Source organism: Nocardia sp. NPDC058176 (assembly GCF_042883805.1).
Lineage (GTDB): Bacteria > Actinomycetota > Actinomycetes > Mycobacteriales > Mycobacteriaceae > Nocardia.
Genome location: NZ_JBHVVA010000003.1, coordinates 172865 through 287826, shown reverse-complemented (window position 1 = coordinate 287826; position 114962 = coordinate 172865). Strand labels below are relative to the sequence as shown.

The 114962-nt window shown below is 69.3% G+C and carries 99 protein-coding genes, 1 tRNA gene and 1 other RNA gene (1 of these 101 cut by a window edge); 60 read left to right on the top strand and 41 right to left on the bottom strand.

From position 1 onward, the window contains the following. Positions 1-41: 41 nt before the first annotated feature. The 4 genes from ACFVVM_RS19410 to ACFVVM_RS19395 all read right to left on the bottom strand — a co-directional run bounded on the left by ACFVVM_RS19410 (position 42) and on the right by ACFVVM_RS19395 (position 5722). Complete coding sequence (locus ACFVVM_RS19410) at positions 42-779, bottom strand: DsbA family protein (protein ID WP_387619904.1); 738 nt, start codon at positions 777-779, stop codon at positions 42-44. Between the two features lie 74 nt (positions 780-853). Continuing rightward, positions 854-2182 carry an MFS transporter gene (locus tag ACFVVM_RS19405; RefSeq protein WP_387619901.1) on the bottom strand — a complete coding sequence of 443 codons (1329 nt, stop codon included), beginning with the start codon at positions 2180-2182 and terminating at the stop codon, positions 854-856. Next, positions 2179-3816 carry a phosphoglucomutase (alpha-D-glucose-1,6-bisphosphate-dependent) gene (gene pgm, locus ACFVVM_RS19400; protein WP_387619899.1) on the bottom strand — a complete coding sequence of 546 codons (1638 nt, stop codon included), beginning with the start codon at positions 3814-3816 and terminating at the stop codon, positions 2179-2181. The genes ACFVVM_RS19405 and pgm overlap by 4 nt, the downstream gene beginning before the upstream one ends. Before the next feature lie 403 nt (positions 3817-4219). After that, complete coding sequence (locus ACFVVM_RS19395) at positions 4220-5722, bottom strand: MFS transporter (RefSeq protein ID WP_387619897.1); 1503 nt, start codon at positions 5720-5722, stop codon at positions 4220-4222. A 131-nt stretch (positions 5723-5853) separates the two neighbouring features. Between ACFVVM_RS19395 and ACFVVM_RS19390 the strand changes: the two genes are divergently transcribed. The 4 genes from ACFVVM_RS19390 to ACFVVM_RS19375 all read left to right on the top strand — a co-directional run bounded on the left by ACFVVM_RS19390 (position 5854) and on the right by ACFVVM_RS19375 (position 8885). Further along, positions 5854-6531: a TetR/AcrR family transcriptional regulator gene (locus ACFVVM_RS19390; protein WP_387619894.1), complete on the top strand. Its 678-nt coding sequence runs from the start codon at positions 5854-5856 to the stop codon at positions 6529-6531. 58 nt (positions 6532-6589) lie between these two features. Continuing rightward, on the top strand, positions 6590-7891 hold the full coding sequence (locus ACFVVM_RS19385; RefSeq protein WP_387619892.1) for a D-arabinono-1,4-lactone oxidase: 1302 nt from the start codon (positions 6590-6592) through the stop codon (positions 7889-7891). Positions 7892-8022: 131 nt separating this feature from the next. Then, positions 8023-8436, top strand: coding sequence for an arsenate reductase ArsC (locus ACFVVM_RS19380; RefSeq protein ID WP_387619889.1), 414 nt, complete (start codon positions 8023-8025; stop codon positions 8434-8436). Positions 8437-8486: 50 nt separating this feature from the next. Then, positions 8487-8885, top strand: a complete 399-nt coding sequence (locus ACFVVM_RS19375; RefSeq protein ID WP_387619886.1) for a VOC family protein — start codon at positions 8487-8489, stop codon at positions 8883-8885. On the opposite strand, the gene ACFVVM_RS19370 is transcribed toward ACFVVM_RS19375, so the two are convergent. Next, a complete protein-coding gene (locus ACFVVM_RS19370; RefSeq protein ID WP_387619883.1) occupies positions 8861-9349 on the bottom strand; it encodes an NUDIX hydrolase in 489 nt (162 codons plus the stop codon). The two genes, ACFVVM_RS19375 and ACFVVM_RS19370, sit on opposite strands and share 25 nt — an antisense overlap. A gap of 125 nt (positions 9350-9474) precedes the next feature. Next, positions 9475-10164, bottom strand: coding sequence for a DUF6597 domain-containing transcriptional factor (locus ACFVVM_RS19365; protein ID WP_387619881.1), 690 nt, complete (start codon positions 10162-10164; stop codon positions 9475-9477). 126 nt (positions 10165-10290) lie between these two features. Here ACFVVM_RS19365 and ACFVVM_RS19360 point away from each other — a divergent pair, with 126 nt between their 5' ends. From ACFVVM_RS19360 to ACFVVM_RS19350, 3 genes are all read left to right on the top strand, one after another. Beyond that, the gene (locus tag ACFVVM_RS19360; RefSeq protein WP_387619878.1) at positions 10291-10749 is read left to right on the top strand and encodes a DUF4442 domain-containing protein; all 459 of its coding nucleotides are present in this window, start codon (positions 10291-10293) and stop codon (positions 10747-10749) included. A 21-nt stretch (positions 10750-10770) separates the two neighbouring features. Further along, the gene (locus tag ACFVVM_RS19355; RefSeq protein WP_387619875.1) at positions 10771-11115 is read left to right on the top strand and encodes a YnfA family protein; all 345 of its coding nucleotides are present in this window, start codon (positions 10771-10773) and stop codon (positions 11113-11115) included. A 74-nt stretch (positions 11116-11189) separates the two neighbouring features. Beyond that, on the top strand, positions 11190-12053 hold the full coding sequence (locus ACFVVM_RS19350; protein WP_387619872.1) for a DUF1266 domain-containing protein: 864 nt from the start codon (positions 11190-11192) through the stop codon (positions 12051-12053). On the opposite strand, the gene ACFVVM_RS19345 is transcribed toward ACFVVM_RS19350, so the two are convergent. Beyond that, positions 12031-12918 carry a hypothetical protein gene (locus tag ACFVVM_RS19345; protein WP_387619869.1) on the bottom strand — a complete coding sequence of 296 codons (888 nt, stop codon included), beginning with the start codon at positions 12916-12918 and terminating at the stop codon, positions 12031-12033. The genes ACFVVM_RS19350 and ACFVVM_RS19345 overlap by 23 nt on opposite strands. Positions 12919-13004: 86 nt before the next feature. After that, complete coding sequence (locus tag ACFVVM_RS19340; protein ID WP_387619866.1) at positions 13005-14246, bottom strand: reverse transcriptase family protein; 1242 nt, start codon at positions 14244-14246, stop codon at positions 13005-13007. A 363-nt stretch (positions 14247-14609) separates the two neighbouring features. Here ACFVVM_RS19340 and ACFVVM_RS19335 point away from each other — a divergent pair, with 363 nt between their 5' ends. From ACFVVM_RS19335 to ACFVVM_RS19325, 3 genes are all read left to right on the top strand, one after another. Then, a complete protein-coding gene (locus ACFVVM_RS19335; RefSeq protein WP_387619864.1) occupies positions 14610-14822 on the top strand; it encodes a DUF5302 domain-containing protein in 213 nt (70 codons plus the stop codon). Between the two features lie 94 nt (positions 14823-14916). Further along, the gene (locus ACFVVM_RS19330) at positions 14917-16641 is read left to right on the top strand and encodes a TerD family protein (RefSeq protein WP_387619861.1); all 1725 of its coding nucleotides are present in this window, start codon (positions 14917-14919) and stop codon (positions 16639-16641) included. An 87-nt stretch (positions 16642-16728) separates the two neighbouring features. Then, positions 16729-17082, top strand: a complete 354-nt coding sequence (locus tag ACFVVM_RS19325; protein WP_387619858.1) for a hypothetical protein — start codon at positions 16729-16731, stop codon at positions 17080-17082. A 51-nt stretch (positions 17083-17133) separates the two neighbouring features. On the opposite strand, the gene ACFVVM_RS19320 is transcribed toward ACFVVM_RS19325, so the two are convergent. Further along, complete coding sequence (locus tag ACFVVM_RS19320) at positions 17134-17781, bottom strand: hypothetical protein (protein ID WP_387619856.1); 648 nt, start codon at positions 17779-17781, stop codon at positions 17134-17136. A 587-nt stretch (positions 17782-18368) separates the two neighbouring features. Between ACFVVM_RS19320 and ACFVVM_RS19315 the strand changes: the two genes are divergently transcribed. Both ACFVVM_RS19315 and ACFVVM_RS19310 read left to right on the top strand, forming a co-directional pair. Then, positions 18369-19283 (top strand): hypothetical protein, encoded by a 915-nt coding sequence (locus ACFVVM_RS19315; RefSeq protein WP_387619854.1) that lies wholly within the window; start codon positions 18369-18371, stop codon positions 19281-19283. A 24-nt stretch (positions 19284-19307) separates the two neighbouring features. Further along, entirely contained in the window at positions 19308-19682 is a 375-nt protein-coding gene (locus ACFVVM_RS19310; protein WP_387620883.1) for a tyrosine-type recombinase/integrase, read from the top strand. A gap of 15 nt (positions 19683-19697) precedes the next feature. Here the strand turns inward: ACFVVM_RS19310 and ssrA are convergent. Further along, positions 19698-20069: a transfer-messenger RNA gene (ssrA, locus tag ACFVVM_RS19305) on the bottom strand. A 225-nt stretch (positions 20070-20294) separates the two neighbouring features. Here ssrA and ACFVVM_RS19300 point away from each other — a divergent pair. After that, positions 20295-21593, top strand: a complete 1299-nt coding sequence (locus ACFVVM_RS19300) for an ABC transporter substrate-binding protein (RefSeq protein WP_387619851.1) — start codon at positions 20295-20297, stop codon at positions 21591-21593. Between the two features lie 2 nt (positions 21594-21595). Here ACFVVM_RS19300 and ACFVVM_RS19295 read toward each other — a convergent pair whose 3' ends face one another. From ACFVVM_RS19295 to hisN, 5 genes are all read right to left on the bottom strand, one after another. After that, a complete protein-coding gene (locus ACFVVM_RS19295) occupies positions 21596-22459 on the bottom strand; it encodes an EamA family transporter (protein ID WP_387619848.1) in 864 nt (287 codons plus the stop codon). Further along, on the bottom strand, positions 22456-22929 hold the full coding sequence (gene smpB, locus ACFVVM_RS19290) for an SsrA-binding protein SmpB (protein ID WP_071929601.1): 474 nt from the start codon (positions 22927-22929) through the stop codon (positions 22456-22458). Before smpB ends, ACFVVM_RS19295 begins: the two co-directional genes overlap by 4 nt. Positions 22930-22977: 48 nt before the next feature. Beyond that, a complete protein-coding gene (locus tag ACFVVM_RS19285; protein WP_387619844.1) occupies positions 22978-23211 on the bottom strand; it encodes a hypothetical protein in 234 nt (77 codons plus the stop codon). 36 nt (positions 23212-23247) lie between these two features. Next, positions 23248-25251, bottom strand: a complete 2004-nt coding sequence (gene recQ, locus ACFVVM_RS19280; RefSeq protein WP_387619842.1) for a DNA helicase RecQ — start codon at positions 25249-25251, stop codon at positions 23248-23250. 128 nt (positions 25252-25379) lie between these two features. Continuing rightward, positions 25380-26165, bottom strand: a complete 786-nt coding sequence (gene hisN, locus ACFVVM_RS19275; protein WP_387619839.1) for a histidinol-phosphatase — start codon at positions 26163-26165, stop codon at positions 25380-25382. A 112-nt stretch (positions 26166-26277) separates the two neighbouring features. Here hisN and ACFVVM_RS19270 point away from each other — a divergent pair, with 112 nt between their 5' ends. Next, positions 26278-27549, top strand: coding sequence for a hypothetical protein (locus ACFVVM_RS19270; RefSeq protein ID WP_387619836.1), 1272 nt, complete (start codon positions 26278-26280; stop codon positions 27547-27549). Between the two features lie 28 nt (positions 27550-27577). Here ACFVVM_RS19270 and ACFVVM_RS19265 read toward each other — a convergent pair whose 3' ends face one another. Then, positions 27578-28171 (bottom strand): NADPH-dependent FMN reductase, encoded by a 594-nt coding sequence (locus ACFVVM_RS19265; protein ID WP_387619834.1) that lies wholly within the window; start codon positions 28169-28171, stop codon positions 27578-27580. A gap of 135 nt (positions 28172-28306) precedes the next feature. Between ACFVVM_RS19265 and ACFVVM_RS19260 the strand changes: the two genes are divergently transcribed. The 5 genes from ACFVVM_RS19260 to ftsX all read left to right on the top strand — a co-directional run bounded on the left by ACFVVM_RS19260 (position 28307) and on the right by ftsX (position 33127). Continuing rightward, on the top strand, positions 28307-29161 hold the full coding sequence (locus ACFVVM_RS19260; RefSeq protein WP_387619831.1) for a helix-turn-helix transcriptional regulator: 855 nt from the start codon (positions 28307-28309) through the stop codon (positions 29159-29161). Between the two features lie 54 nt (positions 29162-29215). After that, complete coding sequence (gene prfB / locus ACFVVM_RS19255; RefSeq protein WP_387619828.1) at positions 29216-30334, top strand: peptide chain release factor 2; 1119 nt, start codon at positions 29216-29218, stop codon at positions 30332-30334. Between the two features lie 148 nt (positions 30335-30482). Continuing rightward, on the top strand, positions 30483-31328 hold the full coding sequence (locus ACFVVM_RS19250) for a mechanosensitive ion channel family protein (RefSeq protein WP_387620880.1): 846 nt from the start codon (positions 30483-30485) through the stop codon (positions 31326-31328). 207 nt (positions 31329-31535) lie between these two features. Continuing rightward, positions 31536-32225, top strand: a complete 690-nt coding sequence (gene ftsE, locus ACFVVM_RS19245; protein ID WP_387619826.1) for a cell division ATP-binding protein FtsE — start codon at positions 31536-31538, stop codon at positions 32223-32225. Further along, on the top strand, positions 32225-33127 hold the full coding sequence (ftsX, locus tag ACFVVM_RS19240) for a permease-like cell division protein FtsX (RefSeq protein ID WP_387619824.1): 903 nt from the start codon (positions 32225-32227) through the stop codon (positions 33125-33127). Before ftsE ends, ftsX begins: the two co-directional genes overlap by 1 nt. A gap of 37 nt (positions 33128-33164) precedes the next feature. Here ftsX and ACFVVM_RS19235 read toward each other — a convergent pair whose 3' ends face one another. Continuing rightward, positions 33165-33557 carry a MerR family transcriptional regulator gene (locus ACFVVM_RS19235; RefSeq protein WP_387619822.1) on the bottom strand — a complete coding sequence of 131 codons (393 nt, stop codon included), beginning with the start codon at positions 33555-33557 and terminating at the stop codon, positions 33165-33167. Between the two features lie 60 nt (positions 33558-33617). Between ACFVVM_RS19235 and ACFVVM_RS19230 the strand changes: the two genes are divergently transcribed. Beyond that, positions 33618-34379 carry an alpha/beta fold hydrolase gene (locus tag ACFVVM_RS19230; protein WP_387619820.1) on the top strand — a complete coding sequence of 254 codons (762 nt, stop codon included), beginning with the start codon at positions 33618-33620 and terminating at the stop codon, positions 34377-34379. Between the two features lie 277 nt (positions 34380-34656). Here the strand turns inward: ACFVVM_RS19230 and ACFVVM_RS19225 are convergent, their stop codons facing one another. Further along, entirely contained in the window at positions 34657-36315 is a 1659-nt protein-coding gene (locus ACFVVM_RS19225) for an ArnT family glycosyltransferase (protein ID WP_387619817.1), read from the bottom strand. Between the two features lie 131 nt (positions 36316-36446). Between ACFVVM_RS19225 and ACFVVM_RS19220 the strand changes: the two genes are divergently transcribed. The 3 genes from ACFVVM_RS19220 (at position 36447) to ACFVVM_RS19210 (ending at position 39786) form a co-directional block, all read left to right on the top strand. After that, entirely contained in the window at positions 36447-37841 is a 1395-nt protein-coding gene (locus ACFVVM_RS19220; protein WP_387619815.1) for an acyl-CoA dehydrogenase family protein, read from the top strand. Between the two features lie 33 nt (positions 37842-37874). Continuing rightward, positions 37875-39089: an acyl-CoA dehydrogenase family protein gene (locus ACFVVM_RS19215; RefSeq protein ID WP_387619812.1), complete on the top strand. Its 1215-nt coding sequence runs from the start codon at positions 37875-37877 to the stop codon at positions 39087-39089. A 151-nt stretch (positions 39090-39240) separates the two neighbouring features. After that, positions 39241-39786 (top strand): hypothetical protein, encoded by a 546-nt coding sequence (locus ACFVVM_RS19210; protein WP_387619809.1) that lies wholly within the window; start codon positions 39241-39243, stop codon positions 39784-39786. Positions 39787-39852: 66 nt separating this feature from the next. Here the strand turns inward: ACFVVM_RS19210 and ACFVVM_RS19205 are convergent, their stop codons facing one another. The 3 genes from ACFVVM_RS19205 to ACFVVM_RS19195 form a co-directional block, all read right to left on the bottom strand. Then, positions 39853-40497 carry a hypothetical protein gene (locus ACFVVM_RS19205; protein ID WP_387619807.1) on the bottom strand — a complete coding sequence of 215 codons (645 nt, stop codon included), beginning with the start codon at positions 40495-40497 and terminating at the stop codon, positions 39853-39855. A 92-nt stretch (positions 40498-40589) separates the two neighbouring features. Next, positions 40590-41147 carry a hypothetical protein gene (locus tag ACFVVM_RS19200; RefSeq protein ID WP_387619804.1) on the bottom strand — a complete coding sequence of 186 codons (558 nt, stop codon included), beginning with the start codon at positions 41145-41147 and terminating at the stop codon, positions 40590-40592. 83 nt (positions 41148-41230) lie between these two features. Continuing rightward, positions 41231-41971, bottom strand: coding sequence for an alpha/beta hydrolase (locus ACFVVM_RS19195; RefSeq protein WP_387619803.1), 741 nt, complete (start codon positions 41969-41971; stop codon positions 41231-41233). A 246-nt stretch (positions 41972-42217) separates the two neighbouring features. Between ACFVVM_RS19195 and ACFVVM_RS19190 the strand changes: the two genes are divergently transcribed. From ACFVVM_RS19190 to ACFVVM_RS19175, 4 genes are all read left to right on the top strand, one after another. Next, complete coding sequence (locus ACFVVM_RS19190) at positions 42218-42577, top strand: nuclear transport factor 2 family protein (protein WP_387619800.1); 360 nt, start codon at positions 42218-42220, stop codon at positions 42575-42577. A gap of 191 nt (positions 42578-42768) precedes the next feature. Then, positions 42769-48195, top strand: coding sequence for a glutamate synthase-related protein (locus tag ACFVVM_RS19185; RefSeq protein ID WP_387619797.1), 5427 nt, complete (start codon positions 42769-42771; stop codon positions 48193-48195). Continuing rightward, the gene (locus ACFVVM_RS19180; RefSeq protein ID WP_387619794.1) at positions 48192-49931 is read left to right on the top strand and encodes a sulfite reductase flavoprotein subunit alpha; all 1740 of its coding nucleotides are present in this window, start codon (positions 48192-48194) and stop codon (positions 49929-49931) included. The genes ACFVVM_RS19185 and ACFVVM_RS19180 overlap by 4 nt, the downstream gene beginning before the upstream one ends. Beyond that, complete coding sequence (locus ACFVVM_RS19175) at positions 49921-50760, top strand: hypothetical protein (RefSeq protein ID WP_387619792.1); 840 nt, start codon at positions 49921-49923, stop codon at positions 50758-50760. The genes ACFVVM_RS19180 and ACFVVM_RS19175 overlap by 11 nt, the downstream gene beginning before the upstream one ends. 1 nt (position 50761) lies before the next feature. Here ACFVVM_RS19175 and ACFVVM_RS19170 read toward each other — a convergent pair whose 3' ends face one another. From ACFVVM_RS19170 to ACFVVM_RS19160, 3 genes are read right to left on the bottom strand one after another with little or no spacing between them, the layout of a single operon-like run. Then, positions 50762-51724 carry a DUF5996 family protein gene (locus tag ACFVVM_RS19170; protein WP_387619789.1) on the bottom strand — a complete coding sequence of 321 codons (963 nt, stop codon included), beginning with the start codon at positions 51722-51724 and terminating at the stop codon, positions 50762-50764. Positions 51725-51732: 8 nt separating this feature from the next. Next, on the bottom strand, positions 51733-52362 hold the full coding sequence (locus tag ACFVVM_RS19165; protein WP_387619787.1) for an FMN reductase: 630 nt from the start codon (positions 52360-52362) through the stop codon (positions 51733-51735). Further along, positions 52359-53462: an LLM class flavin-dependent oxidoreductase gene (locus ACFVVM_RS19160; protein WP_387620877.1), complete on the bottom strand. Its 1104-nt coding sequence runs from the start codon at positions 53460-53462 to the stop codon at positions 52359-52361. The genes ACFVVM_RS19165 and ACFVVM_RS19160 overlap by 4 nt, the downstream gene beginning before the upstream one ends. A gap of 198 nt (positions 53463-53660) precedes the next feature. Here ACFVVM_RS19160 and ACFVVM_RS19155 point away from each other — a divergent pair, with 198 nt between their 5' ends. The 10 genes from ACFVVM_RS19155 to ACFVVM_RS19110 all read left to right on the top strand — a co-directional run bounded on the left by ACFVVM_RS19155 (position 53661) and on the right by ACFVVM_RS19110 (position 64949). Then, complete coding sequence (locus ACFVVM_RS19155) at positions 53661-54647, top strand: diiron oxygenase (protein ID WP_387619784.1); 987 nt, start codon at positions 53661-53663, stop codon at positions 54645-54647. A 62-nt stretch (positions 54648-54709) separates the two neighbouring features. Further along, positions 54710-55000, top strand: a complete 291-nt coding sequence (locus ACFVVM_RS19150; protein WP_387619781.1) for a type II toxin-antitoxin system prevent-host-death family antitoxin — start codon at positions 54710-54712, stop codon at positions 54998-55000. Beyond that, on the top strand, positions 54997-55374 hold the full coding sequence (locus tag ACFVVM_RS19145) for a hypothetical protein (RefSeq protein ID WP_387619778.1): 378 nt from the start codon (positions 54997-54999) through the stop codon (positions 55372-55374). The genes ACFVVM_RS19150 and ACFVVM_RS19145 overlap by 4 nt, the downstream gene beginning before the upstream one ends. A gap of 175 nt (positions 55375-55549) precedes the next feature. Next, on the top strand, positions 55550-56182 hold the full coding sequence (locus ACFVVM_RS19140; protein WP_387619775.1) for a hypothetical protein: 633 nt from the start codon (positions 55550-55552) through the stop codon (positions 56180-56182). A 117-nt stretch (positions 56183-56299) separates the two neighbouring features. After that, positions 56300-56797 (top strand): ArsR/SmtB family transcription factor, encoded by a 498-nt coding sequence (locus ACFVVM_RS19135; RefSeq protein WP_387619773.1) that lies wholly within the window; start codon positions 56300-56302, stop codon positions 56795-56797. A 106-nt stretch (positions 56798-56903) separates the two neighbouring features. Continuing rightward, positions 56904-58523 (top strand): acyl-CoA synthetase, encoded by a 1620-nt coding sequence (locus ACFVVM_RS19130; RefSeq protein WP_387619771.1) that lies wholly within the window; start codon positions 56904-56906, stop codon positions 58521-58523. Positions 58524-58653: 130 nt separating this feature from the next. Continuing rightward, on the top strand, positions 58654-60312 hold the full coding sequence (locus ACFVVM_RS19125; RefSeq protein WP_387619768.1) for an acyl-CoA synthetase: 1659 nt from the start codon (positions 58654-58656) through the stop codon (positions 60310-60312). A gap of 277 nt (positions 60313-60589) precedes the next feature. Next, a complete protein-coding gene (locus ACFVVM_RS19120) occupies positions 60590-61150 on the top strand; it encodes a hypothetical protein (RefSeq protein ID WP_387619765.1) in 561 nt (186 codons plus the stop codon). A gap of 561 nt (positions 61151-61711) precedes the next feature. Next, the gene (locus ACFVVM_RS19115; protein ID WP_387619762.1) at positions 61712-63187 is read left to right on the top strand and encodes a PepSY-associated TM helix domain-containing protein; all 1476 of its coding nucleotides are present in this window, start codon (positions 61712-61714) and stop codon (positions 63185-63187) included. Between the two features lie 181 nt (positions 63188-63368). Next, a complete protein-coding gene (locus ACFVVM_RS19110; RefSeq protein WP_387619760.1) occupies positions 63369-64949 on the top strand; it encodes an alkaline phosphatase D family protein in 1581 nt (526 codons plus the stop codon). Positions 64950-64975: 26 nt separating this feature from the next. Here the strand turns inward: ACFVVM_RS19110 and ACFVVM_RS19105 are convergent, their stop codons facing one another. Continuing rightward, positions 64976-65605, bottom strand: a complete 630-nt coding sequence (locus ACFVVM_RS19105; protein ID WP_387619757.1) for a TetR/AcrR family transcriptional regulator — start codon at positions 65603-65605, stop codon at positions 64976-64978. A 65-nt stretch (positions 65606-65670) separates the two neighbouring features. Between ACFVVM_RS19105 and ACFVVM_RS19100 the strand changes: the two genes are divergently transcribed. Continuing rightward, positions 65671-66528: an alpha/beta fold hydrolase gene (locus ACFVVM_RS19100; protein ID WP_387619755.1), complete on the top strand. Its 858-nt coding sequence runs from the start codon at positions 65671-65673 to the stop codon at positions 66526-66528. Positions 66529-66612: 84 nt separating this feature from the next. On the opposite strand, the gene galK is transcribed toward ACFVVM_RS19100, so the two are convergent. Continuing rightward, positions 66613-67734: a galactokinase gene (gene galK, locus ACFVVM_RS19095; RefSeq protein ID WP_387619752.1), complete on the bottom strand. Its 1122-nt coding sequence runs from the start codon at positions 67732-67734 to the stop codon at positions 66613-66615. A gap of 313 nt (positions 67735-68047) precedes the next feature. Here galK and ACFVVM_RS19090 point away from each other — a divergent pair, with 313 nt between their 5' ends. Continuing rightward, positions 68048-69547, top strand: coding sequence for a diguanylate cyclase (locus ACFVVM_RS19090; protein ID WP_387619749.1), 1500 nt, complete (start codon positions 68048-68050; stop codon positions 69545-69547). 41 nt (positions 69548-69588) lie between these two features. Here the strand turns inward: ACFVVM_RS19090 and ACFVVM_RS19085 are convergent, their stop codons facing one another. After that, complete coding sequence (locus ACFVVM_RS19085) at positions 69589-70353, bottom strand: DUF6319 family protein (protein ID WP_387619746.1); 765 nt, start codon at positions 70351-70353, stop codon at positions 69589-69591. Between the two features lie 144 nt (positions 70354-70497). Further along, positions 70498-71673 carry an alpha-hydroxy-acid oxidizing protein gene (locus tag ACFVVM_RS19080; protein ID WP_387619743.1) on the bottom strand — a complete coding sequence of 392 codons (1176 nt, stop codon included), beginning with the start codon at positions 71671-71673 and terminating at the stop codon, positions 70498-70500. Between the two features lie 122 nt (positions 71674-71795). On the opposite strand from ACFVVM_RS19080, the gene ACFVVM_RS19075 reads away from it, so the two are divergent. Continuing rightward, positions 71796-72005 carry a hypothetical protein gene (locus ACFVVM_RS19075; protein ID WP_071929647.1) on the top strand — a complete coding sequence of 70 codons (210 nt, stop codon included), beginning with the start codon at positions 71796-71798 and terminating at the stop codon, positions 72003-72005. A 3-nt stretch (positions 72006-72008) separates the two neighbouring features. Here the strand turns inward: ACFVVM_RS19075 and ACFVVM_RS19070 are convergent, their stop codons facing one another. After that, complete coding sequence (locus ACFVVM_RS19070) at positions 72009-72827, bottom strand: amino acid-binding protein (RefSeq protein WP_387619740.1); 819 nt, start codon at positions 72825-72827, stop codon at positions 72009-72011. A 260-nt stretch (positions 72828-73087) separates the two neighbouring features. On the opposite strand from ACFVVM_RS19070, the gene ACFVVM_RS19065 reads away from it, so the two are divergent. The 7 genes from ACFVVM_RS19065 (at position 73088) to ACFVVM_RS19035 (ending at position 81786) form a co-directional block, all read left to right on the top strand. Next, positions 73088-73855: a DeoR/GlpR family DNA-binding transcription regulator gene (locus ACFVVM_RS19065; protein WP_387619737.1), complete on the top strand. Its 768-nt coding sequence runs from the start codon at positions 73088-73090 to the stop codon at positions 73853-73855. Further along, on the top strand, positions 73852-74844 hold the full coding sequence (locus ACFVVM_RS19060; protein ID WP_387619734.1) for a 1-phosphofructokinase family hexose kinase: 993 nt from the start codon (positions 73852-73854) through the stop codon (positions 74842-74844). The genes ACFVVM_RS19065 and ACFVVM_RS19060 overlap by 4 nt, the downstream gene beginning before the upstream one ends. A gap of 280 nt (positions 74845-75124) precedes the next feature. Next, positions 75125-77410 carry a fructose-specific PTS transporter subunit EIIC gene (locus tag ACFVVM_RS19055; protein ID WP_387619733.1) on the top strand — a complete coding sequence of 762 codons (2286 nt, stop codon included), beginning with the start codon at positions 75125-75127 and terminating at the stop codon, positions 77408-77410. Between the two features lie 25 nt (positions 77411-77435). Continuing rightward, a complete protein-coding gene (locus tag ACFVVM_RS19050; RefSeq protein ID WP_071929652.1) occupies positions 77436-77693 on the top strand; it encodes an HPr family phosphocarrier protein in 258 nt (85 codons plus the stop codon). A gap of 220 nt (positions 77694-77913) precedes the next feature. Further along, a complete protein-coding gene (locus ACFVVM_RS19045) occupies positions 77914-79584 on the top strand; it encodes a hypothetical protein (RefSeq protein WP_387619732.1) in 1671 nt (556 codons plus the stop codon). A gap of 75 nt (positions 79585-79659) precedes the next feature. Beyond that, positions 79660-81162: an MFS transporter gene (locus ACFVVM_RS19040; protein ID WP_387619730.1), complete on the top strand. Its 1503-nt coding sequence runs from the start codon at positions 79660-79662 to the stop codon at positions 81160-81162. A gap of 45 nt (positions 81163-81207) precedes the next feature. Further along, the gene (locus ACFVVM_RS19035) at positions 81208-81786 is read left to right on the top strand and encodes a TetR/AcrR family transcriptional regulator (protein WP_387619728.1); all 579 of its coding nucleotides are present in this window, start codon (positions 81208-81210) and stop codon (positions 81784-81786) included. Positions 81787-81839: 53 nt separating this feature from the next. On the opposite strand, the gene ACFVVM_RS19030 is transcribed toward ACFVVM_RS19035, so the two are convergent. Beyond that, positions 81840-81913, bottom strand: a tRNA-Met gene (locus ACFVVM_RS19030). A gap of 343 nt (positions 81914-82256) precedes the next feature. Between ACFVVM_RS19030 and ACFVVM_RS19025 the strand changes: the two genes are divergently transcribed. Continuing rightward, entirely contained in the window at positions 82257-82832 is a 576-nt protein-coding gene (locus ACFVVM_RS19025) for a transglycosylase family protein (protein ID WP_387619725.1), read from the top strand. A 70-nt stretch (positions 82833-82902) separates the two neighbouring features. Here the strand turns inward: ACFVVM_RS19025 and ACFVVM_RS19020 are convergent, their stop codons facing one another. After that, positions 82903-85899 (bottom strand): UPF0182 family protein, encoded by a 2997-nt coding sequence (locus ACFVVM_RS19020; RefSeq protein ID WP_387619723.1) that lies wholly within the window; start codon positions 85897-85899, stop codon positions 82903-82905. Between the two features lie 155 nt (positions 85900-86054). Here ACFVVM_RS19020 and ACFVVM_RS19015 point away from each other — a divergent pair, with 155 nt between their 5' ends. Continuing rightward, a complete protein-coding gene (locus tag ACFVVM_RS19015; protein WP_387619720.1) occupies positions 86055-86633 on the top strand; it encodes a PPA1309 family protein in 579 nt (192 codons plus the stop codon). Here the strand turns inward: ACFVVM_RS19015 and ACFVVM_RS19010 are convergent, their stop codons facing one another. Continuing rightward, positions 86634-87659: a PDZ domain-containing protein gene (locus tag ACFVVM_RS19010; RefSeq protein ID WP_387619717.1), complete on the bottom strand. Its 1026-nt coding sequence runs from the start codon at positions 87657-87659 to the stop codon at positions 86634-86636. A gap of 127 nt (positions 87660-87786) precedes the next feature. On the opposite strand from ACFVVM_RS19010, the gene ACFVVM_RS19005 reads away from it, so the two are divergent. From ACFVVM_RS19005 to ACFVVM_RS18995, 3 genes are all read left to right on the top strand, one after another. After that, a complete protein-coding gene (locus tag ACFVVM_RS19005; RefSeq protein WP_387619714.1) occupies positions 87787-89196 on the top strand; it encodes a zinc-dependent metalloprotease in 1410 nt (469 codons plus the stop codon). A 209-nt stretch (positions 89197-89405) separates the two neighbouring features. After that, positions 89406-90290, top strand: a complete 885-nt coding sequence (locus ACFVVM_RS19000) for a TOMM precursor leader peptide-binding protein (protein ID WP_387619711.1) — start codon at positions 89406-89408, stop codon at positions 90288-90290. Positions 90291-90340: 50 nt separating this feature from the next. Further along, complete coding sequence (locus tag ACFVVM_RS18995) at positions 90341-91690, top strand: ABC1 kinase family protein (RefSeq protein WP_387619708.1); 1350 nt, start codon at positions 90341-90343, stop codon at positions 91688-91690. Positions 91691-91812: 122 nt separating this feature from the next. Here the strand turns inward: ACFVVM_RS18995 and ACFVVM_RS18990 are convergent, their stop codons facing one another. Together ACFVVM_RS18990 and ACFVVM_RS18985 are read right to left on the bottom strand one after the other, a co-directional pair. Continuing rightward, positions 91813-93147 (bottom strand): uracil-xanthine permease family protein, encoded by a 1335-nt coding sequence (locus tag ACFVVM_RS18990; protein WP_387619706.1) that lies wholly within the window; start codon positions 93145-93147, stop codon positions 91813-91815. Next, positions 93135-94238, bottom strand: a complete 1104-nt coding sequence (locus tag ACFVVM_RS18985; RefSeq protein ID WP_387619703.1) for an aryl-sulfate sulfotransferase — start codon at positions 94236-94238, stop codon at positions 93135-93137. The genes ACFVVM_RS18990 and ACFVVM_RS18985 overlap by 13 nt, the downstream gene beginning before the upstream one ends. 204 nt (positions 94239-94442) lie before the next feature. On the opposite strand from ACFVVM_RS18985, the gene ACFVVM_RS18980 reads away from it, so the two are divergent. Further along, the gene (locus tag ACFVVM_RS18980; RefSeq protein WP_387619700.1) at positions 94443-95033 is read left to right on the top strand and encodes a helix-turn-helix domain-containing protein; all 591 of its coding nucleotides are present in this window, start codon (positions 94443-94445) and stop codon (positions 95031-95033) included. 63 nt (positions 95034-95096) lie between these two features. Here the strand turns inward: ACFVVM_RS18980 and ACFVVM_RS18975 are convergent, their stop codons facing one another. The 3 genes from ACFVVM_RS18975 to ACFVVM_RS18965 form a co-directional block, all read right to left on the bottom strand. Then, on the bottom strand, positions 95097-95420 hold the full coding sequence (locus ACFVVM_RS18975; RefSeq protein ID WP_387619697.1) for a WhiB family transcriptional regulator: 324 nt from the start codon (positions 95418-95420) through the stop codon (positions 95097-95099). 138 nt (positions 95421-95558) lie between these two features. Beyond that, positions 95559-95882, bottom strand: a complete 324-nt coding sequence (locus ACFVVM_RS18970; protein ID WP_387619694.1) for a hypothetical protein — start codon at positions 95880-95882, stop codon at positions 95559-95561. Positions 95883-95992: 110 nt separating this feature from the next. After that, a complete protein-coding gene (locus tag ACFVVM_RS18965) occupies positions 95993-98149 on the bottom strand; it encodes an ATP-dependent DNA helicase UvrD2 (protein ID WP_387619692.1) in 2157 nt (718 codons plus the stop codon). 134 nt (positions 98150-98283) lie between these two features. Here ACFVVM_RS18965 and ACFVVM_RS18960 point away from each other — a divergent pair, with 134 nt between their 5' ends. Beyond that, positions 98284-98514: a mycoredoxin gene (locus ACFVVM_RS18960; protein ID WP_387620874.1), complete on the top strand. Its 231-nt coding sequence runs from the start codon at positions 98284-98286 to the stop codon at positions 98512-98514. Here ACFVVM_RS18960 and nudC read toward each other — a convergent pair. From nudC to ACFVVM_RS18940, 4 genes are all read right to left on the bottom strand, one after another. Continuing rightward, the gene (gene nudC / locus ACFVVM_RS18955; protein ID WP_387619691.1) at positions 98511-99404 is read right to left on the bottom strand and encodes an NAD(+) diphosphatase; all 894 of its coding nucleotides are present in this window, start codon (positions 99402-99404) and stop codon (positions 98511-98513) included. The genes ACFVVM_RS18960 and nudC overlap by 4 nt on opposite strands. A 41-nt stretch (positions 99405-99445) precedes the next feature. Beyond that, positions 99446-100501 (bottom strand): potassium channel family protein, encoded by a 1056-nt coding sequence (locus tag ACFVVM_RS18950; RefSeq protein ID WP_387619688.1) that lies wholly within the window; start codon positions 100499-100501, stop codon positions 99446-99448. A gap of 226 nt (positions 100502-100727) precedes the next feature. Continuing rightward, positions 100728-104432: an ATP-dependent helicase gene (locus ACFVVM_RS18945; protein WP_387619685.1), complete on the bottom strand. Its 3705-nt coding sequence runs from the start codon at positions 104430-104432 to the stop codon at positions 100728-100730. Next, positions 104429-108052 carry an ATP-dependent helicase gene (locus ACFVVM_RS18940; RefSeq protein ID WP_387619683.1) on the bottom strand — a complete coding sequence of 1208 codons (3624 nt, stop codon included), beginning with the start codon at positions 108050-108052 and terminating at the stop codon, positions 104429-104431. Before ACFVVM_RS18940 ends, ACFVVM_RS18945 begins: the two co-directional genes overlap by 4 nt. Before the next feature lie 114 nt (positions 108053-108166). Here ACFVVM_RS18940 and ACFVVM_RS18935 point away from each other — a divergent pair, with 114 nt between their 5' ends. The 6 genes from ACFVVM_RS18935 to ACFVVM_RS18910 all read left to right on the top strand — a co-directional run. Beyond that, on the top strand, positions 108167-108958 hold the full coding sequence (locus tag ACFVVM_RS18935) for an alpha/beta fold hydrolase (protein ID WP_387619680.1): 792 nt from the start codon (positions 108167-108169) through the stop codon (positions 108956-108958). 4 nt (positions 108959-108962) lie between these two features. Further along, complete coding sequence (locus tag ACFVVM_RS18930; RefSeq protein WP_387619677.1) at positions 108963-109253, top strand: MGMT family protein; 291 nt, start codon at positions 108963-108965, stop codon at positions 109251-109253. Between the two features lie 209 nt (positions 109254-109462). Further along, on the top strand, positions 109463-111208 hold the full coding sequence (locus ACFVVM_RS18925) for an NTP transferase domain-containing protein (protein ID WP_387619674.1): 1746 nt from the start codon (positions 109463-109465) through the stop codon (positions 111206-111208). 55 nt (positions 111209-111263) lie between these two features. Beyond that, entirely contained in the window at positions 111264-112703 is a 1440-nt protein-coding gene (locus tag ACFVVM_RS18920) for an ATP-binding protein (protein ID WP_387619671.1), read from the top strand. Between the two features lie 182 nt (positions 112704-112885). Beyond that, complete coding sequence (locus ACFVVM_RS18915; RefSeq protein ID WP_387619669.1) at positions 112886-113551, top strand: DUF3159 domain-containing protein; 666 nt, start codon at positions 112886-112888, stop codon at positions 113549-113551. 17 nt (positions 113552-113568) lie between these two features. Beyond that, positions 113569-114962, top strand: partial view of an alpha/beta hydrolase gene (locus ACFVVM_RS18910; RefSeq protein WP_387619666.1) — the 5' portion only. It continues 157 nt past the right edge of the window; 1394 of the gene's 1551 nt are visible here — the first part of the coding sequence; its start codon is at positions 113569-113571; its stop codon lies off the right edge, out of view.

Genomic DNA, 114962 nt, shown 5'->3' with positions numbered 1-114962 from the left:
GTGAGGGCGGAGGGGTGGGTGGGTGTGCAACCTCACAGGGGTCAGGGGGCGAGGTCGACCACCCAGTTCTGGTTGGTCCAGTCGATCTTGGTTTCACCGTCGTAGATGGCGGGGGTGGCGGCCTTGTTGTCGGTGCGGGCGTCGAGTTCGGCCAGGGCGGTCGCGGCGGCGGCGCGGGCGGGGTCGAGCTGGGCGCTGTCGGCGATGCAGGTGGCGACGGATTCGGGGGCGCCGGATTCGGTGGCGAGGGTGGCCAGGGCGGGGTTGCTCAGGTCGTCGCTACCCTCGTCGGGCTGGCGGGTGGTGAACAGGGCCTCGTGGAACTTGCCGAAGGTCGGACCGGAGCCGGTCTGGGCGACGCACAGGTTCGCGGCGATCGCGCGGGTGGAGTAGTCCTCGCTCTTGGACTGGGGGTCGAGGAACGCGACGTAGTGGTAGTTCACCGCCAGCTTACCCTCGTCGATCTTCTGGGCGAGTTCCTGGCCGTAGCTGGTCTCCATGGTGCCGCACGCGGGGCACAGCGGGTCTTCGAAGATCTCGATGGTCTTCGCGGCGTCGGGCCGGCCGAGCCGAATGACGCCTTCGGGCGAGACCGAGACCTCGACGGTGGCCTCGCGCACGGGCCCGTAGCCGTCGTTGCGGATGCCGGGCGGCTCCGCGCTCCACTTGAAGGCGGCGAACACGATCAGCCCGATCAGGACCACCGCCACCGCGGCCAGCGCGTAGGTGGTGTTGCTGGAGACGGGACGTGGTTGGTGCGGGGAACCGGTGCTGCTCACCCGTCCACTTTGCCTCGAGCCGGGACCGGGCTGCCGACGGACCCGCCGACAACGATGCTGACCAGCGGATTCTCTCAGCGCGACGGGTCGTTGTCGGCAGGTCGTTGCGCCGGGACGAGCCCGGTGCGCACCACCGGGACGCCATCGCTGCCGTCGCAGGTGCACTGCGGGTCGATGCCGTCGCCCGCGTGATCGGGGTGCTGCGGATCCTCGGGATGCACGATCCGCGAGGGTTCCGGGGTGAACAGCCAGGCCACCGCCGTGACGGCGAGCAGCCCGCCGGTGACGGCCATGCCGACGCCGAAGGAGGTGTACTCGGCGATCCAGCCGATCGCGATCGGGCCGAGCACGGTGCCGAGGTCGGCCGACATCTGGAACGCGGCGAGCACGGGCCCGCCGCGCGCCCGCGTCCCGATCACATCGGCCAGCGCCGCCTGCTGCGCGGGACTGAACATGCCGGAGCCGAGACCGGCGACGAACGAGGCGAGCAGGAACCACGGCAGCGACGGCGCGAAGCCGAGCACACCGGTCCCCACCGCGCAGATGGCCGAGCCGAGGATGAGGAACGGTTTGCGACCGAACCGGTCCGAGAGCCGGCCCGAGGCGAACAGCACCACCGCGTTGCCCGCGGCGAACACCGTCAACGCGATACCCGCCATCCCCGGTTCCTGGTCGAGGATCTCCACCACCAGCAGCGGGACGAACGCCATCCGGACGCCGAACACCGCGACACCGCCCGCGAAACTCGACAGCAGGATCGCCCGGTAGGCGGGTTCGGCCAGGCCCTGCCGGAAGGTGAACGCGGGCGCGCCCGCCTTTTCCTCGGCCGACAGGATCGGCGAGTCACGCAGACCGAGGAACACGATCACGCACACCAGCAGCAGCGCGACCATGTAGATGACGAACGGCGCGCGCAGACCGAGCCCGGCCAGCCCACCACCGACCAGCGGACCCAGCAGCGAGCCGAGCAGGAAGCTCGTCGAATAGACGCCCGAGACGCGACCGCGCGCCGCGGGCGGGGACACCCGGATGATCAGCGCCATCGACGACACCGTGAACATGGTCGACCCGATGCCGCCGAGCGAACGCAGCACCAGCAGTTGCCAATACGTCTGGGCCAGCGCGCACGCACCCGTCGACAGCGCGACGATCACGATGCCCGCCAGGTAGACCCGCCGCTCCCCCAGCATCTGCACCAGCCGCCCGCTGGCCGGCGCGAACAGCAGGCGCATCAGCGCGAAGGCACTGACGATCGCCGAGGCGGCCGCGATGCCGACGCCGAACTCGCGCGCGTACTGCGGCAGGACCGGAGCGACCAGACCGAAGCCGAGCGCGATCACGAACGCCGCCGCGATCAGTACCCAGATCTCGCCGGGTAGCCGGACTTTGGTGCCGGAGCTCACTCGCCCAGCGCCTGGTTCACCATCTCCTCGGCGGCGGCCTGCACCTGGGTCAGGTGCTCGGGACCGAGGAACGATTCGGCGTAGATCTTGTACTTGTCCTCGGTGCCCGACGGCCGCGCGGCGAACCAGGCGTTCTCGGTGGTCACCTTCAATCCGCCCAGTGGCGCGCCGTTGCCGCGCGCGGTGGTGAGGATGCCGGTGATCTCCTCGCCCGCGATCTCGGTGCCGGTGACGGCGTCGGGGCTCAAGCGGGCGAGCTTGGCCTTCTGTTCGCTGCTCGCGGCCGCGTCGATGCGCGCGTAGGCGGGGCTGCCGTACTGGCGTTCGAGCTCGCCGTACCGGGCCGAGGGGGTCTGCCCGGTGACAGCGGCGATCTCGGCGGCGAGCAGGGCCAGCAGGATGCCGTCCTTGTCGGTGGTCCAGACGGTGCCGTCCATCCGCAGGAAGGACGCGCCCGCGCTCTCCTCACCGCCGAAAGCGAGGCTGCCGCTGAACAATCCGGGCACGAACCACTTGAACCCGACCGGCACCTCGTGCACATCGCGCCCGAGCACGCCGACCACCCGGTCCACCATCGAGGAGGTGACCACGGTCTTGCCGATCTTGGTGAGCGCGTCCCACCACATCCGGTTGGCGACCAGGTATTCGATCGCCACGGCCAGGAAGTGGTTGGGATTCATCAGGCCACCGTCGGGGGTGACGATGCCGTGCCGGTCGGCGTCGGCGTCGTTGCCGGTGGAGATGTCGTAGTCGTCCTTGATGCCGACCAACGCGGCCATGGCGTGCCGGGAGGACGGGTCCATCCGGATCTGGCCGTCGCTGTCGAGGGTCATGAAACGCCAGGTCGGATCGACGAAGGGGTTGACCACCTCGAGTTCGAGATCGAAGCGCTGCCCGATCTCCTCCCAGTAGTCCACGCTGGCCCCGCCCATCGGGTCGGCGCCCATCCGGATCCCGGCGCCGCGAATCGCGTCCAGGTTCAACGCGTTCGGCAGATCGGCGACATAGTGGTCGAGGTAGTCGTAGCGCTCGACGTGGGTGCTCATCGCCTGCGCGAGCGAGACCCGCTTGACCTCGGCCAGGCCGCCGCGCAGCAGTTCGTTGGCGCGCGCGGCGATGGCGTCGGTGGCCTTGGAATCGGCCGGACCGCCGTGCGGGGGGTTGTATTTGAAGCCGCCGTCGCGCGGCGGATTGTGCGAGGGGGTGACCACGATGCCGTCGGCCTGATGCTTGGTGCCGCCCCGATTGTGGCGCAGTACAGCGTGACTCAGCGCGGGCGTCGGGGTGTAGCGGCCGCGGGCGTCGATCACCGCGGTGATGTCGTTGCCCGCGAGCACCTCGAGCGCGGTGGTCCAGGCCGGTTCGGACAGGGCGTGGGTGTCGCGCGCCAGGTAGACCGGACCGGTGATCCCGCGGGTGGCACGGTATTCGACGATCGCCTGGGTGATCGCCATGATGTGGGCCTCGTTGAACGCGCCGTCCTCGCTGGACCCGCGATGACCGGAGGTGCCGAAGACCACCTGCTGGCTCGGCTCGGCCGGATCGGGGACGCGGCTGTAGTACGCGGTGACCAGGTGGGCGATGTCCACCAGGTCGGTCGGGCGGGCAGGCCGTCCGGCGCGATCGTGGGCCATGGTGGGGGTTCCCTTCCGTGTCGGCTGCGCGCGGCTGGTCATGAGGATCATGCGCACAACCACTGGGTCGGGGGACCGAGCAACGCCGAACCGACAATGCTAACGGCTGGCGACCGCCATGGCAGCCGGTCCCGAACCGGCGCCGCGCCGCCTCCCGGTGCGGGAGCTCGCATCTCGACCATCGGATGGCCCCCTTCCGTCGTCGGATTCACGTACTCGCCCCGTCCGCCGAGCACCGACGGCCGAGAAGGCCACCGCCGTACCCGTCGCACCGGTGCCGGTCAGTCTACGAAGCTCGCGGCGCCGATCCGATGGTGGTCGTTGCTCATGGTATCGAGCCGCACCGACACGACAACGGCCCGGACCGATGAGCGTGGGTCCGGGCCGTTGTCGTGTCAGTGGATCAGTGCGCGAGCACCGGTTCCCCCTCGGCGGGCGCGGGCACCGTGTTCGGCATCAGCACGCCGATCACGATCGCACCGAGCACGAAGGCCGCACTCGCCCACCAGAAGCTGGTGACGTAGCTCTCGATCGCGCCCTGCGCCATGGTGAGTGGGCCCGCCTCGTGCGAGGACACGTAATCGGCCATGGCCGAGGCCGCGATCGTGCTCAGCAGCGCGGTGCCGATGGAACCGCCGACCTGCTGGCTGGTGTTGACCATCGCCGAGGCCACGCCGGCATCCTCGTGCTGCACACCGGCCGTCGCGCCCTGGAACGCGGTGGCCATCGCGCCACCGAGACCGAGGCCGAGCAGGATCAGCGCGGGCAGGATGTGGGTGACGTAGGCGGTGTCGAGGCCGATCTGGGTCAGCCACACCATGCCCGCCGCGGCGACCAGGAAGCCACCGCTGATGACCACCTTCGGACCGACCCGCGGCAGCACCAGCGAAGGCACGGTCGTCGAGGACGCGATCATGCCCGCGACCATCGGCAGGAACGCCACGCCGGTCATGATCGGCGAGTAGCCCAGCGTCAGCTGCATGTAGTAGGTGAGGAACAGGAAGATCGCGAACATCCCGATGCCCATGACGAACACCGTGAGGTAGGCGCCACCGCGGGTGCGGTCGGCGACGATGCGCAGTGGCAGCAGCGGATGCGCGACCCGGGTCTCGAGCCAGACGAACGCGGCCAGCAGCACGGTGCCGCCGATCAGGAAGGCCAGGGTGGTCGGATCGCTCCAGCCGTGCGATTCGGCGTGGGAGAAGCCGTAGACGATGCCGAACAGCGCGGCGGTGACGGCGATGGTGCCGGGCCAGTCCAGCTTGGGCCGCGAGCTCGCGGTGTGCTTGGCCAGCAGCAGCACGGCGCCGACCAGCGCGATGGCGGCGAAGATCAGGTTGACGTACATCGCCCAGCGCCACGACGCCCATTCGGTGAGCACGCCACCGAGCAGCAGGCCGATCGCGCCACCGGTACCGGCGACGGCGCCGAAGATGCCGAAGGCCTTGGCGCGTTCCTTGGGTTCGGTGAAGGTGACCGTGAGCAGCGACAGCGCGGCGGGCGCGAGCAGCGCGCCGAACACGCCCTGACCCACCCGGGCCGCGACGAGCATCTCGAAGCTGGTGGCCGCACCGCCGACGGCGGAGGCGACCGCGAAGCCGACCAGGCCGACGATGAAGGTGTTGCGGCGACCGAACAGGTCGCTGAGCCTGCCGCCGAGCAGCAGCAGGCTGCCGAAGGCCAGCGCGTATCCGGTGATCACCCACTGCCGGTCAGCGTCGGCGAAGCCCAGGTCCGCCTGGGCGGCGGGCAGCGCGATGTTCACGATCGTCGCGTCGAGCACGACCATCAGCTGGGCGATGCCGAGCACGGCAAGCACCCACCAGCGCAGGGCGTGCGAGCCGCGGCGGCCGGTATCGGGGCCGTTCGCGGGGCTCGGTGCACCCTTTTCGAGTGTGGTGGTCATAACTCCCCTTGTCAGTGATCGGTGGGTTGCCCTGGTGGCATAATTGGAGATACCGCCTCCGCTTCAACCGAAGCTACCAGAGTAACGGAGAAACCACCTCCACTTAATCCTCGAATTGATAGGATGTAGTTGTGAATCACGCCACGACGACTGCCGCTCCACCTCGCCGCCTGCGCGCCGACGCCGTGCGCAACCAGCAGCGCATCGTCGCGGCCGCCCGCGAACTCTTCGCCGATCACGGACTCGAGATCACCCTCGACGACGTCGCCGAGCGCGCGGGTGTCGGCGTCGGCACGGTCTACCGCCGCTTCGCCAACAAGAAGGAACTCATCTCCGAGGTCTTCGAACAGCACATGGTCGACTTCGCCGATCTGGCCGACGAGGCCATGCACAATCCGGACCCGTGGCTCGCCCTCGTCGAGTTCTTCGAGGACGCCTGCCGCCACCTGGCCACCAACCGGGGCTTCAGCGAGGTGATGCTCGAGCTGGAGGAGGACCCGGCCCGCTTCGCCGAACTGCGCGACCGGATCCGCCCGTCGGTCAACGCGATCGTCGACCGTGCGCGCGAGGCGGGCGCGGTCCATCCCGATGTCACCGCCACCGATTTCTTCGCGCTGATCCACATGGTCAACGCCTTCGCCGAATTCGCCGGTCCGGTGAATTCGGAAGTCTGGCAACGGTATATGGCCATCACCCTGAACGGCGTGCGCACCGATGCCGTTCCGCGCAGGCCACTGCTGGTCGATCCGCTCACCGATCACGAGGTCGAGCAGGCCAAGGCCGCGAGCTGCCTCGGCCGTCGCCGCTGAGCGACAGCGCACCCCTCGCAGTAGCGCGCGTCACAGTCCATCCTCTAGTGTTGGACACATGACCAAGAGCACCTGGGTGAACTGGGCAGGCGAGCAGCGCTGCACACCCGCCGTCGTCGCCACGCCGCGTGACGTCGAAGAACTGGCCGAGACCGTCACCTCCGCCGCCGACGCGGGCCGGACCGTGCGCGTCGCGGGGTCGGGCCACTCCTTCACCGACGCGGTGCTCACCGACGGCACGCTCGTCGACCTGAGCAGGCTCAACAAGGTGCTCGACGTCGACGCGAGCACCGGGCGGGTCCGCGTGGAAGCCGGGCTCACCCTGCACGCGGCCAACCCACTGCTGCATCAGCACGGCCTCGCCTTCCCCAACCTGGGCGACATCGACGTCCAGAGCCTCGCGGGCGCCACCGCCACCGCCACCCACGGCACCGGCGCGAAGTTGCCCAACATCTCCGCCGCCCTGCACGCGGTGGAGGTCATGCGGGCCGACGGCACCACGGTCGAACTCGACGCGACGACCGATCCGGACGGCTGGCGGGCGGCGCGGGTGAGCGTGGGCGCGCTCGGCATCGTCACCGCGGCGACCCTGCAACTGGAGCCCTCGTTCGTGCTGGAGAACGTCGAGCGGCCGGTGCCGGTCGAGGAGGTCCTCGCCGACCTCGACGAATACATCGACGGCAACGACCATTTCGAGTTCTTCGCCTTCGCGCACAGCAAACTCGCGATGACCAAGGCGCTCAACCGGACCGACGCGCCGGAACAGCCGCGCGGCGCGGTCAGCGAGTGGCTCAACGACATTCTGCTCTCGAACCACCTCTACGGCGGAATGTGCAAGCTGGGCAAGCGAATTCCGGCGACCATCCCCTACATCCACCGCTTCGCCTCGCTCGTGGGCAGCAACAATCGCCAGGTCGACCGCTCCTACCGGGTCTTCGCCACCCCGCGCCTGGTGAAGTTCAACGAGATGGAATACGCCATCCCGCGCGAGCACGCCGTCACCGCGATCCGCGAGATCCTGGAGCTGAGCAGGCGATTCGACACCCTGATGCCGATCGAGGTGCGCTGGGTCGCGCCCGACGACGCCTTCCTCTCCCCCGCAGGCGGCCGGGCGACCTGCTACATCGCCGTGCACCAGTACGAGGGCATGGTGTGGGAACCGTATCTGCGTGCCTGCGAAGCGGTTTTCGACCGCTACGACGGCAGGCCGCACTGGGGCAAGCACCACTTCCAGACCGCGGCAACGCTGCGTCCCCGCTATCCCGAGTGGGACCGGTTCACCGAGGTCCGGCGGCGATTCGACCCCACCGGGGTGTTCGCCAACGACTACGTGCGCCGGGTGCTCGGTCCGCTCGGCTGACGCGGACACCGCCGGACAACCGGGTCGCCGGTCCTCGCCCACCACCGCACCGCGCGCCCGCACTGATGGAATGATGGTCGGTGATAACCGAAGCGCCACAAGCACTTCGCCCCTGCACCGAAAGGGCGACCATGGCCCACACCCCCAGCGTGCTGTTCGTCTGTGTCCACGATGCGGGCCGATCACAGATGGCGGCGGGATTCCTGCGCGCGCTGGCCGGTGACCGCATCGAGGTGCGCACCGGCGGCAGCGAACCGGCGAGCGAACTCAATCCCGCCGCGGTCGCGGTGATGGCCGAGATCGATATCGACATCTCCGGTGCGCGGCCGACCCCGCTGGCCCACGACGCCGTCGGCCTCTCCGATGTGGTGGTCACCATGGGCTGCGGTGAGGTGTGTCCGTACTTCCCCGGGATCAGCTACCGCGACTGGGTGCTCGCCGACCCGGCCGGACAGCCCATCGAGGTGGTGCGCAGTATTCGCGATCACCTGCGGATCCTGGTCGGCAACCTGATCGCGGAACTGGTGCCGGTACCGGCACGCTGATGTCCGATTCGTTCAAGACGACCCCGCGGCCGCGTCCCTAGGCTGCGGGTATGACTCCACAGCTCGATGTCGTCTCGATCATCGTCTCCGACATGGCGGCCTCGCTCGCCTTCTACCGCAAGCTGGGACTGGTGTTCCCGGACGGCGCGGAATCCGAAGGGCACGCCGAGGCACCGCTCGGTGGTGGCCTGCGCCTGGCGCTGGACACCGAGCAGACCATCGCCTCCTTCGTCGCGGACTGGCAGCCCCCGACCGGCCCCGGCCGGAGCAGCATCGCGTTCCGCTGCGCCGATCCGGCCGAGGTCGACAAGGTCTACGCCGAACTGGTCGAGGCGGGCCACCACGGTGAACTGGCGCCGTGGGACGCCTTCTGGGGCCAGCGCTACGCCTCGCTCGCCGACCCCGACGGGCACGGGATCGACCTCTACGCGCCGTTGCCCAGCGAATAGGCCGACCAGGCGTGCGGTTCGCGCAGCCGCCGCTCGTAGCGGCCGAGGATCTCGCGGACCTCGTCGCTGACCGGGAGTTCCCCGGTCAGCCGCGTCCAGAGGTGGGCGTCGTGCTCGGTCAGCGTCACCGGGCCGGTCGCGGCGACCTCGGCGACGAAGGTGAACTGCCGGGTGCGGGCGCCGCTGCTGGACAGGTAGTCGAAGTCGCCCAGGTAGTCGCTGACCTCGGTGACCCGCAGGCCGGTCTCCTCGGCGATCTCGCGGGTCAGCGCGTCGTCGAGGGCCTCGCCCGGCTCCACGACCCCGCTCGGCAGTTCCCACCGGCCACCCAGGAAATCCGATCGTCGACGGCGGAGGATGAGCACCCGGTGATGGCGGACGACGACGGCGCCGACGACAAGTCGACGGACTTCGTCTCGTTCGGCTTCGATACGGAGGTTTGAGTACACGGATTCGTCGATCATCGGGGTCACATCCTCTCGTCGGTGTTCCGGACTGGCCTTGTACAAGCGACGGGGCGTGCCCACTGAGCATAACTTTCCCCGGTGCGGTTTCCGAACGGGACTTTCCGGGCGCCGAGCACGGGTGATCAGCCCGTCCGCAGGGCGCCGACCGTGCATCCGGCCAGGTCACGCACCTCCCTGGACAGGTGCGCCTGATCGGCGAAGCCGGTGGACACCGCCGTCTCCACCGCCGATGTTCCGGCCCGGATGCGGGCCAGGGCGCGCTGGAACCGCAGAACACGGGCCAACATCTTGGGGCCGTAGCCGAAGGCCGACAGTGAGCGCCGGTGCAGCATCCGCGCGGACAGGCCCGTGTGGGCCGCGGTGTCGGCGACCGATCCGCCCGCGGCGAGCAGATCGACGACGGCGGTGAGCGCGGGATCGGGCGCCTTCGCCGCGGCCGCGAGCTCCACGGCGATCGCCTCGAGTGCCGCAACGCGGTCGGGCGCGTTGTCGACGCGGTCGACGAGCGCGCGGGCCCTGCGGTCGGTGAACACCTCGGCCAACTCGACCCGCTGATCGAGCAGTTCGACGGCGGGAATCCCGAGCAGTGCCGGTGCGGTGCCGGGCGCGAATCGGATGCCGACGTACTCGCTCGCCCCGGCCGCCGGGGCGTGGAAGGTACGCGAATCCGGTCCGGCGACCATCAGCGCACCCTCGGTCCAGATCAGGTCCATACAGCCGTCCGGATACACCGGGACCGGGCCGGGCCGCGCGGACACGCTCCACACCACGGCGCGGTCGAGCCGTGCCGCGCGCTCCCGGTAGTCGGTCATGTCACGACGGTAGACCCGGCCACCGACAGATCCCGATCCCGTCCGTGGCCGCTGCCGCGCCATTACCCTGGGGCACCGGGACAGCGGCGTCCAGCCGGGTCTGTCCTGTTCGGGAAAGGACGGGCAATGTCGGCAGAGGATTCCCTGGTCGAGACCATCAACGGCGCCATCGAACTCACCGTTCCGGCCGCCGCGAAAATGGGTGTTCGCGCGGTCGAGGCGCGGCGCGGTTTCGCGGCGACCACGGTGCCGAACGAGGGCAACGGCAACCACTTCGGCGCGATCTACGCGGGCGTGCAGTTCACCGTCGCCGAGGTGCTGGGTGGGGCGATCACGGCGAGCAGTTTCGACACCACCGCGTTCTATCCGCTGGTGAAGTCGTTCGACATCTCGTTCAAGGCGATGGCGCGCAGCGATCTGCGGGCCGAGGCCACCCTCGACGAGGCCGAGATCGCGCGGGTCGGCGCCGAGGCTGCCGAGCGCGGGAAGTCCGATTTCGTGTTGGAAGCGGTGGTCACCGATGCCGCGGGCACGGTCGTGGCGACCTCGCGCGGGGTGTATCAGTTGCGCGCGATCGGGCGCTGACTCCTCGCCTATGGTCTGCTCATGACCGTGTTGCGTTCCGTGTTGTTGTTCGTCCTGGCCGCTGTCGCCGAAATCGGTGGCGCCTGGCTGATCTGGCAGGGCGTGCGCGAGCACCGGGGTGTGGCGTGGATCGGGGCGGGCGTGGTGGCGCTGGGCCTGTACGGGTTCGTCGCCACCCTGCAGCCCGATGCGAATTTCGGGCGGATCCTGGCCGCCTACGGCGGGGTGTTCGTCGCGGGTTCGCTGCTGTGGGGCATGGCGCTGGACGGGTTCCGCCCGGATCGCTGGGATGTGATCGGGGCGCTGGTGTGCCTGGTCGGGGTCGGGATCATCATGTACGCGCCACGCGCGTTCGGCCAGGCCTGACGCCGCACGGCGACAGCCGATTCCGTAAGATCTGGCGGCACGACACTTCGGCTCGGCGGGAGGGGTGGGGCTCGATGCAACCGGCAGGATCAGTGCGCGGCGGACGACCGCGCGTCGCGGGGTTCCCCGGCCCCGACATCGACGCCGAACCCGATCTGTGGTGCGGCGCGCCGATCGACGACGACCGGATCAGGGCACTGGCCGTCGGCGCGTACTACGGCCGCAGCTGGGGCGCGCACTGCGATGGCATCGCCTTCCTGCCCGAGGAGGCCGACAGCACCTCGACCCGGCGCGAGACCGCGATCGAGGGCCTGCACGAATCGTGGGGCGTCGACAATGCCGAGGACGCGCGCGACACCATCCGCAGGCTGCTCGCCGGCATGCACGCGCCGCTGTTCGAACTCGTCCACCCGCTCGCCGTCGCCGCCGCGACCGACACCGGGCGCGTCGACCGGACCGGCGTGGCCGACGAACACCGCGAATTCCTGCACACCCTCTCGGGTTTCCGCGGTTACCGCGGTCCCGCCGGCATCGACCGCGACTACGACGCCTGGTTGCAGGCCATCAAACTCGGCATCACCGACAGCCTGCCGACCCCGCTGCAAACCGACGCCACCGCCTGGGATCTGGCCCGCCTGGTCTTCATCGCCAGGGCCGCCCGCACGGCCGAGTACCTCACCGAGGACGAGGCGTGGGAGCACATGCTGACCGGCCTGGACCGGGCGCGCCAGCACTACCGCAACTGGCGCCAGTTCGGCGACGGATTCCTCACCGGCGCCATCTTCTGGGCGGCCACCCAGGACCTGTCGGCCGCCAAGGAGCAGATCGCCCAGCGCCGACGGATGATCGCGGGCCTGCACCTGCGTCCGTCGAGCCCGTGGCGCCGGGTGGCGCTGCATCCGGGGGCGCCGGTGTTCAGCCCGGCATCGCCAGCATGATGCCGACCGCCTGACGCCGGAACGGGTCGTCGGCGACCATCCCCAGCTTGCGGCGCTCCACCAGCAGCTGCCATTCGCCGAACAGATCGGCCGAGGACGGCAGCGACTGCGCGATCGCCCCGTCGGCGTGCTCGATCTCGCAGGCCAGGCCGATCGCCTCGACCACGCGGGCGAAGTCGGCGGGCTCCCAGTCCAGGAAATCCAGCTCGGTGCCCGCGCCCGAGATCCGCAGTGTCACCACCTCACCCGGCGTGGTGCGCACCTCGGCCCCGGTCAGGACCGCGACCGGGAACTCGTAGACGGCCCACGCCGAGACGAACAACAGCCGCAGCGTGGTGATCGCGACCAGCCCCGGCGCGCCCTCGTGTCCGGCCTGGGCCAGCTCGAGCACGTATTCGTCCGGGCGGGCGCAACCGTGCAGAATGTCGATCTCGCGAAGGGAGTTGCCCGCGTAACGCATTCGGCCCGCCGCGGCCGATACATCGGGACGCTGCGGGCCGTTCGGACCGGGAACCGGGCGGGGCGGAACCAGACTCGGACGCGGCGGGAACACGCGACGCAGACTGATCAGGTCGCGTTCGACCGCTCTGATCAGCACTTGCGCCTGCTCGCGCAGCCCCGTCTCGAGGAACACCGGGACCGGATGACGGTCGGTGGGCGCGCCGTTCACGGCGAACTGCGCCGACCGGAAGAACAGCAGCATCGCCAGCTGGTCCTCGTCGGTGGTGGCGAGCGCGATCCTGGCCAGCTCGGCCACCGAGATGTCGAGCGCCGCCTCGTTGTCGGCGCGTAGCGGTGTCGTCACCAACCGGCCGTCGCCATACCGCACGGCCACCCGCGCACCCCACACTTCGATCACAGCCACGTCCCTCCTGGCCAGCCCCACCTGCGAGATCCTACCGAGACCTCGTGCGCACTCCACGACGCGGCGTCGTTTCGGCGGGGCGGGACTCAGCTGGTCCAGTCGACGCCGTCGGCCATGGCGAGCAGTTTGTCGCGGCGGTGCGGGCTGGTCTCGCCGATCCAGGAGATCAGGCCGTGGACGTGGGCACGGAAGTCGTTGTGCCCGTTCAGGTTCTGTGCGGTGGCGCCGGTGCGCAGGCAGTTGTGCAGCAGGGCGCGGACCGCGTCGTAGCGGTCGCGGGGTGCGGCGGGGTGCTCGTTGACGACGAGACCGGCCAGGACCTGGCGCTGGTGGGCGCGGCGGACGCGGGTCTTGGCCGGGTGCACCGTGAAGCCCTCGTCCTCGGCGATGCGGGTCACCGTCCAGACCAGCTGGGCGGTGTTCGGGGTGCCGGACAGGGCGAGGTCGTCGGCGTAGCGGGTGTAGGTGAGGCCGTGGCGGTTCGCGTAGCCGGTCAGGCGGCGGTCGAGGCCGCGGGCGACGAGGTTGGCCAGGCGCGGGGAGGTCGGGGCGCCCTGGGGCAGGTGCGGGACGGCGAGGAGGGTGCGCTGGGTGTGGTCGAGGCCGCGCAGTTCGGCGACCGGGGACGCGGTGGTGCACAGTTCGGCGAGCACGCGGGCCACCGCCGGGGAGTAGCCGCAGGCGGTGAACACCGCGCGGACCCTGGCCAGGCCGATCGTCGGGAAGAAGTCGCGCAGATCCATCCGGACCACGATCGGCGCACCGGCGTGTGGTGCGCCGAATGTCGCCGCGCTGCGTCCCTTTTCGAAGCCGTGGCAGGCGGGATCGGCGGGAATGCCCGCGAGAATCTTGTGCAGGATGCGGCGCTGGATCTCGCGCAACCGCACCTTCGGCGCCTCGACCAATCTGGTGCCATTGGCCTTCGGCAGCCGCCGATACCGGTAGTGCGACAACGGTTGCGTCGAGCGGCGCAGCCAGCCGCCGCGATCGGCGAACCACTCGAGCTCGCTCGGGGTGACATTCAGCAACACGGCCAGCGCGGCCAGATCCGGAATCTCCACCGCCCCGAACCGCATCCGCACCTCCGGCGGATCGAGCGGGACGACCGTCGTCGGCAGCTTCGGCAGATCGGCCAGCAGCCGCCGCAGGGTGTCCACGGGATCAACCGGTTCGACGGGCATCAGATCGATCACGCGACGCGCGATCTCCTCCGCCAACCCCGGCTCGACCACCTCACCGAACGCCTCGGCCAACATCGCCTGCGCCCACTCGTCATCGAGCAACTCGAACGACCGAGCCAACTCCGCGGCCACTTCGGCCGAGATCATCCGGCTCATGAAGATGCGACAGCGATGGAACGACCAGAATCCTTCGTCCACGGTGCCCCGAGGCACGCGAAGCGTGCGCCCGCGCTCCGGACGCTGAGCCCAACCGACAAGAAGCCCCCAGGGGTTACCCCTGAGATGGGTCCTACAAACCCGCTCTCGCTCCACCACTGCCGCACCGGGATACCTTGCCACACCCCCACCCCAACCCACATACCGACCGGTCCAATTCCTTCTCCCCGAGCCCTCGCGAACTCCACCAGCCATCACGACGCCACCCGACATCGCACGCCCCTGAACCTCACGCGAGCCGGTACTTGCCCGACGGTGGATTCGAAGTGGGCCCGGAGGTGGCAGGCTGTGGGTATGGCCGATGAACAGGAAGTCACCTCCGCGCAGTCCGGTGGCGAAGTGAACGAGTCGCCGGAAGAAGCGACGAAGCGGAAGTTCCGCGAGGCGCTCGAGCGCAAGAACGGGAACGCCGCGGTGGGCGGGGCGGCGCAGAACGCCGCCAAGGTCCGTGGAACGCAGTCCGCGGCAGGTGGCAAGCGCACCTTCCGCCGCCGTGCGGGCGGCTGAGCTTCACGGGAAGCCACGCACGGAAAGGCCCCTCACCGGGATTCCGGTGAGGGGCCTTGCTGTAGCGAGGGAGCTACGGCACCGGTTCGGTCCGATGACGAATCAGCTTGTCCGGCAGGACATGACACGCGGAACACGTAACAGAAACGGACGCCGAAGCGGTGTGCACGCCGTGAAGCTCTCTCGAGGTCAAAACGCTGCGGTCACCGCGCCCACAGTGACAGCAATACTCACATGGGGATCCCAGCAAGAAGTCGACCCACAGGCGCTTCTACTCGCCGACACCGGAAAGATCCGGACCAACGACGACTTCGTGTTCTACAACGCGGCCGATCATCCTTCTGGCGCAGTCTCATTGACCGAGTCCTCGCCCGGCCGCGCAGTGCTCACGGTCGCTCTCACCACCGTCGAAACCGCCGTGTCCCGCATCGTGATTTCCGGGTCCACCGACCAGGGATCCTTCCGCGACATCTCCGGACTCGCGCTGACCATCCGCGATGAAAGCAACAACACACTGATCTCGTTCGACGTCGACCAGCCCGATGCCGTGTCAGCGATGGTGCTCGGTGAGTTCTATCGGCGAAACGGCGCGTGGAAGTTCCGGTCGGTCGGCCAGGGTTGGATCAGCGGTCTCCGTGGACTTGCCGAGGAATTCGGTGTCGAGGTCGATGATCCGCCCAGCGCCGCTCCACCACCCGCCGGGTCGCCTGTTCCCGCTCCCAGTACCGCCCCGGCTCAGGCGCAGACGGAGCCGGGGTGGTATCCGGATCTGACGGGTTCCGGGCAGTTGCGCTGGTGGAACGGCGCGGCTTGGAGTGGCGACACACGACAGCTGTTTCCACCCGATCCGGCTGTGTGCGAGCGCTGTGGCCGAGAACGGCGGATCCCGCGTTTCGGCAGCTCGCCACCCTGCCGCTGGTGTGAATCAGAGGTCAACACCTTCATGGAGACGTGGCGGTCCCAAGCATGGCAAGTGCTGATGGCCTCCGGTCCCCGTGGCAGCGGCTGGGACGAGCTCTGGATCGCCCTCCGCTTCCAGCGGATCAACGAAGCCAGCGGCCGAGAAGCCTTGCGGCCACTGGCCATCGCGTACCTGGAGCGCGTTGTCACCTTCGCGTTCGCCGATGACGAGATCGAAGCGGGTGAGCTGAGCGACTTCGAACGTGCGGTCGACGATCTGCAGGCGACAGTGGACCTTGGCCTCGCCCGCCAACGTGTCGACGAACTTCGCCGGCGCATGCTCCGCGGCCGATCGTTGACCCAGGTACGCGGCGGCGAACTGCCTCGTATACAACGACCGGACCTGCACTTGGACGCAGGCGAGGCGCTGTACATCGATGTCAACGCGACGCAGATCAAGTACCTGGCCAGCGGACCCCGGCACAGCAGTGGCAGATTGATCGGCAGCAGCAGCAAGCTCCGATTCATCGGTTCGGGCGCGGGCACCGAGCTGCCCTGGGCGAAGATCGTCTCGATCGCGAGCGAGTACGGCAACGTCATCATCTCCGCGACCACCGCTCGGGGCGGAGGAACCTACCGTGTCCCGGATCCCGAGTACGTCGCCGCCGTGCTGGAGGGCGCACTTCGCATCGCGAAACGACTGGTACTCGCTCCCGGGCAACGCGACTCCCGCTCGATTCCACCAGATGTGAAGTCCGAAGTGTGGCAACGAGACGGCGGCCGATGCTGCCAATGCGGCGACGCCCACTACCTCGAGTTCGATCACGTCATCCCGTTGAGCCGCGGCGGCGCGACGAGCGTCGGAAACCTCCAGATCCTCTGCCGCAAGTGCAACCTCGAAAAGGGGGCACGCATCTGAGCACCCGGCGGTCATCGCAGACACAGCGTCTCTGGGTGGACCGCTCGAGCAGCGGCCGGTGTCGGTGGTGGCGTGCATGATCTGGCCATGAGTTTCGATCTGGTGGTGTGGGAGGGCGAGCGCCCGGGTACCGATGTCGATGCGATGGCGGTGGTGACGAGTCTGAGCGAGTATCTGGAAGGACGGCTCGTCCGGGATGTGCGAGCGGATCCGCCGACTCCGCCGATCGCGGAATTCGTGGCGGCGCTGCTGCGGCGGTGGCCGGACAGTGATGCGAGCAGTCCTTGGGCGACGAGCGGAACCGGCGATGCGGATGGTTCGTCGCTCCAGATCAATATCCGATGGGGCCCGCATGACGAGGTGGCGGCCTTTGTCGCGGGACTCGCGAAGGTCCACGGGCTCGTGTGCTTCGACCCTCAGGTGGGGCGGTTGCGCCCGTAGGCCTCGCACGGAAAAGCCCCTCGCCGGGATTCTGGTGAGGGGCCTTTCGAGTCATCGGGGCGGTTCGCCGGGCCACGGGGAAGGGGTGTCGGGGAAGGCGGTGCGGAGGGTGCTGTCGGCGTTGCCGCGGAGGGTGATCCACGACGAGTCGGCGAAGGCCAGGGAGAAGCCGATGGTGCCGTTGCGGCGGGAGGCGATGACGTGTGAGCGGTGGGCCCACCAGGCGATGAGCGCGGGGCCGAACTTTCGGCCGACGCCGCTGCGGATGCGCAGGAGGATCAGGCGGTTGTTCGTCAGGGCGAGGATGTGCTCGCAGCCGTTCGTCACCGGCTCGAATTGGATGCGGAGTTGGCCCGCCATGCTGTCGAACCCACCGTGGAGCGCGGTCGATTGCCGGGGGTCGCCGATCCATTCGCCCGAGGCGACGGCCGCGACCCCGATGGCCGCTCCGGCGAGCTTGCGCGTCGTCGACCGGCCCCCGAAGCCGTCTTCGACCTTTCGCCCCCGCGGCACCTTCGGCCAGTCGAGGTGTGGCGTGAACCGGTCGAACGCCACCCCCTGCTCGCCGGGCTCGACGACGGTGGCGAGGAAGGCGGTGATGTCCTCGTCGTTCAGCGCGAGCGACCCGCCCCGCTGCCTCGCCTCCTCGGCGACAGCCTTGGCCGCCTTCCCCGCGAAACTCCGAAAATCATTGACCACCGGGCGATCTCCCCTCCAGAGAACTGCCGGAAGGCCACGACGCCCTCCGGTACGCCGGACGCACACGACGCCGACGTGGAACCTTGCCACACTTCCAAACCAGACCGTCCCCGGCAAGACATCCGGCCGATTCCGATCAGCCGCCCGGCCGGGCACCGCTGCGACGACGGGCTCGCGCAACCCGATACGGGCCTGTTCACTGCATAAAAATCCCTCACCCAGTTCATGTGGGAGGCCTCGAGTGGAGCTGCCGGGAATCGGACCCAGATTGGGATCCTGGCAGCGACCACGATTCTGGATTGAACCTGCGGTACTACATCCCTGTGGATTACATAGAACCGCAGGCTTTCCTGCGGACTGTGCCCCAAATATGCCCGCTCACACGGGTGGCCGCTGGAGCAGCTGCGCTGACGCGCAACGCAACCAGCACCCCGCCGATCCCTTTCCAGCGGAGCGCTCCTGTATCAACTGCCGCACCATGAGCGATCATCCTGCGACACAACACCATCGCAAGGGGATGCACCGTGACACCTCAGCCGCCGACTGCCAAGCCTGTGGGCCGCAGCCAGCGAGGCCTACTGATCGCGGTGATCGTTCTGGCCGTAGTCGCACTGGTAGGCGCAGGCACGCTCGTAGCCATGCTCCGCTCGACGCCACCAGCAACCGACACTCAGACGGCCGGGCCCGCGAGCGGCGGCATCGGGACACCGTTTCAGTTCCGCCGCGCCGACACCGGCGAGGTCATCGGCACCATCACGATCCGGGACACGATCCTCGTACCGACCGAGTGTGTGATCGATCCCGTCTCGGGCACAGAGGGTTTGGCGATCCAGGTCGAGATCGACAACATTGGCACCGTAGGGCTGGGTAGCCCGGACATGTACACAGCGACCACCGTGCACTCCGCAGGGGTGACCCAGTCGACCGAGAACGGGACGCTCACCGGCGCGTGCGCGGAGCGCTGGCCGGGCGGTACGCCTGCGAACGTCGGCCTGAGGACCATGCAGTGGATCCTGCTGCAGGTGCGGGCGAACCCTGTTGCCCTGCAGTACACGCCGATCGTGGCCGACGAGGGTGCAACGCTGGAGAACCTCGAGCTGGTGACGACAGTGCCGGGGTCGGTGAAGATCCCACTGCCCGCGACAGTGCCGACTGTAAACCAGTCCCCGACATCAATCACCGTTGCAGTAGCGCCATCCACACCCGCGGTTGTCCCGATGACCCAGGCCCCCGCGCAGACAAAAATCGCCTCGTCTCCTGCCGCTGGGATGGCATGCGATCCAGGCGTCGACAACTGGGCGGTCGACGCCAGCGGCGGCCAGCTGAAATGCACATACGCAGGCGCACCGACACCGAAGTGGGTGAACTCCGCACCGCTCATCGGCACGCGACAGCCTGGCTCGCCATGCTCTTATGAAGATGGCATCGCCGAGTCGCCATCTGGTCAGACGCTGATGTGCACTGGCGACCGCGACAGCGCGGTGTGGATACCTGGGCCTTGACAGAACGAAACGCGTCCCGCTGGGCTGGTCGCGCCCACCGATTCCGTCGGCGGCACGACTCCCTGCCCTGAGTCTGCACGGCGACCGCGTCGGCGTCCAACGTCAACTTGCGGACAGTGTTGGAACGCCCGTCGACGTTCCAGCGCGACGGCTCATCAACTGCGGCAGACCGCGGCCTCGATCATGATCGCCAGCGGCGCCTATGCGAAGACGATCCAACCCCACCTCGGCCACAAGTCAGCGACGATGACGCTGGACAACCGCAGCATCTGTTCGACGGCGTGGCCCACAGGATTGGCGCGGGTTTCCGCGATGCCGCTGCAAGGTGTGCCAAAAACGTGCCCACACGGCCCGATCTATGGGTCGCCGGGGGCCGAAAAAGCCCCCCACCTGCTCTAACAGGTGAGGGGCCTCGAGTGGAGCTGCCGGGAATCGAACCCGGGTCCTCCGCCGCGTCTTCAGGGCTTCTCCGTGTGCAGTTCGCTAGGTCTCTGCTTGGACCTCCGGGTCTCGCGAACAAGCTCGGATGACGGTCCCAGTCACTGTTTGATGTTCCATCCGACCCCGCGACCGGGCCGGACAGTAAGTCTCTCTAGCTGATGCCAGGGTCCGGGTCGAGAGACGAACCCGGTCTGACAGAGACGACCTGCTACTTAGGCAGCGAGGGCGTACTCGCGCTGATTGGAATCGGCGCTTAATTGGTTGCAGCGACGCTTACGGTGGTCTCTTGCCTGCACCGACACGCTTCCCCTGAATCAACGTACGCAGTCGAAACCGTTCAGCCCCGTACGTGCCCGCACCGTGCGGGCTAGTCATATTAACACTCGCGGCGGCGCGGATCTTCCCATTATTTCTGCCAGCGGGCGGTGTCGCCGGGGTGACCGGGTAGCGAACCCGTCGGATCGGGCTCGGCGAATCCGGGTCTCCGGGCCGGTCGGGACGAGTACTGTTCTCGTTCGGTCGCACCGGGACAGTGAGCTCCTCTGGGCGGCTGGAGCGAGGAGTTACCTGATGGCATTCACCAGACCGCGTGCGCTGCGCCGCGCCGCGGCCATCTCCGTCGTCGCCGGTCTCGTCCTGGCCGCGGCCTGCTCGTCGGGCGAGCGGGACTACGGGCCCGGGGTGACCAGCGCGCCCTGTCCCGGCTCGGCGAACAAGGATCGGGGCTGTATCTATCTGGGGGTGCTCTCCGACCTCGGTGGTGGGCCGTTCGCGCCGCTCGGTACCTCGATGAACGAGGGTCAGCTGGCGTTCTGGAACCAGGTGAACGAGTCGGGCGGCATCGGCGGCTACGACATCGACATCACCACCTACAGCCGCAACACCTCCTTCGATCCGCGCGTGCACCGCACGGCCTATCACGAGATCGAACCGCACGTGCTCGCGCTGGCGCAGAGCCTCGGCACCGGGCAGTCGATCGCGCTGCTCAATCAGATGGACGCCGATGACATGGTCAGCGTCGCGGCCACCCAGTGGTCGGGCTGGAACTATCGCAGCGCCGACCGCAATCTGGTGCTCAGCGCGGGCTACTCCTACTGCACCGAAGCGGTGATGGGCCTGGACTGGTTCGCCGAGAACCATTACGCGCCACGCAACATCGCCGTGGTCGCCTATCGCGGCAACTGGGGCGGCGACTACGCGAGTGGCGCGCTGAAGTGGGCGCTGGCCAACGGGGCGACGATCGCCGACCGTATCGACACCGGCCCCAACGGCGAGGTCGGCAATCAGGACGGTCCGGTCGAGGAGATCCTGGCCGCGGCGCCGGATCTGGTCATGCTGGCCACCGGCCCCGCCGAAACCGCGGAGATCGTCGGCAAGCTGGTGCGCTCGGGCTTCACCGGCCGGTTCCTCGGCTCGCTGCCCACCTGGAACGCGGCATTGCTGCAGACGCCCGCCGCGTCCGCGCTGACCGCGCTCTACAACTACACGACGCCGGTCGACAGCTGGGCCGGCGACAGTGTCGGCGCGCAGCACGCCCGCGCCGCGGTGGACGGCGAACCGGCCAACTTCGGCTACTCGCTGGGCTGGGCCATCTCCTACCCGCTCAAGGCACTGCTGATCGCGGCCGCCGAGGACAAGGCACTCACCCGGCCCGGCCTGCGTCGCACCGTCATGAACCTGAAGCCGGACGGCGAGGGCATGGTGGTGGTCCATCCCACCGGCGCCGAGCGACCCGATCTGAGCGCGGAGTGGTCGGTGGTGTTCGAGCCGGACAGCCAGGCGCCGATGGGGGCGCGGGCGATCAGCACCGGCTATCAGGGCACGACGCTGGCGCGCTTGGGCATCCACGAACCCTGCACTCGGCTCTGACCTCAGTTCGCGGCGATCATGGCGACCGCGGCGAGGGCGAGCACCATGCCCACCTTCTGCATCCCGCCGATCCGCTCACCGAGCAGCACCATCGCCAGCAGCACCGTCGCGGCCGGATACAGCGAGCCGATCACGCTGACAATCGACAGCAGACCGCCGTGAAAGGCGTACAGCAGGGCGGCGTTGGCGATCACGTCGAGCACGCCGATGGCCAGCGCCAGCCGCAGCGGTTCGCCGTGCAGGCCGCGGAACTGGCCGGCCGCCAGCGCGGAGGTCCACACGACCGCGGTGGCCGCGGCGCGCTGGCCGAGCAGTGGCCACAGCCCGGCGCTCGGGCTGGTCGCGTGCAGGAAGTAGAAGGCGAAGCCGAAGGCCGCGCCCGAGCCGACGGTGAGCAGCGCGACCCGGCGGGTGAACCGCAGTTCGCGGCCGCCGATGATCTCCTCGGTGGTCTTGTCGGGCGCCTCGCGGCTGACCAGCACCACCGCGATCAGGGCCAGCGCGATCCCCGCGACGGCCAGCGGGCCCGGCCGTTCACCGAGGAACAACCCGGCGATGACCGGAATACCGGCGACCAGCACCGCGGTGACCGGGGAGACCACCGACATCGGCCCGTCGGCGAGCGCGGCATAGAACCACCACACGGCCAGGCCACTGGCGACTCCGGCGGCCAGGCCCCACATCATCGAGGCGGTATCGGCGTGCCCGCCGACCAGCGGCGCGATGAGCAGGACCAGCAGCACCGAGAACGGGTACGACACCACGACCACGCGCAGGGCGGTGACCCGGCGCGCGGCCACCCCGCCGAAGAAATCGCTGACTCCGTAGCCCGCCGCCGCGATCAGGGCGAGGGCGACGGAGATCACCGCATGCCTTTGACCCGCCGACCGATCTCGCGGGTGACCTCACGCTCGGCCTGGCGGCGAGCCAGATCCTGGCGCTTGTCGTAGTCCTGCTTGCCCTTGGCGAGCGCGAGCTCGACCTTCACCTTGCCGTCGGAGAAGTACATCGACAGCGGGACCAGCGTCTGGTTGCCCTCGCGCGACTTGCCGACCAGGTGCTCGATCTCGCGCTTGTGCAGCAGCAGCTTGCGGGTGCGCCGCGGCGAGTGGTTGGTCCAGGTGCCGTGACTGAACTCCGGAATGTGCAGGCCGCGCAGCCAGACCTCGCCGTGGTCGACGGTCGCGAAGGCGTCCACCAGCGAGGCCTTGCCCTCACGCAGGCTCTTCACCTCGGTACCGACCAGCGCGATCCCCGCCTCATAGGTGTCGAGGATCGTGTAGTTGTGCCGCGCGCGGCGGTTGGTCGCGATGACCTTCCTGCCCTTTTCCTTCATAACGGTCAACTCTAAGTGACGACGCCACCGGTTTATTCCGTGGTCTGATCAGCCGCCGGGACGCAGCGCCAGGTAGAGCGCCAGCGCGGCAATGAACAGCAGGATCAGACCGACCGTGGTCCAGCGGGGGCGGCCGCGGTGGACGACATGGTGGCGGGTGCCGAGCAGGGCGGGCGCGACGACCGGGTCGACGTGCTTGCGGGGCCGTACCGGGGCGTCCGCACCGCCCGCGCCACCGCCGCCGTCGGCCGTATCTCCTTCGGAGTCATCGCCGTTCGCCATGAATCGACAGTAACTCGCGGTCGCCGCGATGTGGGGCTATTCCTCGGCCAGCGTGGTCAGCACCCCTTCCCCGTAGCGGGCCAGCTTGTTCTCGCCGACGCCCGCGACGGTGCCGAGCGCGGTGAGATCGGCCGGCTTGCGCGCGGCGATCTCGCGCAGGGTGGCGTCGTGGAACACCACGTAGGCGGGCACGCCCTGTTCCTTGGCGGTGGCCGCGCGCCAGGCGCGCAGGCGTTCGAACAGGGGCACGTCGGCGGCGGGCAGGTCGACGGCGGCCTTCGCGGACTTGGGGGTGCGCGCGGGGCGAGCGGCCCGTTCGGGCTCGCGGCGCATCGGCACCTTCTTGCCCTCGAACAGCACCTCGTTGCTGGCGTCGGTCAGCGCGAGCACGCCGTACTCGCCCTGCACGGCGAGCAGCCCGCCGGCCAGCAGCTGACGCACCACCCCGCGCCATTCCGTATCGCGCAGGTCGGTGCCGATGCCGAACACCGACAGTTCGTTGTGCCGGTGCTGGGTGACCTTGGGGTTGGTCTTGCCGAGCAGGATGTCGACGAGATGGCCCGCGCCGAAGGCCTGTCCCCGTTCACGTTTGAGCCGCAGCACCGTGGAGAGCAGCTTCTGCGCGGGCACGGTGCCGTCCCAGGTCTGCGGCGGGTTCAGGCAGACATCGCAGTTGCCGCAGGCGGCGCCGGGCTGGCCGAAGTAGTTCAGCAGCTGCACGCGGCGACAGCCCACCGTCTCGCACAGGGCGAGCATGGCGTCCAGGTGCAGTTGCAGCTGTCTGCGGTGGGCGGCATCACCCTCGCTGGAGTCGATCATCTTGCGCTGCTGCACGACATCGTTGAGGCCGTAGACCATCCACGCCGTCGACGGCAGTCCGTCGCGCCCGGCACGGCCGGTCTCCTGGTAGTAGCCCTCGACCGACTTGGGCAGGTCGAGGTGGGCGACGAAGCGCACGTCCGGCTTGTCGATGCCCATGCCGAAGGCGATGGTGGCGACCACGACCAGACCGTCCTCGCGCAGGAACCTGGCCTGGTTCTCGGCGCGGATGCGGTTGTCCAGGCCCGCGTGATAGGGCACCGCGCGCACCCCGTTCTCGTTGAGCAGGGCCGCGGTCTTCTCCACCGAGTTGCGCGAGAGGCAGTAGACGATGCCCGCGTCGCCGGGGTGCTCGGCGCGGATGAACTCGAGCAGCTGGCGGTCGGCGCGGTTCTTGGACTCGATCCGGTACTGGATGTTGGGCCGGTCGAAGCTGGAGACGAACTGCTTCGCCTCACCCAGATCGAGGCGTTCGACGATCTCGGCGCGGGTCTTCTCGGTGGCAGTGGCGGTGAGCGCGACGCGCGGGACATCGGGCCAGCGCTCGTGCAGCAGCGACAGCGCCAGATAGTCGGGCCGGAAGTCGTGGCCCCACTGCGAGACGCAGTGCGCCTCGTCGATGGCGAACAGCGCCACCGTGCCGCGTTCGAGCAGGCGCAACGTCGACTCCATGCGCAGCCGTTCCGGCGCGAGATACAGCAGGTCGAGTTCACCGGCGACGAACTGCGCTTCCACGGTGCGCCGCTGGTCCGGCGACTGGGTGGAGTTGAGGAAGCCCGCGCGCACACCGAGGGCACTGAGCGCGTCGACCTGGTCCTGCATGAGCGCGATCAGCGGCGAGACGACGACGCCGACGCCGGGGCGCACGAGCGAAGGCACCTGGTAGCACAGGGATTTGCCGCCGCCGGTCGGCATCAGGACCAGGGCGTCACCGCCACCGACGACCTGGTCGACAATGGCGGCCTGGTCGCCGCGGAAGCTGTCGTAGCCGAAGACGCGGCGCAGCACGTCCTCGGCGGTCTCGCCGGGGGCAGCGGCGGCCGGACGGGCCGGGGCTCCCCCGGTGCCGGACCGGGTCGGGTCGGCCGGGGCGAGGTCGTCGAAGTGGAAGCCGCCGGTGTCGTCGAAGTCGTGCTCGGAGACGTAACCGCCCTCGTGGGGGTAGGCGTCGTCGGGCGGGAAGTCGTCGACATCGGGGGCTGTGGCGCCGGAATTGCTCACGGGGCCATCCTACGAGTGGCCCCGTGCGCGTGAGCTGCTGAGCGAGGCAGACCTCGACGTCGTCACGAAGTTGTCCACATGTGGACAACTCGCGGCTCCGGCGGGCGCCGACCGGCCACGCGCACGTCTCAGCTGCGCAGACGTCCCAGCACGTCGTCGTGGAGCAGTCCGTTGGTCGCCACGGCGTCGCCGCCGTGCGGCCCGGGGCGCCCGTCCAGGGCGGTGAACGTGCCGCCGGCCTCGCGGACCAGGATGTCGAGGGCGGCCAGGTCCCACAGCGACACCTCGGGCTCGGCCGCGATGTCGACCGCGCCCTCGGCGACCAGGCAGTAGTTGAAGAAGTCGCCGAAGCCGCGCACCCGCCACACCTCGTCGGTGAGGTCGATGAACTTCTCCCGCAGGCCACGCTCGTGCCAGCCCGACAGGCTGGAGAACGCCAGGCTGGCCGAATCCAGCTCCCCCACCGCCGACACCGAGATCGGCTTCGGCGCCCCGGGGTGCACCTGCGCCCACGCCCCGGACCCCGCAGCGGCCCACCAGCGACGGCCCAGTGCGGGCGCGCTCACCACGCCGACCACCGGAACGCCGTTGTCCAGCAACGCGATCAGACTCGCCCACACCGGAACCCCGCGCACGAAGTTCTTGGTGCCGTCGATCGGATCGACCACCCACTGCCTGCCGGTGAACTCGGCATCGCCGCCGAACTCCTCGCCGAGCACCGCATCGTCGGGGCGTTCGGCGCCGAGCACCCGCCGGATCACCTGCTCCACCGCGAGATCGGCGTCCGAGACCGGAGTCAGGTCCGGCTTCGAGTCGACCTTCAGATCGACGGCACCGAAACGCGCCCGCGAGATCGCGTCGGCTTCGTCGGCCAGTCGCAGGGCAAGGTCCAGGTCAGCGGAGTAAAAAGCCACGCGCCGAACTCTAGCGCCCACCGCGGTCCCGACCTCGACGGCACCGCCGCGAGCGAGGCACCCGCCGACCATCGTTTGCCACCAACGGGATCGTCACCCAGGATCGTGTTCGATGACAACAGAATTGGACGATGCCCGGCGACTGCTCGCCGAGGGTGACCTCGCCGGATCGGTGCAGGCCGTGCGATCCATCGCGGAGCGCGTACCGCTGCAGGATCTCGCGACGATGCTGGCCGAACTCGCCACCGCGGCCGGGTTCGCGGATCTGACGAGTGCCGCCCACGCGGTGCTCGACGCCCCGGCCGACCCGCGGGCGTTGACCGTCCTGGGATACGAATGCATCGAGTACGGGATCTCCTTCGCCGCGATTCCGGTGCTCGGCCAGGCCCTGCGCCTGGAGCCCACCCTGCACCAGGCGCTCGCCGAGCTGGTCACCGCGCTCGAAGACGAGTTCCGCCATGCCGAAGCGGTCGAAGTCCTGCTCGCGCACGAAGCGATCCTGCGGCCGTGGCCGGAACGCTATCTGCTGGCCTACAACGCGATCCTGTCCGCGGACCTGCCGCGGGCACGCGCGGAGTTCGCGGCGCTGCCCGATCCCGGGGACGAGTGGACCTTCGCCCGGGACCGGGTCGGGCGGATGCTCGCCCGCGCCGATCGGGTCGAGGCTGTGAGCGCGCTGGATCATCGGGATCTGCGCGGCTGGCAGTTCCTCTCGACCGGCGGCTACCTCGGCACCCTGTCGCCGTACGGGTTCGATGCCGGAATGACGGGCCGCTGGGCCTACGTCGGTGACACGCCCGCGCAGTGCCGCCACGGCCTCGATCGACTGGCCCTGACGCTGTCCGCTGCGGGTCGGCGGCCACGCTCGGTGTCGCTGCTGCCGGATCGGGCCGATCGCATCCTGGGCCTGGCGGCCGCGCGCGTGCTCGACCTGCCCACTCGGGAGTTCGAACCGGGCGCCACCGACACTGTGGTCGTCGCCTACGACCTGCGCACTCTCGCCGACAACTTGCCCAAGAGCCTGTACGAGCGGGCGCCCGGCCAGATCCTCTACGAACACGCGACCTGCTGGACCCGGCCGCCCGCAGTGGCCGCCGATGTCAGCGGGCTGCTGCACCAGACCATTGTCGAGCCGTGGGCCGCCACCCAACGATTCGGCGGCGAGGGTCTCGAGCAGGTGCCCGCCGACCCGCGCTCGGTCACCGAGATCGCCGAGGACATCGTCGCGGCCGACGGCACCCCCGATCCCGGCGACGGTGCGACCCCACCGGACCCCGACACGACCTTCGCGGCCTTCGTCGCCGAGACCTGCGACACCTGGCTGACCGGTCCCCGGACACCGACTCGTTCCCCGGGCCCGGTGCGGAGTTCGTACTTCACCTGACCGGCGCCGGGTTCATCCGTGGGGTGGCTCAGGCGGCAACGGCCGCCGAGCGGGCCGCTGACAGCGCGCTCGCCCACCAGTGCACCCGGTCGAGCATGGTGGCGGCCGCCTCCGCGGGCTCTTCGGGGTCGCGCAGCTGCCCGTTCTCGTCGAAGAGCAGGTAGTAGCGGGGGAAGGACACGTACTCGCGCACGGTGTGGGCGTCGAGTTCGTTGAACACCTGGCGCAGTCCTTCGATGGCGAGCAGCCCGCCGGACATGCCGCTGTAGCCGACGAAACCGATCGCCTTCTCCTTCCACTCGGTGAAGTGCCAGTCGATGGCGGCCTTGATCGAGGACGGGTAGCTGCGGTTGTACTCGGGCACGACGAGCACGATCGCGTCGGCCTCGCCGATCACCCGGGTGAATTCGGTCATCCCGGTGGGTCGCACCGGATGCGGTTCGAACAGTGGTGAGACGGCGGGTAGTTCGTGCGGCAGGTCGACCTCGGCCAGGTCGATGGTGGTCACGTCGAATCCGCCGTGGATGTCGGCCTGGTCGGTGAACCACTCGCTGACCACCGGACCGAACCGGCCGTCGCGGACGCTGGTGGTGATGACGGCGAGTTTCAGGCGCTCGGTCATGGGGACTCCTTCGAAGCTTCGAATCGGCTGTTCGACACCCAGATTCGTCGAGCGGTGCACCCACGGGGAGGCCGCCGTGAGAGTGGTAGTGACAGGGACACCCTCGGCGTCGATCCCGCCGGTAGCGTGGAATTCGTGAGCGACAACGAGTTGGGCCTGTTCCTGCGCTCCCGGCGCGAGGCCGTCACCCCCGCCCAGGTCGGGCTGCCGACCGGCGCCCGCAGGCGCACCCCTGGTCTGCGCCGGTCGGAGCTGGCCACGCTGGCCGGCGTCAGCGTCGAGTACCTCACCCGCCTCGAACAAGGCCGCGATCGCAGGCCCTCGCCGCCGGTGCTGTCCGCGCTGGCCGAGGCCCTGCGGCTGGCTCCGAGTGAACGCGTCCACCTGCACCGGTTGACCAAGTCCGCCGACAGCGGATTCAGCTGCATGGGCGGCGCGCAACCCAACCGCACCGTGCGCCCGACTGTGCGGGCCATGCTCGATCGGTTCGAGCCCGGCGCCGCACTGGTGGTCAACAACATCCGCGAGGTGCTGGCCTACACCGACGGCTACCACCGGCTGATGGCGGATTCGGGTCTCTTCGACGCGGCGGAGCCCGATCTGGCCACCTATCTGCTCACCGATCCGCGGGCGCGCACCGTGTTCCCCGACTGGTCCCATGTCGCCGATGAGCTGGTCGCGGCGTTCAAGCAGGGGCCCTTCCGCGCCGATCCATACATTGCCCAGCGCGCCGACGAGCTGACCGTGGTGGCCGGGTCCGAATTCACCGAGCGGGTCGAGCGGGTGCCGAGCCTGCCCGCCGCGACCGGCGTCATCCGGCTGGCCCATCCCAGTGCCGGTCCGCTGCGGCTGGCGTTCGAAACACTCGACCTGCCCGCCGACGACGACCAGCAGCTCATCGTCTACCTGCCCGCCGACGACGCCACCGCGGCCGCGCTCGACGGCCTGGCGGGCCGTCGTCCCGGCGGACTCCGGTCGATCACCGGCTGAGTTCGCGTCGCGCGGTTTCACCGCCGCCGAGCACGACCGGTAACCTAGGACATCGTGCATCCTGACGTTATCGCCGACCTCGCCGAACTCGACACCACGCTCAAGACGGTCGAGTCGGTCCTCGATGTCGAGGAGCTACGCCGACGCATCGACGAGCTCGAGCACCAGGCCGCCGACCCCGAACTCTGGAACAACCAGGACCACGCCCAGCAGGTGACCAGCGAGCTCTCGCACGCGCAGAGCGAACTGCGCCGGGTGGAGGAACTGCGTCAGCGGCTCGAGGACCTGCCGGTGCTCTACGAACTGGCCGAGGCCGAGGAGGGCGCCGCCGAGGCGGAGGCCACCGCCGACGCCGACGCCGAGCGGGCCGCACTGCGCGAGGACATCGAGGCGATGGAAGTGCGCACGCTGCTCTCGGGCGAGTACGACAAGCGCGACGCGCTGGTCAACATCCGTTCCGGCGCGGGCGGCGTCGACGCGGCCGACTGGGCGATGATGCTGATGCGCATGTACATCCGCTGGGCCGAGCGGCACAAGTACTCCGTGGAGGTCTACGACACCTCCTACGCCGAAGAGGCGGGTATCAAGAGCGCCACCTTCGCGGTGAAGTCGCCCTACGCCTACGGCACCCTCTCGGTCGAGATGGGCACCCACCGTCTGGTGCGGATCAGCCCGTTCGACAACCAGGGCCGCCGCCAGACCTCCTTCGCCGAGGTCGAGGTGCTGCCGGTGGTGGAGACCACCGACCACATCGAGATCCCCGACGGCGACATCCGCGTCGACGTGTACCGCTCCTCGGGCCCCGGCGGCCAGTCGGTCAACACCACCGACTCGGCGGTGCGCCTGACCCACATCCCCACCGGCATCGTGGTGACCTGTCAGAACGAGAAGTCGCAGCTGCAGAACAAGATCTCGGCCATGCGCGTGCTGCAGGCCAAGCTGCTCGAGCGCAAGCGCCAGGAGGAGCGCGCCCAGATGGACGCGCTCAAGACCAACGAGGGCGCGTCCTGGGGCAACCAGATGCGTTCCTACGTGCTGCACCCGTACCAGATGGTCAAGGACCTGCGCACCAACTATGAGGTCAACAACCCCTCGGCGGTGCTCGACGGTGACATCGACGGCTTCATCGAATCCGGAATCCGTTGGCGCATGCGGGATCAGGCCGACGCGTAGCCATCTGTTCGCTCGCCGGGACCGTCCCGGTCACGGTTGACCTGGCACCGTGACCGCGCTGTAACCTTTCTGGTGTGTGTTCGAACGAACCGGAACTGTGCCAGCGCCAGCCCCGATCACCCGGGGGCGGGCCGGCGTGGTGACCGACATCCTCGCGGTCGACCCTGGCTCGGGCATCACCACCTGGCTGCGTTCGAGTGGGCTCGAGATCGTGTTGCTGATCATCGGCGCGATGCTGTTCGGGCGCCTAGCGGCGTTCATTCGCGACCGGGTGACCAGCAAGATCGACGCGGGCTTCCACTCCAGCGACGCCCTGGTCCGCACCGAGGCCGCCAAGCATCGGCACGCACTGGCCCAGGTGGTCACCTGGGTGGTGTTGACCATCGTCTATGTACTGGTCGGCATGGAGGTGCTGCAACGGCTCGGCTTCGCGGTGACGGGTCTGGTCGCGCCCGCGGCGGTGCTCGGCGCGGCGCTCGGCTTCGGCGCCCAGCGCATCGTGCAGGACATCCTCGCGGGGTTCTTCCTGATCACCGAGCGCCAGTACGGCTTCGGTGACGTGGTGCAGATCTCGGTCACCGGCGGCAGCGAGGCCGAGGGCACCGTCGAGGACGTGACCCTGCGCATCACCACCGTGCGCAACTCCGACGGCGAGGTGATCACGGTCCCGAACGGCCAGATCGTGAAGGTCACCAACCTGTCCAAGGACTGGGCACGCGCCGCGATCGACGTGCCGATCTCGGCCCAGGCCGACATCACCAAGATCAACGAGATCCTGCACGAGGTCTGCACCAAGGCCTACCAGGACCCCCGTCTCGAACCGCTGCTGCTCGACGAGCCCTCGGTGATGGGTGTGGAGGATCTGTCCCTCGACGAGATGAACATCCGGATGGTTGCCCGCACATTGCCGGGCAAGCAATTCGAGGTGGGCCGCGAGCTGCGCGTCCGGGTGGCCGCGGCCCTGCGGAAGGAAGGAATCAGTGAAACCACGTAAGTCCACAGCGATCCTGATGGCTGCCTGGGTATCCACGTTCGTCGTCTACGTGTTCGTCAAGCCCGCGGACCCGACGGCCACCGGCCCATCGACGCTGCTCAATGCCGTGCCCACCTGGGTCGATTCCGAACCGTAGGTCCGCTGTGCGCCTCGCCGGTGTGCTCGGGGCCCGCTGAGCGGCCTGGTCGCTGGCTAGACTGGCTCCCCGTGATCACCATGCGCAACGTCACCAAGTCGTACAAGACGTCGACGAGGCCGGCGCTGGACAACGTTTCCGTCGAGGTGGACAAGGGCGAGTTCGTCTTCATCATCGGGCCGTCCGGCTCGGGTAAGTCGACGTTCATGCGACTGCTGCTCAAGGAGGAGGCGCCCAGTTCCGGCGAGATCCGGGTGGCCGATTTCCGGGTCGACCGGTTGCCGGGGCGCAAGGTGCCGAAGTTGCGCCAGCGGATCGGCTGCGTGTTCCAGGACTTCCGGTTGCTGCAGCAGAAGACCGTGGAGCAGAACGTGGCGTTCGCGCTGGAGGTGATCGGCAAGCGGCGCCAGTTCATCGAGCGGACCGTGCCCGAGGTGCTCGACATGGTCGGGCTCGGTGGCAAGGGCAATCGATTGCCCTCGGAGCTGTCCGGTGGTGAGCAGCAGCGGGTGGCGATCGCGCGCGCGTTCGTCAACCGGCCGCTGGTGCTGCTGGCCGACGAGCCGACCGGCAACCTCGATCCCGAGACCAGCGCCGACATCATGGCGCTACTCGAACGGATCAACCGGGTCGGCACCACGGTGCTGATGGCCACCCACGACAACCACATCGTCGACGCGATGCGCAGGCGGGTGGTGGAGCTCGACCACGGCAGACTCGTGCGCGACGAAGCGACCGGTGTCTACGGGGTGGGGCGATAATGCGACTGAGTTTCCTGTTCACCGAGGTCGTCGACGGCCTGCGCCGCAATCTCACGATGACCATCGCGATGATCCTGACCACCGCGGTCTCGCTGATGATGCTCGGCGGCGGCATGCTGTCGGTGCGGATGGCCGACAAGACCGAGAACTTCTTCATCGGCCGCCTCGAGGTGCGCTTCTACCTCGACGACGCCGTCTCCGACACCGATCCCGACTGCGCGGCCGAGCCGTGCGCGGGACTGCTGACCGACCTCAAGCAGACCTCGGGCGTGGAGAGCGTGCAGTTCCTCAACCGCGCCGACGCGCTGGAAGAGGCCAAGGAGCTCTTCGCCGATCAGCCGGAGATGGTGCAGTACATCGCCGATTCGCCGCTGCCCGCCTCGCTGCGGGTGAAGATGACCGACGCCGATCAGTACCAGCACATCTACGACAGCTTCGCCACCCGCGACGGCGTGCGAATAGTGGCCAACGACAAGGAGTTCGTGGATCGGCTGGTGAGCCTGTTCGACGGGTTGCGCAACGCCGCGTTCGGTTTGGCGTTGGTGATGGCACTCGCGGCGATGCTGCTGGTGTTGAACATGGTGCAGATCGCCGCGTTCACCCGCCGCACGGAAGTCGGGATCATGCGCCTGGTCGGCGCGACGCGCTGGTACACCCAGCTACCGTTTCTGCTGGAAGCGGTGGCCGCGGCGTTCGTCGGGTCGGTGCTGGCGGTGCTCGGGCTCGTGATCGCGCGACCGCTGGTGATCGATCGGGCCTTGGGTCCGCTGTTCGACAGCAATGTGTTCCCGCGGATCACCGGTGATGACATCGCGGTGGTGGCGTTGACGATCGCGCCGGTGGGCATCCTGTTCGCCGCGGCCACCGCCTATCTGACGTTGCGGTACTACGTGCGGGAATGACGTCTCGTGGGTGAGACCGGCGCCAACACTTCGCCCCTCAGCGTGCTGCCTGATCGGCGGCGCGGCCGGGGCCCGTCGTCGCATGCGCGAGGCTCGCGCCGAGTTGCTCGGCGAGTTGGGCGCGCTGACGGTCCAGGACGGCGATGCGGCGGTTCAGTTCGGCCGTGCGGTCTGCCATGATGCGCACCGACATCTCGCACGCCTGGACCGGTCCCTCGTGCTCGGCGCACGGGAGCAGCGCGCTGATGTCCTCGGTGTTCAGGCCCGCGTCGAGCAGTTCCCTGATCCGCGCCACCCGCGCCACCGCGGCCTCGGGATAGGAGCGGTACCCGTTGGCATCGCGCTGTGGACGCAGCAGCCCCTGCTCCTCGTAGTAGCGCAGCAGCCGTGACGCGACACCGGTTCGCCGGGCCAGTTCGCCGATCAGCATGTGACCTCCAGCACCCGAGCCTTGACCTTCACACCCATGTGAATACCTAACTTCGCCGGCATGACAACGATTCCCCTGCAGACCACCGTCCACGGCTCCGGCCCCGGCATCGTGCTCGCGCACGGCGCGGGCGGCGGGATCGAGAGCAACTTCGGCGCACTCGTTCCCCTGCTCGCGGCCGATCACACCGTGGTCGCCTCCGACTACCCCGCCGACGAGACCCCTCTGACCCTCGACGGCCTCGCCGACGCGCTGGTCGAGGCCGCGGTGGCGGCAGGTGTGGAGACGTTCACGATCATCGGGTTCTCGCTCGGGACGGCAGTGGCCGTGCGGGCGGCCGCGCGGCATCCCGAGCGGGTGACCGGCCTGCTGCTCACGGCGGGCCTGGCGGTGCCGGACAACCGAGCACGGCTGATCGTCCGGGGTTGGCAGAATCTCCTCGCCCGGGACGACCGCGACGATTTCGCCCGCCTGGTGCTGGCCACCGGCTTCTCCACCCGCTATGTCAACGAGCTGTCCGCCGAAACCGTCGACGAGATCATCCGCCAGACCGCGGCCGCGATCCCCGGCGGCACCCGGCAGCAGGCCGCGCTGGTCGACACCGTCGACACGACCGCCGACCTGCCGGGCATCACCGTGCCGACCCTCGTCGTCGCCACCACCGCCGACCTCCTGGTCGATCCCGCCAACTCCCACGCCCTCGCCACCGCGATCCCCCGCGCCGAATACGTCGAGATCGACGCGGGCCACGTGGTGATGGTGGAACAGCCCGAAGCCTGGCAGAAACTCCTCGCCGACTTCCTCGACCGCCACAACCTCTAGACCGAGCGACACCCCCACCCGCGTGGCCAGGCGTCCCCACACCTGCGCCAAGGCGAGATGTCTCGACCTGGACAGTCGATCACCAGGCACTGGTAGCGCACGCTACTCGGCCGATACTTATCTGAGTGCCTGGTGATCAACCGTCCAACCCGGTGCCGCCCCGATCCGGCAACCCCGATCTGATCGCGACGCCGCGTGCACCGGGTCAGCCCGAGAACGCCCAGGGCGTGGCCACAGCTGCGACCGCGGCGGTATCCGTGGGATCGCGACAGTGTGGTCACGTCAGCTGAGGGTGCACAGGGGCCGCAGCGGCGACCACGGCCGTGCCGATCGGATCGCGACGGCGGGTCGGGACAGCCGAGAGCGCGTGGCATAGGAGCACACTCCGGCCGTGTCGGTTGGGTTTGCGACAGCGTGTGCGCCAGGTCGACCATGAGCGCACGGTGTGGTCATAGCCGCATACCCCGATCGGATCGCGACGGCGGGTGCGCCGGGTCAGCCGAGGGTTCGCAGGTGTGGCCACAGCTGCGACCACGGTTGGCGTGGATCGCGGCAGAGGAACAGTGGTTCGCCCTGTTCGTCGTTGTCGATGTCGAGGCCGTTGTCGAGAACACCGAGGGGTTCGACGACCGCGCAGAGTTCGGTGAGGCGGTCGTGGTCGATTGCCTACGGTGAGGACTTCGGTCGCCGAATCGGGTGGCGGTCCCCACCACCAGTAGGCGTTGTGGCCGGAATGCGGTGTGGGCAGGCCGTATTCGGCGCCGTAGCGCTCGATCGCGCCTGCCTCGCCGTAGTTGGCGGTGAGGATGGCGGCGCCCGGTGGGTGGGCGGCGGCGATCTGTTCGACGTAGCGGGGCCAGCCGATGGTCTCGCCCGCGTCGTAGTTGACGGCGAGGACCGGGGAGTCCGGGATCGCCTCGACCGGCAGCAGCGGCAGGAACAGCGATGCCGACAGCGCGGCGTTGAGCGCGACCACGGAACCCGCTGCCACCCAACGCTTTCCATACGCACCGAGCCATCCGCTCAGTCCCACCACACCGGCGGCCAGCAGCACCGGATACATCCCGCCGAGGTAATACGCCTTGCCACCGCTCACCAGGAACACCACGAACAGCACCGCGTACGCGACCGCGAAAGCTCGGTGGCGCGAACGCCACAACCGCCACAGGCCGTAGATCCACAGCGGCGCCAGCAGCGGACCGAACAGACCGAACTGCAAGAGCACGAACATGATCGGCGAATCCGAGGTGCCCGACGAGCCACCCGCGATCGCTCGGCTCAGCGCCCACTGCGGCCACCCGTTGCTCGCCTGCCACCACAGATAGGGCGTCACCAGCAGTGCCGCGATGCCGAGCGCACCCGCGAAGTACCTGGTGGCGAACATCTTTCGGGATCCGGTGAGAACCAGCGCCAGGGCGAGTACGCCGACGGGCACGATCAGCAGCACCTTGTTCAACAGACCGACGCCGACGACGAGCCCGATCGGCAGCCACCAGCGCGGATCCGCTGCCGACGCGCCGTCGTCGGAGGTCCGCAGCAGCTTCAACACCAGCAGGCAGAGCAGCGACCACGCCGCCAGGTCGAACACCGTCGTCCCGAACAGGTGCCCGGCGCCCTGAACCATCGCCGCGCTCGCCACCGTCGCGGCGGTCAGCGCTTTGGCACCGCGCCCACCGCCCAGCTCACCGGCGATCAGCCCGGCGCAGATCACCACGAAGGTGGCCGCGGCGACGGCGGGCAGGCGCAGCAGCCATAACGAATCGGGATCGATCGCCGACATCAATCGGGCGAGGGCGGGCGTCAGCGGTGGCTGATCGGGGTAACCCCAGTCCAGTCGACGACCAGCTGTGAGGAAGTACAGCTCATCGCGGTGATAGCCGTAGCGGGTCGAAGTCGCCAGCAGAATGAGGGCGAAGGCCGATGCGACGACGAACACTCGTCCAGCGTGACACGATTCCGGCGAATATGCTGACGATCATTGCACTTCTTACTCCGGAGTAAGATAGTCTTACCGAGGAGTAAGATAGCTGGGGTCGCAACCGCCCCGACAGCCGAGGAAATCAGGTGATGATGAGCACTCGAGACAGCGCGACGAAGCGACGTCCGAACGACACGTCCGCGGTCGGCCTCAGCCAGCCCAAGCGGGACTGGATGGGCGCCGCCATGCGCGCTTTGACGACCATTACCGGGTCGGAGCTCGCCGAGAAGTACAACCTGCGCAAGCCGATCGAGCGAGTCACCTACGAGGGCACCAAGACCGGGTTCCGCACCCTGGGCGCGGCCACCCGCACCTTCGCCAAGGTGACCGGCGGCGGCCAGCCCAAGCGGCTGCCCGACAACGAGGCGAAGACCAAGGACTACTTCGACCTCACCCCGTCGGACGAGCAGCAGATGATCGTCGAGACGGTGAAGGACTTCGCGGGCGAGATCCTGCGGCCGGCCGCCTACGACGCCGACAACGCCGCCAAGGCCCCGCGCGATCTGCTCGAGCGCGCCGCCGAACTCGGCATCACGCTGATCAATGTGCCCGAGGAGCTCGAGGGCGCGGCATCCGAGCGTGGCGCCGTCACCAATGCCCTGGTGGCCGAGGCTCTTTCCTACGGTGACATGGGTCTGGCGCTGCCGATCCTGGCGCCGAGCGGTGTCGCCGTCGCACTCTCGCAGTGGGGCACCGACGCCCAGCAGAAGACCTACCTGCCCGCCTTCACCGGCGAGAACGTGCCGCAGGCCTCCGTGGTGATCAACGAGCCGCGCGCCCTGTTCGACCCGTTCGCCCTGCAGACCAAGGCCACCCGCTCCCCCAGCGGCTACCGCCTCAACGGTGTGAAGAGCCTGGTCCCGGCCGCCGCCGACGCCGAACTGTTCGTCGTCGCCGCCGAGCTCGACGGTCGTCCGGCACTGTTCCTGGTCGAGTCCGACACCGCCGGACTGTCGGTGGAAGCCGATCCGAGCATGGGTCTGCGCGCCGCGGGCCTGGGTCGGCTGATCCTGGACAACGTGGCCGTGGGCACCGAGGCCGTGCTCGGCGACGGTGACGCCAAGGCGCGTGCCGCCGAGTACGCCGATGCCGTGCAGCTGGCCCGCCTGGGCTGGGCTTCGCTGGCGATCGGCACCGGGCAGTCGGTGCTCGACTACGTGATCCCCTATGTCAACGAGCGCGAGGCGTTCGGCGAGCCCATCTCGCACCGCCAGGCGGTGGCGTTCATGGTCGCCAACATCGCGATCGAGCTCGACGGTCTCCGTCTCGTGACCCTGCGGGGTGCGTCACGCGCGGAGCAGGGTCTGTCGTTCGCTCGTGAGGCGGCGCTGGCGCGCAAGCTGGCCACCGACAAGGGCATGCAGATCGGTCTGGACGGCGTGCAGCTGCTCGGCGGCCACGGCTTCACCAAGGAACACCCGGTCGAGCGCTGGTACCGCGACCTTCGTGCCATCGGCGTCGCCGAGGGCATCGTGCTGGTGTAGCGGCCCCGTTTCTTACCTTCCAGGAGACTTCCCATGATCAATCTCGAACTCCCCAAGAAGCTGAAGGCGAGCGCCAACCAGGCCCACCAGGTCGCCTCGCAGATCTTCCGTCCCATCTCCCGCAAGTACGACCTCGCCGAGCACGCGTACCCGGTCGAGCTCGACACCATGGCCGCCATGGTCGAAGGCCTGGCCGACTCGGGTACCCAGAAGATCGGTGGCGCCGCGGGCGGCCGCAATGACGAGGCGGGCACCGACCTGCTCGCCAATGCCAACGGCGGCAACATGTCCGCGCTGCTCAACGCCCTGGAGACCTCCTGGGGCGATGTCGGCCTGATGCTGACCATCCCCTACCAGGGGCTGGGCAATGCCGCGATCGCCGCGGTCGCCACCGACGAGCAGCTCGAGCGCTTCGGCAAGGTGTGGGCCGCGATGGCCATCACCGAGCCGTCCTTCGGGTCCGACTCCGCCGCCGTCACCACCACCGCCGTCCTCGACGGCGACGAGTGGGTCCTCAACGGCGAGAAGATCTTCGTCACCTGTGGTGAGCGCGCCACCCACATCGTGGTGTGGGCCTCGGTCGACAAGAAGCTCGGTCGCGCGGCGATCAAGTCCTTCGTCGTCCCGCGTGACGCCCCTGGCCTGTCAGTGGCGCGGCTCGAGCACAAGCTCGGCATCAAGGCCTCCGACACCGCCGTGCTGCTGCTGCAGGACTGCCGGATTCCCGCCGACAACATCCTCGGCTCGCCGGAAGTCAACGTGGAGAAGGGCTTTGCCGGGGTCATGCAGACCTTCGACAACACCCGTCCCCTCGTCGCGGCCATGGCCGTCGGCGTGGCCCGTGCCGCGCTCGAGGAACTGCGCACCATTCTCACCGAGGCCGGTGTCGAGATCTCCTACGACACCCCCGCGATCAACCAGCACGCCGCGGCCGCCGAATTCCTGCGCCTGGAAGCCGATTACGAATCGGCCTACCTGCTGTCGCTGCGCGCCGCCTGGATGGCCGACAACAAGAAGCCCAACTCCCTCGAGGCTTCCATGTCCAAGGCCAAGGCCGGCCGCACCGGCACCGACGTCACCCTCAAGGCCGTCGAACTCGCAGGCACCCTGGGCTACTCCCAGCGCCTGCTCCTGGAGAAGTGGGGCCGCGACTCCAAGATCCTCGACATCTTCGAGGGCACCCAGCAGATCCAGCAGCTGATCGTGGCCCGCCGAGTCCTCGGAAAGTCCAGCGCTGAACTGAAGTGATCTGGTAGACATAGAAATCCGGTGCGAGTCGACTTGTCGACTCGCACCGGATTTCTATTTCCGGAGATGGCCGCTCGGGGTAATGGTTTCCCCGAGGCCATTGCCGAGAGGCAGCGTCAGAGCGATAGCTTTGATTGTGCTCACAGTGGTGATGAACGACCTGGCGGCGAGAGTGCTCGGCGTGCGGGGTGGATTCGGCGGGCTCGATCCAGACGGTGGCTTGGCGGCCGGTTTGCGGACGTGGGTGGACAGCGGGATCGAATGCCACGGCGAGGTGGTGTGCTGGCGACCGGTTCCGGCGCACGCTGACGACGCGCCGGGGCAGGCCTTCGATCCGACCGGATGGGAATGCTCGCAGACCAGCTTCCATCTCGAAGATTTTGTGCCAGTGGAGACTACGTATGCCGAGGGACCGATCATCAGCGTCGACGCACAGCGAACCCTGCTTCGGCAAGGGATCGCACTGGCGCGGGAGGTCGGGCGACTGGCTGGCGACCTGGACACGCCGATTCCACTGCGCTGCGTCATCGCGACGAACGAAACGAATGGCACGTTCAGGTTTCATCGGATCAGGCCCGAGGAAAGCTGGTTGGTCGACGACCTCGACAGTTACGACGGAGACTGCGTAGTTGCCATCGATTTCCCCGCGATCCGACCCCCACAGTCACCACCGGCTGCAGCACAACCGAGCTGGTAGAAGATAGAAACCCGGTGCGGGTCTGTTCGACGCACACCGGGTTTGTTCTTTCGTGGGTGTCGGCGGTCAGGGTGAACGGGGCGGCTGGGGTTGACCGGACATATGGGCGTCCGCGGCTGCCTTCAGTTCTTGGATCGCCGCGTCGACGCCGCGATCGGCGATGGTCAGTGCCACCTCCAGATTGGTCTGGAATGCCACGGTGGCACCGGCGAGCAGCAGGCCGGACACCTTCTGACGGTTCTGGACGTGGATCAGGACTGTGCCGAAATCGGCGTCGGCGTCGATGCCGACCAACTTGTCGAACCGCCACTCCCTGGTGGCCTTCCAGCCGGTGAAAATCACTCGGGTAGTGGTGATCACGGCCCGGCCGACATCGATCGGAGTCTGCAGCTCCGGCCCCGGAATGTAGGTTCCGCGATAACTGCCCGTGCGATACCAGACCCCTCTCGCGATGCGGACGCTGATTCCGGACGAGCGGCCTGAATAGTGTCCCCGGAGCTTTCTCGGTTCGATCAACTGCCCTTCGCAACCGAACAGCGCAGACTCGTTCGACTTCAGGACGACGCCGAAGTCGGTCCTCCCGCGATCACGCAGAGTCGCTCTTGCCACCGCGACCAAGGTGTCGAGCCGATCCTGCTCGGCCTGCCATCCGGCCAATTCGACGTGATAGGCCCGTTCGGCGGGCGTATACGCCGCCCGAGCACCGACCACGCCCGGAATTCGTTCCCGCGCACCGCGTCCGACCTGCCACCATCGATTCCCCGCCGCACCAGATGCCACGACAGCCCCCTTTCTGTGATGCGCTACCGGTCCCTGGCCTCGTTGAGTTGCTGCATCAAGACGGTGTCACCGGTCTTGATGTTGTCGGGATGAAAGACTTTCGTCAGCGCTCTGAACACGGCCTCCGTGCGGCTCGCACCGAGGGCACTGAACAGCTGCTCTGCCCAGGTCCCGCCGGCGGGCGATCCCCGAAACCGCTCCGCCGACTCCTTTCGAAGTTGCTGCACACTCGTACGCAGTTCCTCGAGCTCGTCCTGCAGTTGCTGAATGTAGGTGTGCTGCTGCCTCGCTGCGGAGTCCATCGCGTCGTACTTCTTCTTCCAGTGCGCGGCGTCGCCGTGATCGTTGTCGCGCGCGGGCTGTTCCCCGTTCCGTTCGACCCGTGCGCCCAGGCGTCCGAAGGTGGACAAGAGTTCGGTGACATCGGCCCGGATGTGCCATTCGACGTTGGACCTGTCATAGCTGCGCGAGCGCTGGGGGATCGCCGTCTTGAGCGCGTCGAGCAACTCCTCGTCGCGTCGGCTGAAGGCGATGACCCAGTAGTCATCCCTGGCCTCGACGGAAACAGTCGTCTGCGCCACGTATCCCCCTGTCACTCGACCCTGCCCCGCGAGAACGAACTCCATTGTTACGCAACGCTTGCGAAGTAGCCATCGAGAGCGCGCTATCGCGGAGCGGATGGACTCAGGTGGCGGGTGAAGAAGTGGTTTGCGTATTCACCGGCGTGGGCCGGGACGCCGGTGTGGCCGCCCATGTTGGCCAGGAGGGTCTTTTCGGGGGAGGCGAAGGTGTCGAAGAGGTCGAGGGCGAGTTGGCGGTCGTTGCCCTCGTCGTCCCATTGGAGGAGGACTTGGAGGGGGATGGTTAGTTGGCGGGCCTCTTCGAACATGGCTCGGGGGACGTAGCTTCCGGCGAAGAGGACGGCGGCGGTGATGCGGGGGTCTAGTCGGGCCAGGCGGATGGCGATGGCGATGATGCCGCCGGAGAGGCCGACCGGGCCTTCGATGTCGGGGAGGGACAGGAGGGCGTCGAGGGCTGACTGCCATTCGGGGACGGACTGGTCGACCAGGGGGCGGACGAGGCGTTCGATGATTTCGTCGTCGACGGGGACGCCTGCCTTGATGGCGTGGCGCAGGTCGGCGCGGGCCTGGTCGGCGGTGGGGGAACGGGGGCGGTCGCCGCTGCCGGGGAGTTCGATGGTGGCCGCGGCGAAGCCCTGGGCGGCGCAGGCGCGGGCCCGGGCGGCCAGTCGGGGGTACATGGCGGGGAGTCCGCCGGGGTGGCCGAGCAGGATCAGCGGGGCGGGGGTGGATCCGGGCGTCCAGAAGATGCCGGGGATGTCGCCGAGGGTGAATTCGCGTTCGAGGACATCGTCGTCGAGGCGGTGTTCGGAAAGGAAGTGCATGGTCGTGCCTTTCGGGAGTGATGGCGCTCCCGGACGACCTATCGCCCGACCGTGACCCCGGAGGAGAGCACCCACGTCGATACTGCGTTCACGGGTACCACCTCCTCGTTCTCTCGCACGGTCTCCAGCAAGCTAGCAGCGGTGGACCCCGGGCCGCCAACGATTTTCGCCGGCCGAGCAGGCGGGACGTTCAGCCGAGCGTGAAAATTCGCCGATCCTGGCGCCGCGGCTGACAAGCTGAGCAGCATGGAAGATCTACGGGATGCCGAGCATCGGCTACAGGCCGCACAGCTGGCGGGCGATGTCGACGCGTTGGACAAGCTGCTGGACGATCGCCTGATCTTCACCCTCGGCGGTGACGTCTACGGCAAGGCCGACGACCTCGAGCTCCATCGCACCGGGGCACAGGTGTTGACGAAGCTGGTCGAGGAGGATCTGACCGTGCTCGCCGACGGTTCCACCGGGGTGACCTGGTTCCTCGGCACCGTCGAGGGCAGCGTGCACGGAACGCCGTTCGCCGCCACGATGCGCTACACCCGGACCTGGTTGCACGACGAGGTGCACGGCTGGCGGATCATCGCCGCCCACGCGGGCACCACCTCCTGACGCGGGCCGTCCGCCCAGGTCACGGACCCGACGGTCTGTTTCGGGGGTCGGCGCGGGGTGTGATGCTGAACGCTCCTCGATTTAGCTGATGCTTACTTAGGCTAGGCTCTGCTCATTTGCCGTGACGCGGAGCGGGCGGCTGAGCATCAGTGGGTGCGCCGTTCGCGGCGCGGGCCGAGGAGATTCGTCGTTTGAGTGGGCTGTATGACGCGGAGCAGGAGAAGAGCAGTTGTGGTGTCGGGTTCCTGACCCGCAAGGACGGCGTCCAGACCCACGAGATCATTCACAAGCTGCACGAGGCACTGTGCGCGGTGCCGCATCGCGGTGGGATGTCGTCGGAGGGTGTGGGTGACGGTGCGGGGGTGAACCTCGACCTGTCGCTGCGCTTCTTCGCCGAGCTGACCGGGCGCGCCGATCTGGCCCACGGCCAGTTCGGCGTCGGCAATTTCTTCCTGCCGACCGATCCGGCGTTCCACGCCGAGGCCGAATCGGTGATCGAGGACGCGCTGGCGGCACAGGGTTTCGAGATCCTGTGCACCCGCGACGTGCCGGTCGACGACGACGCCATCCGCCCGGCGGCCAGGAAGTACCAGCTGCCGATCCGGCAGTGGGTGTTCCTGGCCACCGACGACCGCAAGATCCACGACGCGCTCATGGCGATCGAGGCCGTGGCCTACACCCGCCCCGAACTGCTCGGGATGTACCCGCTCTCGCTCAGCGCCCGCACCCAGGTGCTCAAGGGCAGGCTCAACTCGAACGAAGTGGTGCCCTACTTCCGCGATCTGAACGACCCGCGAATGGAAGTGCACTCGATGTTCTTCCACACCCGGTTCTCCACCAACACCGCGCCCAACGCGACGATGGCCCAGCCCTTCCGGCTGATGGCCCACAACGGTGAACTCAACACCGACAAGAAGAACCGCCTCTCGGAGAACGCGATCGCGCTGGCCCGCAACCGGGCGATCATCCGGCCGCAGGGCCAGTCCGACAGCTGTCGCCTCGACCAGACCCTGCAGAACCGGGTGCTCGAGGACGATCTCGACCTGGTCACCGCGGTCGTCGCGATGATGCCGCCGGCCTGGGAGAACGACACCACCCTCTCCCCGCAGGTGACGGCGATGCTCGAGTACTTCAGCCTCTACGAGGAGAAGAACGACGGCCCGGCCGCGCTGATCTTCGGCAACGGCACGATCATCGGCGCCCGCCTGGACCGCCTCGGCCTGCGCCCGCTGCGCACGGTGGAGACCGCCGAGTACCTGGGCGTGATGTCGGAGGCCGGGCAGGTGTACTTCCCGCCCGAGCAGGTGCTCCAGCGCGGCCGGATCGAAGCGGGCGGCATGCTCTACTTCGACCACGCGCAGCGCCGCTCCTACACCACCACCGAGGCGCTGGAGATGCTCGCGGCGCGCCACGACTACCCCTCGATGCTGACCGCCGCCCGCACGAACCTGGCCGACCTACCGCCGGTCACGCCGGTGCCGCAGGACTCGCCCGCCCGCTACGACGGCGACCTGACCAACCATCAGCGCTACGTCGCGTACTCGCTCAATCAGGAGAGCTTCAAGTTCCTGATGGACCCGATGCTGGCCACCGGCCAGGAGAAGATCTCCGCGATGGGTTACGGCGCGGCGATCAACGCGCTCTCCGATCAGGAAGGCGGTGTCGCCAAGTACTTCTCGCAGCGCTTCGCGCAGGTCACCAACCCGCCGCTGGACAGCATCCGCGAGGCCGACGGCATGACCCTGCGGGTCGCGCTGGGCGCCAAGCCCAACAGCGGCGCCACGCCCGCACCGCAGATCGTGGTCGGCTCGCCGATCCTCACGCATCTGGACATGCTCAAGATCCGCGACCAGGACCAGACCCCGGTGCGCCGGTTCGGCATGCGCTACCGGGTCGACCTCACCGACCCGCGTGCCAATGCCGAGGCGCTGGTGCGCGCGGTCGACGCCCTGTGCGACGAGATCGAGGCCTTCGCACGCGAATCCGGCGGCATCGCGGTGATCACCGACCGGCACGTCGCCCGTGAACGCGCGGCGATGCCGCTGATCATCGTGGTGTCGGCGATCAACCAGCGGCTGATCGAACAGGGCCTGCGCCTGCGGGTCTCGGTGATCGCCGAGAGCGGTCAGCTGTGCTCCTCGCACCACATCGCCGCGGTGCTCGGGTTCGGCGCGTCGGCGGTGTATCCCCTCGCGGTGCAGATGCGCGCGGAGGAGAAGTTCGGCGGCGATGCCGACCAGGCGTTCAAGTACTTCGCCAAGGCCGCCGAGAAGTCGCTGATGAAGACGATGGGCCGGGTGGGTCTCTGCACGGTCGAGAGCTACATCGGCGGCGAGTTCTTCGAGCCGAACTATCTCGACACCGGTGATCCGGTGCTGCACAAGTACTTTCCCAATGTGGTCTCGCCGGTGGCGGGTGTCGGCTTCACGACGCTGGCCGCGGCGGTCGCCGACTGGCACGCCCGCGCGCTCGCGGTGACCGGCGACAAGGACATCCCGCTGCTGGGCCTGTTCAAGGAGCGCGCCGAAGGCGCGGGCCATTCCTACGGCACCACCGCGGTGCGCGGTTTCGTCGACATGACCGAGGAGGCGATCTCCTTCGACGACACCGCCCGCCCGGACAACCCGGCGATGACCGACGCCACCTTCCTGCGACTGCTGCCGCTCAACCAGCTCGAGGGCGCCTTCGGCCTCGACGACGAGGCCTACCGCAACACCAGCTTCGACCAGCTGAGCCCACGCGCGCTGGACAGTTTCGACATCACGCCCGGCTACCGCCATTTCGTGCGGTCGATGAACGCCGAGCGCACCCGTCGCCCGGCCGCGCTGCGCGATGTCCTCGCCCTGCCCGCCGACGTGAACTTCGTGCACACCGCCGACGAATTCCGCAGCGAGCTGGGGCAATTCACGCTGACCGGCAACAACGACTTCCAGGTGCGCGGCCTGTCGTGCGAGCGGGACGGCGCGGACTTCGTCCTGCGGCTCACCCACGGCCCCGAACGCCTCGCCGCACTGGCCACCGCCTTGCGCGCACGGTTCGGCGCCGCGATCGTGAGCACCGACATCGCCGGGGACACCCTGCGACTGCGCGCCACCGGTGACGCGGAGAGCTTCCTCGCCGATGTCAGGACCGCACCGGAATCGATCCCGCTGCATCGGGTGCAGCCCGCCAGCGAGATCACCGGCACCCTGGCCTCGGGCGCGATGAGCCACGGCGCCCTGGTCGCCCCGGCCCACGAGGCCGTCGCGCACGGCACCAACATGGTCGGCGGCATGTCCAACTGCGGTGAGGGCGGCGAGCACATCACCCGCTACGGCACCATCCGCGGTTCACGGATCAAGCAGTTCGCCTCCGGGCGCTTCGGCGTGTGGTCGGGGTACCTGGCCGATCCGATGCTGCAGGAACTCGAGATCAAGATCGGGCAGGGCGCCAAGCCCGGCGAGGGCGGTCAGCTGCCCGCGCCGAAGGTGACCGTGGAGATCGCGGCCGCGCGCGGCGGCACGCCCGGCGTCGAACTCGTCTCTCCCCCACCACATCACGACACCTACTCGATCGAGGATCTGGCGCAGCTGATCCACGACTGCAAGGCCGCGCGGGTGCGGGTGATCGTGAAACTGGTGTCCTCGGAGGGCATCGGCACGATCGCGGTCGGTGTGGCCAAGGCGGGCGCCGATGTCATCAATGTCGCGGGCAACACCGGTGGCACCGGCGCGGCGGCGGTGACCAGCCTCAAGTACGCGGGGCGCAGCGCCGAGATCGGCGTCGCCGAGGTGCATCAGGCCCTGTGCGCCAACGGTATTCGCCAGAAGGTGATCCTGCGCTGTTCCGGCGCGCACCAAACCGCCAGTGACGTCGTGAAATCGGCACTGCTGGGCGCGGACAGCTTCGAGTTCGGCACCACCGCGCTGATGATGCTCAAGTGCGTGATGGCCAAGAACTGCAACATCAAGTGTCCGGCCGGGCTCACCACCAATGCCGAAGTGTTCGAAGGTGATCCGCGGGCGCTGGCGCAGTATCTGCTCAACATCTCCCACGAGGTGCGCGAGATCCTGGCGACGCTGGGGCTGCGCTCACTGCGCGAGGCGCGCGGTCGCAGCGATCTGCTGCACCTGCACGACCACCCCTCCAGCATCGGCACCCTCGACCTGCGCCGCATGCTCGAGGTGGCCGAGGAGGTGCTCGTCGAGGACCCCATCTACATGGAGAAGGACTACACGATCGACGACGCGTTCCTCGACCAGCTCGACCTGGGCGGGGCCACCCTCGCGCCGGTCGCGCTGAGCAACCGGAACAAGAGCGTCGGCGGCCAGCTCGCCATCGACATCGAACGCCTGCTCAACCACGGCGGTGGCGACGGCCCCGCGGTCACCACCGACGATCGCGGACGCCGCTACCTGCTGCCCGACAGCGTCACCATCACCACCACCGGGTCGGCGGGCCAGAGCTACGGCGTGTTCTGCACCGACGGAATGTCGTTGACCCACACCGGAACCTGCAACGACGGCGTCGGCAAGGGCGCCTGCGGTGGCACGATCGCAGTGCGCTCCCCCGGCGGCGGCGCGGACGTGCACGGCGGCAATGTGCTGATCGGCAACTTCGCGCTGTTCGGTGCCTCGGGCGGCCGATTATTCGTCGAGGGCCAGGCCGGTGACCGGTTCGCGGTGCGCAATTCCGGCGCGACCGCAGTGGTCGAGGGCGTCGGCGAGTTCCTGTGCGAGTACATGACCAACGGCGCCGTGCTCAATATCGGCGGCTTCGGCAAGGGCGTCGCCAACGGCATGAGCGGCGGCTTCCTCTACCAGTACAACCCCGACGGTGACCTGGCCTCGAAAGTGAGCGCCGACTCGGTGCTCGTGCTGCCGATCACCGACGCGCCGTTCCACGAACTGGCCGCGCGCACCATGCTGGAGTGGCACGTCGCCGCCACCGGTTCGGCGAAAGGCCGTGCGCTGCTGGCGGACTGGGACAGCACCCGGCACCTGCTCAGCTACGCCATGCCGCGCGCGCTGCTGCAGTACCAGGACTCGGATGCGATCCTGGCCGCCAAGACCCGCCGCGAACTGCTCGACGAGCTCGCCGCGGCACTGGCCGGACACCAGGTGCGCAAGTTCAAGCTGTCCTACCGCGATCAGCGCACCGTGCTCGACGGTTCGGTGCCCGGCTACGGCGACACCGACAGCGAGGAGATGTTCGCCCTGCTCAACACCTACACGGTGCTGAACATGGCCCAGCAGCTGGCACTTTCGCGGATGTCGGGTCCGGCCAAGGTCGACGATCCGGTGGTCGGCAAGGCCGTGCGCAATCTGATCCTCACCGAGGACTTCTTCCTCATCCAGAAACTGCAGAAGTACGCGCGCGAGGCGATCGACGGCTTCAGCGACGACGATCTCGCCGTCCTGGTCGCCGACAAGCGGCTCGGCGACTACAAGCAGGCCCTGAGCAGGCGCAACGTCCGATCGATGGACAGCCCCGGCACCTACGGCTGGATCCTGTTCCAGACCGCGAAGAACATCGACAAGATCGGTCGCCTGCCCTCCTTCGAGGAGCTGTTCGCCCACCAGGCCGTCCCCGTCGTCGCCCTGTCGGGCCCCACTCTCGAGACCGTGAAGAGCTCATGAAAATCGCCTACATCCCCGAAGACGCCCCGTTCAACGAGGACCAGCGCGCCTGGTTGTCCGGCTTCCTTGCCGGGCTGCACTCGCGGCTCGCGATGAACCTCGCCGCGCCGCCCGCGGCCACCACCGATACGGGCGCGCCCCGCCCGCCGCTGCGGATCCTCTACGGCACCCAGACCGGCAATGCCGAGAGCGTCGCCGGTGACGCGGCCGCCGCGGCCAAGGCGCAGGGCTTCGACGCCACGGTCAGCGGGCTCGACGAGATCGAACTCGACGAGTTCGCGGGGCTGAAGTATGTCCTGCTCATCACCTCGACCTACGGCGAGGGCGAGATGCCCGACAATGCCGAATTGTTCTGGGACGCACTGTCGGCCACCACGGCGCCGCGCCTGGAAGGCGTCGCCTACGGCGTGCTCGCGCTCGGCGACACCGGCTACGACGGGTTCTGTCAGGCGGGCAAGCTCTTCGACACCCGGCTCGAGCAGCTCGGCGCGCACCGGATCATCGGCCGGGCCGACTGCGATGTCGACTACGAGACCGCGGCCGCCGAATGGGTGCACAGCGCGGTCTCCACGCTGGTCACCCTGGCCGGGGCCAGCGGCAATTCCGGAACACCGCCGCCGAGCACGGTGGCCCGCTCCGGCTGGACCCGCAAGAACCCGTATCCGGCGCTGCTGCCGGTGAACCGGGTGCTCTCGGGTGCGGGCTCGGGCAAGGAGATCCGGCACTTCGAGTTCGCGCTGGCCGACAGCGGCATCGTCTACGAGGCGGGCGACGCGCTGGCGGTGGTGCCCGCCAACGATCCGGCGCTGGTCGCGGCCATCGCCGAACACTTCCGCGTCTCACCCGACACCCTCGTCGACGGCGAACCGCTCGGCGAGCTGCTCGGCCACCGCTACGAGATCAGCACCCCGTCCAAGGATCTGCTCAGCGAGGTGGAGAGCCGCGCCGAGCACGAGGAGCTCTCCCACGTCCTGCGCGGTGGCGTGAAGGACGTGCTCGACCGCTGGCTCTACGGCAAGGACATCCTCGACATCCTGCGCATCGGCGGCGACGCGCTGAGCCTCGAGGAATTCGTCGGCCTGCTCAAACCGCTTGTGCACCGGGCCTATTCGATCTCGTCGAGCTCGCTGGCCCATCCCGACCACATCCACCTGACCGTGGCCAGCGTGCGCTACCAGGGCGCGGGACGCGAACGCGGCGGCGTCTGTTCGACCTTCCTGGCCGACCGCAGCGAAGGCGCCAAGATCTTCCTGCAGCCCAACAAGCACTTCCGGGTGCCCGCCGACGACGACGTCCCGATGATCATGGTCGGGCCCGGCACCGGCATCGCCCCGTTCCGCGCCTTCCTGCAGGAACGCGAGCAGCGCGGCGCGCAGGGACGCAACTGGCTGTTCTTCGGCGATCAGCATCGCGAACACGACTACATCTACTCCGACGAGCTCACGTCCTGGCACGATTCGGGCGTCCTGGACCGCCTCGATCTCGCGTTCTCGCGCGACCAGGCCGAGAAGATCTACGTGCAGACGCGGATGCGCGAACACGGCGCCGAGCTGTTCGCCTGGCTCGAGGAGGGCGGGCACTTCTACGTGTGCGGTGATGCCACCCGGATGGCCAAGGACGTCGACAAGGCGTTGCACGCCATCGTCGGCGAACACGGCGGACTCGGCCTCGAGGACGCCGACGAGTACGTCAACACCCTCAAGCGAGAGAAGCGGTACGTCCGCGATGTGTACTGACGACAGGCGCTGCGAGCGCTGCCCGGCCCGGCGGATCGGCGCGGGACCACGCGTGGTCGCCGCGGCACTGCCCGCCCTCGGCACCGTCGTCTCGGTCACCGCCAACGACGCCGCGCTGCTCAGCCACACCGGCGAGTACCAGCCGCCCGCGCTCCCCGGCGAGGCGCTGCGCTGCGGCGACCAGCAGATCGCGCTGCGCGTGCATCCGGGTCTGGTCAGCGACACCGTGCTCACCGAGCGCGCGCTGACCATGGCCAACGCGACCGGCACGCATCGCGCCTATCTCACGCCGCTGTCGGACCGGCTCGTGGTCGAGGCGCTGGAATCGGCGCCTGTCGCCGAGCCCGAGACCGCGGACGCGCTGGACTGGTCGAGCGTGAACTGGAGCGAGGCCGACCAGATCACCCACCTCGACGACCTGACGCCCGAGCGCTACCGGGTCCTGCCGTTCACCGGCGCGCGGCGCGTCGATGCGCGCGTCTTCCCGCATCTGCTGACCCATCTCTCCGACATGAGCCTGGCCTACACCGTCGCGGTGCCCGGTGGCGGCTGCGTCCAGTTGCACCGGGGCCCAGCCGCTTTCGTCGAACACACGAGCAGTCATGTCTCGGTGATCTTCGGTGCGGCCCGCTACGCGGTCGACCCGTCCTTCGTCGCCGAGTGCTGGGTCACCCAGGCGCACGGCGTGACCGGGACGACCTCGTCGGTGGAGCTCTACGACCACAGCAATCGGTGCGTCACGGTGCTCACCCAGACCGGGCCGGTGTGTCATCACCTGCACGAGGCGTGGGAGGCCGTCGTCGCCTCGCTGCCCGCGGACGAGCAGTAGGTCAGATCCGGGTGTGGTCGTCGGCGTCGATCCGCCGGTCGAGGCGGTGCGGGTCGACGTCGAGGAGCTTGCGGTCCCAGTGGGCGAGGTCGGCGGCCGCGGCGTAGGTGGTCTGCAGGAAGTCGAGCAGCGTCGCGTCGGGGTCGTCGGACTTGCGGACCACGTCGTAGGGCAGCACGAATTCGCCGAGATCGGCGTCCCAGCGCGCGCCCTCGGGACCGGCCGCGTGCTCGGTGTAGCCCTCGGGGGCGGGGTAGCTGTAGGCGTAGAACATGCCCTCGGTGCCGCCCGCCCAGAACCCGGCGCTGGCGCATTCGCGCGAATAGCCTTCCTCCATCACCCAATTCGCGCAGTTCGGCGCCCCGCCGGGATGCAGCGGCGCGGTGCGCCCGGAGAAGCGGGTGCAGGCGAGGTCGAGCGCGCCCCAGAACACGTGCACCGGACTGGATTTCCCGGCGAAACCGGCGCGCCAGAGCTGGAAGACCCGATTGATCTGCACGAGCTGCTGCCAGAACTGTGTGGCGGCCTGCGCGTCATAGGAGTGGTGGGTGGTGTCGCTCGCGAAGGGGATCGCCGGATCGACCTCGTTGGGCGCGGCCTCGATGTCGAAGGCGACGTCGAGTTGTCCGAGTGCCTCCCCGACCGCGGCGTAGAAGTCGGCGACCGTCCGGGGCCGCAGTGCCACCGTGGCACGACGGGCATCACTGGTGCGCAGGACGAGTTCGTGGTCGACGAAATCGAATTCGATGTCGAGCAGCCGCCCCTCGGCCGGGATGGCACCGGTGCTCAGTCCACGCGCGCTCACCGCGAACGTCACGTTCCACCAGTGGTTGATCAGCGGTGTCCCGGCCAGTTTCACCTTGCCGATGATCTGGGTCCACATGTGCAGGGTGTCGCGGGTGTCGGACCAGGAATCGACCGTCAGTTCGGGCCAGATCGCCTTGGCGGGGGTCAGACGGGTCATCGGAGCACTCACTCTCTCGGCGCGGGGCCGGTTCGGTCGGGTCCGTTGAGCAACCGGGACATGGCATCGATGCCCTCGGCGAACACATCGCGGCGGTCACGCTGTCCACAGGAGGTGAGCAGGCGGACGTAGTCGGCGGCGGCCTTGTCGATGCGCGCGGCCAGCCCGCCCGACTCCCAGGCACCGAAATCGTCGGTGGCGGCGTAGACGCCGGTGGGTGAGATGATCGCGTGCAGGTACGAGAACATCGGGCGCATGGCGTGTTCGAGCACCAGCGAGTGCCGGTCGGTGCCGCCGGTGGCCGCGATGAGCACGGGCATGTCGGTCAGCGATTCCTCGGGCAGTACGTCGAAGAAGGATTTGAACAGTCCGCTGTAGGAGGCGTTGAAGGCGGGCGTCACGGCGATCAGCCCGTCGGCGCCCGCGACCGCGTCGAAGGCCGCCTCGAGTTCGGTGCTCGGGAACCCGGTGAGCATCGCGTCCATGATCGCGCGGCCGTGGCGGCGCAGGTCGACCACCGTCACCTCGACCGGCCGATCCCCCAGCGCCGCCTCGACACCCGCGGTGAGCCGGTCGGCCAGCAACCGGGTCGAGGAGGGTTCGCGCAGGCCGCCGCTGACCACGGCGAGCTTCGTCACGACTGTGCCTCCTCGGTCTCGGCTCGCTGCGCGGCCGCGGCGACCCGGGTGGCGTGGGTCGGTGCGTCGGGCACGTCGTCGGGTCTGCCGACCGCGAACTCCTTGCGCAACACCGGAATCACCTCTTCGCCGAGCAGGTCGAGCTGTTCGAGCACGGTCTTCAGCGGCAGCCCGGCATGGTCGACGAGGAACAGCTGACGCTGATAGTCGCCCACGTAGTCGCGGAAGCTCAGCGTCTTGTCGATCACCTCCTGCGGCGAACCGACCGTCAGCGGCGTCTGCGCGGTGAACTCCTCGAGCGAGGGTCCGTGCCCGTAGACCGGCGCGTTGTCGAAGTAGGGCCGGAACTCGGTGACCGCGTCCTGGCTGTTGGGCCGCAGGAACACCTGCCCGCCGAGGCCGACAACGGCCTGCTCCGCGGTGCCGTGCCCGTAGTGGGCGAAGCGCTGCCGATACAGCGCGACCATGCGTTCGGTGTGCGAGGACGGCCAGAAGATGTGATTGGCGAAGAAGCCGTCACCGTAGTAGGCGGCCAGCTCGGCGACCTCGGGAGTGCGGATGGCGGCGTGCCAGACGAACGGCGCGACATCGTCGAGCGGTCGCGGCGCCAGGGTGAAGCCCTGCAGGGGCGTGCGGTATTTGCCGCTCCAGTCCACGACCTCCGAATCCCACAGTGCCCGGAGCAATTCGTAGTTCTCCACGGTCAGTGAGACGGCCGCGCGGATGTCCTTGCCGAACCACGGGTAGACCGGGCCGGTGTTGCCGCGGCCGAGCATGATGTCGACCCGGCCCTCCGCGAGATGCTGCAGCACGCTGAAGTCCTCGGCGATCTTGACCGGGTCGTTGGTGGTGATCAGCGTGGTCGAGGTCGACAGGATCAGCCGCTCGGTGCGGCCCGCGAGGAAGCCGAGCAGGGTGGTCGGTGAGGAGGGGACGAACGGCGGATTGTGGTGCTCACCGGTGGCGAAGACATCGAGGCCCACCTCTTCGGCCTTCTGCGCGATCGCGACGGTCGCGGTGATCCGCTCGTGTTCGGTGGGCTCGCGGCCGGTGGTGGGATCGGGCGTGACATCGCCGACGGTGAAGATCCCGAACTGCATTCCGCTCATGCGCTGCCCCGCTCACTCAGAGCCGGTGAACCGGCTGACCGGTAGATCGTTCGGCGTGTCCCGCGACGACCCATCGTACGTCGGCGCAGGTCACTCGCGCAGCACGCGAGCCGGGACCGGCGTACAGTTGTCTGAGACCGCGAGTCTCATATAAAGTGCGACGCGCGCCACATGAAGGAGACATCGCCGATGCTGTCGACAGCCCCCAAGAACACCGCCACCGATCCCGAGTACCACGAGATCCTGCGCAGCCTGTCCGAAGGCTCGGTGAACCGGCACTTCGATCCCTACGTCGACATCGACTGGGACGCACCCGAATTCGCCGTCCACTCCGACGATCCGCGCTGGATCATGCCCGACGAGGACCCGCTCGGCCGTCACCCCTGGTACAAGGCCCAGCCGATCGACCGCCAGATCGCCATCGGCATGTGGCGTCAGGCCGGCATCGCCAAGGTGGGCCTTGACTTCGAGCAGCTGCTCATCCGCGGGTTGATGCAGTACCTCATCTCAGTGCCCAACGGTGACCCCGAATTCCGCTACATCACCCACGAGGCTGCCGAAGAGTGCAACCACACGATGATGTTCCAGGAGATGATCAACCGCATCGGCTACCGCGATGTGGTGGGCATGGGCACCATCGACCGCAAGCTGACGATGATCATCTGGCCCGCGGTGAAGTACTTCCCCGAGCTGTTCTTCACGATGATCCTCGGCGGCGAGGAGCCGATCGACCACCTGCAGAAGTCGTTGCTGCGCGGCGGGGTCGACCTGCATCCGATGGTGCAGCGGGTGATGCAGATCCACGTGGCCGAGGAGGCCCGCCACATCTCCTTCGCGCACGAGTACCTGCGCCGCAATGTGCCGGGGATGAACGTGGTCACCAAAACCGCGCTGTCGGTGCTGTTCCCGATCGCGATGCGGATCATGCTCGACATGATCATGACCCCGCCCAAGGAGTTCGTCGAGAAGTTCGACATCCCCGCCGAGGTCATGCGCGATGCCTACTGGCGCAGCCCGGAATCGCAGCTCACCATGCGCAACATCTTCGGTGACGTGCGCGCGCTGGCCACCAACAGCGGGATGATGAACCCGGTCGCCAAGCTCACCTGGCGCCTGCTCGGCATCGACGGTCCGGCCACCCGGTACCGCAGCGAACCGGCCCGCAAGGTCGCCTGATCGAGCCGCCCACTGTACACAGCGGTGTACAGTGGGCTATGGCCGATTATGAGACTGTGCCGTTGACCGAGTTACGGGGGCAGCTCGGCAGTGTTTTCGACAGTGTGTCCGCGAGCGGACGACCGGTGATCGTGACGCGGGAGGGGAAGGAGCTGGTCGCGGTGGTACCCGCCGAGGTCCTACGGCACGGGGCATTGCCCCCCGCCTACTTCAACGACGATCTGCGCGAGCAGATCCTCGGCGGTCTCGACGACCGCATCAAACAGCATTCCGAGGCCGAGATCGCCGACGCGGAAGCGAAACTGAGTGCACTGATGGCAGCGTTGAACGGCACCGGCGTGAGCCCACGGTGAGCGTCGCCGACCACACCGCCCTCACCTCACTGGCCCGCTCGCCGCTGTTCGGGCAGGTGATCATGCGCCAGTTCACCCAGCAGCGCCGGATCCTGGTCGTCCCGTCGGTGAGCCTGATGGCCGCCATGCGCGCGGTCGACAACGTCGACGAACTCGGCCGCCTGCTCGACAATCGCGTCGCCGTGCGCTGGGCCGAACTGGACGCGGCCACCGCCATCCGCATCGGCACCACCGTCGCCATGGTCGACGATCACACCGACTGGCCGCTCGTCGCGCCCGTCGTGTTCACCGCGCTGCACCTCGACATGCCGGTGCTCACCGCCAAACCCGAGCTCTATCGCGGCTACAAGGTGCAGATCGCACCCATGCCGTGAGTCGCGACCTCGACTTTTCCCAGGGCAGTAATTCCGTCGAATGTGATGTCCGTTACGGTGCGTTGGTGGCCGGGGAGCCCGCCGGGGGATGATCCGCGGCGGCCCGCGACCGACACGTTCAGCGAACGATTCACCCAGGGAAAGCTGTACCAGGAACACTCGAGGAGAGCTGGTTATGCATCATCTGAGTTTCACGCGTCGCTTCACCACCGTGGTCGCCGCCGCCTCGGCCGCGGTCGCCATCGTCTTCGCCGGCCCCGCGGTCGCGGATCCGGCGCCCGCCACCGTGGACGTGGCCGAGGCCGTCACCCAGCTGCGCACCTCCGTGGGCGACAACCCCGGTGCGCTGGCCGCGCTGGACAAGCTCGCCGCCGAGGGCACGGTCGACGTCGCCCTGCCCGCGCAGCCGTTCCAGATCCCCGCGACCTCCGACATCGGGCAGAGCGGTGGTGGTCCCGGCGTGTACGGCTCGGGCATCGCCCTCGACCTCGACGGCTTCCGCTTCGGCTTCTTCGGTGGCCCGGGCACCATCTCGCCGAATCAGGGCGAGGCCAGGCTCGAGGTCATCTGGCTGAACCTGTCGAACGGCCAGAGCGGCACCGCCCAGCTCACCGAGCACCAGGACATCCCGGTCGACACCACCATCCGCACCGGGGTGCTCAATCCCGGCGGCGGCCTGATCGTGGCCGCGGTGTACGGCCAGCTGTGGCACCGCTGGTCGGTGCCGGTCAGCGAGGCGCACCCGGACGGCTACGCCTACCAGCTCGCCACCATCCAGCAGCCGTCGTTCGGCGCTGTTCAGGGCTGATCCGCGACACCCACGCACCCCCGGCGCGAATGCTCGCGCGGGGGTGCGTGCCTGTGGCACAGGCGATCCGCACCGTTCGACCCGCTCACGACCGGGCGCGTGGCGTAGGTTGACCGCGTGGAACTGGTCGACCGAATCGAAGAGTTGGAACGGCGCGTGGCAGCGCTGGAGAGCGCGCGGCCCGAGGGCGAGAGCGCGGGACTGCCGTGGGCGGTGACCCGGCTGCGGCACGAGTTCGACGACGCCGGGGAGCGCAACGGCGGGGTTCTGCTGGCCGGCGCGCTGCAACTGCCGACCGGTGAGCGGGTCGACTGGCAGGCCCAGTACGCCACCGATGCCATCGTCGGCGACATCTGGACCATCGAGGCCGCCAACTGCCTGGCCGTGCTGGCCAATCCGGTGCGCCTGCGGCTGCTGCGCGAGATCGTCTACGGCCGTCGCACCGCGGCCGACCTCGCCGCCATCGAAGAACTGGGCACTTCGGCCGACATCTACCAGCATCTGCGCCAGCTCGCCGCCGTCGGCTGGCTGCAAACCGCAGGTCTGGGCCGTTTCGAGGTTCCGGAGGGCAGGCTCGTCCCGCTGCTGGCCGCGCTGGCCAGCGCACAACGCTGACACGGAAATTTGTCCGAATTGCCGGTTTAGAACACTGTGATGCAGGGCACATCAACTGCTACCGTAAGCATCGATACATCGATGCTGTGGAGGTAGACGAGTGAGCATGGCCCATCTTCTCGAAACCGTGAAAGGCCTCGGGGTCCTGCGCAAGCGCGGAGTCTCCGATCCCACCAAACCGCTCGAGACCCTGCGGACCATGAAGGAATCCAAGATCTACGGCCCGCAGGCCACCCTCGTCCGGCACTCCGCCCGCGTTGCCCCCGATCAGATCGCCCTGGCCGACGAGCGCGGCGAGCTGACCTACCGGGAACTCGACGAGCAGTCCACCGCGGTCGCCCGCGGCCTGCACGAGGCGGGCATCACCCAGGGCACCGTCGTCGCCGTGCTCGCGCGCGATCACCGCGGCCTGATCATGTCGATGATCGCGGCGGGCAAGCTGGGCGCGCGGATCGCGCTGATGAACACCGGCTTCGCCAAGCCGCAGTTCGCCGAGGTGTGCGAGCGCGAGAACGTGCGCGCCGTGCTGCACGACAGCGAGTTCCTCGACCTGCTCGACGCGCTGCCGCCCGAGCTGCCGCGCTACCTGACCTGGGTCGACGAGGGCACCACCCTGCCCGAGGGCGCGACCACCTTCGACGACCTCATCGCGGGCAACTCCGTCGAGCCGCTGCCCGCGCCGAGCAAGCCGGGCGGATTCATCATCCTCACCAGCGGCACCACCGGCCTGCCCAAGGGCGCGCCGCGCACCAAGGTGACCCCGCTGGCCACCGCCCAGTTCGTCGACCGGGTGCCGTTCCCCAAGAACGGCACGATGATGATCGTCTCGCCGATCTTCCACAGCACGGGCCTTGGCACCTGGCTGGTCGGCACGATCCTGTCGAACAAGATCGTCATGCGCCGCCGCTTCGACGCCGAGGCCACCCTGGCGGCCATCGCCGAGCACAAGGTCGAAATGCTGGTCTGCGTGCCGACCATGCTGCACCGGATGACCGAACTGCCCGCCGAGGTCCGCGCGAAGTACGACCTGTCCTCGCTGAAGGTCATCCTGTTCGCCGGGTCCGCGCTCACGCCCGAGCTGTGCGTCAAGGCCACCGAGGCCTTCGGCCCGGTGCTCTACAACCTCTACGGCTCGACCGAGGTCGCCATCGCGTCCATCGCCACCCCCGCCGAGCTGGCCGAGGCACCGGGCACGGTCGGGCGCTCGCCGATCACCTGCGAGGTCCGCCTCTACGACGACAACGACCAGCGGGTCGAGACGCCCGAGACCACGGGCCGGATCTTCGTACGCAGCGGCGCGCCCTTCGAGGGCTACACCGACGGCCGGAACAAGCAGATCATCGACGGCTACATGTCCAGCGGCGATCTGGGCCGGTTCACCGAGAGCGGCCTGCTCATGGTCGAGGGCCGCGACGACGACATGATCGTCTCCGGCGGCGAGAACGTCTTCCCGCAGGAGGTGGAGAACCTGCTCGTCGAGCGGCCCGACGTCTTCGACGTGGCGGTCATCGGCGTCGACGACGCGGAATTCGGCAAACGGCTGCGCGCGTTCGTGGTGCTGGAGGAGGGCCACAGCCCCGACCCGGCCGAACTGCAGGCCCACGTCAAGGCCAATCTGGCCCGGTTCAAGGTGCCCCGCGAGGTGGTCTTCCTCGACGAGCTGCCCCGCAATGCCACCGGCAAGATCTTGCGGCGCGTTCTCGTCGACTATGAGATCTCCCAGTGAACGTCACCTTCTGAGACGGACCCCACAGCGCGGCCGGATCGCTTGCTATTGTCAGCACCAGCACTGGATCTCGATGACGCGGTCCGGCCCCGCGTCTTCGGCCGGGATCGGTCTGCCGAAAGGCTGTTCGATGTCTCTGTCTCTGCCCGCGCTCGGTGGGACCGCTCGGCGCGCAGGTGATTTCGCGCTCGGCGTCAAGGTCATGTACGACCGCAAGCTGTTCAATCCGCTGCGCCTCGACCATGCCGCCCGCTCGTTCCGCAATGTCTCGCGATTCGGCCCGTTCGCCGGTGTCGTCATGCACGCCGCCCAGACCAGGCCGGACGCGGGCGCGATCGTCGACGAGCTCGGCGAGCTCACCTTCGGCGCGCTCGACGAGCAGTCCAACGCCTTCGCCCGCGGCCTGCGCGCGAACGGCATCGGCGAGGGCGACGTGATCGCCCTGCTCGCCCGCGACCATCGCGGCATGGTGCTGAGCATGCTCGCGGCGGGCAAGCTCGGCGCCCGCGCGGTGCTGATGAACACCGGTTTCGCCAAGCCGCAGTTCGCCGACGTGGCCGCGCGCGAGAAGGTCAAGGCGGTGCTGCACGACAGCGAGTTCCTCGACCTGATGAGCGCCATCCCCGCCGAGATCCCGCGCGTGCTCACCTGGGTCGACGAGGCGCACGGCGTGGATCCGGCCATCCCGACCGTGGCCTCGCTGTCGTCGGGGCGTTCGGTCACCCCGCTCAGCCCGCCGAGCAAGCCGGGCGGCATGGTCATCCTGACCAGCGGCACCACCGGCACGCCGAAGGGCGCCCCGCGCGACAAGGTGAGCCCGTTCGCCTCCGCGCAGTTCGTCGACCGGGTGCCGCTGCCCAACAACGGCACCATGATCATGGCCGCGCCGATCTTCCACGGCACCGGACTGTCGCAGTTCACCCTCGGGCTGGCGCTGGGCAACCGGGTGATCTTCCAGCAGCGGCGCTTCGATCCGGAGAAGACCCTCGCCAATGTCGTGAAGTACCGGGCGAATTCGCTGGTCGTGGTGCCGACGATGCTGCAGCGCATCCTGGATCTGGACGAGCAGATCCTGGCGAAGTACGACCCGCGCACGATCGATGTCATCTTCGCCGCGGGCTCGGCCATCGCCCCCGACGTGGTGACCCGCACGCTGGACTACTTCGGTGACAGCCTCTACAACCTCTACGGCTCCACCGAGTGCGCGGTGATGACAGTGGCGACCCCGGCCGACCTGCGCAAGGCGCCGACCACCGCGGGCAAGGCGCCGGTCGGCATCCGGATCGTGCTGCTCGACGAGAACCGCAAGCCGATCACGGCGCCGAACGTCACCGGAACCATCTTCGTGGACAACGGTTTCGCCTTCACCGGCTACACCGACGGCCGCACCAAGGAGATCGTCGACGGGATGATGTCGTCCGGCGATGTCGGCCACTTCGACGAAGACGGCCTGCTCTACATCGACGGCCGCGACGACGACATGATCGTCTCCGGCGGCGAGAACGTCTTCCCGCTCGAGGTCGAGAACCTCATCGCCGGCCGGGCCGACGTCTTCGAAGCCGCCGTGGTGGGCGTCGACGACAAGGACTACGGCAAGCGACTGCGCGCCATCGTCGTCCCCGGCCCCGACTCCGCACGCGACGCCAAGGAGATCAAGGACTTCGTCCGCGACAACCTGGCCCGCTACAAGGTCCCCCGCGAGGTCATCTTCCTCGACGAGCTGCCCCGCAACGCCACCGGCAAGCTGCTGCGCAAGCCACTGGTCGAGCTGGAGTTCGACGCCGACTGAGGCTCCGGTCGATCGGGTGTCGACGTCCTGACGCCGTGCCGGCCAGGCCGGCGTCCAGGTGCCGATGCCGTGCCGACCAGGCCGGTGTCCAGGAGCCACACCGTGCGTCCACACGCTGACACCGTGCCGACGAGGGCGGTGTCGGCCGTGCGGCCATCGCTGCACAGTCCACTCGGGTGCTGCCGCGTCGCGGGGGATCACTCGTGATGGTTCGGTCCGTTGGAATCGAGTTGAGCCGGACGTCTCCGTGGGCTGAGCGCCCGCTTATCATCAACGGGTGATCATCGAGTTCGCGCAGGCATCTGCGCCGTCGCGTGCGGTTGGCGCGCGGCTGCGTGGTGCCTGCGCGGGCGCGATGTCGGGGGCGTTGTCGCTGGCCGCCCACGGACTGGCCTCGGGTGGCGCGCTGCCGGGCAGTACCACCGTCGTCCTGTTGGCGGCGGCCTCGGCGGTCGTCGGGGCCTTGGTCGCCGGACTACCCGCGCTGCGCAGCGGTGCCGTCGGTCTGGCCGCGGTGCTGCTGGGTGGCCAGCTGCTCGGGCACACCACGATGAGCTGGTCCGGGCACGGCCACCACGGTGCCGACACCCTCGGACTCGGCATGCTCACCGCGCACACCGTCGCCGCGCTGCTCGCCGCGGTGGTGATCATCGGCGCCGAGACCGCCTACCGCATCGGCGGCGCCGCCCTGGCGCGCATCCTCCCGCTGCGCTACCGCACACCCCGCATCCCCGATCCGGCGCCACTGCGCCTGATCCACCGCGACCGCGTCATCCTGCGGATCTTCGCCACGCAGTCCCTGCGAACCCGCGCTCCGCCACTCGCGATTCCTTTCTGATCCCTCCCCCACCCGGTGCACACGGACATTTGTCCTGCGCTGTTCTCCCGCCGCAACCGGCGAACCCGACGGCCCGATCCGCTCCGCGCACCCGCGCTGATCGCCTCGACCGCGTGCTCGCCGAACCGTCACGCCACGACCAAGCCACCGCTTGCGACCGGACATGGCGCTACTGCCGAACCGTCTCGCCACAGCGGGACGGCTACACCACGGCCGAACCGTCGTCATGACACGACCGAGCCACCGCTCGCGACCGGACATGACGCTGCAGCCGAACGTTCTCGCCACAGCTGGACGGGCCACGTCACAGCCGAGCCGTCACGACGTCGTTGGACGGGTTGGGCCGCGGCTGAACGGTCACGCCATGGCCGGACGGTCACGGTGCGGCCGAAACCGTCGCGGTGCGGCCGAACTGTGCGGGCAGCGCCCGAATTGCTGCGTGGCGTGTTCATGTCGGCTCAGCGTCCCGCCGGCTTCGGCCGGTCGTGGCCTCGTAGTCGACGGCGCGTGCCAGCCGATCCGTGCGCATCGGGTATCCAGTACTCCAGAAAAGAATCACTGATGAGCATCACGGACACCCGTCCGGCCGAGGATCAGCCCACCTCGGCACCACCGGTTTCCGGTGGACGTCCACGCTCCGGCGCGCGCCGGGGTCTCCACCTTCATCCACTCGCCCTGCGCCTGCACTTCTACGCGGGTGTCTTCGTCGCCCCGTTCATCCTGATCGCCGCACTCACCGGCGCGCTCTACGCGATCGCGCCGACGATCGAGGGGTTCGTCTCCCGTGATCTGCTGCGGGTCGAGACCACCGGACCCGAGCAGTCGCTGGCCGCGCAGGTCGACGCCGCCGTCGCGACCCGGCCGGACCTGACGCTGGTCGCCGTCGCCCCCGCGCCGAACGACGGCGACACCACCCGCGTACTGTTCAACGATCCGGCCCTCGGCGCGTCCGAGCGGCTGTCGGTGTTCGTCGACCCGCAGACCGCTCAGCCGGTCGGCGAGTCGGTGGTCTACGGCAGTGGCGGCGCCCTGCCGCTGCGAGCCTGGCTCAGCGAATTCCATCGCAACCTGCACCTGGGCGAGCCCGGTCGCCTCTACAGCGAGCTGGCCGCGTCGTGGCTGTGGGTGATCGCGCTGTTCGGCCTGGTGCTGTGGGTGCACCGGGTGCGCAAGCGGCGCGCGCGGACGGCCGCGCAGTGGCTGCTCGCGCCCGATCTGTCCCAGCCGCGACGCCGGAAGCTGAACTGGCACGGCGCGATCGGGATCTGGATCCTGCCGGTGGTACTCCTGCTCTCGGCGACGGGGATGACCTGGTCGACCTACGCGGGCGAGAACGTCACGAAACTGCGCCAGGAACTGAGCTGGACCACCCCCGCGGTGAGCGCCACCCTGCCCGGTGCCGCGGCACCCGCGCCTGCCCCCGGCGGTGACCATCACGCCGCCGGACACACGGCACCGGCCCCGGTCGACCAGGGGGCCCGGATCGCCCAGCTCGATCGCGTCTACGCGGCGGCCAGGGCCGAGGGCGTCACCCAGGGCGCCGAGATCGCGGTCCCGGCGAAACCGGAACAGGCGTTCGTGGTCAAGGAGATCCGGCTGCCCGGCACCTACACCATCGACGCCGTCGCGGTCGACGGCGAGAACGCCACGATCACCGACCGACTCCCCTACGCCGACTGGCCGCTCATGGCCAAGCTCACCAACTGGGGCATCGCCTTCCACATGGGCCTGCTGTTCGGGCTGCCGAATCAGCTGCTGCTGCTGGCGATCATGGTCGGCCTGATCACCGTGCTGGTCCTCGGTTACCTGATGTGGTGGCAGCGTCGCCCGACCCGCAAGGCGACCCGGCTCGCGCTGGCCACCCCGCCGCGCCGCGGGGTCCTGCGCCGGACTTCGCCGTGGATCACCGTTCCCCTGGTCCTGGGGGCGATCGTGGTCGGCTGGTTCATCCCGCTGGTCGGCCTGAGCCTGCTGGGCTTCCTGATCATCGACGTGGCACTCGGCTTGGCCGCGCGCGCCCAGCCCTCGTCCCGCTGACCGGCAGGCCGCGTTCGACCAAGGTCTCGCGAGCCTGGTCGAACGCGGCCGAACCGACCAGGCCGCCGCTCGTGTCCTACTGCGCGCGGAACCCGCGCTCGCGGCCGCCACGCGCACCGAACCCTGAATTCGGACAGAATCGGAGGTGCACTCGGTCGGTCGTGGCGAAAGGATGTCGAGGATGACGCTCTCGCGTCGGGAACTCCTGCGCTACGGCGTGGCCGGATCGGTCGCGGCCGCGGTGGGCGTCTCGGCGGTGAGCAGCGCCCGGTTCGCCGCACCGCGACGGCTGGGCGATCCGTTCTCCCTCGGCGTCGCCTCCGGCGAACCCACCGCCGACGGGGTGGTGCTGTGGACGCGGCTCGCCCCCGACCCGCTCGCACCGGACGGCTACGGCGGAATGGCGATCGACCCCGTGACGGTGGACTACGAGGTCGCCGAGGACGAACGCTTCACCCGGGTCGTGTCCCGAGGTTCGGCCGTGGCCACCCGCGCGCTCGGGCACAGCGTGCATCCGGAGATCGGCGGGCTCGCACCGGATCGGTGGTACTACTACCGATTCCGCGCCGGCTCGGCGATCTCCCCGGTCGGCCGCACCCGCACCGCCCCGCCACCGGGGGCGCCGACCGACCGGATGCGCTTCGCCTTCGCCTCGTGCCAGTCGTGGGCCTCGGGCTACTACACCGCCTACGACCACCTCGCCGCCGAGGATCTCGACCTGGTGGTGCACCTGGGCGACTACATCTACGAGTCGTCCTGGATGCTCGGCCGCCGGGGCGCGACCGTGCCGCCGCAGCTCACCGACGAAGCGGTGAACCTGATCGGCTACCGGCTGCGCTACGCCCAGGCCAAGGTCGAGGCGCCGCTCCAGGCCGCGCACGCGGCGTTCCCGTGGCTGGTCACCTTCGACGATCACGAACTCGACAACAACTGGGCGGGCACCAATCCCGGCCTCGGCTTCGACGTGTACCGGCTGCCGCCGCTGTACCGGCGCCGCAAGGCCGCCGCCTTCCAGGCCATGTACGAACACCAGCCGATGCGGTTGGCCCAGCTGCCGGTCGGCCCCTCGGTGCGGATGCACCGCCGCTACGGCTTCGGCGATCTGGCCGAGTTCACCATGATCGACACCAGGCAGTACCGCACCGAGCAGGCCTGCGGCGACGGTTCCGCGGTGGTCGGTTGCGACGATCGTTTCGACCCCGACCGCACCATTCTCGGTGCGGCACAACGCGACTGGCTCGTCGACGGCTTCGCGGCCTCGACCGCGCGCTGGCAGGTGCTCGGCAACCAGGTCGCCATGGCGCAGTCCGACTACGATCCCGGCCCCGATCTGCTGCTGGGCACCGACGCCTGGGACGGCTACATCGCCGACCGCAACACGGTGCTCGGCGCGGCCACCGATCACGACGTCGCGAACCTGGTGGTGATCACCGGCGACCGGCACGAGAACTACGTCGCCGACCTGCGCCGCGACTACAGCGACCCCGAATCCCCCGTCGTCGCCACCGAATTCACCGGCACCTCGATCAGCACCGGTGGCGACGGCGCCGACATGTCCGACACCGGACGCATGCTGCTCGCCGCCAACCCGGACCTGAAGTTCTACAACCGCCAGCGCGGCTACGTCCGCGTCGAGCTGGATCATCAGCAGTGGCGCAACGACTTCCGCGTCGTCCCCTATGTCACCCGGGAGGGAGCCCCGATCTCCACCCGCGCGAGTTTCGTCGTCCAGGACGGCATTCCGGGCGCGCTGGAAGCGTAGTCGAGGCGTCGCCGGTCTCGGCCGAGTCATGGCTGCGAGGTCGAGGGCCGCGAGCCTTGGGTGCGGTCGAAGAGTCGGTCGAGGTAGTAATCGATGGCCGCCAGCGCGGCCTCGGGATCGATGACGTCGAACTCGAGCAGCGGGGTGAAGCCGGTGAGCGCGAGCAGGAGGTTCGTCTCGATCGCCGGGTCACGATCCGGGGGGAGGTGGCCGTCGGCGATCGCCTGCCTGATCAGGCGTTCGGTGAGCGCTCTGCCGTCGTGGAGTCCGAGGCGGGCCTGCTCGTGCAGCTCCGGGTCGTGCAGCGCCTCGAGGGTGTAGGCGGCGCTCATCCGGCTGGTGGCGCGGGCGTCCGGGTGCAGGGGCAGCATCTCCATGAGCGTCACTCGCAGCACGTCCCGGGGGTGCGCAGGTGAGCCGAGGCCGTCGAGGCCCTGGGTGACGCGCCGTGCGGTCTGTTCGGCGGCGAATTCCATCGCGAAGACGAGCATCGCTGTCCGGGAACGGAAATAGTGCTGGACCTGCCCCAGGGAGGCATCCGCCGCACGGGCGACCTCGCGCATCGTCGCGCGGGCCCAGCCCTGTTGTTCGACTACTCGCCACAGGGCGCGCGCGATGGTTTCGCGACGTTCGCGGTGGTCGACCTGTTTCGGCACCCGAACCCCTTCCATTCGTTTCCATACATCTGACATAATACAGCTGACTTGCAAAAGGAGACGCGATGAGCACATTCGCCACCCCTGAGCTGGCGGCAGCGTATTTCGGGACCTACGACGCGGTGCTGGCCCACTGGCCGGTACCGGTCGAGACGGTAGATCTTCCGGGCAGGTACGGAACGACGCGGGTCACCTCCGCAGGCCCGGCCGCGGCGCAGTCGCTGGTCCTGTTGCACGGATACGGCGGCACGTCCGGGATGTGGTACCCGGTCGTCGGCGCGCTGGCCGAGGAACATCGCGTGCGGGCCGTGGACATCATGGGCGAGCCGGGCCGCAGCCGGCATACCGGCGCGGCCTTGACCAGCATGGACGATCTCGTGGACTGGCTGGCGGAGACGTTCGATCTGCTCGGGCTACCCGCGGCCGACCTGTGCGGCCAGTCCCTGGGCGGTCACCTCGCGCTCCGGTTCACGCTCGCCCATCCCGAACGGGTGCGCCGGCTGGTCCTGCTCGACCCGCCCCTGGTCTTCGCCGGGTTCAGTCCCGAATTCGAGGAGCTGGGCCGAAACCGCGACCCGCACCCCACCTTCGAGGCCGCCCGCGCGCTGCTGGCACCGGGCGGCCCCGGCAGCGCACCGGCGCACGTGGAGGCCTACTTCGATCTGCTCGCGCACGGAGCCGCGCATTTCCCGGCCTCGCCGATCGTCTATCCGCACCTGCCGGATGAGCTGACCCAGCTGCCGGTCCCGACCTTCGTCGCACTGGCCGGGGCGAGCGAGGTGCACGATTCGGCGGTGGCCGCGGAGGCCGCGCAACGTGCCGGGGCCCATACGGTGGTTCTCCCCGGTGCCGGGCACGGTCTGCTGGCCGACGTCGAACCCGTCCGCGGCCTCGTCCTGGAACACCTCCGGCCGCACGACTAGGTTGTCCAGGCTCCGCTTCACAGACCAGCGCGCGGTGCGGCCGGTGCAGGACGCGCCCGCTGCTCGTTCGGACGGGGTGGCCAGTCAGACGAGCCGGTGTGCCCCGGTGGCCGGCTCGACGGCGAACACCCACGGTGCCGAGAGGCCGGACGCCGCGAACCGTTCCGCGAATCCTGCGATGACGCGCTCGGTAGCGTCATGGTCGATCAGGGAGATGACGCTGCCGCCGAATCCCCCGCCGACCATCCGCGCACCGTACGCGCCGACGTCCATGGCCGCGGCGACCGCGAGATCCAGTGCGGGCGTGGACACCTCGAAGTCGGCCTGTAGCGAGCGATGTGACGCGGTGAGCAGCGCACCGACAGCGCGCGGGTCCATGCCGGTGCGCAACTGCTCGACCATCGCGAGGACCCTGGCGTTCTCGGTGACCACGTGGGTGGCGCGGCGGCGCAGCAGGGGATCGGTCAGGCGCGTCAGGTCGACCTCGGTGGCATCGCGCAGCGCACGGACACCCAGCGCGGCCGCGGCTGCCTCGCACTGCGCTCTGCGTTCGGCATAGGCACCGTCGGCCAGGTCGTGGGGGTGGCCGGTGTCGGCGACCAGCAGCGTGAGCCCGGCGGCACCCAGGTCGAAGGGAATCTGTTCGGCCACAACAGCTTCGGGATCGGCGGCTGCGGTGAACGCGCGGACGTCGAGAAACAGGGCGTGGCCTGCGGTACACAGGATCGACGCCGACTGATCCAGCACGCCGGTGGGCACCCCGGCGAATTCGTTCTCCGCCGCCTTGGCGATCTCGATCAGCGCGCGCTCGGTGAGGGCGGGGGCGAACAGATCGCGCAGCGCCACGGTCACCGCGCAGCACAGCGCCGCCGAGGAGGACAGTCCGGCGCCGATCGGGACCGCACCGTCGATCGCCAGCGTCACCCCGGTGACCGGATGCCCACGGCAAACGAACTCGTGCACCACGCCGAGCGGGTACCGGGCCCAGCCGGGCACCCGGTCGCGCTGGGCCGCGAGATCATCGACGGCCACCTCGACGACCTCGCCCGGCCGCTGCGCCGAGGTCAACCGCACCGATCGGTCCGTGCGGGGCCCGGCCGCGCAGACGACGCCGAGCGACAGGGCGATGGGCAAGACGAACCCGTCGTTGTAGTCGGTGTGCTCACCGATGAGGTTGACCCGGCCCGGCGCGATCCACCTGTCCACCAGCACTCCCCTTCCGCTCGTCCGGCGGCGGCGATCCGCCCCGCGTCACCCACCGAACACCGCGCCGCGCTGATGTCTGGCACCGGGTGCCGAATCGGTATCTCCGAATGCGCCACAACGCGTCGACAGCACGGTGGCGAACGTGTCATGATCGACTGAGTTGTAAAGGTTTTGAGCGTCGGCACTTGTCGGCTGGGATTCTGCTCGGACAACAACACTCGGTGCTCCTCGGCCGACAAAAATCCACGAGCGAACTCACCGGCCTCCGTTCGATCGGCGCTCGTCGCGTGCGCAGCAGGATCGAGGGGGGCTGATGATCATCAGCGAGACACGCCACGGCAGTTGGCGACGGTGGGCGCTGCCGCTCGCCGCGGCGGGGGCCGTGCCGGTCGCGGCATTACCGAACGCCCGCACGCTGTCGTTGCTGTTGCTCGTGGTGATCGTCGCGGGCAGCCTGGCGATGATCGGGTTCGGCCTGCACCGCCACCGGCCCGCGTATCGGCTGCCCTGGCACCTGCTCGCCGCCTCGGTGCCGCTGTTCGCCGTCGGCGCCGCGCTGCGGGAGACCGGCCTGCATCAGAGCTGGCATCCGGTCGACGATCTGAGCACCCTCGCCGCCTACCTCTGTCTGGGCTGGGCCGCCGTGGGCTGGCTGCAACCGCGGCGCGTGGCCGGCGCCCGCGATCTGTGGCTGGACTCCACGTTGATCGGACTCAGCGCGCTGCTCGCCTCGTGGACCTTCCTCATCTCACCGATCCTGCGGCACGGCAGCGGGTTCGACACCGTGCTGGCGGCGAGCTATCCGGTGATCCACGCGCTGCTGCTCACCGTGCTCGCGCATTCCCTGGCGACCACGGTCGGTTCGCGGACCTCCCTGCGGCTGGTGCAGGCCGCGTTGATCGCCGTACTTCTCGGCGGGCTGCTCGAAAGCCTGACCGCGGCGGGCACACTCACCATCGGTGGTGAGTTCGCGCTGGTCCCCTACCAGTGGGCGTATCTGCTGGCCGGGCTCGCCGCGCTGCACCCGTCCATGGGCACACTGCCCGATACCGGCGATGTCCATCCGCATCGGTCACGGCGGCGCGCAGGCGTGATCGCGGTCGCGCTGGTGGCGGCCTCGCTGGTGAGCGTCATCGGCGCCGACCTCGGCTCCGGCGACCGTGTGGTGATCTGCCTGCTGCTGACGCTGTTGCTGGTGGGGGTGCTCGTGCGCAGTGAGCGCGCCATCGCCCGCAGTGTCCGCAGCGAACGCCGCGCCCAATACCAGGCCGACCACGACCTGCTCACCGGCCTGCTCAACCGGGCCGCCCTGCTGCGCGCACCACACCGCTACCGCGGCCAGTGGGCCGGAAAGCCGCTGTGCCTGCTGTTCATCGACCTCGACGGTTTCAAGATGGTCAACGACAGCTACGGCCACGCGGTCGGCGACGAACTCATCGCCCATGCCGCCGCCCGCATTCGCCGCACCACCGGCCGCACCGACGTCACCGCTCGCTACGGCGGTGACGAGTTCGTGGTCCTCGGCGCACGCACCCGCGCCGAGGCCGCCATCCTCGCCCAGCACCTGCTCGGCGCCTTCGTCCGGCCCTTCGACCTCAGCTGCGGGGAGATCCCGATCACCGCGAGCATCGGGATCTCCTGCGTGAGCACCCGCCCCACCGAGACGACCATCTACGACCTGCTGCGCGCCGCCGACGCCGCCATGTATCACGCCAAGGAATACCGGCTCGGCCTGACCTTCCACGACGACCTACGAAAAACATTGCGCCGCAATATCGTTCACACCACGAAACACACGAGCAAGGCCGTTTAGCGGGGCAGGCGCCGTGGCGTTCGCGGCCCCGCCCCGATCACTCAGTCACCGAGTTCGGCCAGGAGTTTTTTTGCCGCCTCCAGCTCGGCCTGCAACTGGGCGACCTTGGCCTGCTGGGCACCGCGCACGGCCTCCAGCACGCCGTCGACCACCTCGGCCACCTCCGGGTGCAGGATCTTCGCGGCCTGGGCGACCGCGGCACTGCTCACCGCCATCCCCTTCACACTGCGCTTCTTGCCGTTGACCACATCGACGGTCCACTCCCCGTCGGCGGTGCCGGTGAGGGTGACGGTCACCTCGGGCGCCTTGGTCTTGCGCGCGGCAGGCGTTTTCGCCGGACGCGGGGCGGCCGGCGCCGGCTTGGCCGCGGCCTCCTCGGGCACGGGGGCGAGCGACCGTGGCGCGGGCGACGTGGACGCGGCGCTCGGCAGGGTCGACGGCTGGGTCACAGTGGTGTCCTTTCGGTTGCTCGGCTCGGGGACGCTCGCGGGGCGGGTCCGGGCGGACCCGCCCGGCGCGACAGTGGTCCCGCGGGCCGGTTTGGTCAGCGTCACCTCGCTCGGGCCGAACGAGAGCACATCCTTGGAACCGGTGGGCCGCACCTGCAGGAAATCGCCGTCGGCCGGGTTACCGAGCGCGACGACCTTGCCCGACTTGCCCTCGGCGACACCGACAGCGGCGGCGGTGAACCACACCATCGGCGGTTTGCCCTCGGCCAGCTCACCGGCGATGCGCGCGAGTTCGGCCTCGGACAGGACCGGTGGGGCGGTTCGGCGGGATGCGGATTTGGTGCTCGGCGAGGACATCGTGGACTCCGGGAGGTTGGTGCGTGGCGTGCTTTCAGCGTGGTGTGCCCACGATGATGCCTCGAGCCACCGACAGGTTCCGCCCGAGGCCGCCGTCCCGGCCCGAAAACCCCTCCCGATCCAGGTTTCCGGGCCGTCCGCGGATCAGCCGCGCGAGGCGTTGCCGCGCGTGCTCGGCCGGATGTTCTCGCGGACCGCAGCCACATCGGGATAGCCGTTGACCGCCATCAGCAGATCGGCTTCGGCGGCGTAGCTGCGCAGCACGTGCACCAGACCGCGCACCCCGCCCAGTGCGAGGCCGTACACATACGGCCTGCCGAGCCCGACCATGCTCGCGCCGAGCCCGAGCGCCTTGACCACGTCGGAACCCGAGCGCACACCGGAGTCGAACAGCACCGGCACCCGGTCGTCACAGGCGGCGACGACGGCGGGCAGCGTCTCCAGGGCACTGAGCCCGCCGTTGGCCTGGCGGCCACCGTGATTGGAGCAGTAGATGCCGTCGGCGCCCAGATCGATGGCCCGGCGCGCGTCCTCGGGATGCGAGATGCCCTTGAGGATCAGCGGCAGATCGGTGAGCGAGCGGAGCCAGCCCAGATCGTCCCAGGTCAGCGAGTTGCCGAAGGTGGAGATCCAGTGCAGGACAATCAGCTTGGGATCGTCGGAGCCGACCATCGCCTGGAACACCGGATCGCTGGTGTAGTTCTTCAGCACGTGCCCGCGCAGCTGCGGGAAGTTGCCGCTGGCCAGGTCGCGCGGGCGCCAGCCGGGCACCCAGGTGTCGAGGGTGACGGTGATGCCCGCGTAGCCCGCCGCCTCGGCGCGGTGCACCAGGCTCTCGGCGAGTTCGCGGTTCTTCGGGGTGTAGAGCTGGAAGAACGACGGCGTGTCACCGGCGTGCGGGCGCACGTCCTCGAGCGGGTCCTCCATCAGGGTCGAGTAGATCGCGGGCACACCGGTTTCCGCCGAGGCCTTGGCCACCGCGATGTCACCGTGGCCGTTCTCGCCGACCAGACCGATCACCCCGACCGGGGCGAGGAACAGCGGGCTGGCGAAGGTGTGGCCGAAGGCGGTGACCGTGAGATCGCGTTCGGTCGCGCCGACCAGCATGCGCGGGACCAGTCCCCAGTCGGCGAAGGCCTCGGCATTGCGCCGCTGGGTGAGCTCGTCACCGGCGCCACCGGCGATGTAGTTCAGCAGTGGATCCGGCAGCGCGGCGGTTGCTTTGCGCTCCAGCGTGGCGTAATCCATCGGGAATTCGGGCTGGATCCCCCCGAGCGCGGCAAGGTAGATCTCGTTCTGATAGTCGGCGAACTGACTCATCACAGAACTTTCGCATGCGAGCCCTGGTCCACGGACCGGAGGGGGGATGTAAGGTGCGTCATACTCGAAAATAGGCAGCAGCGTACCCAGCAGCGCGTTCCGAGATTGTGAGTGCCCCTGTCGTGACCGTCGTCGAACACTCGGCCGCACCCGCCGACCCGGACGTCCTCCTCGCCCAGCGCATCAAGTGCGACGCCATCCGCCGGCTCACTCGCCTTGCCTTGGGCCTGTCGCAGGACTCGATGGATCTGCTCACCTCCGTCACCGACCGGCTGCGCGCCGCCGAGGGTGCCCTGCGCGATCCGCTCACCGCCGATCTCGGCTTCGACTGAGTCTCACCGCCGTCGCGCCGTCATCGCCGCCAGGTCGGCGAGCCGGTGCGCGCGGGCGATCTCGGCCGGGGTGAACGGTTCGTCCGGTCGCACGAAACCCCAGTGCCGCTCGTCGCGCTCGAGTTCGAGCACGGTCCCCTCCCCGGGATCGAGCGCCGCGGGCGTGCCGGGCGCCAGGTAGCGGGCGCCGAGCAGTTCGGCTACGGCCAAGGGCAATTCGTCCGGATCGCCGACGATGCGCGCGGCGATGGCCAGTGCTTTGGTCTGCCCGTCGATCAGCGAGAGCACGGTGGCCGGCCACACCCGCACCCCGGAACCACCCGCCTGCACCACCGCCGAGGTGATGCTGTGCGCGGAGATCCCGGCGGGCGCGGACACCACCAGTTCATCGAGCACCGCGTCCTCGAGTTGATGTACGTGCACGGTGAGGATGTTGGCCTCCCGGTGGGCCAGCTGGGCGGCCAGCGTCTCGAGTGTGCCGGGCCGGTCGGCCAGGCGTACCCGGATCCGCCACAGTGTGGGCGCGGCGTCGATGCGGTCGCGGTGGCGCAGCTCCGGGCCGTGCAGCCAGCCGCCGAGCATCCGCATCGCCGAGGGCTCGACCACCCAGATCACCAGGATCGTGGTGGTGACCGTCAGGACCGCGACGGTCAGCAGATACGGCGGATGCAGATGGATCACCAGCGCGTGCAGCGCCAGTTCCACCGGGAACACCGCCGCCAGCTTGGCCAGGGCCAGCCGGGTTCGCCGGGGGTGCGGCAGCCGCCCGCACACCTCGCAGGCCAGCGCCTTGACACGGGGTCGCACTGCGAATCGCCACATGCGGGTCAGCCTCACCGGCGTGCGTGTCGATCACCGAAGAGGTGCGTAACAGCGGCGTGACGGCTGCCGCGAAAGCCGTTGACCTGCAGTGTCTTCCCTCGTGATACCCACCACCCGCGGCGCGGTCGTGTGACCGCTGGCACCTTTCACCTCGATGCGCTCCGGCAACGATTGTGACTCGGCTCACCAAAACTGATTGACAAAGCAACACAAATGGGCATAAAACAACATATGTAAAGATTTCGTGGACCGGAGGAACCATGTACGCCGAGGAACGACAGCAGGCCATCGCGACCCTCATCGGGCAGCGCGGTCGCGTGTCGGTGGCCGATCTGGCCGACCAGTACGGGGTGACCACCGAGACCGTGCGCCGCGACCTCGCCGTCCTGGACCGGCTCGGCCTCATCCGCCGGGTACACGGCGGGGCGGTCGGCTCCGGCGCGCTCACCACGATCGAACTGGGCACCGTCGAGCGCGACAGCACCCGGGCCGCCGAGAAGGACCGCATCGCCGAACTCGCCCAGCGGTACCTGCCCGATTCCGGCGGCAGCGTGCTGTTCGACGCGGGGACGACGACCGCGCGGGTGGCCGCCGCGATGCCGGCCGATCTGGATCTGGTCGCTGTCAGCAACTCCCTGCCGATCGCCACCCGGCTCACCGGATTCGCCGGGGTGCGGGTGCATCTGCTCGGCGGGCGGGTCCGCGGGGTCACCCAGGCCGCGGTCGGCGCCGAGACGCTGCGCCTGCTCGGCGAACTGCGCGTCGACGTCGCCTTCCTCGGCACCAACGCGCTCACCGTGCGCCACGGCCTGTCCACGCCCGATCCGGAGGAGGCCGCCGTCAAGCGCGCGATGATCGCCGCGGCCGACCGGGTCGTCGTGGTCGCCGACGCGCGCAAGATCGGCCGCGAGGATTTCGTCCGCTTCGGCGATCCCGCCGATATCGACGTCCTGGTCACCGATACCGACATCCCGGCCACCGCGCACGCGGAACTGGTCGCCGAAGGAATCGAGGTGGTGCTCGCATGATCGTGACACTGACCGCCAATCCGAGCGTCGACCGCACAGTCACGCTCACCGAGCCGCTGCGGCGCGGGCAGGTGCTTCGCGCCGAGGGCGCCACCTCGCATCCGGGGGGCAAGGGTGTCAATGTGGCGCGGGTCGTCGCGGCCGGTGGCGGGCCGGTGCTGGCCGTGCTGCCCGGCGCCGACGAGGACCCCGTGGTGACCGGGTTGCGCGAGGCGGGGATCGGGTACCGCACGGTGCCGGTCCCCGGCGAGCCGCGGACCAACCTGACCATCGCCGAGACCGACGGCACGACAACCAAGATCAACGAACCGGGCCGGGCGCTCACCGGGCCGAACCTGGCCGAGCTCACCGCGCTGCTGGTCGAGCTGGCCGCCGATGCCGAGTGGATCGTGCTGTCGGGTTCGCTGCCGCCGGGCGTGCCGGTCGACTGGTATGCCCAGCTCGTCAGCACGCTCTCGGTGCTCGGCGGTGCGACGAACGGACGACGGACCCGGGTGGCGGTCGACACCTCCGATGCGCCGCTGCTCGCCCTGTTCGCCGAATCCCGTGGAGCGGTCCCGGATCTCATCAAACCGAACGCCGAGGAACTGGCCCAGCTCACCGGCCTCGACCCGGTCGCCCTCGAAAACCCCACCGCCGCCGCCGAAGCCGCGACCACCCTGATCGAACGCGGAGTCGGCGCGGTCCTCGCCACGCTCGGCGCGGCCGGCGCGGTCCTGGTCACCGCCGAGGACGCCTGGTTCGCGCCGGCACCGCCGATCGTGCCGCGCAGCACCGTCGGCGCGGGCGATTCGGCCCTGGCCGGTTACCTGCTCGCCGACCTCGCCGGAGCCGGACCGGCGGACCGGCTGCGGCACGCCGTCGCCTACGGCAGCGCCGCCACCGCGCTCCCTGGCACCGGATTGCCAGGACCAGCGGACATCGCGCTCGACGCGGTCACCGCCCAACCCCTACCGAGCACCTCGGTCCAACCGCCCACCCTCTCCTGATCCACACCTGTCCCTCGCCTCCCGAGGCGACCAGCCCACCCGAACCCCACACCTACCGAGCACCACGCCCGACACGCCATTCGCCCGCCTGCCACGCCGACACGAACCGCTACCCGCTCTAAACCGCCGGCCACGCCAGAACCACCCACCACTCGACCTCGACCGCCGCATCCTCCGATAGCCAGCCAGTTCCGCCGCCCCGCTCGGCAGACCCGCAGCTCCACAACCGCTTCCACCCGACCGACACCCTGCTCCGCCCCCACTCCGGAAAGACACGACGATGGCCGATTCGATCATCACCCCCGACCTGATCGCTCTCGACGCCGATCTCGGCACCGACAAGACCTCGGTGATCACCGCGCTCGCGAACCAGCTCGCCGCCGCCGGGCGCGCCACCCAGGCCGCGACGGTGGCCGAGGCCGCCCTGACCAGGGAGGCGCAATCGGCGACCGGCCTGCCCGGCGGCATCGCCATCCCGCACTGCCGATCGGCCGCCGTCACCACCGCGTCGCTGGCCTTCGCCCGCCTCGCCCCCGCCGTCGACTTCGGCGCCCCGGACGGCCCCGCCGACCTGGTCTTCCTGATCGCCGCACCGGAGGGCGCGGGCGCCGAACACATGAAGCTGCTGTCGTCCTTGGCCCGCGCCCTGGTCCGCCCCGCCTTCGTCGCCGATCTCCGCGCCGCCGCCACCCCGGCCGACGTGGTCGCCCTCGTCGACGGCGTCATCAATCCCGCGCCTCCGGCGGCCGGGTCGACAGCATCCACAGGCACACCGCCGGGCGCAGTGCCCCCTGCTGCCGGTGGAGGTGAGGCGGGTGGCGCGCCCTCGGGTACCGGGACCACGGCCGGCGCCAGTGCAACCGCCGGTGCCGATGCAAGTGGTAGTGGCGGAGCGCCCGCCGGTTCGACGGCAGGTAGCGCCTCGTCCGGTGCCGACACGGCCGCCGGTCGCGGTTCCGCCGGAGGTGCAGCGGCCGCGAGTGGGGTGGCTGCGGGCAGCGCGGCGACCTCCGGCGGTCTTGCGAAACCCGGAGACGCCGCGCCCGGCAGCGCGGGATCGGCCGACGCCGGAACTCCCCCGGCACCACAGGGTTCCGGCCCGCGACGCAAGATCGTCGCCGTCACCGCCTGTCCGACCGGCATCGCCCACACCTACATGGCCGCCGATTCCCTCACTGCCGCAGGCGAGCGCGCCGGAGTCGACGTGGCGGTCGAGACGCAAGGTTCCAGCGGCGGCGACAAGCTCGATCCGGCCACCATCGCCGGGGCCGACGCCGTCATCTTCGCCACCGATGTCGGTGTGAAGGACCGCGAGAGATTCGCGGGCAAACCGGTCGTCGAATCCGGCGTCAAACGCGCCATCAACGAACCCGACACGATGATCGCCGAGGCACTCACCGCGAGCACGACGCCCGGCGCGGCCACGGTCGGCGGCACCGTACCGGCGCCCGGACAGGCGGCCAAGGGGATCGGCTGGGGTACCCGCCTGCGCCAGATCCTGCTCACCGGCGTCAGTTACATGATCCCGTTCGTCGCCGCGGGCGGCCTGCTGATCGCCCTGAGCTTCCTGCTCGGCGGCTACACGATCTCCGACAACGCCGGCTCGATCGTGCTCGACAACTCGATCACCGATCTGCCCGATGGCGGCCTGAAAATCTATCTCGGCGCGGTGCTCTTCCAGATCGGCTCACTCGCCTTCAGCTTCCTGGTCCCGGCCCTGGCCGGGTACATCGCCTTCGCGATCGCCGACCGCCCCGGTCTGGCACCGGGTTTCACCGCGGGTGCCATCGCGGTGTTCGTCGGCGCCGGATTCCTGGGCGGCCTCGTCGGCGGTCTGATCGCCGGATTCGCGGCACTGTGGGTCGGCAAGCTGCCGGTGCCGGTGTGGGCGCGGGGGCTCATGCCGGTGGTGGTGATTCCGCTGCTGGGATCGCTGATCGTCGGCGTCGTGATGTTCGTGCTGCTCGGCAAGCCGCTCGCCGCGGTGACCAACGGACTCACCGACTGGCTCAACGGCCTGTCCGGCACCTCCGCGGTCGCGCTCGGTGTCATCCTGGGCGTGATGATGTGCTTCGACCTGGGCGGGCCCGTCAACAAGGCCGCCTACGCGTTCGCCGTGGCCGGACTGTCGGTGAACGACCCCGCGACCCTGCGGATCATGGCCGCGGTGATGGCGGCCGGCATGGTGCCGCCGCTGGCGATGGCACTGTCGACCCTCGTGCGGCCGCGCCTCTACACCGACGCCGAACGCGAGAACGGCAAGGCCGCCTGGCTGCTTGGCGCCTCGTTCATCTCCGAGGGCGCGATCCCGTTCGCCGCCGCCGACCCGCTGCGCGTCCTGCCGTCGATGATGGTCGGCGGCGCGGTCACCGGCGGCCTGGTGATGGCGACGCAGGTGACACTGAGCGCACCGCACGGCGGCATCTTCGTCTTCTTCGCCATCGGGCACCTCGGCTGGTTCATCGTGTCCCTGGCCGCGGGCACCGTCGTGGCCGCCCTCTGCGTCACCGTCGCCAAGGAACTCACCCGCAAGCCGACGCCCCAACCCGTCCTCACCACCGCGTAATCCACTCGCACACAAGGAGATATCCATGGCAAGCACCACCGTCACCGTCGGCTCCTCGGTCGGCCTGCACGCCCGGCCCGCCGCCCTGATCGCCGAGGCCGTCGGCGCGGCGGGCGTCCCGGTCACCATCGCCGTCGTCGGCGGCGACCCCGTCGACGCCGGCTCGGCCCTGATGATCATGACCCTCGGCGCCGCCCAGGGCGCCGAGGTCGTCATCACCAGCGACGACCAACCCACCCTCGACAAGATCGCCGAACTCGTCGCCAGCGACCTCGACGCCTGAGCGACACCCGACGAAGCCTCCCGTGATCGCGGGGGGCTTCGTCGTGTTCGACGGCCGACCTGTCGGCCGGTGCTGGTACGGTTCCACCCGTCCCGGCGGCCTCGTGCGCCGTTCCCGGACCGAGCTCCCTGTGTTCACCGGGGTGAGTCCACCCCACATCGTTGCGCGTTGCCCGTGATTCCGGGTGTCGAAGCCCGGTGGACGAAAGGTGTGATCGCTGATGCGTCGAGGCTGGTCCGGAATGGTGGCGACGGCGCTCGCCGTGGCGACGGTGGCCGCGAGCGCACCGGCGACGGCCGACGAGTGGTGGCCCTTCGGCGTCCTGCCCGAGCCGCTGAGCTGCGCCGCGTTGACCCTGCCCGGTCGCGCGGGCGCCTGGCCGCTGCCGATGCACTTCCCGAATGTCGGCATCGGCCTGCTGACCATGCCGTTCGCCCCGCCCGAGGTCGCGCGGCGACTGCCAGCCAGGATCGAATTGCGCACCCCGCAGGGCGGTTTCAACGAGGCGTGGCAGTACGCCCTGCTGGACGGGAACCTGTATGTGAAGGCCTTCGCCGGGGAGTCCGGGTGGCGGATCGCGCCGCTGCCGAACTGTCTGCGCGGGCACATCTCGGCCATCTCGGTGGATCGCAGCAGGCTGGTCGCCGTGGTGCCGGGCGGGCGGGTGTTCACGATGGACCTCGCCGATCAGACACCCGAACTGTGGTGGTGGACGGCGCGTTTCGGCTCCCCGATCTGGCTCGATCCGACCGGCACGCAGGTCAGGCCCGCCTCGCGCGCCTGGAGTCTGTCGTGGCTGGATCCGGAATACGTCGAGCTGATTCCCTTCCGTCAGCAGGGATTCTGGACCGACCCGGCGGGCAAACAGCAGCCGGTCGGCGGCGCCGGGGTCACCACAGTGTTCGTGCTCTCCCCCGACGGCAATCGCATCGTGATCCTCGACCCCTGGTTGCCGGGCAGCGATCCGCTGCGCCCGTTCGAACCCGAGTTCGCCGACGACTACAGCTACGAGCTGCCCGGCCCGCTCGACGGTCGTTTCCAGGCGATCAATCTGAGCGCGTCGGGATCGCAGACCTTCCTGATCAACGAGTACGGCGACATGTACACCCGGCTCTGGGATTTCGACATCTCCGGCGCCGACACCCTGTTCTTCTCCTATACCTACGGCGACACCCCCGACCTGGCCGAGGCACCGACGAATTTCGACGCCTGGGTGGGCCAATTCGAATTCCTGCGCCCGTTCTTCCCGCAGTACACCGGAATTCATCTGCCGCCGCCGGATTGGGTGCGCCAGCCCAAGATTCCCGGCGAGATCACCTCGACGATCTCCATCCACACCACCGGGGGCCGTTCCGAACAGCGCGAGCTGCGCGTGGAGGGCCGCCGCGACGGACGAACCGGCTTCTGGCACAAGGCCATCGACGCCGACGACTGGGCCTTCGCCGCCGACGACCGCCCGCTCACCGCCGACGTTCTCGACAATCGCCCCGGCGACACCTCGACGCTGACCCTGGTCCCACCGACCGGCGTGCACTACGACCACCGCGATCCGGCGGGCTGGACGATGAGCCTGCGCGACTACGACTACGCCGACGACAACATGGCAGTCCGCGTCTGCGCCGACGACGGCGCCTGCACCGACCTGAGCCTGTTCCTGGCGAGCACCCCTCGTTTCGGCTGGCAGCCCGAGGGCCTGTCCGACACCGCGCGGATCTACCACGGCATCCTGCAGTCCCGGGAACCGGAGTGGAACACCCTCTCCCCCGCCCTGCGCACCCTCGTCGAGTCGATCACCGGCGACGATCGCGCGGCCAACGTGATGGCGACATCGAACACCGGCGAGTTCACCCTGCGCACCACGGAGGGCTTCCAGGTCACCCTCCGCCGCTGAGCCGAATATATTTGTACGATGGTTCTACTTGTACTATCGTACAAATAGATTGTTGCGGCGAGGCGGGAGTTGTCGATGCGTGCGGAAGCCAGACAGTGGGCGGGACTGGGACTGTTGGCATTGCCGACGGTGCTGCTGGGACTCGATGTGACGGTGCTCTATCTCGTCGCACCGAGCATGGCGGCCGACCTCGCGCCGTCGGGGACACAACTGCTGTGGATCATGGACGCCTACGGCTTCTTCATCGCCGGTCTGCTGATCACCATGGGCACCCTCGGTGATCGGATCGGCCGGCGTCGACTCCTGATGATCGGCATGATCGCCTTCGCGGCCGCCTCGGTCCTCGCCGCGTTCGCGCCGACGGCCGAATCGCTGATTCTCGCGCGCGCCCTGCTCGGGGTCGCCGGTGCGACGCTGATGCCGTCGACGCTGTCGCTGATCTCGAACATGTTCCCCGACGCTCGCGAGCGCGCGGTGGCGATCGGGGTGTGGGCCACGATGTTCGCCCTCGGCATGGCGGCCGGGCCGATCGTGGGCGGGCTGCTGGTCGATGCCTTCTGGTGGGGCGCCGCGTTCCTGCTCGCGGTGCCCGTCGCGGTCGTCGTCCTCCTCGGCGCTCGGACCCTGCTGCCGGAGTACGCCGATCCCGCGGCGGGCCGGCTCGACCTGGTCAGCGTGGGTTTGTCCCTGGTGTCGATCCTGCCGCTGATCTACGCGATCAAACATCTCGCCGTCGACGGGGTCGGCGGGCAATCCGTGCTGCTCGTCGTGGTCGGTGTCGTGGGTGGCGTGCTGTTCGTGCGCCGTCAACGCCGACTGAGCGACCCTCTGCTCGACCTGTCACTGTTCGCGAACAAGGCCTTCACCGTGGCTCTGCTCGTGCTGCTGATCGGGTTGGTCGGCGTCGGCGGTTCGATGTACCTGGTCACCCAGTACCTACAGCTCGTCGAGGGCCTCACACCGTTCACCGCGGGCCTGTGGATGGGACCGCCCGCGCTGGCCATGTTCGCCGCCGCGGTCGGCGCGCCCGTACTCGCCCGGCGCATCCGCCCCGGCTACCTCATGGGTGCCACCCTCGGGCTCTCGCTGGCCGGTTACGGCCTGCTCGCGACGGCCGGACTCGACGACCAGGTACCCGTGGCGATCGGATTCGCGTTCGTCTACCTCGGGCTGGGCGCCATCGCGGCTCTCGGCACCGACATCGTCGTCGGCGCGGCTCCGGCGGCGAAATCCGGTTCGGCCGCCTCGATGTCGGAGACGGTCCAGGAGCTCGGCATCGCCGTTGGCGTCGCACTGCTCGGCAGCCTCACCGCCGCGGTCTATCGCGCCCGGATCACCGTGCCCGCGGGACTCTCGCCGGAATCGACCGCCGCGCTCGATGACAGCCTCGGCGCGACGATCGCCGGTGACCTGCCGGAACCGGCCGTGCAGGCGGCGCGGCTGGCCTTCACCACCGGAATGAACGTGGCCGCCCTGGTCGCCGGCGTCGCCATCGCCGTGGCGACCGTGCTGTGTTTGCGCATGCTTCGCCATGTCCCGCCGCTCGGCCGCGAGCAGAAGGACAGCGTCGGCGTGTGACCATGGTCGGACACCGTTCGTGGAGTCAGCGCTGAGGAGAGACGCATGGTCGACGACGACTTCGATGAGCACGTCGACGGACGCCGGGTGCGCGGCGAGCGGCGCCGCGCCGAGATCATCGACGCGACCCTGGCCGTTGTCACGCGCGACGGCGCGGCCGGGGTCACCCACCGCACCGTCGCGAAGCAGGCGGGCATCACCACTTCCCTGAGCACCTACTACTTCGCCACCCTCGACGAGCTGATGGTCGCCGCCTTGACCAGCGTCGCCGACGGCTACACCGCCCGGATCCGCGCGATCATCGACGGCGACGGTGACAAGCTGGCCGGCCTGGCCGCACTGATCGCCGAAAGCGGCGGCCCCGGCCGGGATCGCGCCCTCGCCGAACGCGAACTGGCCACGATGGCGGCCCGCAGGCCCGCCCTGCGCCCGGTCGCGCGGCGATGGCGGGAGAACATCGCCGAGTTGGGCGCCACGCTCACCGACGATCCGCGGGCCATCGCGGCGCTGGTGGCCGCCTCGGACGGGCTGTGCACGGCGATCCTGCTCGACAACGGACCCGCCGACGTCGAGCACCTACGCGCGGTCCTCGGTCTGGCCGTCGCGGGCCGACCGGTGCCATAGGACCTGGACAATGAAGAAGGCCCGGAACCTGGTGGTTCCGGGCCTTCGCTTTGTAGCGGGGACAGGATTTGAACCTGCGACCTCTGGGTTATGAGCCCAGCGAGCTACCGAGCTGCTCCACCCCGCGTCGGTGAATACAACATTACACACGGGTTAGCGTGGATGCCAAATCGCCAGGTCAACACCGATTTTCGGGCCAGGTTCGCCGATCTTCGGCACGGCAGCGTCACAGAAATGTGAGGTGAGACACACTTATGGTGAACGTTGAGCTATGGGTCCGAATTCCAGTGAGCGGGGTCACTATTTCGGCGTGATCTCACGCACATAACGACCAGATAACAGACCGACCGGGATCTATGAATTACCCAAGGGTACCCGGCATAAACATCGAAAAGACGCCTGTTCCGTTCATAGAATCGACCCGTTATCAAGATGTGATCGTCATGGATTTGTTGGTTAGCGTCTCCCCCATGACTGAAACCCGGAAATTCCGCACCCGTGCTCTTGGCGTCGCCGCCATCACCGGCGCCCTGGTTGCCGTTCCGTTCAGCCTGGCCACCGGCACCGCGTCCGCCGCGAACTACGACTGGGACGGCGTCGCCCAGTGTGAGAGCGGTGGCAACTGGAACATCAACACCGGCAACGGCTACTACGGCGGCCTGCAGTTCTCACCGAGCACCTGGGCCGCCAACGGTGGGCAGGGTTCGGCGCACACCGCCAGCAAGGAAGAGCAGATCCGCGTCGCGGAGAACGTCCTCAACACCCAGGGCGTCGGCGCGTGGCCGCACTGCGGCCAGTACCTGCGGGCGGGCAAGTCCGAGCCCGCCCCGGCGCCGGTCGAGGAGCCCGCCGTCGAACTGCCCGCCGAGGCCCCCGCCCCCGTGCAGACCGCGGTGCAGCAGGCCGAGGCCGCCGCTCGCGCGCTCGCCGAGCAGCACGGTCTGGAACAGCAGTACGCGGAACTGGTCAAGGCGGCCACCCCGCTGGTCGCGGTCGCGGCCCCGCTGGTCGACGGCTCGCCGCTGCTCACCTCGCTGGGCCAGTAAGAAACCATCTCTCCCCCTGCACGCGAAAGGCCCCGCCGTCCGGCGGGGCCTTTCGTGTGTTCGGTGGCGGTTACCCGCCGTTGGCGTCCTGGTACGCCTGCACGGCCTTGTCCAGTTCGTCGAGCGCCCTACCGAATTCGGTGAAGTTGCCCGACTGCATCGCCGTGCGCACCGCCTCGATCTTGCGATCGAGCTCGGCGGCCGCGGCCTCCGCACCGGTCCCACCGGTCACCGGAGGCGGCGTGACGCCCGGCCGGCCGGTCCCGTCGTCCGGCGGGGTGGTGGCGGTGCCCTGATCCACCGGCGGCGTGGCTCCGCCGCCCGGCTTCGGCTTCACCGCCGGATCACCACCGGACGGAGTCGCCAGCGCACCGGCACCCGGCATCACCTGGTTGAGCGCTTCGGCCAGCGTCGGCGCGTAGCCGACCTTCACGCTGCCCGCCGCGTCGCGGTAGCTCACCAGCACGCGCAGCAGCTGCGGGAACGTCGAGGAACCGGTGTTGCGCTCGTTGTAGAACGGCTCGACATAGAGGATGCCGCCATCGGCCACCGGCAGGGTGAGCAGATTGCCGTAGCGGATCTTGTTCGAGTTCGAGAGCAGGGTTTTCTCGCGGGACACCGCGTCGGCGGTGGTCATCGAGTTCTGTGTCTGCTGCGGACCCTGGGTCTGCGTCTCGACCGGCAGCTGCTTCACGGTGAACTTGCCGTACCCGTCCGGGTCGGAGCGCACCGAGATGTAGGCGGAGAGGAACTGCCTGTTGTAGCCGACCATCGCCGAGGTCAGGTTGAACACCGGCTTGTTCGTGGCCGGATCACCCAGCAGCACGTAGTACGGCGGTTGGTTGAACGTGCCGCCCTCGATCGTCGGATCGCTGGGCACCGACCAGAACGCGTTGTTGGTGAAGAACTCACGCGGGTTGTCCACGTGGTACTTGGTGAGCATGTCGCGCTGGACCTTGAACAGGTCCTCCGGGTAGCGGAAGTGCGAGCGCAGCTCGTCGGAGATCTCGCTCTGGTCCTTCACCGCGTCCGGGAACACCCCGCGCCAGGCCTTGAGCACCGGGTCGGTGGTGTCGGTCTCGTACAGGGTGACGGTGCCGTCGTAGGCGTCGACGGTGGCCTTCACCGAGTTGCGGATGTAGCTGACCTCCTTGCGCGGGATGACCCGGCCGGTCCGCTGATCGATGCTGTCCTCGACCGCGCCGTCGAGCGAGGTCCGCTGGGCGTAGGGGTACTTGTCCAGCGTGGTGTAGGCGTCGACGATCCAGACGATGCGCTGGTCGACGACCGCCGGGTAGGCGTTGCCGTCGGTGGTCAGCCAGGGCGCGACCTTCTGCACCCGGTCGCGCGGACCGCGGTTGAACAGGATCTTGGAGTCCGCGCTGATCGCCGAGGAGAACAGGATGTTGCGCTCGGCGTACTTGGCCGCGAAGGCCAGCCGGTTGAACCAGTTGCCGATCGGCACACCACCGCTGCCGCTGTAGGTGTACTGCGCGGTGTCGGAGTCGTACTCGCGCGGTGCCTGGCCCTCGGCGGTACCGACGATGGCGTAGTCGGGATCGGTCTGCGCGATCAGCTCGCCGTAGTAGATGCGCGGCTGCTCGACCTTGATCTGCTGGTCGTCGATGTCGGTGAACAGGTCGCTCACCATGAACAGCGGATAACCGGAGTCACTGCCGCCCGCGGCGCTCTGGGCGTCGGACTGCGGCTTGTTCACCCGGTTGGCGGGCGCGGCGACGAAGCCGTTGCCGTGGGTGTAGACGGTGTGCTGGTTGATCCAGTCCTTCTGGTTGCCCGAGAGCGCGGCAGGCTGCAGCTCACGCGCGGCGACGATGTAGTCCTGGACGTCACCGTTGAGGTTGTAGCGGTCGATGTCGAGGGCCTCGGGGAAGCCGTAGAAGTTCTTGCGCTGCTGGAGCTGGGTGAACGTGGCGGAGAGGATGTTCGGGTCGAGCAGTCGGGCGTTGCCGATGGTGGCCGCGTCGGCGGGCACGTCCAGCGGGCTCTTGCTGCTCTCGCCCTTGTAGGGCTCGTACTCGACCTTGTCGTCGGTTATCCCGAACGCCTGGCGGGTGGCCAGGATGTTGCGTTCGATGTAGGGACTCTCCTTCTCGGCCGCGTTGGGTCGCACCGAGAACTGCTCGACCACCATCGGCCACACCGCGCCGACCAGGATCGACGACAGCACCAGCAGCGCCGCCGCCATCGCGGGCACCCGCAGATCGCGCAGCACGATCCCGGCGAAGAACGCGACCGCGCAGATCACCGCGATCGAGAGCAGGATCAGTTTGGCGGGCAGCACCGCGTTGATGTCGGTGAACGACGGGCCGCCGAAGGTGGGTTCCTTGCGGGTGCTCGACAACAGGTCGTAGCGGTCGAACCAGTAGGCGACCGCCTTGAGCAACACGAAGACACCGGCCAGGATCGCGAGCTGCACCCGCGCGGCCCGGGTGAGGGTGCCCTCGCGCCCGGCCAGACGCAGGCCACCGAAGACGTAGTGGGTCACCAGGTTCGCGAAGAACGCGATCACCACGGCGACGAACAGCCAGTTCAGCACCATCCGGTAGAACGGCAGATCGAAGGCGTAGAAACCGACGTCGAGATGGAACTGCGGGTCCTGCTCGCCGAACTCACCGCCGTGCAGGAACATCTGCAGCGTGGCCCAATTCGCCTGGGCGACCAGCCCGGACAGCAGACCCAGCAGCACCGGGATGCCGATGCCGAACACCCGCAGCTTGCTCATCACGGTGGTGCGGTAGCGCGCGATCGGATCGTTGGGCCCGGCGATCGGCACGAACACCGGCCGCGACCGGTAGGCCAGCAGCAGCGCCGCCCACACGACCAGGCCGATGAACAGCGCGACGACGACGAACAGGATCAGCCGCGTGCGCAACACACCCAGATACACACTGCGATAACCGACCTCGCCGAACCACAACCAGTTCGTGTACGCGTCGGTGAATCGGGGCCCGAGCAACAGCAGCGCCGCGAGGACGACTGCTGTCACCAGCAGCACACGGCTGCGTCGGGACAGGGAAGGTAAGCCGGTGGGGGGCCGCATGCCCACGGTGCCACTCTCCAGGGTCCGGCGGCTACCACGCCGTTGATCGGCGCAGACACCGCAGTCCGATGTTCCATGGTCCGGATTCGGACCGTTGGCGCCCACTCTACGGAAATCGGACACTGTGCAAGCGGCGGGGCCGAAAATGATTGGATGGACGAGTGACCGATGACCAGCACGCCGAAGTCGTCCTCGCCCGCTGTGTGCGCGAGGTCGTCGAGTTCGCCGACGCCGAGGGATGGGGCAATCCGCCGCAGATGTTCGCGTTGGTTCCCACCGCTGACCTGGTCGCGGCCGAACCCGGGCTGCTCGATCAACTCGACGACGGCAACGAGCTCACCCCCATCGCCCAGGACGCCTTCCCCGACGACATCGCCGGCGGTTCGATGGCGATGGACGAGTTCCTCGCGACCACCACCTGGCCGCCCGCGGTCGAAGGATGCGTGCTGGTCCAGGAGATCGTGGTGCTGCCGCCGGACGCCGAGAGCGATCTGGACGAGGCGCTGGTTCCGCTGCTCGCCGACGACGACGCCGCCGACGCGGCCGGGCGCGCCGCGGCGCACGCCCATCCCGGCCGCCGCGACGCCCGCCTCATCGCGGGCGTGCTGCGCCACGGCACGGCGCTGTGCCTGCTGCAGATCCGGCCCGACGACGACGACGGCTTCGGCGAGCTCGACCTGCGCACCTACCCCAACCTGGCGCCCGGCCTTGTCGAGGCCCTGCACCACACGCTGGAGTGATCAGCCGCAGCTGACAGCCTCTCGGCCGGCGTCGATGTCGGACAGCGAGGTGATGGCGCTGTCGAGGGTGTCGACCTTCACCAGCCGCAGGCCCTCCGGCACGCGCTGCCGGGCCTCGTTGCAGTTGTCCGCGGGGACGAGGAAGGTCTCCGCGCCCGCCTCGCGCGCGGCGATCATCTTGTACTGGATACCGCCGATCGGGCCGACCTTGCCCTCCTGATCGATGGTGCCGGTGCCCGCGACGAACCGACCGCCGTTGAGTTCGCCGGGCGAGAGCTTGTCGATCAGCGCGAGGCTGAACATCAGCCCGGCCGAGGGTCCGCCGATGTCGGCGAGGTTGAACTCGACCTGCAGCGGCGGCCTGCCACCTTCGCCCGGGGTGAGGCCGAGGTAGCCCTTGGCCGGGTCGTCGGGGCGGGCGGCGAGGGTGATCGGGGCGGTCTGCTCGGCGTCACCACGGCGGTAGACGACCGAGATGGTGGTGCCGGGGGCCTTGGTGGCGACGATGTCGACGACATCCTTGGGCGTGGTGATCGGCGTGCCATCGATGCTGATCAGTTCGTCACCCTCGGCCAGGACGTCCTTGGCCGGGCCTTCGTCCCCGATGCCGCGCACCAGCACCACGGTCGGCAGCTTCAGGAAGTGCAGCGCGGCGACCTCGGCATTGCTCTCGGAGTCCTTGAAGTCCTGCTGATTGGACTTGTCGACCTCCTCGCGCGACACGCCGGGCGGGTACACCTCGGCGCGCGGCACGAGGCCGTGCTCACCGCTGACCCAGAACCCGAACGCCTCGAACAGGTTGAGGCCGTCGCGCACCGAGACGGTGGTCATGTTGAGCTGGCCGGTCGTCGGATCCACCGGCGCTCCGGTGACATCGACCACCTCCTTGCCATCGACCTGGCCGAGGGTGTCGAAGGTCGGGCCGGGCCCGAGCGCGACGAACGGCACGGTGACCACGCTGCCGACCACGCCGAGCACGAGCACGGGAACCAGGGCGACGATCAGGGTGAGGATCCGACGATTCACTCCGACCACAGTAGTGATCAGGTGCCGTGACCGACCGCAGTGGCACGCATTTGCGCCGCGGGTGATGTCGGCGATTTCGCGATGCGCGAACACCGAGGACCCGGTGGTCCCGCGTAACGTTAGAGGTATGAGCGATCTCCCCTTCGGCTTCTCGAACCGCGACGACGACGAGTCCGGCAAGCGTCGCGACGAGGCGAACGGACCCGGCGGAACCGATCCGTTCGGTTTCGGTGCGGGTGGCGCGGGCGGTTTCGATCCCTCGCAGCTGGGTCAGATGCTGACTCAGCTCGGGCAGATGATCAGCGGCATGGGCCAGGGCATGGGTCCGGGCGGCGCGCAGGCGGGCCCGGTCAACTACGACGTGGCCAAGCGGCTGGCCCGCCAGCAGCTCGGCGCCACCGTCGCCCCGATCGCCGCGCGCACGACCACCGCGGTGGTCGACGCCGCGCACCTGGCCGAGCTGTGGCTCGACGGCGCCACCGTGCTGCCCGCAGGCGCCACCAAGACCGTCGCCTGGACCCCCAACGACTGGATCGAAGAGACCCTGCCCACCTGGAAGCGGCTCTGCGATCCGGTGGCCGAACAGATCTCGGGCATGTGGACCGCGCAGCTGCCCGAGGAGGCCAAGCAGTTCGCCGGGCCGATGGTCGGCATGCTCGGGCAGATGGGCGGGCTCGCCTTCGGTTCTCAGCTCGGTCAGGCGCTCGGTCAGCTCGCCAAGGAGGTGCTGACCTCCACCGACATCGGTCTGCCGCTGGGCCCGGCCGGTACCGCCGCGCTGCTGCCGACCGCGATCTCGGCGTTCAGCGAGGGTCTCGAGCAGCCCGAGAGCGAGATCATGGTCTTCCTGGCGGCCCGTGAGGCCGCCCATCAGCGCCTGTTCGCCCATGTCCCGTGGCTGCGCCCGCAGGTGCTCGGCGCGGTCGAGGACTACGCGCGCGGGATCAAGATGGACTTCTCCACGCTGGAGGAAGCCGCGCAGAACATCGACCCGATGTCGCTGAGCGATCCGTCCAAGCTCGAGGAACTGCTCTCCCAGGGCACCTTCGAACCACAGACCACCCCCGAGCAGAAGGCCGCGCTCGAGCGGCTGGAGACGCTGCTCGCGCTGATCGAGGGCTGGGTCGACGTCGTGGTCATCGATGCCGTCGGCGAGCGGCTGCCCGGCGCGAGCGCGCTGTCGGAGACGCTGCGCCGCCGCCGCGCGACCGGCGGCCCGGCCGAGCAGACCTTCGCGACCCTGGTCGGTCTGGAGCTGCGGCCGCGCAAGGTTCGCGAGGCCTCGGCGCTGTGGCGGCGGCTGAGCACCGACGCGGGCATGGAGCAGCGTGACGGCGTGTGGGCGCATCCGGATCTGCTGCCCGATTCCAGCGACCTCGATTCCCCCGCCGGGTTCATCGACTCCGTGATCGGTGGTGGCACCGGCGCTTTCGACGATCCGCTGGCCCAGCTCGCCGAGACCGAGGCCCGCGAACGCGACGAGCGCGGCAAGTCCGGCCCGGACTCCGACCCGGATACCGGCACCGACCGCCCCTGATCCACCGTGTCCAGCACGGTCGGTGAGAAATCGCGGATCGTGGTGCGCGACACGCTGACACGGTCCGCGCCCGTCCGCGGATTGTGGCGACGACGGGCGGTACACCGGCTGTTCACAGTTCGACCGCACGGCACCGACACGCCGAAAGCCTGTGGATAACCAGGCTTTCGGCGGCCGTCCCGGTAGCGCTCGCCGCCGATACTTCAGGCATGACGACCTCGACGCCGCTCCGCGGACCGATGCTCCATCCGCGGGTCATCACCCTGGTTCGCCCGTCGGGCACGGTCCAGCTGGGCTGGGATCCCGAACGCGCGCTACTGCTCGATACCGACGAACTCGACACCGGCACGGTGCTCGCGTTCCTGCGGCTGCTCGACGGTTTACAGTCGCGCCCGCAGATCATCTGGCGCGCGGGGGAATTCGGGATCACCCCCGAACGCACCGGCGCCATGCTCGCCGCGATCGAGGGGGCGGGCCTGCTGCTCGAACCCGAACGCAGGCAGGGCCGGATCCGCGCGATCACGGTGCACGGCCTCGGACCGCTCTCGGACGCGGTGTCGATCGGGCTGCGGCGCATGGGTCTTCGGCCCGCGCGCTCGCGGGCGCATCGGCCGGATGTGGCGGTGGGTGCCGCGATGTGCGATCTGATCGTGCTCGCCGACGCGCTGATGATCGATCCACGCCTTTCGGTGGACCTGGTGTTGCGCCGAATCCCGCACCTACCGGTCCGCGTGCGCGACGGCGTCGGTGTGGTCGGGCCGCTCGTCCTGCCGGGTGAGACCAGCTGTCTGCGCTGTGCCGACCTGACCCGCGCCGGATTCGACGCCGACTGGCCGCACTTGGCGGCGCAACTGCTCGGGCGCACCGGCCACGCGTCCCCGGCCGGTGTCGCGGCCACGGCGGCGCTGGCCATGGGCGAGCTGGAGGCGATCGTCGCGTGCTCACCGCGCCGACGGCCCGGCACGCTCGACGCCACCGTGGAATTGGACCTCGACACCCACCAGGTGCAGCGCCGGCTCTGGCCGCCCCACCCGGAGTGCGGGTGCCGCACGCTGGCCCCGCAGACCCCACAGACCTCGGAGGCGGCCGGATGAGCGCCCGGTGTGAGCATTCCCATGGCACGCAGGCCACTGGTTCGGCCATGATGGGTAACGTGTCCGAGATCGTGCGCCGCAGTTCCAGCCGCAATGCCAAGTTGGCCAAGATTCCACTCGGCATCGCCGGCCGAGCCGCCGTCGGCTTCGGCAAGAAGCTCGTCGGTGGTGACAAGCAGCAGATCAACGCGACGCTGAACCAGAAGGCCGCCGAGCAGTTGTTCACCGTGCTAGGTGAGCTCAAGGGCGGGGCGATGAAGTTCGGCCAGGCCCTGAGTGTGATGGAGGCCGCGGTCCCGGAGGAGTTCGGCGAGCACTACCGCGAGGCGCTGACCAAGCTGCAGGCCGCCGCGCCGCCGATGCCGGCCGAGACCGTGCACCGCGTGCTCGACCAGCAGCTTGGCACGAAGTGGCGCGAGCGCTTCGAGTCGTTCGACGACACCCCGGCAGCCTCGGCCAGCATCGGCCAGGTGCACCGGGCGGTGTGGTCGGATGGGCGCGCGGTGGCGGTGAAGGTCCAGTACCCGGGCGCCGACGAGGCCCTGCGGGCCGATCTGAAGACGCTGTCGAGGATGACCGGCCTGCTGTCGTCGGTGATCCCCGGCGCCGATGTGAAGCCGCTGCTGGCCGAGATCACCGAGCGCACCGAGGAGGAGCTCGACTACCGGATCGAGGCCGCCAACCAGCGCCGTTTCGCCGCCGCGTTCGACGGGCATCCGCAGATCACCGTGCCGAAGGTGGTGGCGGGCGCGCCGAAGGTGATCGTCACCGAATGGCTCGATGGCACCCCCGTCTCGGCGCTGATCAAGGCGGGCGCCGAGGACCCGGAGGGCACCCGCGCCCAGCGCAACCGGATCGCCGAGCTGATGGGTACCTTCCACTTCTCCTCCCCCGAGCTGGTCGGCCTGCTGCACAGCGACCCGCACCCCGGCAATTTCCTGGTGCAGGCCGACGGCAAGCTCGCCGTGCTCGACTTCGGCGCCTGCGCGCCGATGCCCGACGGTTTCCCCGAGGTACTCGGCCGGATGCTCGCCCTCGCCGTCGCCGAGGACCACGCCGCGCTCACCGAGCTGCTCTATGAACACCACTGGGTGATCCCGGGCCGCACCGTCTCCCACGAGGAGATCGAGGCGTACCTGCTCCCGTTCAGCGACCCCATCCGCACCGACACCTTCCACTTCACCCGTTCCTGGATGCAGCGGGTCGCGGGCACCGCGTCGGAGTTCTCCAGCCCGGAGATGAAAACCGCTCGCGCCCTGCAACTTCCGGCCGAATATCTGATGATCTTCCGCGTCCTCGGCGGCTCGGTCGGCATCCTGGCCCAACTCGACGCCGAACTGGGCTTCATGAACCTGGTCCGCACCTGGGTCCCCGGCTTCCGCGCCGAACGCGCCTCCTAGCCGCCCGTTGGAGCTGTGGGGACCCTTCGGGTGCGAGGCGACTCCTCCCGCACCTCGCACCCGAAGCCGCGACTGTCGCCGCGGCCCCCATCAGTTCAGATGCCGTTCGGACCGACTTCGGTTCACGCACTGTCCCGGTCGTGCTCGTTCGTGACGAACGCCACACGACGGCGATGGACCGTGCACAGCACGTGGACCAGGACACCGACGACGGCGGCCATGGTGACGCCACTGCCGAGGAGCAGGCGCAGGTCGTCGGGGAAGCCGCGGTAGAGGCCGGGGACCAGGATCGGGAGCAGGCCCGCGGTCAGGGCCGCCGTGGTGGTGAGCAGGGCGGCGTCGTCGTCGAGATCGACCTGGCGGAACATGCCGATCGCGGAGGCGATGATGGTGGCGAACACGATCGCGGCGGTCGCGCCGACCACCGGGCCGGGTAGCGAGTTCACGATCCGGCCGACCGGGGCGACGAAGGCGGCCAGGATCAGTAGCAGGCCGGTCAGTGCGGTGACGTAGCGGCTGCGAACGCCGGTGAGGCGGATCAGGCCGATGTTCTCGCCGCTGGTGACCATGGTCGGTCCGCCGAACAGGCCCGACAGCAGCGAGGTCACCGCATCGCCACGGATCGTGCGCCCCACAGTGGGCGCGGTGTCGATCTTCTTGTCGACCACCTGGGCGTTGAGCACCGTCTGGCCGGTGGCCTCGGCCATCGAGCCGATGCTGAACACCAGCAGCGGGATGGCGGCGAGCAGGTCGAAATGTGGTGTGCCGAACAGGAACGGGTCCGGCAGTTGGACCAGCGCGTCGCCGGGTTGCAGGGTGAACGCGCCGAGCGCGGCGGCGGTCGCGGTGCCGATGGCCATGCCGATCAGCACCGAGACCCGGCGCCAGCCGGTGGGCAGGAAGCGGTGCGCCAGCACGGTGGCCACGATGGTGACACCGGCGATGGTCACCGAGCGGATCGGTGTCGGGTCCTCGGCGGAGGTGATCAGATTCGCGCCGACCTTCACCAGGTTGACCCCGATCACCAGGATCATGCTGGCGATCACCACCATCGGCAGGAACCGCACCAGCCTGCGCGCGACCGGGACCAGGGCGATTCCGGCGACCGCGGTGATCAGGACGGCGCCGGTCGCGGTCGCCGGGTCGTAGGTCTGGGCGATCTGGATGAACAGCACCACGGCCGCGCCACCGGGCAGCATCACGAACGGCAGGCCGGCGCCGAGGCCGTAGCGGCCGCCGGACTGCAGGATGGTGCCGATGCCGCTGAACAGCAGGGCGCCGCAGAGCAGGGCCCGCGCGGCGTCGTCGTCGAGGTTCAGGCTGCGGCTGATCAGCAGCACCGAGGTGAGCGGCATCGCGATCATCACCACGAGGTGCTGCAGCGCACCGGCGAAAGCCCGTCCGGCGGGCGGGATCTCGTCGACCGGTGCCACCGGGGTCGCGGTCACCGCAGCCACGGCAGATCCTGCGCCTGGTACCGGTAGGCACGGAAGATCGCGTTGGAGATGCCGGGAAACACCTGGGCGGTATCGGGATCGGGGTATTCGGTGAAGGAGGGCACGACGTATTCCCAGCAGATCCGCCGGTCGGGGGTCACCTCGAAGATCCGGCCGAAGGCGGCCTCGGTGATCAGCGTGTTGCCGTTGGGCAGTCGCTGCGCGCCACCCATGAAGGGGGTGAAGAACGCTTCGCGCGGTGAATCCTGGTAGGTCCAGCCGATATCGCCGGTGGCCGTGTCGATTTCGACGACGCGACTGTAGGTGACCGATTCGCCCGTGCGGAAGGTGCCGTTGTCGAACACCAGGATCTTGCCGTCGCCGACGGGGGTGGCGTGATGCTGCTGGGCCACAGTGGCACGGTCGGCCAGCTTGGTGACCGCGCCGGTGCGCCGGTCGATGAGGATCACCGCCGAGACACTGCGCAGACTGGCGACCACGGTGTGCTCGTCGAGCGGGTACACGCTGTTGATCAGCGGCCAGTGCTCGCGCCAATAGTGCGGCTGGAGCGCGAATTCCACGGGATCGAGGTGCTCGACCGCGCGCCACTCCCAGCTCGGCGCACTGTCGGCCCCGACCTCACGGATCACGTCCGACCACACGACGCCGTCGGCTTCGGTGCCGGGGACGCCGCCCTGGATGCGGGCGGCGTCGGCGCCGGTGAGCGCCTCGACCGCCGCGTAGAGCACTCGTCCGTCGTCGTAGTGGTGGGCGTCGTGGTGCTGCAGGTCGTCGCGGATCTCGCTGAGCTGGACGCCGGTGTGGTCGTAGCGCGCCATCGAGCCACCGGAGTACTTGCGCCACATGGCGAACAGCGGGGTGCGGGCCAGCGTCGCGCCGTTGTAGGCGAGGCTGCCGTCGGCGAGGATGCGCGCGTGCCTGCCGGGCCGGTAGGGCAGCTGCCACTGGTGGGCGATCTCGCCATCCAGATCGACCAGATCGACCCGGCCGTTGCCCGCCAGCGGCGCGTAGAGCGTGTAGCCGGGCGAAGCCAGATCCGCATCGCTGCCGATCAGCCCGATGCCCCGACGCTTGAGCGTGTTCTGTTCCATGTCGCCTCTCCTGAATATTCGACTCCACTGAATATTCAGTACGACTGAACTCGCGGGAACAGTTCCGATCAGGCTGCGCGAAACCAGTCCATCCCCTGGTACAGCCACGCGCCCCGACCGAACCGCATGCCCCGACGCCTTCGGTGCCACTGAAAATTCACTAGAGTTCGAGGAGGACACCGGACACACGGAGGCGAGCGACACGTGCCAAACGGCGAGGATCACCAGCGCAATCGACAGCTCGGCGCCGTCATCCGCGAGCACCGCCGCGCCGCCGGACACACCCTGGCCCGTCTCGCCGCCGATACCGGCCTGTCCCCCTCGTTCCTGAGCCAGCTGGAGAACGGCCGAACCAACACCAGCCTGCGCTCGCTCCAGCAGATCGCCGACGCGCTCACCACCACCGCGACCGCGCTGCTCGCCGCCGCCGACGCCACCGCGCCTGCCCCACTGGTCCGCGCCACCGACGACACCGCCCTGCCGCAGACCGAGCCCGGCGCGGGCACCGTCCGCGCGCTCGTCCACGGCGACCGCGATCTGCGCGCCCTCGAATTCACCGGCGGCACCGACCACGGCGACCGCGAATTCACCCATCAGGGCGACGAGATCATCCACGTGATCCGCGGCCGGATCTCGATCGTCGCCGCGGGCACCGAACACGAACTCGGCCCCGGCGACACCTACTACTGCGGCGCGGGCGAGAGACACCGGTGGTGGGCGCACACCCCGGACACCACCACCCTGGTCGTCGCCGTCGGCGACCACCGCACCGTCAAACGCACCACCCGCAAATGACAAACGAACCGCTCACCAGAACTCGGTGAGCGGTTCGCTTGCGGTACAACCCTTTTCCCGGGTTCATGCCGAGATCGCGACCTTGCGCGGGCGGCCACGCGGGCGCTTGCGGGCGATCACGACACCCTGGTCGAAGATCTCACCGCCCCACACGCCCCACGGCTCGGCGCGGTCGATGGCCGCGGTCAGGCAGGTCTTGCGGATCGGGCAGGAAGCGCACAGCTGCTTGGCCTGCTCGAGATCGGTGGGGCTCTCGGCGAACCACAGATCGGGGTTTCCGGCCCGGCAGGGCAGGGTCCTGGTGACCTCACGGACGCGAGGGGTCTGCGCCACGGTTCGGCATGTCACGTCAGTAGTGGCCGTCGGCCAGTCCTGGGCGGTGAACACGTCGTTCTCCTTCAGCTCGTTTGCAGCGGTCGTGGTGTTCGGTGTGCGAACCCGGTGCCAACGGCTGAGGAGCCGAAATAACAATGGCCACGGAATTCGCTTCTCGCGATCCGTGGCCAGGAGGTCGGGGAGTGTTCCCTACCTAGTTCGACATCTGTGTCGAGACCTGTTCACGGTCGCTGGGTGGACGCGGAGGCGGGTTGCGCCGAGGAAAGCCGGTTCGTAACCGGCCTCCTTCGCGACTGCTGCCGGTGCCGAAATGGCGGCCGGCTGCCAACCCACGCTGGGCTTGTCCTGGAGACGAATCGGGGTGTGCTGATGGATGACAGCCATCGGCACAGCGGTGGTATCGACGCCGGACAGACCGGTCCCCTGCAGAGCGAGGACCCCCCGGGAGGCGGACACCATGAATTCGTTCACCAGGACGCGATTGCCCGCGTCGAACGTGGTGTTGCTGTTCATCTGACTGCCTCCCTCCTGAACTCGTGTGCTGATAATTACCGCGCACCGAGATCACTCTCGGTGCGTGTTCTCCACCATAGGCAATGATCGAGAACCTAACAACCTATTTTCTACCTGCGGTTTTGTGTCGTCGCCCGCATTCTGGACGCGACGATGGCGAGCACGTCCGCGCCGTACTGTTCGATTTTCTTCGGGCCGATGCCCGCGATCGCCGCCAGGGCCGTGTCGTCGGCGGGCAGCTGTTCGGCGATGGCGGTGAGGGTGGTGTCGGTGAAGACGACGAAGTCGCGCACCCGCAGGACCTCGGCCTTCTCCGCCCGCCATTCCTGCAGCGCCTCGAGCAGGGCCGGGTCGTGCTCACCGGGACAGCGACGGCAGCGACCGAGCATCGTCGCATAGGTCCCGATCAGCGGTTTCGCGCAGACCCGGCACAGCGGGCGCTTGCCGTCGGCGTCCTTGGGGCCGGTCGCGGTGGCGGCGATCCGGGAGGCGGGCGAGTCGTCGGGGACCAGGCCGTTGAGGAAGCGTGAACGCCTGCGCACGCGCCGCCCGCCCTCGGTCCTGGCCAGCGACCAGGACACGGTGAGGTGTTCGCGCGCCCTGGTGACGCCCACGTAGAGCAGCCGGCGTTCCTCTTCCAGCCCCGTCTGATCCGACGGACTGCCGTCATCGCCGAGCACGTGCTGGATGGGCAGGGTGCCGTCGCTGACGCCGACCAGGAACACCGCGTCCCATTCCAGCCCCTTGGCCGCGTGCAGAGAGGCCAGGGTGACCCCGTCGACGGTCGGCGGGTGCTTGGCCTCGGCCCGGGTGGCGAGCTCGCGCAGCAGCCCGGTGAGGTCGATGTCGGCGTCGTGGCCGACCAGTTCCTCGGTGAGCTGGACCAGGGCGAGCAGCGAGGACCAGCGCTCCTTGGCCTGGGCGCCCGCCGGTTCCTCCGCGGTGAGCCCGACCGGCGCCAACACGGCCCTGACCAGGGTGATCAGCTCGGCGCCGCTGCGCGCCTCATCGGGCAGATCGTCGCGCGCGTCGGCCTGGCGCAGCGCCTGCACCGCCTGGCGGACCTCCTGCCGCTGGAAGAACCCCTCACCGCCGCGTACCTGGAAGGGGATGTCGCGGTCGTTGAGCGCCTGTTCGAACGGCTCGGACTGGGCGTTGATCCGGTAGAGCACCGCGATCTCGGCGGCCGAGGTGCCCGCGGCGATCAGCTTCTTGATCCGGCCCGCGACGGCGGCGGCCTCGGCGGGTACATCGGGATACTCGGCGAACTCCGGTTCCGGACCGTCCGCGCGCTGTCCGATCAGCGCCAGCCGGGTGCCCGCGATGCGACCGCGGGCCGCGCCGATCACCCGGTTGGCCAGCGAGACCACCTGCGGGGTCGAGCGGTAGTCGCGTTCGAGCCGGATCACCGTGGCGTCGGGGAAGCGCCGGGAGAAATCGAGCAGATAGTTGGGGGTGGCGCCGGTGAAGGAGTAGATGGTCTGGTTGGCGTCGCCGACGACGGTGAGATCGTCGCGTTCGCCCAGCCACGCGTCGAGCACCCGCTGCTGCAGGGGCGTGACGTCCTGGTATTCGTCGACAACGAAGCTGCGATAGCGGCCACGGAACTCGTCGGCGACGGCCGGATAGTCCTCGAGGGCGGCCGCGGTGTGCAGCAGCAGGTCGTCGAAGTCGAGCAGCAGGCCGTCGGCGGAGGTCTTCATCGACTCGTAGCCCGCGTAGACCTGCGCGACCCTGGTCACGTCGACCGGTGCGTCGCGGTGGTGCCTGGCCGCGGCGGCCGGATAGTCCTCCGGCGCGATCAGCGAGGCCTTGGACCATTCGATCTCGCTGAGCAGGTCGCGCACCAGTTCGGTGGAGTTGCCGAGGCCCGCGCGGTTCGCCGCCTGGGCGACCACCGGGAACTTGCTGTCGAGCAGCCGCCACGGCACGTCACCGACCACCTGCGGCCAGAAGTAGCGCAGCTGGCGCAGGGCCGCGGCGTGGAAGGTGCGCGCCTGCACCTGACCGGCCTCACCGCCGAGCCCCATCGAGCGCAGCCGATTGCGCATCTCCCCCGCGGCGCGGGCGGTGAAGGTCACCGCGAGTACCTGATCGGCCTTGACGTGCCCGCCCGCGATCAGATGCGCGATCCGATGCGTGATCGTCCTGGTCTTACCGGTCCCCGCACCGGCCAGCACACACACCGGCCCCCGTGGTGCCCGCACCGCGGCGGCCTGTTCCGGGTCGAGGGCGGTGAGATCGAGTGCTGGCACGCGCACCATCATGACAGCGACCCCCGACAATCGCGCCGATGCCCGCGCACCGGACCCGCCCCACGCGGTGACCTGGCGGGTCGCGGAACACGGCGGGCCCCCGCGACGTTGCACATCGCGTGACTGAAGCAACCCCTGATCTGACGATGTACTCGACCACCTGGTGCGGCTACTGCCGCCGCCTCAAGACCCAGCTCGACGAGGCGGGCATCACCTACACGGTGATCGATATCGAGGACGACCCCGCTTCGGCCGAGTTCGTCGGCAGCGTCAACAACGGCAACCACGTCGTCCCGACCATCAAGTTCCGCGACGGCTCCACCGCCACCAACCCGTCCCTGGCCGCGGTCAAGCAGGCCCTGGCAGCCCAGGCCTAGAGTTCCGCCCAGGATTCGATGATCGTTCGCGCGATCGAGATGGATCCCGGGACCAGGAGGCGGGCGCCGGTTTCCCTGGCGGTCCAGTCGCCGAGTTGCAGGGCCGTGCGGACTTCGTCGCGGGTGAACCAGTGCGCCTCGGCGATCTCGCCGTCGGAGAACACCAGGTCCTGGGTGGGGTCGCCGACGGCGGCGAAGCCGAGCATGAGCGAACGCGGGAACGGCCAGGGCTGGCTGCCGAGGTAGTGGATGTCGCGCAGGTCGACGCCCACCTCCTCGCGGACCTCACGTTCCACGCAGTGCTCGAGCGATTCGCCCGCCTCCACGAAACCGGCGAGCAGCGAGAACATCGTCGCGGGCCAGGCCTGCTGACGGGCCAGCAGCACCCGGTCGGCGCCGTCGTGGACCAGGCAGATCACGGCCGGGTCGATGCGCGGGAATTCCTCGTCACCGGCCGCCGTCAGCCGCGACCAGCCGCCGCGCGCGGAGCTGGTCGTCGTGCCGTCGCCGCCGTGATAGCCGGCCCGGTCGTGCCAGTTGAGCAGCGCGTAGGCGGTGGCGAGCAGATCGGCGGTGAAATCGTCGACGCCGCCGAGCGTACGCAGATCCTTCAGCGTGCCGTCCAGCTCCGGTGTCCGGATCGCCCACAGATGGCTGTCCTCGGCGACACCGAGGAAAACCGCGCCCTCACCAGGCTGTTCGGCGATGGTGACGGCCGCGTCCAGCACGACGCCACTCTCGGTGACCCGCACCCGGCCGCGCGCGTCGACGCGCAGGATCTTCGCTTTGCCCCACCCTTCGCGCAGTGCGTCGGGATCGAGCCGGACGTGCTCGGCGCGATCGATGGTGGAACGCGACAGCAGCGGAACATCTTTCAGCCGGAAGGACACCTCCCGAGCCTAACCGGTCCCCCGTGCGCGCGAACCGCGGATCACTTGCCGGTGCGCCGGATGTAGAGCAGCTTGTCGCCGGAGTCGAGCGCGTCGACCGCGGGCTCGCCGACCCGGATCAGTTCACCGGCGCGCACCACGCCGAGCACGATGTCGCTCAGATGACGCGGTGACCCGCCGACCTCGCCCGGCTCGACCTCGCGTTCGGCGACTGCGAAGCCCTGCTCGGGCGTGAGCAGATCCTCCATCATCTCCACGACCGTCGGCGTGGTGGTGGCGATGCCCAGCAGCCTGCCCGCCGTCTCCGAGGACACGACCACCGAATCGGCGCCGGACTGCCGCACCAGGTGGGTGTTCTCCGCCTCCCGGATGGCGACGACGATCTTGGCCGACTTGTTGAGCTCGCGCGCGGTGAGCGTCACCAGCACGGCGGTGTCGTCACGATTGGTGGCCACGACCACCGCCGCGGCCCGCTGCACACCGGTCAGCCGCAGCACATCGGACTTGGTCGCCGAGCCGTGCACGGTGACCAGCCCCGCCGACGCCGCCGCCTCCAGGGCGATGTGATCGGTGTCGACGACCACGATGTCGGACTGCTTGATCCCGTCGCCGATCATGGCGTCGATCGCGGTGCGTCCCTTGGTGCCGTAACCGACGACGACGGTGTGATTGCGCACGGTGTGCCTCCATCGCTGAATCTTGAACGCCTGCCGGGACCGTTCGGTGAGCACGCTGAGAGTGGTGCCGACGAGCACGATCAGGAACAGGATGCGCAGGGGGGTGATGACGATGATGTTCGCCAGCCGCGCCGTCGGCGTCACCGGGGCGATGTCGCCGTAACCGGTGGTCGAGAGCGAGACCGTGGAGTAGTAGAGCGCGTCGAGATAGGACAGTTCACCGCCGGTGACGTCGCGATAGCCGTCACGGCCGATGTAGACGACGGTCGCGGCGGTGAACAGCAGCGCCGTCGCGAACAGGACGCGGCGGGTGAGTGAGATCCACGGACTGGTCTGCGCCGCGGGGATGCGCAGCAGACCGACCAACGAATAATCGGGACTCGCGTTCAGCCCAGCCGAACTACGCGGATCACCGAACATCGCCCCCTCCTGTGTTTGTTTGGCGGCTGGCGCCGCGGGTTTTCGGCCTGTTCCCTCGATCTTCCCTCCCGCCGGGCACTCCTTCGTCGCACCCTCTGGTCAGTCCAGATCGAGGCGGCCGAAAACCGGATCCTTTGGCGGCTGGCGCCGCGTATGGGAGACCGTCGGCGTTGCTGCCTTCGGCGTGTTGAGGTTACCGGCCGTTTCGGGTCGAGGGGGTGTCGGCTCATCGAACGTCCGGTGGTGTCGCGTCGTCGTTCTCCGGGGCGGCGTCGCGGATGAGGTCGGCCAGTTCGTCGGGGCCCGCCAGGTCGGTGGGGGCGATGGTGCGGCCGGAGCGGATGTAGTGGAAGGCGGCGCCCACCCGGCGCAGCACCCGGTCCTCGGGTTCGCCGGTGCGGGCGGCCATCAGGCGAGCCCAGGCGAGGCGGTAGACGGCCAGCTGGACGGCGACGGCGGGTTCGTCGGCGGGGCCGGGTTCGGCGCCGGTCTTCCAGTCGACGACGATCCAGCGGTCGCCGGGTTCGGCGAACACGGCGTCCATGCGGCCGCGGATGACGGTGCCCGCGATGGTGGTCTCGAACGGGACCTCGACGTCGATGGGGTTGCGGTGCGCCCACGGTGAGCGGCGGAACGCCGCCTGCATGGCGGCCAGTTCCTGATCGGCGCGGCCGAGTTCGGCGGTGCTGTCGGCGGCGCCGGGCAGTTCGTCGAGGCCGAGCAGCTGTTCGGTGCCGAACCAGGACTGCACCCAGGCGTGGAAGGCGGTGCCGCGCCGGGCCATCGGGTTCGGCGGGTAGGGCAGCGGGCGGCGCAGGCGCGCGGCCAGGCGGGTGGGGTCGGCGCGCAGTTCCACCAGGGCGGTGGCGGGGAGCTGGCCGGGCAGTTCCACCTGTTGTTCGGCGAGTTCGGCGGCAGTGAACTCGGCGAGCAGGGCGTCGACATCGTTCGCCCAACCCTCGGGGTCGTCATCGGTGTTCTCGTCTTCCGCAGCGGAATCGGCTGGGCTGCTGCGCAATTGATCGAGCGCCTCCCGGACCAGGGCGGCACCCTGCTCGATGGGGTCGCGGCGGCCGCCGAGCGGGTCGCGGGGCCACTGGGCGGTCGGCGGGTTGTCCGCGAAGGGGTTCACGGCATCGGGTGGCGGCTTGTCGTCCCAGCGGGCGATGGTGGCGACGCCGTGCGCGTCGCTGCCGGGATCTTCGTTCGCCTGTTTCAGTTCGAGCAGGAACTCCGACGGACCCTTCTGCGAGGTGCCGGTCTCGGGCCAGTGGTAGGCCGAAACCAGCAGTACCCGTTCGGTTCTGGTGAGCGCCACGTAGAACAGCCGTCGTTCCTCGTCGAGCCTGCGGCTCTTGAGCGCGTCCTTGTGCTCGCCGATCGCGCGTTCGAGTTCGGCACGGTCGCCGACGTGGGTGAGGTCGAGCACCGGAACACCCTCGGCGGCATCGGGTTGCGCGCGGTCACCGCGCAGGGTGGTCGGCAGTTCGGCGAGCGCGCCGAGCCAGGTGCTCAGCGCGGTGGTCGAGGGGAACACCGTCGCGCTCACGTGCGGCACCGCGACGACCTCCCATTCCAGCCCCTTGGCGGCGTGCACGGTGAGCACCTGCACGCGGTCGCGCGCGACCTCCACTTCGCCCGGCTCCAAACCGTTCTCGACCGATTCGGCCGCGGTGAAGAAGGCGAGCAGACCGCTCAGCGAGGCACGGGAATCGGCCGCGTACCCGGCCACCACCTCCGCGAAGGCGTCGAGATGCTCGCGTCCGGCGCCACCACTCGCGATGGCCCGGCGGGTCTGGGTCTCCACGCCGACCCCGATCGTGCGCTCGACATCGGCGACCAGTTCGACCAGCGGTTGCCCACTGCGTTCACGCAGCGCGGCCAGCTCCTCGCTCAGCGCGGCGATGCGCGTATACCCCGCCTCCGAATACCGTTCCGGCGCACCGGGATCGGCGATGGCATCGGCCAGGCCCGCCCGCTCGGTGGGTTCGGGCGCCACCTCACGCAGCGCGGTCGCCAGGCCCGCGGCGTCGGTGATCGCAGCCGAGGCGTCCCCGGACAGACTCCCGATCGACAGCATCCGCGCCCGCTCGGCCAGCGCCGCCAGATCGGCCACCCCGATCCGCCAGCGCGCGCCGGTGAGGATGCGAACGGCCGCGCTGCCGGTACCCGGTTCCGCGATCAACCGCAGCGTGGCGACGATGTCGGCGACCTCCGGCGTCGCCAGCAGCCCCCCGAGGCCGACGATCTCCACCGGCAGTCCCTGCTCCCGCAGCGCCTCGGCGAGCGGCGCGGCATCGGCATTGCGCCGAATCAGCACGGACGAGGTGGGCGGCGGTTTCTCTTCTTCCCGCGCGAGTGCCCACTCCCGCGCGATCCGCTCCGCGATCCAGTCCCGCTCCTGCGCAATGGTTTCGGTGAGCGCGAACTCGACGGTCCCCGCGCGCGCCTCGGGCTTGGCTCGCAGGGCGTCCACCGTCGCACCACCGGCCGCCTTGGCCCGCAGCCGCAACGGGTCCGCCACCAGATTCGCCAATGCCAGCGCCTCCGGCGGGTTCCGCCAACTGGTCAGCAGCGGCAGGATCGGCGCGGGAACCCCTGGGGCAGCGGGGAAATCGGTGGCGAAACGCGGCAGATTGGCCGCCGATGCGCCACGCCAGCCATAGATCGACTGCATCGGATCGCCGACCGCAGTCACCGCCAGCGCGGCGGGCCCAGCACCGAATCCCGCTGCCGCACCACCGCCAACGCCGACAGCCGTCTGTCGGTCGGCCCCCGCGCCATCCGTCCGTTCGTCAGCCGCGCCACCGTCCGTGACGCCCCCGGCGTGATGCCCGGCGGTGTGCGCGCGGCTACCGGCGCCGCCGGGTCCGTGCTCTCGCATCCGCCCTGCGGCAGAGTCCGACCGTTCTTCGTCCAGCGCCCAGAGCGTGTCCTCCTGGGGTGCCGGGGTGGTCGACGGCGCAGCGGCCCGAACGCGGACCGGGGAGCGGGGGCGGTCGTGTCGTACCGCGTCGGCGTCGCCGAACAGGGCGGAGAGCAGGACGCGTTGGGCGTGGCCGGTGTCCTGGTATTCGTCGAGGAGGACCAGTTTGAAGCGGGCGCGTTCGGCGGCGGCGACTTCGGGGTGGTCGACGGCCAGGCGGGCCGCCAGGGACATCTGGGAGCCGAAATCCAGTGCGCCACGGCGGTTCAGGGCTTCGGCGAGCTGGTGGACCAGGGGTAGCAGGGCGACGCGCTCGCGTTGCGCGGCCACCACGTTCTGCAGCGCCTGGCTCGGTCCACCGCGCTGGCGTGGTCCGGCGGGCAGCGTGTAGACCAGCTTTTCCAGCTCCGCGTGCGCTTCGGCCAGCTGTTCGGGTTCCACCAGGTGTTCGGCGAGCTGTCCGGCCAGGGCGAGCACGGCTTCGGTCACCGAGACGGGGGTGCGGTCGGTGTCGAGGTCGCCGTCCCAGGAGCGCACCACCTCGTGCGCGAGTTGCCAGAGCTGGGTCTGGGTGAGCAGCGCCGCCGAGGGTTCCACGGGCAGCAGCAGTCCGTGCGCGGTGAGTAGCCGCCCCGCATAGGAGTGATAGGTGCTGATCTCGGGTTCGGCACCGGCGATCAGCGTGCGCAGCGCACCGCTCGGGTCGACCTCGCGCAGCAGCGGCGCACCGGCCAGCCGGGCGAGGCGGGTGCGGATGCGCGCGGTGAGCTGCTGGGCGGCCTTGCGGGTGAAGGTGAGGCCGAGGACTTCGTCGGGCGCGACGAGCTGATTGGCCACCATCCACACCACGCGCGCGGCCATGGTCTCGGTCTTGCCCGCGCCCGCACCGGCGACCACCAGGGTCGGCCCGGGCGGTGCGGCGATGACGGCCGCCTGCTCGTCGGTGGGTGGGGGTAGTCCGAGCGCGTCGGCCAACCGTTGCGGGGTGACGCGCACGCCGCTCACTCGTCGGTCACCTGCCGCCCGGTGTCGCGCACCGGGCAGCTGCCCGCGACCGGACAGTGCCGGCATCCGTCGTTACGCACGGCCAGATAGCCGGGCCCCTTGGTCGCGGCGGCGGCATCGTGGATCGTCTCGCGCCACTGCTCGAGTCCTTCGTCGTCGAGCGCGGTCTGGGCGCGTTCGGTGGCGCCGGTCTTGTTGTGCGGCTTGGCGACATACACCAGTCGCGCCCCACCGGGATCGGCCACCGGCGCCGACTCGTCCTCGTCGAGGGCGCCGTGCGCGGCCGCCACCTGGTAGGTCGCCAGCTGGGCGTGGTCGTCGACGGCCTTCGCGGCGACCGGTGTCTTGCCGGTCTTCACGTCGACGATCACGAAGCGCCCCTGCGCATCCCGCTCGAGCCGGTCGATCCGTCCCCGGATTCGCACGGCCCGCGCGCCCTCGGCTCGCGGCGGCAGCACGCAGTCCACCGGCACCTCGACACCGGCCTGGGTGAGTTCGCCGCGGGTCGTGCGCACCCACGCGAGGAAGGTCTCCAGCATGGTCTCGGTGCGCCGCAGCTCCTGTCGCGAGTGCCAGCCGGTGGCCGGATCGACCGTCTTCCACGCCTGATCGAGCGCGGCGCGCACCTGTGCCTCCGGGACGTCACCCGCCAGCGCCTGCACCAGGGTGTGCACGAGATTGCCCTTCACCGCGTGCGGATTGTCGCCGTCGGTGCCGCCGTGCCGTTCCAGCGCCCAGCGCAGCGGGCAGGTGCGCAGCAGCTCGACCGTCGACGGGGACAGCCCGATCGGGGAATCGTCGTCGTCCCACAGTTCCCGCTCCGAGCTGAGCGCGGCGGTGCCGTACCAGTCGCCGGGGTCGGTGCCTGGTACGCCCGCGTCGGCGAGCCGGGCCAGCTGACGCGCCGCCCGGTCGCGCCGCTGCGGGTCGGTGCCGGGATCACAGACCACACCGCGCAATTCGGCGACCAGCGCGTGCATCACCAGCGCGCGACCGGGATCGGCGACCGGCAGCGTGCCCGGTTCACCGGTGTCGTCGTCGCCGAGCAGTTCGGTGAGGAATCGCGAGGGCACCAGATCCTGGTCACCCGCGGCGGATTCGACGGCGGTGACCAGCAGCGAGCGCCGGGCCCTGCTGCACGCGACGAGCAGCAGCCTGCGTTCCTCGGCCAGGATCGGCGCGGCCCGGCTCGTCGTCGCCCCCGGATCGACCCCGGCGACCAGGTCGACGAGATCCTCGGTGTGCAGCAGGGTTCCCCTGGCGCGCGGATTGGGCCAGATGCCCTCCTGCACGGCCGCCACCGCCACCACATCCCATTCCCGGCCCGCCGCCGCGTGCGCGCTGAGCAGCGACACCGCGTCGCCCTCGGCGGTCAGCGGCCTGCCCTGCTGCGGAATCTGCTGGTGCAGCAGGTATTCGACGAAACCCTCGATACTCGCCTTCGGCAACCGGTCGACGTATCCCGCCGCGGCATCGAACAATTCGACCGCCGCGTCGAGATCGCGGTCGGCCTGCATCCCCGCCGCACCGCCGCGCCGTGACTGCCGGAACCAGCGCCGTTCCAGCCGTGAACTCGTCCACAGCGTCCACAGCACGTCCTCGAGTCCCTGTCCCCTGGACTGGGTCTGGCGTGCCTTCTCCACCGCGCGCAGCACGCGTCGCAGTGGCGCGGCCTCGACCTCGGTGAGTCCGTCGAGCAGCCGGTCCTCGCCGATGCCGACGATCAGATCGCGCAGGACCTCGGCCGAGGACTGGTCGATCAGCGGCACCGCGGGTGGTTCCGGCTCGGTACGCACCGGTTCGACCGGCGTTGCGGCAGCGGGCATCTCGGTGTCGAGGAGGTCGATGTCGTCCGGGATGCGTTCGGCGAGATCCCAGTCGGGTTCGGGTTCCGGGCGCAGCGGGTCCTCGGGGTCCGGTGGCGGGGGCAGCCATTCGTCCTCGATCGGATCCGGTTCCGGCTCCGGCATTTCCGGTGGTGGCGGTGTCTCGCCCCACAGCAGGAACTGGTCGGTGCCGTCGGCGTACGGATCGGCGTCGGCCAGCGCACCCGTGCGTTCCAGATCCAGCACGCTGCGCCGCACACCGCGGCGCAGGCGGCGCAGCGCGATCTGATCGGCGCCACCGAGCGGTCCCGCCAGCAGATCCATCGCATCGTCCGGCGAGAACACCGCGTCGATCGCCCGCCGCGACCCCGGCCGCGACGAATCCCCCGCCAGCAGCACCCGCAGGGCGAGCACCATCCACGCCGCCCCCCGCCGACGCGCCAGCGGTTCGGCCACCGCGGGCCTGCGCACCGGCACCCCGGCCCCCAGCAGCGCCCGCCGCAGCGGCGCCAGCGACAACGGCACCGACCGCACGATCACCGCCATGGCCGACCACGGCACCCCATCGGTGAGATGCGCCCGCCGCAGATGATCCGCGATCAGCGCCGCCTCCTTGGCGGGGGTGGAGAGCACCCGCACCCGCACGCTCGCCTCGTCGACGAGCGCACTCGAAGCGGAAGCAGATTCCTCGGTGGGTTCCGGCGGACGGTTCTCCTGCCCCGGCAGCACTCGATGACGCGCACTACCGGGCAGCCGAGCGGCGATGCGGGCATTGGCCAAGCGGATGGGTGCACCGCTGCGGTGGTTGTGGCGCAGGATGATTCGGCGTTGCGGCACCGTCTCGAGATCGGTGAGGAAGTGTGTGTCGGCGCCGCGGAAGGTGAACACCGCCTGGTCGGGGTCGCCGGTGATCACGGTGCTCGCGCTGCCGCTGCCGACGGCGCGGACCAGGATGGCGGCCTGCGGGTCGAGGTGCTGGGCGTCGTCGACGAGCAGGTAGCGGATGCGGTCGCGTTCGGCAGCGAGCAGGTTGCGGTCACCGGCGAGCGCGTCCAGGGCGGCGCCGACGAGTTCGGCGGCGTCGAGGGCGGGCGCGGTGGCCTCGGGCGCGGCGACGCCGACCGACCAGCGCAGCATCGATGCCTCTTCGTAGCGCTGGAAGAACCGGCCCGCCGCCACCCAGGCGTCGTTGTCGTGCTCACGCCCGAGCGCCATCAGATCCTCGGGGCCGAGTCCGCGTTCGGTGGCGCGCAGCATCAGGTCGCGCAGTTGTTCGGCGAAGCCGCCCAGCGCCAGGGCGGGCTGTAGTCGTGGCGGCCACAGGCCGGGGGCGCCCGCCTCGATGTCGGCGAGGTCGCCGCGCAGCATCTCGCGCAGCACCGCGTCCTGTTCGGCGCCGGTGAGCAGGCGCGGGGGCGGGTTGCCGTGAAGTTCGGCGTGACGGCGCAGCACCGAGAACGCGTAGGAGTGCAGGGTCCGCACCATGGGTTCGCGGCTCGCACCGGGGATGCCGCCGGATCGGGGCCCGAGCTGGTGGGTGATCGCGTCGCGCAGCGCGGCGGCGGCGTGCTTGGTGTGGGTGAGGACCAGGATCGAGGCGGGGTCGGCACCGTCGACTACACGCGCGCAGACCAGGTCGACGAGCAGCGCGGTCTTGCCGGTGCCCGGTCCGCCGAGCACCTGCCAGGGCAGCCAGCCGGGCCGGGGCGGCGCGGGCTGGGCCTGCTCGGCGAACAGCGCGCGAACAGCAGCGCCCCAGGCCCGCGGCCGGGGCGCCCGCGTCGTCCGGCGCACGAGTCGCACCGAGCTATCCGATCGCACCACATCGGCTATTGCAACAGACCAGTACGACACCCCCGCGTTCCCCTACCGGGGCACGCGCTGCGCGACCGGGCGCGACCGGCCAGAATGGCAGGTGTGTCGTCGCTTCATGTGCACCGGTTCGGCCCCGCCGACGGTCCCGTCGTCCTCGCCCTGCACGGTCTGACCGGGCACGGCAACCGGTGGGAGAACCTCGCCACCGAGCACCTGCCGCGGGCCCGCGTGATCGCCCCCGACCTGCGCGGACACGGCCGTTCCCCTGCGCTGCCACCGTGGGACTTCGAGACGATCGCCGACGATCTGGCCGAGCTGCTGCGCACCGAGACCACGGGCCCGGTCGTGGTGGCCGGGCACTCCTTCGGTGGCGCCGTCGGCATCCACCTCGCCCGGCGTCATCCCGAGCTGGTGCGCGCGCTGGTCCTGCTCGATCCCGCGATCGGCATCGACGCGAAGCTGATCGAGCAGATCGCCCTCGCCAACCTCGCCTCCCCCGACTACACCGATCTCGCCGAGGCCAGGTCCGACAAGCAGGCCAGCGCGTGGAGCCCCGACGAGGTCGACCCCGCGATCCTGGAACGCGAACTCGCCGAGCACCTCGTGCCCACCGAGGGCGACCGGGTCGGCTGGCGGATCTTCCAGCCCGCGATCACCTCCTACTGGGGTCAGCTGGCACGCCCGTTCGTCCTGCCGCCCGCCGACCTGCCGACCGTGCTCGTGCGGGCCGCCAAGGTGCAGCCGCCGTACGTGACCGCCGAGTTCCGCGCCGCCCTCGCCGAGCACCTGGGCGACCGGCTCACCGCCCACGACTGGGACTGCGACCACATGGTCGCCCAGGCCCGCCCCGCCGAGACCGCCGCGCTGATCGCGGCGGTGCTGTAGGCCGATGGCGGCGACCACGGAGGAACAGGTCGAACGGGTCCGCGAGCTGGTGGCCGCGATCCCGCCCGGCCGCGTCGCCACCTACGGCGACATCGCCGCCGCCGCGGGCCTGTCCTCCCCGCGCACCGTCGGCTGGATCATGCGCACCGACTCCGCCGACCTCCCCTGGCACCGCGTCATCGGCGCCTCCGGCCGCCCCGCCGCCCACCTCGCCACCCGCCAGCTCCGCCTGCTCACCGAGGAAGGCGTCCCGATCACCGACGGCCGCGTCGACCTCCGCACCGCCCGCCTCTGAGGCCACACGCCACCATCCACCGCACCCGACATCGACGAGCGCATCAGCTGGACAGCTGATCACCAGGCTCTGGTGGCGTTCGCTTCTCGGCCGATACTCACCTGAGTGCCTGGTGATCAACCGTCCAACGCGATCAGCGGCGATCGGGTATCCGCGTCGCACACGGCTAGCATGACTTTCGTGCCGACCACCCGACGCCGAATCAGCCGATGAGCACCGCCGATGCGATCGTGCTCGCGGGTGGTCGAGCGAGTCGGATGGGTGGGGTGGACAAGCCCGCGATCATGGTCGGGGGGCGGTCGATGCTCGACGCGGCGTTGGGCGCGGTGCGTGAGTGCGGGCGGGTCGTCGTGGTCGGGCCGCACCGGCCGGAGTTGGACGCCCGGATCGAACAGGTTCGCGAGGTGCCGCCGGGGTCGGGGCCGGTCGCCGCGATCGGGAGCGGTCTGAGCGCGCTCGGTGCGAACGCGGCGCCGTGGATCGTGGTGCTCGCCGCCGATCTGCCGTTTCTCACCGAGGACACCGTGCGCGAATTGTCCAGGCAGGCCGCCGAATCCACGGCAGATGCCGTCTTCGCGATCGACGCCTCGGGACGTCCGCAATATCTGGTCGGTATCTGGCGCCGCATCGCACTCGAAACCGCACTGGCCCAGTTGGATTCGCTGGTGAACCAGCCGATGAAGGCGATCATGCCCACCGAGTCCGCCGTGGTCGAGCTGCCGGGTACCGACGACTGCGATACCGAGGACCAGGTTCGCTCGGCCCGGGCCACCATCGCCGTCGACCGCACCTCGCCACGCCTGAACCTCACCGAGGCAAGGGAACTCATCGGTTCGGGCCTCACGCCACTGGTCGCCTACGACGCCGATCTCGGCGAGGTCCCCGGCGCCGCCCTGGCCGCGCCGATCCACGCCGCGGGCGCGCTGCCCCGCTTCGACGTCTCGGCCATGGACGGCTACGCCGTCTGCGGTGACGGCCCGTGGCGGCTCCGGCGCGATATCGGATTCGCGGGCGGCGCGCGCCCGGCCGGCCTGCTGCCCGGCGAGGCGGTGCGGATCGCCACCGGCGCGCACGTGCCCGACGGCACCACCTCGGTCCTGCGCGACGAGTTCGCCGCCATCACCGGCGACACCCTCGCCCGCCGCCCCGACGCCCCGGTCCGCGGCGATGTCCGCCGCAGCGGTGAGGACCGCGAGGTCGGCGACCTCATCGCCCCCGCGGGCACCCCGGTGACCGTGGCCCTGCGCTCGGCCGCGGCCTCCGTGGAGGTCACCGCGGGTCTGGTCCGCGGCCCGGTCCGGGCCCGCATCGTGATGACCGGCGACGAAATCCGCAGCACCGGTCCGTTGCAGACCGGTCAGACCCGCGACTCGATCGGCCCCGTCCTGCCCGCCCTGCTCACCGGTCTCGGCGTGCGGGTCATCGACAGTGTCCACCTGCGCGACACCACCAACGGCTTCGACGACATGCTCACCACCACTGATGGTTTCGACCTGCTGATCGTCGTCGGCGCCACCGGCGGCGGCGCGGCAGACCAGCTGCGCACCGCCATCGCCCGCACCGAAGCCCACATCCTGGTCCCCGGACTCGCACTGCGCCCCGGCGGTTCGACCATCGTGGCCGAACTCCCGACCGGCGCAACAATTCTCGGCCTGCCCGGCAACCCTTTCGCCGCGATCGCCGTCCTGCTCACCCTCACCCCCACGATCGTGGCCGCACGCACAGCCGCGCCCCCACCACGCCGAATCCTCGGCCCGCTGCACAACGCGAGCGAGATCGCGGCCCCGCTCCAGCGCATCACCCCGGCCCGCTACGCCCCCGAGGGCGGCTGGCTCGGCGACCCCTCGGTCCGCACCGCCCACCTCGCCGGCCTGATCGACCGCGACGGCATCGTCATCGTCCCGCCGGACGCCACCGACGGCACCCTCGTCGAATTCCTGCCCATCCCGCGCTGACCAGCGCTAAACTAAGATGACATCTTAGTAAGATTCCATCTCAGTTAGGTGCAGCATGCAGTTCACCGGCCGAGCGACAGACCTCGATCACCTCACCCGCCAGCTCCACTCGGTCGCCGACGGCGCCGCAGGCACGCCTGGTCGCGCCGTGGTCGTCACCGGCCGACGCCGAGTCGGCAAGTCACGTCTCGTCCAGGAGTTCTGTGATCGCTCCGGCACGCCCTACACCGTCTTCCAGGCGACCCGCGGGCGATCCCCCGTAGCCGAGCGTGCCGAGTTCGTCGAGGCAGCGCGACGACTCGGCTCTCCCGGCGCCGAATTGATCCACGGGCTCTCAGCGGCGGACTGGAACCAGGCATTGCGAGCTCTGGCAGTCGCCACGCCCGACGATCGCCCCTCGATCGCCGTGCTCGACGAGGTGCCCTGGCTCGTCGAGCAGGACCCCGAGTTCGAGGGTGCGTTGCAGACAGTCTGGGATCGCAACCTCTCGCACAAACCGCTGCTGCTGATCCTCATCGGCAGTGACATCTCGGTGATGGAGGCGCTGGGTGCCCGCGACCGCCCGTTCTTCGGCCGTGCCACCAAGATGACCGTCGACCCGCTCGACGTCGCGGATGTGCAGACGATGACCGGCCTCGACGCGGCTGCCGCCATCGACGCCCGCCTCATCACCGGCGGCTTCCCTCAGATCCTGGCCTCGTGGCGCCACGGCATGAACCGTCTCGACTTCTTGCGCGAAGCCACCGCCGATCCCCTGTCCCCACTGTTGATCGCCGGCGAGCTGTCGATGCTCGGCGAATTCCCCGAGGGCACCCGCTCGCGAGCGGTACTGCGGGCCATCGGCAGCGGCGAACGCACCTTCAGCACCATCGCCGCCCAAGCCGGCTCGAAGGGCGAGCTTCCCGCAGGCACGCTCAACCCGCTGCTGAAGACCCTGCAGGACAAGCGAATTGTCGCCGCAGACCTCCCGCTGTCGACCACCGCCGACACCAAGAACAAGCGGTACCGGATCACCGACTCCTACCTGCGTTTCTGGCTGGCCTTCCTGGAACGTGGCATCCCGCTCGTCGAGCGCGGCCGCGGCGACCTCGCCCTGACCCGCATCGAACGGTCTTGGACCTCATGGCGCGGCCGCGCGGTCGAACCGTTGATCCGCGCCGCCCTGCTCCGCCTGCTCCCCGATCAGAACTGGCCCGATACCGAAGAAGTCGGCGGCTGGTGGAACCGCAACAACAATCCCGAGGTCGACCTCATCGGCACCGACCGGGCACCCGTCGCGAAAGCCATCCACTTCATCGGCTCGATCAAATGGCTCGAGAACCACCCCTTCGACCGCCACGACTACGACGCCCTGGCGCGCTCCGTCCTCGCCATCCCTGGTACGGCCGCCGACACACCTCTGGTCGCAGTGTCCCGCTCAGGTGTCACCCCCGACGCACCGGTGCAGACCTGGTGGGGCCCCGACGAGCTGGTCGAGGCCTGGCGGAACTCATGAAGTTCGACCCGCTCCACCACTGACGAGTCAGCCCCTCATCCGTCGTGACAGATGTCATGGCGCACCGGTGAGTCTGTCACTCGAATACGTGTTTGCGCGCACTGTTTTCCGGAGTTCGAAGCGACGAACGTGGTAGTCGGCCCTCGCACGACATCCACTCGCGCAACCTCTTGGAGAACACCATGTCTCAGCCTGAAACCCGCCAGGTACTCGGCGATATCGACGAGACCGCCCGGCGCGCATCGACGGCCGATCCGACGCAGCAGCTGATCGACCAGCTCGGCGGTCGGACCGGCATGATCTACACGGCCATCCCGATCATCGTCTTCGTCACGGCGAACGCGCTGGTGGCACTGCCGGTGGCCATCGGGTCCGCTGTCGCCGTCGCCGTGGGGATCATGGGACTTCGGATCGCCTACGGCGAGTCCGTCGTCCAGGCGAGCGGCGGGCTGGCCGGTGTGCTCGTCGCCGGTGGAGTCGCCGCGTGGACCGGCTCGGCCGAAGGGTTCTTCCTGGTCGGCATCTGGGCCAGTCTGGTCGGTGCTGTCGTCATGTTCCTCTCGCTGCTGGCACGTCGCCCGCTGACCGGTGTCGTGTGGAACGCCTTGCACGGCAACAAGTTCGACTGGCGGCGGGACAGCCCCTCGCTGCGCGGACACGATGTCGCCACCCTCGCCCTCGCCACCCTGTTCACCGCCCGCTACGTCGTCCAGGACCGGCTCTACGACGCCGAGGCGGACGGTTGGCTGGCCACCGCCAAGATCGGGATGGGGACCCCGCTGCTGGCCCTGACGCTGGTGGTCGTCGTCTGGGCATTTCGTCGCACGACGAAGCGACTGACCGCATGAACAAGGAAGGAATTTCGATGAAAGAGCGAACACGCCGCAGGACAACGATTTCCGCGGGCGTGGCGGCGGTGGTTCTGCTGGTGACCGCCGGTTGCGCCCAGTCGGCAGGTCCGCAGAACCCGTCCACCGACACCGCGATGGACCGATTCCTGCAGCAGCAGATCGCCTTCGGGCCGTGCGACGCGGCAGCGCTGGGCGGAGTGGAGGGGGACGCCGCCGCACGCGCGGAGTGCGGCACAGTGACCGTGCCCTTGGACTACGACGCTCCGGAGGGCGATGTCGCCGAGATCGCGGTGCTCAGAGTGCCCGCGCGGGGGCCCGACCGGATCGGGTCGATCCTCACCAATCCCGGCGGACCAGGGGCGAGCGGAACGGCGATGGCCCCGCTGCTCGCGCAGGCCTGGACGTCGACTCCGATCACCGAGCGGTTCGATCTGATCGGTTTCGACCCGCGCGGTGTGGGGGCAACCACGCCGGCGATCGACTGCGCCACCGATGCCGAACGCGATGACGACACACCGTTGTTCACGCCGATGTCGGGTCGCGAGGAATGGACCGAGGAGCGCGCACAGGACTTCGTCGCGGAGTGCGCGCGGCGATCGGGCGGCGAGAATGCGTTGGCACACGTCGGAACCCGTGACGTCGCCCGCGATATGGACATCATGCGACAGGTACTCGGCGACGAGAAACTGAATTTCGCCGGAGCCAGCTACGGAACGCGATTGGGCGCGGTGTACGCGCAGATGTTCCCCCAGAATGTGCGGGCGCTGGTCCTGGACGGCGCACTCGACCCGACCCACGACAAACAAGAATGGCGCGTCTCCCAATTCACCGGTATGCAAGCCGCTTTCGACGACATGGCCGAATTGTGTATTCAGCAGGGCGATTGCCCGCTCGGCACCGATCCGGACAAAGCCTTGGATGTTTACCTCGACCTCGTTCGCGGACTGGACACCCACCCGGCACCCACCGACAGTGGGCGGGAACTGAACACCGTCAAAGCCATGGACGCCGTCTTCTCGGGGCTGTACTCGTCGGCATTGTGGCCGGTCGTCATCAAGGGCCTGCAACAGCTCCGCGACGGGTCGGGCACCGTTCTCCTGCTGCTGCGTGACGCCTACCAGGGTCGCGCCGCCGACGGCGTCTACAGCAATCTCGCCGAAGCGAATGTCGCGATCAACTGCATCGACGACAACCGTCACTCCAGGGAGCAGGAGACCGCCTACAAACGCGCGGTCCTCGACGCGGCACCGTTCATGGACCCGGGCCACGTCGTCGACACCACCGATGTCTGCGCGGCGTGGCCGGGAGCCGATCCCGTCCGATTCGACGCGGGCGCGGTGAGCGCGGAGCTGCCCACCGTCATGGTGGTCTCCACGACGGCCGATCCCGCCACTCCGCACCGCGACGG

Excerpts from the sequence above, each read along its gene's own strand:
- pgm (WP_387619899.1), bottom strand. The coding sequence starts at position 3,816 with ATGGCCCACGATCGCGCCGGACGGCCTGCCCGCCCGACCGACCTGGTG.
- ACFVVM_RS19395 (WP_387619897.1), bottom strand. The coding sequence starts at position 5,722 with ATGACCACCACACTCGAAAAGGGTGCACCGAGCCCCGCGAACGGCCCC.
- ACFVVM_RS19385 (WP_387619892.1), top strand. The coding sequence starts at position 6,590 with ATGACCAAGAGCACCTGGGTGAACTGGGCAGGCGAGCAGCGCTGCACA.
- ACFVVM_RS19380 (WP_387619889.1), top strand. The coding sequence starts at position 8,023 with ATGGCCCACACCCCCAGCGTGCTGTTCGTCTGTGTCCACGATGCGGGC.
- ACFVVM_RS19375 (WP_387619886.1), top strand. The coding sequence starts at position 8,487 with ATGACTCCACAGCTCGATGTCGTCTCGATCATCGTCTCCGACATGGCG.
- ACFVVM_RS19370 (WP_387619883.1), bottom strand. The coding sequence starts at position 9,349 with ATGATCGACGAATCCGTGTACTCAAACCTCCGTATCGAAGCCGAACGA.
- ACFVVM_RS19365 (WP_387619881.1), bottom strand. The coding sequence starts at position 10,164 with ATGACCGACTACCGGGAGCGCGCGGCACGGCTCGACCGCGCCGTGGTG.
- ACFVVM_RS19360 (WP_387619878.1), top strand. The coding sequence starts at position 10,291 with ATGTCGGCAGAGGATTCCCTGGTCGAGACCATCAACGGCGCCATCGAA.
- ACFVVM_RS19355 (WP_387619875.1), top strand. The coding sequence starts at position 10,771 with ATGACCGTGTTGCGTTCCGTGTTGTTGTTCGTCCTGGCCGCTGTCGCC.
- ACFVVM_RS19350 (WP_387619872.1), top strand. The coding sequence starts at position 11,190 with ATGCAACCGGCAGGATCAGTGCGCGGCGGACGACCGCGCGTCGCGGGG.
- ACFVVM_RS19340 (WP_387619866.1), bottom strand. The coding sequence starts at position 14,246 with ATGATCTCGGCCGAAGTGGCCGCGGAGTTGGCTCGGTCGTTCGAGTTG.
- ACFVVM_RS19335 (WP_387619864.1), top strand. The coding sequence starts at position 14,610 with ATGGCCGATGAACAGGAAGTCACCTCCGCGCAGTCCGGTGGCGAAGTG.
- ACFVVM_RS19330 (WP_387619861.1), top strand. The coding sequence starts at position 14,917 with ATGACGAATCAGCTTGTCCGGCAGGACATGACACGCGGAACACGTAAC.
- ACFVVM_RS19325 (WP_387619858.1), top strand. The coding sequence starts at position 16,729 with ATGAGTTTCGATCTGGTGGTGTGGGAGGGCGAGCGCCCGGGTACCGAT.
- ACFVVM_RS19300 (WP_387619851.1), top strand. The coding sequence starts at position 20,295 with ATGGCATTCACCAGACCGCGTGCGCTGCGCCGCGCCGCGGCCATCTCC.
- smpB (WP_071929601.1), bottom strand. The coding sequence starts at position 22,929 with ATGAAGGAAAAGGGCAGGAAGGTCATCGCGACCAACCGCCGCGCGCGG.
- ACFVVM_RS19285 (WP_387619844.1), bottom strand. The coding sequence starts at position 23,211 with ATGGCGAACGGCGATGACTCCGAAGGAGATACGGCCGACGGCGGCGGT.
- ACFVVM_RS19270 (WP_387619836.1), top strand. The coding sequence starts at position 26,278 with ATGACAACAGAATTGGACGATGCCCGGCGACTGCTCGCCGAGGGTGAC.
- ACFVVM_RS19265 (WP_387619834.1), bottom strand. The coding sequence starts at position 28,171 with ATGACCGAGCGCCTGAAACTCGCCGTCATCACCACCAGCGTCCGCGAC.
- ftsX (WP_387619824.1), top strand. The coding sequence starts at position 32,225 with ATGCGACTGAGTTTCCTGTTCACCGAGGTCGTCGACGGCCTGCGCCGC.
- ACFVVM_RS19235 (WP_387619822.1), bottom strand. The coding sequence starts at position 33,557 with ATGCTGATCGGCGAACTGGCCCGGCGAACCGGTGTCGCGTCACGGCTG.
- ACFVVM_RS19230 (WP_387619820.1), top strand. The coding sequence starts at position 33,618 with ATGACAACGATTCCCCTGCAGACCACCGTCCACGGCTCCGGCCCCGGC.
- ACFVVM_RS19220 (WP_387619815.1), top strand. The coding sequence starts at position 36,447 with ATGATGAGCACTCGAGACAGCGCGACGAAGCGACGTCCGAACGACACG.
- ACFVVM_RS19215 (WP_387619812.1), top strand. The coding sequence starts at position 37,875 with ATGATCAATCTCGAACTCCCCAAGAAGCTGAAGGCGAGCGCCAACCAG.
- ACFVVM_RS19210 (WP_387619809.1), top strand. The coding sequence starts at position 39,241 with ATGAACGACCTGGCGGCGAGAGTGCTCGGCGTGCGGGGTGGATTCGGC.
- ACFVVM_RS19195 (WP_387619803.1), bottom strand. The coding sequence starts at position 41,971 with ATGCACTTCCTTTCCGAACACCGCCTCGACGACGATGTCCTCGAACGC.
- ACFVVM_RS19190 (WP_387619800.1), top strand. The coding sequence starts at position 42,218 with ATGGAAGATCTACGGGATGCCGAGCATCGGCTACAGGCCGCACAGCTG.
- ACFVVM_RS19180 (WP_387619794.1), top strand. The coding sequence starts at position 48,192 with ATGAAAATCGCCTACATCCCCGAAGACGCCCCGTTCAACGAGGACCAG.
- ACFVVM_RS19175 (WP_387619792.1), top strand. The coding sequence starts at position 49,921 with ATGTGTACTGACGACAGGCGCTGCGAGCGCTGCCCGGCCCGGCGGATC.
- ACFVVM_RS19170 (WP_387619789.1), bottom strand. The coding sequence starts at position 51,724 with ATGACCCGTCTGACCCCCGCCAAGGCGATCTGGCCCGAACTGACGGTC.
- ACFVVM_RS19160 (WP_387620877.1), bottom strand. The coding sequence starts at position 53,462 with ATGCAGTTCGGGATCTTCACCGTCGGCGATGTCACGCCCGATCCCACC.
- ACFVVM_RS19155 (WP_387619784.1), top strand. The coding sequence starts at position 53,661 with ATGCTGTCGACAGCCCCCAAGAACACCGCCACCGATCCCGAGTACCAC.
- ACFVVM_RS19140 (WP_387619775.1), top strand. The coding sequence starts at position 55,550 with ATGCATCATCTGAGTTTCACGCGTCGCTTCACCACCGTGGTCGCCGCC.
- ACFVVM_RS19130 (WP_387619771.1), top strand. The coding sequence starts at position 56,904 with ATGGCCCATCTTCTCGAAACCGTGAAAGGCCTCGGGGTCCTGCGCAAG.
- ACFVVM_RS19125 (WP_387619768.1), top strand. The coding sequence starts at position 58,654 with ATGTCTCTGTCTCTGCCCGCGCTCGGTGGGACCGCTCGGCGCGCAGGT.
- ACFVVM_RS19115 (WP_387619762.1), top strand. The coding sequence starts at position 61,712 with ATGAGCATCACGGACACCCGTCCGGCCGAGGATCAGCCCACCTCGGCA.
- ACFVVM_RS19110 (WP_387619760.1), top strand. The coding sequence starts at position 63,369 with ATGACGCTCTCGCGTCGGGAACTCCTGCGCTACGGCGTGGCCGGATCG.
- ACFVVM_RS19100 (WP_387619755.1), top strand. The coding sequence starts at position 65,671 with ATGAGCACATTCGCCACCCCTGAGCTGGCGGCAGCGTATTTCGGGACC.
- ACFVVM_RS19090 (WP_387619749.1), top strand. The coding sequence starts at position 68,048 with ATGATCATCAGCGAGACACGCCACGGCAGTTGGCGACGGTGGGCGCTG.
- ACFVVM_RS19085 (WP_387619746.1), bottom strand. The coding sequence starts at position 70,353 with ATGTCCTCGCCGAGCACCAAATCCGCATCCCGCCGAACCGCCCCACCG.
- ACFVVM_RS19080 (WP_387619743.1), bottom strand. The coding sequence starts at position 71,673 with ATGAGTCAGTTCGCCGACTATCAGAACGAGATCTACCTTGCCGCGCTC.
- ACFVVM_RS19070 (WP_387619740.1), bottom strand. The coding sequence starts at position 72,827 with ATGTGGCGATTCGCAGTGCGACCCCGTGTCAAGGCGCTGGCCTGCGAG.
- ACFVVM_RS19065 (WP_387619737.1), top strand. The coding sequence starts at position 73,088 with ATGTACGCCGAGGAACGACAGCAGGCCATCGCGACCCTCATCGGGCAG.
- ACFVVM_RS19060 (WP_387619734.1), top strand. The coding sequence starts at position 73,852 with ATGATCGTGACACTGACCGCCAATCCGAGCGTCGACCGCACAGTCACG.
- ACFVVM_RS19055 (WP_387619733.1), top strand. The coding sequence starts at position 75,125 with ATGGCCGATTCGATCATCACCCCCGACCTGATCGCTCTCGACGCCGAT.
- ACFVVM_RS19050 (WP_071929652.1), top strand. The coding sequence starts at position 77,436 with ATGGCAAGCACCACCGTCACCGTCGGCTCCTCGGTCGGCCTGCACGCC.
- ACFVVM_RS19045 (WP_387619732.1), top strand. The coding sequence starts at position 77,914 with ATGCGTCGAGGCTGGTCCGGAATGGTGGCGACGGCGCTCGCCGTGGCG.
- ACFVVM_RS19040 (WP_387619730.1), top strand. The coding sequence starts at position 79,660 with ATGCGTGCGGAAGCCAGACAGTGGGCGGGACTGGGACTGTTGGCATTG.
- ACFVVM_RS19035 (WP_387619728.1), top strand. The coding sequence starts at position 81,208 with ATGGTCGACGACGACTTCGATGAGCACGTCGACGGACGCCGGGTGCGC.
- ACFVVM_RS19025 (WP_387619725.1), top strand. The coding sequence starts at position 82,257 with ATGACTGAAACCCGGAAATTCCGCACCCGTGCTCTTGGCGTCGCCGCC.
- ACFVVM_RS19005 (WP_387619714.1), top strand. The coding sequence starts at position 87,787 with ATGAGCGATCTCCCCTTCGGCTTCTCGAACCGCGACGACGACGAGTCC.
- ACFVVM_RS19000 (WP_387619711.1), top strand. The coding sequence starts at position 89,406 with ATGACGACCTCGACGCCGCTCCGCGGACCGATGCTCCATCCGCGGGTC.
- ACFVVM_RS18995 (WP_387619708.1), top strand. The coding sequence starts at position 90,341 with ATGGGTAACGTGTCCGAGATCGTGCGCCGCAGTTCCAGCCGCAATGCC.
- ACFVVM_RS18985 (WP_387619703.1), bottom strand. The coding sequence starts at position 94,238 with ATGGAACAGAACACGCTCAAGCGTCGGGGCATCGGGCTGATCGGCAGC.
- ACFVVM_RS18970 (WP_387619694.1), bottom strand. The coding sequence starts at position 95,882 with ATGAACAGCAACACCACGTTCGACGCGGGCAATCGCGTCCTGGTGAAC.
- ACFVVM_RS18965 (WP_387619692.1), bottom strand. The coding sequence starts at position 98,149 with ATGATGGTGCGCGTGCCAGCACTCGATCTCACCGCCCTCGACCCGGAA.
- ACFVVM_RS18960 (WP_387620874.1), top strand. The coding sequence starts at position 98,284 with ATGTACTCGACCACCTGGTGCGGCTACTGCCGCCGCCTCAAGACCCAG.
- ACFVVM_RS18950 (WP_387619688.1), bottom strand. The coding sequence starts at position 100,501 with ATGTTCGGTGATCCGCGTAGTTCGGCTGGGCTGAACGCGAGTCCCGAT.
- ACFVVM_RS18935 (WP_387619680.1), top strand. The coding sequence starts at position 108,167 with ATGGCAGGTGTGTCGTCGCTTCATGTGCACCGGTTCGGCCCCGCCGAC.
- ACFVVM_RS18930 (WP_387619677.1), top strand. The coding sequence starts at position 108,963 with ATGGCGGCGACCACGGAGGAACAGGTCGAACGGGTCCGCGAGCTGGTG.
- ACFVVM_RS18925 (WP_387619674.1), top strand. The coding sequence starts at position 109,463 with ATGAGCACCGCCGATGCGATCGTGCTCGCGGGTGGTCGAGCGAGTCGG.
- ACFVVM_RS18920 (WP_387619671.1), top strand. The coding sequence starts at position 111,264 with ATGCAGTTCACCGGCCGAGCGACAGACCTCGATCACCTCACCCGCCAG.
- ACFVVM_RS18915 (WP_387619669.1), top strand. The coding sequence starts at position 112,886 with ATGTCTCAGCCTGAAACCCGCCAGGTACTCGGCGATATCGACGAGACC.